The organism is Kineococcus xinjiangensis, from assembly GCF_002934625.1.
Taxonomy (GTDB): Bacteria; Actinomycetota; Actinomycetes; order Actinomycetales; family Kineococcaceae; genus Kineococcus_A; species Kineococcus_A xinjiangensis.
Genome location: NZ_PTJD01000002.1, coordinates 230,331 through 345,349, shown reverse-complemented (window position 1 = coordinate 345,349; position 115,019 = coordinate 230,331). Strand labels below are relative to the sequence as shown.

At 75.1% G+C, this 115,019-nt stretch carries 103 protein-coding genes (2 of these 103 cut by a window edge); 49 read left to right on the top strand and 54 right to left on the bottom strand.

All coding sequences use genetic code 11. From position 1 onward, the window contains the following. The 5 genes in view from CLV92_RS04440 to CLV92_RS04420 are tightly spaced (at most 53 nt apart) and all read right to left on the bottom strand, a layout consistent with a single transcriptional unit that may run on beyond the window. A protein-coding gene (locus tag CLV92_RS04440) for a hypothetical protein (RefSeq protein ID WP_104431570.1) crosses the window boundary here: on the bottom strand, positions 1-79 show its 5' end (the start). It extends 425 nt beyond the left edge of the window; only the first 79 of its 504 coding nucleotides appear in the window; it begins with the start codon at positions 77-79; its stop codon lies beyond the left edge, outside the window. After that, a complete protein-coding gene (locus CLV92_RS04435; RefSeq protein ID WP_104431569.1) occupies positions 60-1,289 on the bottom strand; it encodes an ABC transporter ATP-binding protein in 1,230 nt (409 codons plus the stop codon). The genes CLV92_RS04440 and CLV92_RS04435 overlap by 20 nt, the downstream gene beginning before the upstream one ends. Then, positions 1,286-2,095, bottom strand: coding sequence for an ABC transporter permease subunit (locus CLV92_RS04430; protein ID WP_211290857.1), 810 nt, complete (start codon positions 2,093-2,095; stop codon positions 1,286-1,288). The genes CLV92_RS04435 and CLV92_RS04430 overlap by 4 nt, the downstream gene beginning before the upstream one ends. Before the next feature lie 53 nt (positions 2,096-2,148). Continuing rightward, positions 2,149-2,961: an ABC transporter permease gene (locus CLV92_RS04425; RefSeq protein WP_104431681.1), complete on the bottom strand. Its 813-nt coding sequence runs from the start codon at positions 2,959-2,961 to the stop codon at positions 2,149-2,151. 44 nt (positions 2,962-3,005) lie between these two features. Beyond that, positions 3,006-4,226: an ABC transporter substrate-binding protein gene (locus CLV92_RS04420; protein WP_104431680.1), complete on the bottom strand. Its 1,221-nt coding sequence runs from the start codon at positions 4,224-4,226 to the stop codon at positions 3,006-3,008. A gap of 239 nt (positions 4,227-4,465) precedes the next feature. Between CLV92_RS04420 and CLV92_RS04415 the strand changes: the two genes are divergently transcribed. Beyond that, entirely contained in the window at positions 4,466-5,170 is a 705-nt protein-coding gene (locus CLV92_RS04415; protein WP_104431679.1) for a TVP38/TMEM64 family protein, read from the top strand. Continuing rightward, on the top strand, positions 5,170-5,802 hold the full coding sequence (locus CLV92_RS04410; RefSeq protein ID WP_104431568.1) for a CDP-alcohol phosphatidyltransferase family protein: 633 nt from the start codon (positions 5,170-5,172) through the stop codon (positions 5,800-5,802). Before CLV92_RS04415 ends, CLV92_RS04410 begins: the two co-directional genes overlap by 1 nt. On the opposite strand, the gene CLV92_RS04405 is transcribed toward CLV92_RS04410, so the two are convergent. From CLV92_RS04405 to CLV92_RS04395, 3 genes are read right to left on the bottom strand one after another with little or no spacing between them, the layout of a single operon-like run. Continuing rightward, positions 5,781-7,343 carry a dihydrolipoyl dehydrogenase family protein gene (locus CLV92_RS04405; RefSeq protein WP_104431567.1) on the bottom strand — a complete coding sequence of 521 codons (1,563 nt, stop codon included), beginning with the start codon at positions 7,341-7,343 and terminating at the stop codon, positions 5,781-5,783. The two genes, CLV92_RS04410 and CLV92_RS04405, sit on opposite strands and share 22 nt — an antisense overlap. Continuing rightward, positions 7,340-7,609: a zf-HC2 domain-containing protein gene (locus tag CLV92_RS04400; RefSeq protein WP_245886422.1), complete on the bottom strand. Its 270-nt coding sequence runs from the start codon at positions 7,607-7,609 to the stop codon at positions 7,340-7,342. Before CLV92_RS04400 ends, CLV92_RS04405 begins: the two co-directional genes overlap by 4 nt. A gap of 5 nt (positions 7,610-7,614) precedes the next feature. Then, entirely contained in the window at positions 7,615-8,178 is a 564-nt protein-coding gene (locus tag CLV92_RS04395; RefSeq protein ID WP_104431678.1) for an RNA polymerase sigma factor, read from the bottom strand. Positions 8,179-8,251: 73 nt separating this feature from the next. On the opposite strand from CLV92_RS04395, the gene CLV92_RS04390 reads away from it, so the two are divergent. Next, positions 8,252-8,926 carry a class I SAM-dependent methyltransferase gene (locus CLV92_RS04390; RefSeq protein ID WP_104431565.1) on the top strand — a complete coding sequence of 225 codons (675 nt, stop codon included), beginning with the start codon at positions 8,252-8,254 and terminating at the stop codon, positions 8,924-8,926. A 51-nt stretch (positions 8,927-8,977) separates the two neighbouring features. On the opposite strand, the gene CLV92_RS04385 is transcribed toward CLV92_RS04390, so the two are convergent. Then, entirely contained in the window at positions 8,978-9,256 is a 279-nt protein-coding gene (locus tag CLV92_RS04385; RefSeq protein WP_104431564.1) for a DUF427 domain-containing protein, read from the bottom strand. A 233-nt stretch (positions 9,257-9,489) separates the two neighbouring features. Between CLV92_RS04385 and CLV92_RS04380 the strand changes: the two genes are divergently transcribed. Then, a complete protein-coding gene (locus tag CLV92_RS04380) occupies positions 9,490-10,893 on the top strand; it encodes a radical SAM domain-containing protein (protein WP_104431563.1) in 1,404 nt (467 codons plus the stop codon). A gap of 28 nt (positions 10,894-10,921) precedes the next feature. Here the strand turns inward: CLV92_RS04380 and CLV92_RS04375 are convergent, their stop codons facing one another. Beyond that, positions 10,922-11,707, bottom strand: a complete 786-nt coding sequence (locus CLV92_RS04375) for an SDR family oxidoreductase (protein WP_104431562.1) — start codon at positions 11,705-11,707, stop codon at positions 10,922-10,924. Positions 11,708-11,836: 129 nt separating this feature from the next. Between CLV92_RS04375 and CLV92_RS04370 the strand changes: the two genes are divergently transcribed. Next, the gene (locus tag CLV92_RS04370) at positions 11,837-12,277 is read left to right on the top strand and encodes a GNAT family N-acetyltransferase (RefSeq protein ID WP_104431561.1); all 441 of its coding nucleotides are present in this window, start codon (positions 11,837-11,839) and stop codon (positions 12,275-12,277) included. A 184-nt stretch (positions 12,278-12,461) separates the two neighbouring features. Here the strand turns inward: CLV92_RS04370 and CLV92_RS04365 are convergent, their stop codons facing one another. Both CLV92_RS04365 and CLV92_RS04360 read right to left on the bottom strand, forming a co-directional pair. After that, a complete protein-coding gene (locus tag CLV92_RS04365) occupies positions 12,462-13,868 on the bottom strand; it encodes an RICIN domain-containing protein (protein ID WP_211290855.1) in 1,407 nt (468 codons plus the stop codon). Between the two features lie 382 nt (positions 13,869-14,250). After that, positions 14,251-16,437 (bottom strand): RecQ family ATP-dependent DNA helicase, encoded by a 2,187-nt coding sequence (locus tag CLV92_RS04360; RefSeq protein ID WP_104431559.1) that lies wholly within the window; start codon positions 16,435-16,437, stop codon positions 14,251-14,253. Between the two features lie 112 nt (positions 16,438-16,549). On the opposite strand from CLV92_RS04360, the gene CLV92_RS04355 reads away from it, so the two are divergent. Further along, positions 16,550-17,704 (top strand): FAD-dependent oxidoreductase, encoded by a 1,155-nt coding sequence (locus tag CLV92_RS04355; protein ID WP_158257125.1) that lies wholly within the window; start codon positions 16,550-16,552, stop codon positions 17,702-17,704. A 93-nt stretch (positions 17,705-17,797) separates the two neighbouring features. On the opposite strand, the gene CLV92_RS21270 is transcribed toward CLV92_RS04355, so the two are convergent. Next, positions 17,798-18,949, bottom strand: coding sequence for a baeRF2 domain-containing protein (locus CLV92_RS21270; protein WP_158257124.1), 1,152 nt, complete (start codon positions 18,947-18,949; stop codon positions 17,798-17,800). Between the two features lie 140 nt (positions 18,950-19,089). Between CLV92_RS21270 and CLV92_RS04345 the strand changes: the two genes are divergently transcribed. Then, on the top strand, positions 19,090-19,734 hold the full coding sequence (locus tag CLV92_RS04345; protein ID WP_104431556.1) for a VOC family protein: 645 nt from the start codon (positions 19,090-19,092) through the stop codon (positions 19,732-19,734). Positions 19,735-19,798: 64 nt separating this feature from the next. On the opposite strand, the gene CLV92_RS04340 is transcribed toward CLV92_RS04345, so the two are convergent. The 7 genes from CLV92_RS04340 to CLV92_RS04310 all read right to left on the bottom strand — a co-directional run bounded on the left by CLV92_RS04340 (position 19,799) and on the right by CLV92_RS04310 (position 26,518). Then, complete coding sequence (locus CLV92_RS04340) at positions 19,799-20,500, bottom strand: phosphocholine cytidylyltransferase family protein (RefSeq protein ID WP_170112714.1); 702 nt, start codon at positions 20,498-20,500, stop codon at positions 19,799-19,801. Positions 20,501-20,567: 67 nt separating this feature from the next. Continuing rightward, positions 20,568-21,761, bottom strand: coding sequence for a CDP-glycerol glycerophosphotransferase family protein (locus tag CLV92_RS04335; protein ID WP_245886409.1), 1,194 nt, complete (start codon positions 21,759-21,761; stop codon positions 20,568-20,570). Positions 21,762-21,874: 113 nt separating this feature from the next. Further along, positions 21,875-22,939 carry a zinc-binding dehydrogenase gene (locus tag CLV92_RS04330; RefSeq protein ID WP_104431554.1) on the bottom strand — a complete coding sequence of 355 codons (1,065 nt, stop codon included), beginning with the start codon at positions 22,937-22,939 and terminating at the stop codon, positions 21,875-21,877. A 4-nt stretch (positions 22,940-22,943) separates the two neighbouring features. Next, positions 22,944-24,371, bottom strand: a complete 1,428-nt coding sequence (gene purB / locus CLV92_RS04325; RefSeq protein WP_245886407.1) for an adenylosuccinate lyase — start codon at positions 24,369-24,371, stop codon at positions 22,944-22,946. 174 nt (positions 24,372-24,545) lie between these two features. After that, complete coding sequence (locus CLV92_RS04320; RefSeq protein WP_245886405.1) at positions 24,546-25,157, bottom strand: molybdenum cofactor biosysynthesis protein; 612 nt, start codon at positions 25,155-25,157, stop codon at positions 24,546-24,548. 16 nt (positions 25,158-25,173) lie between these two features. Continuing rightward, positions 25,174-25,971, bottom strand: coding sequence for a fructosamine kinase family protein (locus tag CLV92_RS04315; RefSeq protein ID WP_104431552.1), 798 nt, complete (start codon positions 25,969-25,971; stop codon positions 25,174-25,176). Continuing rightward, on the bottom strand, positions 25,964-26,518 hold the full coding sequence (locus tag CLV92_RS04310; RefSeq protein ID WP_104431551.1) for a low molecular weight protein-tyrosine-phosphatase: 555 nt from the start codon (positions 26,516-26,518) through the stop codon (positions 25,964-25,966). The genes CLV92_RS04315 and CLV92_RS04310 overlap by 8 nt, the downstream gene beginning before the upstream one ends. A gap of 180 nt (positions 26,519-26,698) precedes the next feature. On the opposite strand from CLV92_RS04310, the gene CLV92_RS04305 reads away from it, so the two are divergent. The 4 genes from CLV92_RS04305 to CLV92_RS04290 all read left to right on the top strand — a co-directional run bounded on the left by CLV92_RS04305 (position 26,699) and on the right by CLV92_RS04290 (position 30,506). Further along, positions 26,699-27,076: a hypothetical protein gene (locus CLV92_RS04305; RefSeq protein WP_104431550.1), complete on the top strand. Its 378-nt coding sequence runs from the start codon at positions 26,699-26,701 to the stop codon at positions 27,074-27,076. Beyond that, positions 27,073-27,777 carry a hypothetical protein gene (locus CLV92_RS04300; protein ID WP_104431549.1) on the top strand — a complete coding sequence of 235 codons (705 nt, stop codon included), beginning with the start codon at positions 27,073-27,075 and terminating at the stop codon, positions 27,775-27,777. The genes CLV92_RS04305 and CLV92_RS04300 overlap by 4 nt, the downstream gene beginning before the upstream one ends. Next, positions 27,774-29,405, top strand: coding sequence for an alpha/beta hydrolase family protein (locus tag CLV92_RS04295; RefSeq protein WP_104431548.1), 1,632 nt, complete (start codon positions 27,774-27,776; stop codon positions 29,403-29,405). The genes CLV92_RS04300 and CLV92_RS04295 overlap by 4 nt, the downstream gene beginning before the upstream one ends. A gap of 87 nt (positions 29,406-29,492) precedes the next feature. Beyond that, on the top strand, positions 29,493-30,506 hold the full coding sequence (locus CLV92_RS04290; RefSeq protein ID WP_104431547.1) for an ATP-binding protein: 1,014 nt from the start codon (positions 29,493-29,495) through the stop codon (positions 30,504-30,506). Positions 30,507-30,512: 6 nt separating this feature from the next. Here CLV92_RS04290 and CLV92_RS04285 read toward each other — a convergent pair whose 3' ends face one another. After that, a complete protein-coding gene (locus tag CLV92_RS04285) occupies positions 30,513-31,718 on the bottom strand; it encodes a PP2C family protein-serine/threonine phosphatase (protein WP_146099415.1) in 1,206 nt (401 codons plus the stop codon). A 190-nt stretch (positions 31,719-31,908) separates the two neighbouring features. Here CLV92_RS04285 and CLV92_RS04280 point away from each other — a divergent pair, with 190 nt between their 5' ends. The 8 genes from CLV92_RS04280 to CLV92_RS04245 all read left to right on the top strand — a co-directional run bounded on the left by CLV92_RS04280 (position 31,909) and on the right by CLV92_RS04245 (position 42,743). Continuing rightward, positions 31,909-32,700: a ferritin family protein gene (locus tag CLV92_RS04280; RefSeq protein ID WP_104431545.1), complete on the top strand. Its 792-nt coding sequence runs from the start codon at positions 31,909-31,911 to the stop codon at positions 32,698-32,700. Between the two features lie 90 nt (positions 32,701-32,790). Then, positions 32,791-33,978 (top strand): histidinol-phosphate transaminase, encoded by a 1,188-nt coding sequence (locus tag CLV92_RS04275; protein WP_104431544.1) that lies wholly within the window; start codon positions 32,791-32,793, stop codon positions 33,976-33,978. Positions 33,979-34,175: 197 nt separating this feature from the next. Continuing rightward, positions 34,176-35,306, top strand: a complete 1,131-nt coding sequence (gene pdhA, locus CLV92_RS04270; RefSeq protein ID WP_104431675.1) for a pyruvate dehydrogenase (acetyl-transferring) E1 component subunit alpha — start codon at positions 34,176-34,178, stop codon at positions 35,304-35,306. Further along, on the top strand, positions 35,306-36,289 hold the full coding sequence (locus CLV92_RS04265; RefSeq protein WP_104431543.1) for an alpha-ketoacid dehydrogenase subunit beta: 984 nt from the start codon (positions 35,306-35,308) through the stop codon (positions 36,287-36,289). Before pdhA ends, CLV92_RS04265 begins: the two co-directional genes overlap by 1 nt. Positions 36,290-36,335: 46 nt before the next feature. After that, entirely contained in the window at positions 36,336-37,754 is a 1,419-nt protein-coding gene (locus CLV92_RS04260) for a dihydrolipoamide acetyltransferase family protein (protein ID WP_104431542.1), read from the top strand. Between the two features lie 106 nt (positions 37,755-37,860). Continuing rightward, positions 37,861-38,466 carry a hypothetical protein gene (locus tag CLV92_RS04255; RefSeq protein ID WP_146099414.1) on the top strand — a complete coding sequence of 202 codons (606 nt, stop codon included), beginning with the start codon at positions 37,861-37,863 and terminating at the stop codon, positions 38,464-38,466. 395 nt (positions 38,467-38,861) lie between these two features. After that, positions 38,862-40,061, top strand: coding sequence for a hypothetical protein (locus tag CLV92_RS04250; RefSeq protein WP_104431540.1), 1,200 nt, complete (start codon positions 38,862-38,864; stop codon positions 40,059-40,061). Between the two features lie 141 nt (positions 40,062-40,202). Beyond that, a complete protein-coding gene (locus tag CLV92_RS04245) occupies positions 40,203-42,743 on the top strand; it encodes an ATP-dependent Clp protease ATP-binding subunit (protein WP_104431539.1) in 2,541 nt (846 codons plus the stop codon). Between the two features lie 62 nt (positions 42,744-42,805). On the opposite strand, the gene CLV92_RS04240 is transcribed toward CLV92_RS04245, so the two are convergent. Then, on the bottom strand, positions 42,806-43,531 hold the full coding sequence (locus CLV92_RS04240) for an SDR family NAD(P)-dependent oxidoreductase (RefSeq protein ID WP_104431538.1): 726 nt from the start codon (positions 43,529-43,531) through the stop codon (positions 42,806-42,808). 105 nt (positions 43,532-43,636) lie between these two features. On the opposite strand from CLV92_RS04240, the gene CLV92_RS04235 reads away from it, so the two are divergent. The 3 genes from CLV92_RS04235 to CLV92_RS04225 all read left to right on the top strand — a co-directional run bounded on the left by CLV92_RS04235 (position 43,637) and on the right by CLV92_RS04225 (position 46,594). After that, on the top strand, positions 43,637-44,485 hold the full coding sequence (locus CLV92_RS04235) for a LysR family transcriptional regulator (RefSeq protein WP_104431537.1): 849 nt from the start codon (positions 43,637-43,639) through the stop codon (positions 44,483-44,485). A gap of 67 nt (positions 44,486-44,552) precedes the next feature. Further along, positions 44,553-45,653, top strand: a complete 1,101-nt coding sequence (locus CLV92_RS04230) for an oxygenase MpaB family protein (RefSeq protein WP_104431536.1) — start codon at positions 44,553-44,555, stop codon at positions 45,651-45,653. Between the two features lie 116 nt (positions 45,654-45,769). Further along, positions 45,770-46,594: an NmrA family NAD(P)-binding protein gene (locus tag CLV92_RS04225; protein ID WP_104431535.1), complete on the top strand. Its 825-nt coding sequence runs from the start codon at positions 45,770-45,772 to the stop codon at positions 46,592-46,594. Between the two features lie 15 nt (positions 46,595-46,609). Here CLV92_RS04225 and CLV92_RS04220 read toward each other — a convergent pair whose 3' ends face one another. The 4 genes from CLV92_RS04220 to CLV92_RS04205 form a co-directional block, all read right to left on the bottom strand. Next, positions 46,610-47,605: a glycoside hydrolase family 88 protein gene (locus CLV92_RS04220; RefSeq protein ID WP_104431534.1), complete on the bottom strand. Its 996-nt coding sequence runs from the start codon at positions 47,603-47,605 to the stop codon at positions 46,610-46,612. A gap of 56 nt (positions 47,606-47,661) precedes the next feature. After that, complete coding sequence (locus CLV92_RS04215; RefSeq protein WP_104431533.1) at positions 47,662-47,883, bottom strand: hypothetical protein; 222 nt, start codon at positions 47,881-47,883, stop codon at positions 47,662-47,664. Positions 47,884-48,008: 125 nt separating this feature from the next. Further along, positions 48,009-49,691: a DHA2 family efflux MFS transporter permease subunit gene (locus tag CLV92_RS04210; protein ID WP_104431674.1), complete on the bottom strand. Its 1,683-nt coding sequence runs from the start codon at positions 49,689-49,691 to the stop codon at positions 48,009-48,011. A gap of 65 nt (positions 49,692-49,756) precedes the next feature. Further along, positions 49,757-50,359, bottom strand: coding sequence for a MarR family winged helix-turn-helix transcriptional regulator (locus tag CLV92_RS04205; protein WP_245886400.1), 603 nt, complete (start codon positions 50,357-50,359; stop codon positions 49,757-49,759). 245 nt (positions 50,360-50,604) lie between these two features. On the opposite strand from CLV92_RS04205, the gene CLV92_RS04200 reads away from it, so the two are divergent. Further along, positions 50,605-51,066 carry an ATP-binding protein gene (locus tag CLV92_RS04200; RefSeq protein WP_146099413.1) on the top strand — a complete coding sequence of 154 codons (462 nt, stop codon included), beginning with the start codon at positions 50,605-50,607 and terminating at the stop codon, positions 51,064-51,066. 57 nt (positions 51,067-51,123) lie between these two features. Beyond that, entirely contained in the window at positions 51,124-53,184 is a 2,061-nt protein-coding gene (locus CLV92_RS04195; RefSeq protein ID WP_104431531.1) for a bifunctional copper resistance protein CopD/cytochrome c oxidase assembly protein, read from the top strand. A 22-nt stretch (positions 53,185-53,206) separates the two neighbouring features. On the opposite strand, the gene CLV92_RS22780 is transcribed toward CLV92_RS04195, so the two are convergent. Beyond that, complete coding sequence (locus CLV92_RS22780) at positions 53,207-53,443, bottom strand: OsmC family protein (RefSeq protein WP_211290854.1); 237 nt, start codon at positions 53,441-53,443, stop codon at positions 53,207-53,209. Between the two features lie 150 nt (positions 53,444-53,593). Here CLV92_RS22780 and CLV92_RS04185 point away from each other — a divergent pair, with 150 nt between their 5' ends. Continuing rightward, positions 53,594-55,000: an ATP-dependent 6-phosphofructokinase gene (locus tag CLV92_RS04185; RefSeq protein WP_104431672.1), complete on the top strand. Its 1,407-nt coding sequence runs from the start codon at positions 53,594-53,596 to the stop codon at positions 54,998-55,000. A gap of 101 nt (positions 55,001-55,101) precedes the next feature. After that, positions 55,102-55,851, top strand: coding sequence for an SDR family NAD(P)-dependent oxidoreductase (locus CLV92_RS04180; RefSeq protein ID WP_104431530.1), 750 nt, complete (start codon positions 55,102-55,104; stop codon positions 55,849-55,851). 119 nt (positions 55,852-55,970) lie between these two features. On the opposite strand, the gene CLV92_RS04175 is transcribed toward CLV92_RS04180, so the two are convergent. The 5 genes from CLV92_RS04175 to CLV92_RS04155 form a co-directional block, all read right to left on the bottom strand. Continuing rightward, positions 55,971-56,768, bottom strand: a complete 798-nt coding sequence (locus tag CLV92_RS04175; RefSeq protein ID WP_245886399.1) for a GntR family transcriptional regulator — start codon at positions 56,766-56,768, stop codon at positions 55,971-55,973. A 205-nt stretch (positions 56,769-56,973) separates the two neighbouring features. Continuing rightward, a complete protein-coding gene (gene trpA / locus CLV92_RS04170; RefSeq protein WP_104431529.1) occupies positions 56,974-57,768 on the bottom strand; it encodes a tryptophan synthase subunit alpha in 795 nt (264 codons plus the stop codon). Continuing rightward, positions 57,765-58,985 carry a tryptophan synthase subunit beta gene (trpB, locus tag CLV92_RS04165; RefSeq protein ID WP_104431528.1) on the bottom strand — a complete coding sequence of 407 codons (1,221 nt, stop codon included), beginning with the start codon at positions 58,983-58,985 and terminating at the stop codon, positions 57,765-57,767. Before trpB ends, trpA begins: the two co-directional genes overlap by 4 nt. A gap of 253 nt (positions 58,986-59,238) precedes the next feature. Next, the gene (locus CLV92_RS04160; RefSeq protein WP_146099412.1) at positions 59,239-61,047 is read right to left on the bottom strand and encodes a glycoside hydrolase family 6 protein; all 1,809 of its coding nucleotides are present in this window, start codon (positions 61,045-61,047) and stop codon (positions 59,239-59,241) included. 234 nt (positions 61,048-61,281) lie between these two features. Next, positions 61,282-63,126, bottom strand: coding sequence for a DNA polymerase (locus CLV92_RS04155; protein ID WP_245886397.1), 1,845 nt, complete (start codon positions 63,124-63,126; stop codon positions 61,282-61,284). A gap of 133 nt (positions 63,127-63,259) precedes the next feature. On the opposite strand from CLV92_RS04155, the gene CLV92_RS04150 reads away from it, so the two are divergent. Together CLV92_RS04150 and CLV92_RS04145 are read left to right on the top strand one after the other, a co-directional pair. Continuing rightward, positions 63,260-64,867: a methyl-accepting chemotaxis protein gene (locus CLV92_RS04150; protein ID WP_146099411.1), complete on the top strand. Its 1,608-nt coding sequence runs from the start codon at positions 63,260-63,262 to the stop codon at positions 64,865-64,867. Positions 64,868-64,926: 59 nt separating this feature from the next. After that, complete coding sequence (locus CLV92_RS04145) at positions 64,927-66,984, top strand: S9 family peptidase (protein WP_104431525.1); 2,058 nt, start codon at positions 64,927-64,929, stop codon at positions 66,982-66,984. 61 nt (positions 66,985-67,045) lie between these two features. Here CLV92_RS04145 and CLV92_RS22775 read toward each other — a convergent pair whose 3' ends face one another. Next, the gene (locus CLV92_RS22775) at positions 67,046-67,867 is read right to left on the bottom strand and encodes a hypothetical protein (protein ID WP_104431524.1); all 822 of its coding nucleotides are present in this window, start codon (positions 67,865-67,867) and stop codon (positions 67,046-67,048) included. Then, a complete protein-coding gene (locus tag CLV92_RS04135; RefSeq protein WP_104431669.1) occupies positions 67,860-68,378 on the bottom strand; it encodes an RNA polymerase sigma factor in 519 nt (172 codons plus the stop codon). Before CLV92_RS04135 ends, CLV92_RS22775 begins: the two co-directional genes overlap by 8 nt. Before the next feature lie 258 nt (positions 68,379-68,636). Between CLV92_RS04135 and CLV92_RS04130 the strand changes: the two genes are divergently transcribed. Next, positions 68,637-69,341, top strand: a complete 705-nt coding sequence (locus CLV92_RS04130) for a YczE/YyaS/YitT family protein (protein WP_211290853.1) — start codon at positions 68,637-68,639, stop codon at positions 69,339-69,341. Positions 69,342-69,437: 96 nt separating this feature from the next. Here CLV92_RS04130 and CLV92_RS04125 read toward each other — a convergent pair whose 3' ends face one another. Then, positions 69,438-70,334 (bottom strand): SDR family oxidoreductase, encoded by an 897-nt coding sequence (locus CLV92_RS04125; RefSeq protein WP_104431523.1) that lies wholly within the window; start codon positions 70,332-70,334, stop codon positions 69,438-69,440. 189 nt (positions 70,335-70,523) lie between these two features. Here CLV92_RS04125 and CLV92_RS04120 point away from each other — a divergent pair, with 189 nt between their 5' ends. Next, complete coding sequence (locus CLV92_RS04120) at positions 70,524-71,534, top strand: arabinan endo-1,5-alpha-L-arabinosidase (RefSeq protein WP_104431522.1); 1,011 nt, start codon at positions 70,524-70,526, stop codon at positions 71,532-71,534. A gap of 50 nt (positions 71,535-71,584) precedes the next feature. Here CLV92_RS04120 and CLV92_RS04115 read toward each other — a convergent pair whose 3' ends face one another. Together CLV92_RS04115 and CLV92_RS04110 are read right to left on the bottom strand one after the other, a co-directional pair. Next, positions 71,585-72,283, bottom strand: coding sequence for a response regulator (locus CLV92_RS04115; RefSeq protein ID WP_104431521.1), 699 nt, complete (start codon positions 72,281-72,283; stop codon positions 71,585-71,587). Between the two features lie 82 nt (positions 72,284-72,365). Further along, entirely contained in the window at positions 72,366-73,775 is a 1,410-nt protein-coding gene (locus tag CLV92_RS04110; RefSeq protein WP_211290852.1) for a sensor histidine kinase, read from the bottom strand. Positions 73,776-73,931: 156 nt separating this feature from the next. On the opposite strand from CLV92_RS04110, the gene CLV92_RS22770 reads away from it, so the two are divergent. From CLV92_RS22770 to CLV92_RS04090, 5 genes are all read left to right on the top strand, one after another. Then, positions 73,932-74,054: a hypothetical protein gene (locus CLV92_RS22770; protein ID WP_281256893.1), complete on the top strand. Its 123-nt coding sequence runs from the start codon at positions 73,932-73,934 to the stop codon at positions 74,052-74,054. Between the two features lie 143 nt (positions 74,055-74,197). Then, on the top strand, positions 74,198-75,046 hold the full coding sequence (locus CLV92_RS04105) for a hypothetical protein (RefSeq protein WP_158257123.1): 849 nt from the start codon (positions 74,198-74,200) through the stop codon (positions 75,044-75,046). After that, positions 75,043-75,621 (top strand): sigma-70 family RNA polymerase sigma factor, encoded by a 579-nt coding sequence (locus tag CLV92_RS04100; RefSeq protein ID WP_104431519.1) that lies wholly within the window; start codon positions 75,043-75,045, stop codon positions 75,619-75,621. Before CLV92_RS04105 ends, CLV92_RS04100 begins: the two co-directional genes overlap by 4 nt. Positions 75,622-75,670: 49 nt before the next feature. After that, positions 75,671-77,719 carry an NHL domain-containing thioredoxin family protein gene (locus CLV92_RS04095; RefSeq protein WP_104431518.1) on the top strand — a complete coding sequence of 683 codons (2,049 nt, stop codon included), beginning with the start codon at positions 75,671-75,673 and terminating at the stop codon, positions 77,717-77,719. Positions 77,720-77,911: 192 nt separating this feature from the next. Beyond that, entirely contained in the window at positions 77,912-78,091 is a 180-nt protein-coding gene (locus tag CLV92_RS04090; RefSeq protein ID WP_104431517.1) for a hypothetical protein, read from the top strand. 31 nt (positions 78,092-78,122) lie between these two features. Here CLV92_RS04090 and CLV92_RS04085 read toward each other — a convergent pair whose 3' ends face one another. Both CLV92_RS04085 and CLV92_RS04080 read right to left on the bottom strand, forming a co-directional pair. Beyond that, a complete protein-coding gene (locus CLV92_RS04085; RefSeq protein WP_211290851.1) occupies positions 78,123-78,800 on the bottom strand; it encodes a potassium channel family protein in 678 nt (225 codons plus the stop codon). A 25-nt stretch (positions 78,801-78,825) separates the two neighbouring features. Beyond that, positions 78,826-80,178, bottom strand: a complete 1,353-nt coding sequence (locus CLV92_RS04080) for a TrkH family potassium uptake protein (RefSeq protein WP_211290850.1) — start codon at positions 80,176-80,178, stop codon at positions 78,826-78,828. A 351-nt stretch (positions 80,179-80,529) separates the two neighbouring features. Here CLV92_RS04080 and CLV92_RS04075 point away from each other — a divergent pair, with 351 nt between their 5' ends. Then, the gene (locus CLV92_RS04075; RefSeq protein ID WP_104431516.1) at positions 80,530-81,921 is read left to right on the top strand and encodes a sensor histidine kinase; all 1,392 of its coding nucleotides are present in this window, start codon (positions 80,530-80,532) and stop codon (positions 81,919-81,921) included. Between the two features lie 10 nt (positions 81,922-81,931). Further along, positions 81,932-82,606, top strand: coding sequence for a response regulator (locus tag CLV92_RS04070; protein ID WP_211290849.1), 675 nt, complete (start codon positions 81,932-81,934; stop codon positions 82,604-82,606). Positions 82,607-82,680: 74 nt separating this feature from the next. Here the strand turns inward: CLV92_RS04070 and CLV92_RS04065 are convergent, their stop codons facing one another. Then, entirely contained in the window at positions 82,681-83,808 is a 1,128-nt protein-coding gene (locus tag CLV92_RS04065; RefSeq protein ID WP_104431515.1) for a fatty acid desaturase family protein, read from the bottom strand. Between the two features lie 285 nt (positions 83,809-84,093). Between CLV92_RS04065 and CLV92_RS04060 the strand changes: the two genes are divergently transcribed. Continuing rightward, positions 84,094-84,720 (top strand): TetR/AcrR family transcriptional regulator, encoded by a 627-nt coding sequence (locus CLV92_RS04060; protein ID WP_211290848.1) that lies wholly within the window; start codon positions 84,094-84,096, stop codon positions 84,718-84,720. A 74-nt stretch (positions 84,721-84,794) separates the two neighbouring features. After that, the gene (locus CLV92_RS21875) at positions 84,795-86,777 is read left to right on the top strand and encodes an ATP-binding SpoIIE family protein phosphatase (RefSeq protein ID WP_158257122.1); all 1,983 of its coding nucleotides are present in this window, start codon (positions 84,795-84,797) and stop codon (positions 86,775-86,777) included. Between the two features lie 27 nt (positions 86,778-86,804). Here CLV92_RS21875 and CLV92_RS04050 read toward each other — a convergent pair whose 3' ends face one another. Both CLV92_RS04050 and CLV92_RS04045 read right to left on the bottom strand, forming a co-directional pair. After that, positions 86,805-88,157 (bottom strand): GGDEF domain-containing protein, encoded by a 1,353-nt coding sequence (locus CLV92_RS04050; protein ID WP_146099410.1) that lies wholly within the window; start codon positions 88,155-88,157, stop codon positions 86,805-86,807. Between the two features lie 163 nt (positions 88,158-88,320). Next, complete coding sequence (locus CLV92_RS04045; RefSeq protein ID WP_104431511.1) at positions 88,321-90,603, bottom strand: MMPL family transporter; 2,283 nt, start codon at positions 90,601-90,603, stop codon at positions 88,321-88,323. Positions 90,604-90,761: 158 nt separating this feature from the next. Between CLV92_RS04045 and CLV92_RS04040 the strand changes: the two genes are divergently transcribed. From CLV92_RS04040 to CLV92_RS04005, 8 genes are all read left to right on the top strand, one after another. Then, positions 90,762-91,481, top strand: a complete 720-nt coding sequence (locus CLV92_RS04040; RefSeq protein WP_104431510.1) for a TetR/AcrR family transcriptional regulator — start codon at positions 90,762-90,764, stop codon at positions 91,479-91,481. 99 nt (positions 91,482-91,580) lie between these two features. Further along, positions 91,581-92,645, top strand: a complete 1,065-nt coding sequence (locus tag CLV92_RS04035; protein ID WP_104431509.1) for a GGDEF domain-containing protein — start codon at positions 91,581-91,583, stop codon at positions 92,643-92,645. Positions 92,646-92,719: 74 nt separating this feature from the next. Then, positions 92,720-93,700 (top strand): NAD-dependent epimerase/dehydratase family protein, encoded by a 981-nt coding sequence (locus CLV92_RS04030; protein ID WP_104431508.1) that lies wholly within the window; start codon positions 92,720-92,722, stop codon positions 93,698-93,700. A 57-nt stretch (positions 93,701-93,757) separates the two neighbouring features. Further along, the gene (locus CLV92_RS20865; protein ID WP_146099409.1) at positions 93,758-94,360 is read left to right on the top strand and encodes a MauE/DoxX family redox-associated membrane protein; all 603 of its coding nucleotides are present in this window, start codon (positions 93,758-93,760) and stop codon (positions 94,358-94,360) included. A 4-nt stretch (positions 94,361-94,364) separates the two neighbouring features. After that, on the top strand, positions 94,365-95,159 hold the full coding sequence (locus CLV92_RS04020; RefSeq protein ID WP_104431507.1) for a TlpA family protein disulfide reductase: 795 nt from the start codon (positions 94,365-94,367) through the stop codon (positions 95,157-95,159). A gap of 111 nt (positions 95,160-95,270) precedes the next feature. Beyond that, positions 95,271-95,882 (top strand): urease accessory protein UreH domain-containing protein, encoded by a 612-nt coding sequence (locus CLV92_RS04015; protein WP_104431506.1) that lies wholly within the window; start codon positions 95,271-95,273, stop codon positions 95,880-95,882. Between the two features lie 79 nt (positions 95,883-95,961). Then, positions 95,962-96,429 carry a hypothetical protein gene (locus tag CLV92_RS04010; RefSeq protein WP_104431505.1) on the top strand — a complete coding sequence of 156 codons (468 nt, stop codon included), beginning with the start codon at positions 95,962-95,964 and terminating at the stop codon, positions 96,427-96,429. 37 nt (positions 96,430-96,466) lie between these two features. Then, a complete protein-coding gene (locus CLV92_RS04005; RefSeq protein ID WP_104431504.1) occupies positions 96,467-97,945 on the top strand; it encodes an LGFP repeat-containing protein in 1,479 nt (492 codons plus the stop codon). A 46-nt stretch (positions 97,946-97,991) separates the two neighbouring features. On the opposite strand, the gene CLV92_RS04000 is transcribed toward CLV92_RS04005, so the two are convergent. The 10 genes from CLV92_RS04000 to CLV92_RS03955 all read right to left on the bottom strand — a co-directional run bounded on the left by CLV92_RS04000 (position 97,992) and on the right by CLV92_RS03955 (position 110,202). Then, positions 97,992-100,112, bottom strand: coding sequence for a putative bifunctional diguanylate cyclase/phosphodiesterase (locus CLV92_RS04000; protein WP_104431503.1), 2,121 nt, complete (start codon positions 100,110-100,112; stop codon positions 97,992-97,994). A 111-nt stretch (positions 100,113-100,223) separates the two neighbouring features. Then, on the bottom strand, positions 100,224-101,012 hold the full coding sequence (locus tag CLV92_RS03995; protein ID WP_211290847.1) for a sulfite exporter TauE/SafE family protein: 789 nt from the start codon (positions 101,010-101,012) through the stop codon (positions 100,224-100,226). Between the two features lie 555 nt (positions 101,013-101,567). Next, on the bottom strand, positions 101,568-102,839 hold the full coding sequence (locus CLV92_RS03990) for an MFS transporter (RefSeq protein WP_104431502.1): 1,272 nt from the start codon (positions 102,837-102,839) through the stop codon (positions 101,568-101,570). Beyond that, complete coding sequence (locus CLV92_RS03985) at positions 102,836-103,981, bottom strand: alcohol dehydrogenase catalytic domain-containing protein (RefSeq protein WP_425433558.1); 1,146 nt, start codon at positions 103,979-103,981, stop codon at positions 102,836-102,838. The genes CLV92_RS03990 and CLV92_RS03985 overlap by 4 nt, the downstream gene beginning before the upstream one ends. An 86-nt stretch (positions 103,982-104,067) precedes the next feature. After that, positions 104,068-105,057, bottom strand: a complete 990-nt coding sequence (locus CLV92_RS03980; RefSeq protein WP_158257120.1) for an ROK family protein — start codon at positions 105,055-105,057, stop codon at positions 104,068-104,070. Beyond that, positions 105,054-105,740: an HAD-IA family hydrolase gene (locus CLV92_RS03975; protein WP_104431499.1), complete on the bottom strand. Its 687-nt coding sequence runs from the start codon at positions 105,738-105,740 to the stop codon at positions 105,054-105,056. Before CLV92_RS03975 ends, CLV92_RS03980 begins: the two co-directional genes overlap by 4 nt. After that, a complete protein-coding gene (locus tag CLV92_RS03970) occupies positions 105,737-106,171 on the bottom strand; it encodes a nitroreductase/quinone reductase family protein (protein ID WP_104431498.1) in 435 nt (144 codons plus the stop codon). Before CLV92_RS03970 ends, CLV92_RS03975 begins: the two co-directional genes overlap by 4 nt. A 1-nt stretch (position 106,172) precedes the next feature. Beyond that, positions 106,173-107,333: an acyltransferase family protein gene (locus tag CLV92_RS03965; RefSeq protein ID WP_146099407.1), complete on the bottom strand. Its 1,161-nt coding sequence runs from the start codon at positions 107,331-107,333 to the stop codon at positions 106,173-106,175. Beyond that, on the bottom strand, positions 107,333-109,012 hold the full coding sequence (locus tag CLV92_RS03960) for an FAD-binding oxidoreductase (RefSeq protein ID WP_104431496.1): 1,680 nt from the start codon (positions 109,010-109,012) through the stop codon (positions 107,333-107,335). Before CLV92_RS03960 ends, CLV92_RS03965 begins: the two co-directional genes overlap by 1 nt. Further along, complete coding sequence (locus tag CLV92_RS03955; protein ID WP_245886396.1) at positions 109,009-110,202, bottom strand: sedoheptulose 7-phosphate cyclase; 1,194 nt, start codon at positions 110,200-110,202, stop codon at positions 109,009-109,011. Before CLV92_RS03955 ends, CLV92_RS03960 begins: the two co-directional genes overlap by 4 nt. Before the next feature lie 286 nt (positions 110,203-110,488). Here CLV92_RS03955 and CLV92_RS03950 point away from each other — a divergent pair, with 286 nt between their 5' ends. Together CLV92_RS03950 and CLV92_RS03945 are read left to right on the top strand one after the other, a co-directional pair. Beyond that, complete coding sequence (locus CLV92_RS03950; RefSeq protein WP_104431494.1) at positions 110,489-111,346, top strand: aldo/keto reductase; 858 nt, start codon at positions 110,489-110,491, stop codon at positions 111,344-111,346. Further along, complete coding sequence (locus CLV92_RS03945; protein ID WP_158257119.1) at positions 111,339-112,532, top strand: serine hydrolase domain-containing protein; 1,194 nt, start codon at positions 111,339-111,341, stop codon at positions 112,530-112,532. The genes CLV92_RS03950 and CLV92_RS03945 overlap by 8 nt, the downstream gene beginning before the upstream one ends. Positions 112,533-112,565: 33 nt before the next feature. Here the strand turns inward: CLV92_RS03945 and CLV92_RS03940 are convergent, their stop codons facing one another. Together CLV92_RS03940 and CLV92_RS03935 are read right to left on the bottom strand one after the other, a co-directional pair. Continuing rightward, a complete protein-coding gene (locus tag CLV92_RS03940; RefSeq protein WP_104431492.1) occupies positions 112,566-113,729 on the bottom strand; it encodes an IS701 family transposase in 1,164 nt (387 codons plus the stop codon). 596 nt (positions 113,730-114,325) lie between these two features. Beyond that, a protein-coding gene (locus tag CLV92_RS03935) for a glyceraldehyde-3-phosphate dehydrogenase (RefSeq protein WP_211290845.1) crosses the window boundary here: on the bottom strand, positions 114,326-115,019 show its final stretch. 839 nt of this gene lie beyond the right edge of the window; only the last 694 of its 1,533 coding nucleotides appear in the window; its start codon lies beyond the right edge, outside the window; it ends in the stop codon at positions 114,326-114,328.

Below are 115,019 nucleotides of genomic sequence, written 5' to 3'. Positions count from 1 at the left end.
CCGCCCCCCGGGCGAGCGTCGCACCCGTGCTGCGGGTGCCGGTCGCGCGAACTCCTGTGTCACGTGCCGTGGTCGCCATGGTGGTTCCTCCTCCGCGGCGCTCCGGGAGCGTCGGGCCGCACTCCTGCGTCGGGCACCGCTGGGGAGGCAACCCGGTGGGTCCGTGGCATCCTTCCCGCGTCCGCGGTTCTCCGGTCCGCGATCTCGGGCTCCTCGGTCCCCGCGTCCTCCGGAGGAACGGCGCTCACCGCGGACGAGGGCAGCCGCAGCCCCACCCGCTCCCCCCGGGTGAACACCTGCCCCGGGGAGGTCTCCGCGTGCACCTGCACCGCCGCACCCCCCGGCGAGACCACCTCGACGGTCAGCGCGCGCCGCGCCCCCGCCGCCCGCACCGCCAGCACCGTCCCCGCGGCATCGGCCCCCGGAGCGTCGGGCCCCGTGACGACCACGGCCTCCTGGCGGACGAGGAGCACGGCCGGCCCGTCCGGAACCGCCACGTCCGTCGGCAGCCGCAGCCGCCCCAGCGCGGAGCGGTGCTCCCCGCCGACCACGACGCCCGGCACCTCGTTGCGCCCGCCCAGCAGCCGCGACACCGTCACCGACGCGGGCCGGGTGTAGATGCGCCCCGCGTCGCCGTGCTGCAGCAGCCGGCCGCCGGAGAGGACGGCGACGGAGTCGGCCAGGGCGGCGGCCTCGGCGTGGTCGTGGGTGACGAGCACGACCGTCGGCTCCAGCACCGCCCGCAACTGGTGCAGCAGCTCGTGCATGTCCTCGCGCAGCGCCACGTCGAGGCCGGTGAAGGCCTCGTCCAGCAGCAGCACCCTCGGGCGGGCGGCCAGCGCCCTCGCCAGGGCGACCCGCTGCTCCTGCCCGCCGGAGAGCTGCCCCGGACGGCGGGTGGTGTAGCCGCCCATCTGCACCAGGTCCAGGAACGGGGCCGCGGCGGCGCGGGCCGCGCGACGGGAGGCCCCGGCCACCCGCGCGGAGAAGGCGACGTTGTCGAGGACGTCGAGGTGCGGGAACAGCAGGGGCCGCTGGAACACCATCGACACCCCCCGCCGCTCCGGCGGCAGCGCCACGACGCTGCGCCCGTCCAGCAGCACGTCCCCGCGGTCCGGGACCTCCAGCCCCGCGACGAGGCGCAGCGCGGTCGTCTTCCCCGACCCGGACGGGCCCACGAGCGCCAGGCAGGACCCCGCGGGCACGTCCAGGTTGAGGCCGTCGAGGGCGGGCGCCTGCCCACCGCCGTGGTCGCGGCCCAGGTTCCGCACGGCCAGCGCGGCGGTCACCGCACCACCACCTCCCGGGCCGGCGCGGCAGCGGCGGCCGGGGACGGCCGGCCCCGGCCGCCGCGCCCCCGCAGACCCGAGGCGCCGGCGAGCAGCAGCAGCGCCAGGGGCGGCAGCAGGGACGTCAGCGACAGCACGGCGACCACGGCCTCGTTGCCGACCCCGGAGGCGGCCGAGGCGATGAGGAGCGGGTAGGTGACGAGGCGGCCACCGCCGATCAGGACGGTGACGATGTAGTCGCTCCACCCGACCAGGAACGCCAGGAAGGCCGCCCCGGCCAGCGCGGGCGCCAGCAGCGGCAGCCGGACCCGCCACCACACCGCCCGGGGCGTGGCGCCCAGGAGGCGCGCCTCCTCCTCGTAGGAGGTGTCGTAGCCGGCGTAGGCGACCCGCAGCACGTAGGTGGTGTAGGGCAGCGCCGCCACGACGAGCACCGCGACCACCCCCACCAGCGCGGGCACCCGCGCCCGCAGCAGCAGCACGTTCAGGCCCATGACGACCGCGAACGGCGGCAGCGCCACCGGCGCCAGGAGCAGCGCGGAGACCAGCCGCGAGCGGTGCACGAGCCCGTGGGCCAGGGCGCGCGCCGCCAGCGCGCCGGCGGGCGTGGCGATCGCGGCCACCGCGGCCCCGAGGAGGAGGGAGCGGGCGAACGCGGGCGCGGCCCCGGCCTCCGCGGCCGCGCTCCAGCCCGCCGTCCCCCACCGCTGGGGCAGGACGGCCGGGGCGGACCACCGCTCGGCCGCGGCCCACAGGACCAGCGGCACCAGGGGCAGCAGGAACCACAGCAGGAGGGAACCGCGCACCAGCACGGCTCCCGCCCGACCACCCGGCTGGCCGCCCGCGCGGCGCCCCCCGGTCATCGCCACGTCGCCGTGCGGCGCAGGGCGGCCAGGGTGGCCACCGTCGCGGCCAGGGCCAGCGCGGCGGTGACGACCGCCACCGCCAGCGCCTGCGGCCGCGCCGTCAGGTCGGGAGAGGTGAACAGCCGCTGCGCCAGCACCGGCAGCGGCTCCGGGTGCACCGGGCCCAGCAGCCACGCCACCTCGTAGGAGCCGAGGGTGTACACGAACGTGATGGCGGTGGCCGCGGCGAGCGGAGGCGTCACCAGCGGCCACGTCACGAAGCGGAAGCGCGCCCAGCGACCGGCGCCCAGCACCGCGGCGGTCTCCTCGTAGGAGGCCACCCGCGTCGCGAGCGCACCGGCGACGACCAGCGCCACGAACGCCGACTCCTTCCAGGCGTAGGCCGCCACGACCGCCACCGGCCACGGCCCGTGCACCAGGGCGGGCCAGGACCCCTGATCGCCCACCAGCCGGGCCAGCAGGCCGGAGTCCGACAGCAGGAGCCCCATCGACGCCGCCCCCACCAGGTGCGGCACCGGGATCGGCACGGCGCTCGCGAACCGCAGCAGGCGCCGGCCGGCCGCACCCCGCACCACGAGGAGCGCCGTGAGCAGGCCGACCCCCGCCGCGAGCGCGCTGGAGGCCGCCGCGATGCCCAGGGAGAGACCGGTGGCGGTGAGCAGGTCCGGGCGCACGTCGAGGTAGGCCTGCGCGCTCAGCTCCGGCCGGCCCACCAGCGGCACCAGGCCCAGGCTCTGCGCGAGCGCGGCGGCCAGCCCCGCGACGAGCACGGCGACGGTGGGCACCAGCGCCGGCGCGACCAGCAACGCCCCGCGCCAGCGCGGTGCGCGCGGCCGGGGGAGCGGCGCCGTCAACGGGCCGCCGCGAGCACGTTCCGGCGCCAGCCCTCGTCGATCGCGGGCACCCAGGCGGCGGCGAGTTCCGGGTTCGCGCCGCGGGCGAGCACCGGGTACGGCGGCACCACCGGCGAGTCGGGCAGCGCCTCGAACGCGGCGCGCTGCCCGGGGTCGAGGCGCTGTTCGTCGAGGACGGTGAACTGCCCCCACACGTCCGGGTGCGCCTTGGCGGCCTGCTGCTCGGGCGACATCGCCAGGTTCGCCACCACCATCGCGCCCTCGGGGTCCGGCGAGGTGGCCGGGATGGCGAGGAAGCTGGCGTTGCCGACGGTGCCCTCCTCCAGGGGCAGCACCCGGGTGGTGGCGGGGAAGGTGCCCTTCTCCACCAGCGACGTCAGGGTCGCCGGGCCGTAGGTCATGGTCATGTCGACCTCGCCGCCGGCGTAGAGCTCGTCCAGGGCGGTGGAGTCGCGGGGGTAGGTGCGGCCCTCCCGCCACAGGGAGGGGGCGAGTTCCCGCAGCCGCTCCCACAGCGGCGGGGTGAGGCGGTCGTAGGCGTCCTGGTCGAACTGCAGCGGGACGTCCTCGTGCCCGCCGGAGACGCTGTAGAGGGCCTGGCGGACGAAGACGGACCCGGTGAAGTCCGGCGGGGCGGGATAGGTGAAGCGGCCGGGGTTGGCCTCGGCCCAGTCGAGGACGCCCTCGAACGTGGTGGGCGGCTCGGGAACCTTCGCGGAGTCGTAGACGAGGGTGAACTGGGCCTTGTGCCAGGGCGCCTCGCAGCCGTCGACGTCGGTGCCGAAGTCCTTGCCGAGCAGCGGGTCCCCGGGGTCGAGGTACTCCGCGTTCGGCAGCGCGGAGGTCCAGCCGCACCGCCAGGCACCGGCCTGCCGGCCGGTGCGGAAGTTCTCCCCGTTCACCCAGACGAGGTCCACCTCGCCGTCCGTGCGGCCCGCCTGCCGCTCGGCGAGGATGCGGTTGAGGGCCTCCTTCGTGTCGGCGACCGGAACCCGGCGCAGGGTCACGCCCAGCTCCGCCGCGGCCGGGGCGAGCACGTCGTCGACGTAGGCGTTGCCCTGCGGGTCCCCTCCCCACATCCACAGCGACACCGTCTGCCCGCGGGCCTCCTCCTGGATCTGCGACCAGTCGCCCAGCGGTTCGTCCGCCTCCACGTCCGGGGCCGCGCACGCGGACAGCGCCAGGACGGCGGCCAGCAGCACCGGCGCGGCGGGCACCCGGAGGGCACGGCGCGCCCGGCCGGAGCCCGTGCGCGGGCCGCCCGGCTGCGTGCGGGGGCGCTGCGGGGTGCGGGTCACGGGGGCTCCAGTTCCTCGGGGACGTCGGGCGCAGCGGGAACCCGGTGGCCCCTGGAGCGGCTTCCCGGTCCGGGGCTGCCACTCTGGAGGTCGCGGTCTGCTGCGCGGTGCCGATGATGGCCGGGGACGGCGGAGCGCACGAGCCGGGGGAGGCGGGCATGCCGGGAGCCGAGGCGCCCGACGCGCAGCGCCCCGGCCGGCAGGCGGTGCTGCTGCGCGCGGGGGTGCTGGCGTTGCTGCTCGTCGCCGCGGCCGTGGTGGCCCTCACCGTGGAGGTCCCCGACGCCGCGACCCTGCGCGCCCGCATCGCCGCCGCGGGGCTGTGGGCGCCGGCGCTGTTCGTGCTGCTGTACGCCGCGATGACCCTGGCCCCGCTACCCAAGAACGTGATGTCGGCGGTCGCGGGGCTGCTGTTCGGGCTGGCCACTGGTGCCGCCCTGGTGTGGGCTGCGGCCGTGCTGGGGGCCCTGGTGGCGTTCGCGCTGGGCCGGTCCCTGGGGCGGGAGGCGGTGGAGCGGTTCACCGGTGCGCGGGTCGCGCGGGTGGACGCGCTGCTGACCCGGCGCGGGCTGCTCTCGGTCGTCGCGGTGCGGCTGGTGCCGGTGATCCCCTTCACCGCCATCAACTACGCGGCCGGGCTGAGCGCGGTGCGGCGGCGCGACTACGTGCTGGGCACCGCCGTAGGCATCGTGCCGGGCACCGTCGCGTACGTGGCGCTGGGGGCCTACTCCACGTCGGTGCTGTCCTGGCCGTTCCTGACCGCCGCGGCCGTCCTGGTGCTGCTCTCCGCCGCCGGGGCGGTGGTGGCGCACCGCTCCCGCCGCCGGCGCGGGAACCGCGACGGGGACGGGGGAGGCGGCTGATGTTCGACGCCCGTGCCCGTCGCGCGCTGCAGGCCCCGCTGGACCGCGCCGCCGCCGCCCTCGACCGCCCCGGGATCACGCCGGACCGGCTCACCGTCCTCGGGCTGGTGCTGGGCGTGGCCAGCGCGGTCACCGCGGGGCTGGCGCTGTGGTGGGTCGCGCTCGTGCTGTGGCTGCTCTCCCGCCTGGCCGACGGGCTGGACGGCCCGCTGGCCAGGCGCCGCCGCCGCGCGCACCCTGCGGCCGGGGGCGGTGAGGCGGGGGGCTTCCTCGACATCTGCGCCGACTTCGTCGTCTACGGCGCGGGGGTGGTCGGCGTCGCCGTCGGTGCGGCCGGCGCGCACGGCGCCCCGTGGTGGCCGTTCCTGCTGGTGCTGCTGGCGTACTACGTCAACGGCACGGCGTTCCTGGCGTTCTCCTCCATCGCCGAGCGGACCGGCCGGCAGATCGACGACGGCCGTTCGCTGTCGTTCCTCGGGGGCCTGGCCGAGGGCACCGAGACGATCCTCGTGCACAGCCTGTGGCTGCTGCTGCCGGGCTCCGCGTGGCAGGTCGCCCTGGTTTGGGCGGGCGTCGTGGCCGTCACGGCCGTCCACCGGGTGCTCGTCGGCTACCGGGCGCTGCGGGCCTGACCGGGCGTGCGGCCGGCGCGCCCGCGCAGGTCGAGCCAGCCGCGCCGCAGCCGGACCAGCCCGCCGACGACCCCGGCCACGGCGGGGGAGGCCAGGCTGCGCCGCACGTCGGCGATCGCGGCGCTCCACACGCCGTCGCCGTAGGTGGGGTAGGCGTGGGTCGTGCCCGCCACGTCGCGGGTGCGCAGCCCCTGGCGGATCGCCAGGGCCACCTCGGCGAGGCTCTCCCCGGCCCGGGGGCCGACGATCGTGGCGCCCACGATGCGGGAGCGGGAGTCCAGGACGAGGCGGGTGAACCCGGCCGTCTCCCCCTCGGTGACGGCGCGGTCGACGTGGTGGTGCTGCACGGTCTCCGTCCGCAGCCCCGCCGGCAGGCGCGGGCCGCTGCGCACCCCGACGGCGGCGACCTCCGGGGAGGTGAACGTCACCCGCGGCACCACGGGGTCCACGCTGCGCCGCAGGCCCAGCACGGCGTTGCTCGCGGCCAGGGCGGCGCGCACCCCGGCGAGGTGGGTGAACTGCGGCGGGCCGGTGACGTCGCCCGCCGCCCAGATGCGCGGGTTCGTGGTGCGCAGGTGCGCGTCGACGCGCACGCAGCCGTGCCCGTCGAGCTCCACCCCCGCCGCGTCCAGCCCCAGGCCCCGCGTGCGCGGGGTCCGGCCGAGCGCCACCAGCAGCCGGTCGTAGCCGACGCGCCGGCCGTCCGCCAGCACCACCGTGCCGCCGGGGCCACCGGGGTCGGGCTCCACCGCGGCGGCGCGCGAGCCGGTGAGGACGTCGACCCCGTCGCCCTCCAGCGCGGCGCGCACGAGGGCGGCGGCGTCGGGGTCCTCCCGGGGCAGCACCTGCTCGTGGGAGTGGACGACGCTGACCTGCGCGCCGAGCCGGGCGAAGGCCTGCCCGAGCTCGCAGCCGATCGTCCCGCCGCCCAGCACCACCAGCCGCTCCGGCAGCTCCCGCAGGTCCCAGACGGTCTCGCTCGTCAGCGCCCCCGCCCGGTCCAGCCCCGGGATCGGCGGCAGGGCCGGCCCGGAGCCGGTGGCCACCAGCGCCTGCCGGAAGGCCACGTGCCGCCCGTCCACGTCGGCGCTGCCGGGGCCGGTGAAGGTCGCCGTGCCCCGCACCACGACGGCCCCGGACTCCTCGATCGCGGCGGGGGAGTCCACGGGCTCGATCGTGCGGATGGCCGCCCGCACGTGCTCCACCACCTCCGGGAAGCCGACGTCGACGGCGGCGAGCACCCCCAGGCGGCCGCCGTCCCGCGCCGCCGCCGCCAGGTGCGCCGCGGCCAGCAGCGACTTCGACGGCACGCACCCGGTCCACAGGCAGTCACCGCCGGTGCGGGCGCGCTCCACGAGCAGCACCCGCGCACCGAAGCGGGCCGCGGTCTGGGCGCCGACCAGCCCGGCCGTCCCGCCGCCCACGACCAGCAGGTCCCAGGGCTGCTCCTGCGGGGGCAGCGGCGCCGCGCCCGCCTCGGAGGCGGTGGGGCCGGCGACGGGGGAGCCGGAGACGGTGGGGCCGGCGACGGTGCCGCTCATCGCAGGTCCTCCGCGACGATCCGGTCGAGGGTGGCCCGCAGGCGCCCGACCGCCGCCGGGTCGGGGCCGCGCCGGTCCGACCAGCGGGTGAGGGCGTACCTGAGCATCCGGTGGTCCTCCGCGACCTGGGAGCAGCGGGCGCAGACGGCCAGGTGCGCCTCCAGCCGCCGGGCCTCCTCCGCCGGCAGGGGCGCGGAGGGGTCGGCGTCGAGGTGGCGCTGGATGCGACGGGCCGACCAGTGGCACGTCAGCATCATGCGCAGCATCGAGATCACGAGGCGCTCCTTCGGCGGACGGTCGTGCGCAGCAGACGGGTGCGGACCCGGTCCCGGGCCCTGCTGAGGCGGGACATGACGGTGCCCACGGGAACCCCGAGGGCGTCGGCGGCCTCCGCGTAGGTGAGGCGGTCGACGTCCACCAGCAGCAGGACCGTGCGGAAGCGGGAGTCCAGCGAGGCCACGGCGGTCTCCACGTCCTCCCGCAGCACCCCGGAGACCACCTCGTCCTCCGCGCTGGCGGCCGAGGTGGCCCCGAACGCGGGCCGCGCGCCCTGGACCGCGGACCAGTCCGGCACCAGGTCGGGCCGGCGGCGGCGGTGCATGTTGAGGTGGGTGTGACGCAGGATCGTCAGCAGCCACGCGCGGGGGTGGCGCCCGTCGAAGCCGTCGAGGGCGCGGTAGGCGCGGATCAGCGTCTCCTGCACGAGGTCCTCGGCGTCGGGCAGCGAGCCGGTCAGTGTCGTGGCGACCCGCAGCAGGACCTCGATCTCCGGCTCGACGTGCGCGCGGAAGGCCGAGGCCCTCGCTCCGTGAGCGTCTGGCGGGGGAGGGTGCACGGGGAGGGAACCCTGCGGGAGGCTCGCGGAGTTCCCGTGGCGAGCAGTCACCCGCGTTCCGGAGGAGCAGCCGATGCAGCGTCCGACGCCGTACACGTGGTCGGCGCCCCTCTACGACGTCCTGTCCCTGGAGTGGCCGGTGTACCGCGCCGGCCGGGTGGCGGGGGTGGAGGGCCTGCGGCTGCGCCCGGGGGACCGCGTCCTGGACGTGGGCTGCGGCACGGGCCTGAACTTCCCGCTCCTGCAGCGGCGGATCGGCGAGGGCGGGCGCATCGTCGGCGTCGACGCCAGCGCCGCCATGCTCGGACAGGCCGCCCGCCGGGCCCGCCGCCGCGGCTGGGGGAACGTGGAGCTCGTCGAGGCCGACGCGACCGCCGTGGACCCTGCGGAGCTGCGTGCGCGGCTGGGTGCCGACGCGGACGGCGAGGCGGGTGCCGACGCGGTGCTGTTCACCTACGCGCTCTCCCTCATGGACGAGTGGCCGCGGGCGTGGGAGGCGGCGCTGCGGAGCGCCCGTGCCGGCGCGCGGGTGGCCGTGGTGGGCATGGCCGTGCCCACGGGGGCCGCGCGCCTCCTCAGCCCCCTGGCGCGCGCCGCCTGCGCGCTGGGCGGCGCCGACATCGACGCCCACCCGTGGACCGCGCTGGAGGCCGAGCTCGACGACGTGACGGCGACGAGCGCGCGCGGCGGGCACCTCCAGGTGCGCGCGGGGACCGTGCCCTCCGGCTGGCGCGCAGGGCGCTCCTGACCGTGCGGGGAGCGGGCCGGTGCCCGTGCGCGCAGCCGGGTGGCCCGGGCCTCACTCCACCTCCACCCCGCGCCAGAACGCGACCCGGTCCCTGATCTGCGCCGCGGCGGGGGAGGGCTCGGGGTAGTACCAGGCGGCGTCGGGGTTGCTCGCCCCGTCCACCTCGAGGGTGAGGTAGGACGCCTCGCCCTTCCACGGGCAGTGCGAGTGCGTGGCGCTGGGACGCACGTGCTCCTCGCGCAGGCTGTGGCGGGGGAAGTAGTGGTTGCCCTCCACCACCACGGTGTCGTCGGACTCGGCGATCACGGTGCCGTTCCACGTCGCGCGCATCTCGTCTCCTCCTGCTCGGATGGGGCCGTTGCCGGGGAACCACGTGCAGAGGGGCCGTTGTTCCCGCCGGCACCACCGCGTGCGGGGCCCGGTCCGCGCACGGAAGGGATCCGGGAGCCCACCGGGTTCCGAACCCGACGGACGAGGACCGGCGGGACCCGGCGGCGTGGAGGAGCGGTGATGGCGCACGACGATGGGACTCCGGTCCCGCGCGTTCCGGCGGGTGGGCTGCGGTGAGGCTCTCCGCGGCCTGGCGGCGGCTGGAGGCCCTGACCCGCCCCGTGCACCCGGAGGCGCGCGAAGCCCTGGCGCGGCGCTGGGACGCGCTGCCGGAGGGCGCCCGCACCCCCGCGCAGACCCTGGGCCGGCACACGCCCGGCTGTGAGGGGACCCACGGGGTGTTCCCGCGCTGCAACCTGGCCTGCACCCCCTGCTACCACTCCCGCGACGCCAACCGGGTCGCCGTCAGCGGTGAGCACACCCGCATGCAGGTGGAGGCGCAGATGGGGCTGCTGCGGCGGGTGCGCGGCCCGCAGGCGCACGCGCAGCTCATCGGCGGCGAGGTCAGCCTGCTGTCGCCCGACGACCACGCCGCCACCCTGCAGATCATGCGCTCCCACGGCCGGGAACCCATGAGCATGACCCACGGCGACTTCGACGAGGAGTACCTGCGCGCCCTCGTCCTCGGCCCCGACGGGTCCCCGCGGCTGCGGCGGGTGTCCTTCGCCGCCCACTTCGACATGCTGATGTTCGGCCGCCGCGGGATCGAGCGCCCCGCGGACGAGGCGTCGCTGAACCCCTACCGGCGGCGCTTCACGGCCATGTTCGCGCGGCTGCGGCGCGAGCACGGCGTCCGCTCCTTCCTCGCCCACAACATGACCGTCACCCCCCGCAACCTCGACCAGGTCGCCGGGGTGGTCCGCGAGTGCAGCGGCTACGGGTTCGGCATGTTCTCCTTCCAGCCCGCGGCCTTCGTCGGCGACGAGCGGCGCTGGCACGACGACTACGGCGACACCACCGGCGACGAGGTGTGGGCGCGCATCGAGGAGGGCGTGGGCGCGCGGTTGCCCTACCGGGTGCTGCAGCACGGCGACGACCGCTGCAACCGGGCCGTGTACGGCTTCTACGTGGGGCGGCGCTACCACCCGTTCCTCGACGACGAGTGCCCCGCCGACGTCCGCGCCCGCGACGTCTTCTTCCGCCACCTCGCGGGGATCCGCTTCAGCGGCACGCCCCTGCCGCTGCTGGCGGCGAAGCTGCTGCGGGTGGCGGCCCGCCGTCCGGTCGTCCTCACCGAGGCCGCGGCCCTCGCCGCGCGGCTGGTGCGCCGCGCCGGGATCCGGCGGCTCCTCGTCCACCGGGTGCGGCCGGTGTCGTTCGTGATGCACTCGTTCATGGACGCCGCGGAGGTGGCTCCGGCGTGGGCGGCGATGCAGCGCGGCGAGGACTGCGACGACCCGCGCCTGCGCGCCACCCAGGAGCGGTTGCGGGCGTGCTTCTACTCCATGGCCCACCCCGAGACCGGGGAGCTGGTGCCGGCCTGCGTGCAGCACAGCGTGCTCGATCCGGCGGAGAACGCTGCCCTGCGCCGGTTGCTGCCCCTGACGCCCGTCGCCGCGGCCCGGCGCAGGGGCTGAGCCCCGACGGGTGCGACGAGGGCGTGCGTCAGCGCGCCGACCAGCCGCCGTCGGAGGCGATGGTCTGCCCGGTGACCCAGTCCGCCTCGTCGCCGAGCAGCCACGCGACCAGGCGGGCGGTGTCCGCGGGGGTGCTCCAGCGCCCGCCCGGGTGGACGGCGGCCAGGCCCGCGCGCAGCTCCTCGTCGGCGTAGCCGGTGTCGTTGGGGCCGGGGTCGACGCAGTTCACCGTGATCCGGCGCGGCGCCAGGTGGACGGCGAGGCTGCGGGTGACCCCGTGCAGCGCGGCCTTGGAGGCGATGTAGGGCAGCTCGCCGGGCATCGCGCCGTGGTACTGCCCGGAGGTGAACAGCAGCACCCGCCCGCCGGGGCGGTCGTCGTCGTGCTGGGCGGCGAACGCCTGCACCAGCAGCAGCGTCGCGCGGGTGTTGACGGCGTGGCTGAGGTCGAGCTCGGCGGCGGTCAGGTCCTCCAGCGCCTGCGCGCTGCTGCGGGCGTGGTTGGCCACGAGCGCGTCCACGTGGCCGAAGGCGTCGCGCGCCGCGGTGAGGAGTGCGGCGGGTGCGGCGGGGTCGGCCAGGTCGGCGCAGACGTGCTCGACGCGGCCCCCGGCGGTGCGCAGCTCGTCGACGAGGGCCTCGGGGCCCCCGGGGTCGGCGCCCCAGGGCTGCTCCGCGTCGTGGGGGGCCCAGGAGTGCACCAGGACGGCGGCGCCGTCGGCGACGACGCGCCGTGCGACGGCCGCGCCGATGGCGATGCGCCGGCTGGCGCCCGTCACGAGCACCACGCGGTCCTGCAGCGGCTTCCGGCTCACGCGTCGATGATCGCGGCAGGAGGCGCGGGACCGCACCCGGATTCCGCCACGGCGCAAGCCCGCCCGCGGGGAGCCGGTGCCGCAACTCCCGGCCGGTCCGGCTCGGCGGTGGGGCCGTAGCCTCCGGGCGTGCCCGGACCCGCCCTGCGCCCCGCGATCCCCGCCGACGTCGACGCGGTGCTCCGCCTCTGGGGCGCCGCCGCGGAGAACGACGACCGGCCGGTGGACGAGCCCGGCGCGCTCCTCGCGCTGCTGGAGCGGGACCCGGGGGCACTGATCGTGGCGGAGGCGGACGGCCGGATCGTCGGCACCCTCGTCGCCGGCTGGGACGGCTGGCGGGCCGGGCTCTACCGCCTCGCCGTCGCGCCGGAGTTCCGGCGGCAGGGGGTGGCGCGGGAGCTGCTGAGGGCCGCCGAGGAGCGCTTCGCGGAACTCGGCGCGACGCGGGCCCACGCGATGGTCCTCGACGACAACACCGACGCCCACCGGATGTGGACCGCTCTCGGCTACTCCCGGCAGGAGCGGTGGTCCCGCTGGGTCAAGCCCCTGCCCTGCGCTCGGGTCCGGTGACCGGCGAGCAGCGCGAGGACCGCCACCGCTTCCCCGTGCAGCCGCCGGCCTCGGTCGAAGCCCGGACGCCGCTGGAGTGGCCGTGACCAGGTCACTGGACACCGCCACTCCAGCAGCACCCCGCGGTGTCGTCAGTCGCGGGAGGTCGCGACCAGCGCGCCGACCGTGATCGTCTTTCGGCTGGTCACAGGGCCCAGCGCTGGTTGGTGCCGCTGTTGCAGGTGTACTGGGTGAGGCGGGTTCCGTTGGCCGTGGAGGCGGCGGGAACGTCGATGCACTTGCCGGAGTGCCGGGCCACCAGCTGGTAGTAGCCGCCGGCGGCGCGGAGCTGGAACTGCTGGTTGGTACCTGCGCCGCAGGTGTACTGCACGATCGCCGCACCGTCTGCGGTGGAGGCACCCCTGACGTCCAGGCACTTGCGTGAGTGCGCTGCCACGATGTTGTAGTACCCGCCGCCGCGGTCGGTCAGTGTGAACCGCTGGTTGGCGCCGCTGCCGCAGGTGTACTGGATGGCCTCGGCGTTGTCCACGGTCGAGGCGCCGGCGATGTCCACGCACTTCCCCGAGTTCTGGTTGACGATGGCGCGAGCCGCGCCGCCCGATCCGATGGGGTCACCCCAGGCGTAGCGCAGGCGGTCTGCGCCCGACTGGTTGCGCACGGTCAGGTTGAGGTTCGTCCCGCTGCCGCTCATGACGTACATGGAGTAGTAGTCGTAGCCGATGTTCGCGGGCTTTCCGCCGACGGCCGGCCAGTAGCTGCCGCCCATGCCGTTGTCTCGCATGACCCGGGTCATCGCGCGGATGTGCCGGACGAAGTTGTTCGTGCTGGCCGCGTCGGCGTAGTCGAGACCGGTGCTCATCGGGGCGCCGAACTCGGTGGCGACGGCGCGGGAGGCGCAGTTGCCGAGGCGGGTGGTGATGTGGGTGCGCCAGCCGTCGTAGGTGTTGGTGCCGAACATGAAGGCGTAGTGGTGGAAGGAGAGCAGGGTGGCGTTGAAGCGGGCGTCGTTGCAGATGTCGCGCAGGTCTTCGCTGTAGCCGGTTCCGCCGATGAGCACCCGGCCGGGCGGGGCGGAGTAGTGGTAGGCGAGCCAGTTCGCTGCGACGTTGCGCCACTCCGTGGAGCTGTATCCGTGCGGCTCGTTCATCGGCTCGAAGTAGACGAGGTTGTTCGCGCCGTACTGGTGGGTCACGGTCGACCACATCGAGTTGAATGCGGCCATGTCGGTGATCCGGCCACCGGAGGCGGCGCCGTCCTCCCAGTAGGCGATGATGACCTTCCAGCCGCGTGCCGTCGCCGTGTCGATCACGGCGCGGTAGTTGTTCCACCAGGCCGTGCCCACCGTGTGGGTGTTGATGGGGATGCGCACCGTGTTGATGCCCAGACCGAAGTCGTCGTAGATCGCATTCGCCTTGGCCTGCACGGTGGCGTAGCTGTCGGAGCTGCTCAGTCCGTCGAGGACGAGTGGTCCGGTGCTGAAGTTGTCGCCGAGCACCGCCCAGTTCATGCCCCGGAACTGGGAGGTCGCGGCCGCGGCCGGCGTCGAGGTGGCCAGGGCGGTGAACGGGAGCAGGGCCAGGGCAGCCAGCATGCTGATCATCCGGCGGCGGAGGGAGCACCTCGAGGGTGCGGCGGAGCGTGCGGGGGTCATGAGTTCGACCAATCTATGCGACGTTGCACAGGAGTCCGTCTGAACTGCGCCCAGGCCGTGCGGAGCCGGCAGGGCCATCGAGGCTGAGGCGCTCCACCGCACTCAGGGCCCCGATCGATGTTAACGTAAACATCGCGTCCACCCTCACATCCCGTGACGCTGCGGTCAAGCCTTGCCGCAGGCGTGCGAGGAGCCGCTCGCGCCGCTGCGACTGGAGGAGCTCCCTGTGACCGGTTCCACCGCACCGCATTCCGCAGCCTCCCCTCCGGGGGCTGTGGGGGCGCCGTGGAGGTGTGCGCCCCCACGGAGGGACGGCCGGAACTCAGGAGCCGTCGGCCAGCACGAACGGGTGCACCGACTCGGCCCCTGCCCGGCGCAGCTCCCGGGACGCGACCGCCAGCGTCCAGCCGGTGCCCGCGCGGTCGTCCACCAGCAGGATCCGCTTGCCCTGCACCGCGTCCGGGTCCGCCACGGCGAAGCGGCCCACGAGCGAGCGCACCCGGTGGGCGGAGTTCACGTCGCTGCGCGGGGAACCGCTGCCGTCGGCGATGACGAGCCGCGTCAGCAGCGGCAGCCCGGTGTAGCGCGCGAGGCCCTGTGCGAGGTGGGCCACGAGCTGCGGCCGGCTCGCGGAGTCCACCGCGACGATCCCGTCCAGGGGCAGGTCGCGCGCCCAGTCGTCGAGCACCTCCACGGCGGCGTGCCGCAGCGGCACGGGGGTCTCCCCGTCGGGCGTGCCCGCGCGGAACACCTCGCGCAGCGCCCCGCCCCAGCCGAGGTCCGTCAGCCGCGCCACCGCCCGGCCCTCCTCCGCCTGCTCGCTCGCGGGGATCCGGCCGGACAGCGGCACCCCGATCGCGGCGAGGCCGGTCGGCCACTGCTTCTTCGGCGCCACGGCGACGCCCGGGCGCGACATCCGCTCACCCGCCGCGGCGGCCGCGGCCTCGTCGACGTCGGCGCTCGGTGCGGGGCCGCCGCAGTTGTCGCATCGCCCGCACGGGGCGGCCTCGGCGTCGTCCAGGGCGCGGCGCAGGAACTCCAGCCGGCAGCCGGGCGCGGCGATGTAGTCCAGCATCGCCCGCTGCTCCTCCTCGCGGGCGGCCGCCACCCGCGCGTAGCGCTCCGCGTCGTAGTGCCACGGCTGCCCGGTGGCCTCCCAGCCGCCCTTGACGCGCCGGACCGCCCCGTCCACGTCGAGGACCTTCAGCATCGTCTCCAGCCGGTTGCGCCGCAGCGGGACCCGGGTCTCCAGGGCCGGGGTGGACAGCGGCCGTCCCGCCTCCGCCAGCACCGCCAGGGTGGTGCGGACGTCGGTCTCCTCGGGGAAGCCGAGGGAGGCGAAGTGCGCCCAGATGTCGCGGTCCTCCCGGCCGGGCAGCAGCACCACCGCGGCGTCGTCCACGCCGCGACCGGCGCGGCCCACCTGCTGGTAGTAGGCGATCGGCGAGGCCGGCGCCCCCAGGTGGACGACGAAGCCGAGGTCCGGCTTGTCGAAGCCCATGCCCAGCGCGGAGGTCGCGACCAGCGCCTTCACCCGGTCGCCCAGCAGGTCGTCCTCCGCCTGCAGGCGGTCGGCGGGCTCCGTCTGCCCGGTGTAGGCGGCGGCGGTGATGCCCGCCGCGCGCAGGTGGGCGGCGACGTCCTCCGCGGCGGCCACGGTGAGCACGTAGACGATCCCCGAGCCGGGCAGCTCGGGCAGGTGCTGGGCCAGCCACGCCAGGCGGTGGGCGTGGTCGCGCAGGGGCAGCACGGACAGCCGCAGCGAGGCCCGGTCCAGGCTGCCCCGCAGCACGAGCACGTCGGTGAGGGTGCGCTCCCCGGAGACGGAGAGCTGCTCGGCGACGTCGGCGGTGACCCGGGCGTTGGCGGTGGCGGTGGTGGCCAGCACGGGGATGCCCTCGGGCAGGTCGGCCAGGAGGGTGCGGATGCGGCGGTAGTCGGGGCGGAAGTCGTGCCCCCAGTCGGAGACGCAGTGCGCCTCGTCCACCACCAGCAGCCCGGTGGCGGCGGCGAGCTGGGGCAGCACCTCGTCGCGGAAGCCGGGGTTGTTCAGCCGTTCCGGGGAGACGAGCAGGACGTCGACCAGCCCGGCGCGCACCCCGGCGAAGACCTCGTCCCACTCCTCGGTGTTGGTGGAGTTCACCGTCACCGCCCGCACCCCGGCGCGCTCGGCCGCGGCGACCTGGTTGCGCATGAGGGCCAGCAGGGGGGAGACGATCACGGTGGGGCCGGCTCCGCGCGCCCGCAGGAGGGCGGTGGCGACGAAGTAGACGGCCGACTTGCCCCAGCCGGTGCGCTGGACGACGAGGGCGCGGCGGCGGTCGGCGACCAGCGCCTCGACGGCCGTCCACTGGTCCTCGCGCAGAGCGGCGTCCGCGCGGCCGACGAGGCGGCGCAGCACCGCCTCCGCCTCCGCGCGCAGGGCGCCGCGGTCGGTGGGGGAGTGCTGGGCGGGCAGGGCGGCCGCGGGGGTGCCGGCGGGTGCGTCCGGGCGGGGGGCCGTCGTCATGCCCCGATGCTCGCAGGGCCGTCGGACAGGCGGGTGGTTGACGGGGGCGGGCGCAGGTGGTGGAGTCAATTCATCAAGTGATGAGTTCCTCGGTCGGGGAGGGGTGGTCGCCGTGCTGGACGTCCTCGTGGTGGGCGCCGGCCCCACCGGCCTCGCGGCGGCGGCCGCCCTCGCACGGCGGGGCGTGTCCGTCGGCGTCGTCGAGAAGCGCACCTGCGGCTGGACGACCTCCCGCGCCGCCGTGGTCCACTCCGGCACCCTCCGCGTCCTCGACGCCCTGGACGTCACCGCGCCGCTGCTCGCCACCGGGCTGCGCGTCCACCGCTTCGCCGTGCGCGAGCGCGAGCGCGACCGGCCCCTGCTCGACGTCGACTTCGGCCGGCTCGACGGCCCGCACCCCTACGCCCTGCTCACGCCGCAGTGGCGCACCGAGGAGGCGCTCCTCGCCCGGGCCCGCGCGCTCGGCGTGGACGTCTCCTCCGGCGAGGAGCTGCTCGACGTGCGCCCCGACGGCGACACCGTCCTCGTCACCACCGACCGCGACCGGCTCCGCTGCCGCTACGTCGTGGGCGCCGACGGCGTCGCAGGCACCGTGCGCGAGCACGCCGGCATCGCCCGCCCCGGACGCCGCCTCGCGGAGTCCTTCGCCCTCGCCGACGTCCGCCTGGCCGACGCCGGCGCCGAGCCCGGCGTCGCCCTGCACGTCTCCCGGGCCGGCAGCCTCGTGGCGGCCGCGCTGCCGGACGGGCTGGTGCGGATCGTCGCACCCCTGGCGGAGGCCCCCGCCGAGCCCGGCGCCGCCTTCGTGCAGCAGCTGCTCGACACCCGCGGTCCCCGTGAGGCGCCGCGCGTGGCGGAGGTGGTCTGGTCCTCCCGCTTCCGCGTCTCCCACGGCCTGGCCGAGACGTTCCGCCGCGGGCGGATCGTCCTCGTCGGCGACGCCGCCCACGTGCACAGCCCCGCGGGCGGGCAGGGGATGAACCTCGGGCTGCGCGACGCCGTCAGCCTCGCGGAGCCGCTCGCCGCGGCCCTCGCCGGACGGGAGGCGGAGCTGGACGCCTGGGCCGCCTCCCGCCGCCGCGCCGCCGCCCGCGTCCTGCGCCTCACGCGCGGCCTGACCGTCCTCGGTGCGGGCACCCCCCTCGCCCGCGGCGCCGCGGTCGGGGCGCTCGCCGTCGCGGCCCGCGCGGGCACCGTGCGGGCCGTGGCCGCGCGCCGGCTCGCCGGGCTCGACGACCCCGCGGTCGCCGGCGCCCCGGCCGGCTGAGCCACCCGCAGCGGGCCCGGACGCAGACCGCCGGCTCCCCGTGCTCCCCCGGAGCGGGGGAGCACGGGGAGCCGGCGGCCTGGCGGGGGCCCGTCAGTGGGGCGTGGACTCGTCCACGTACCGCAGCAGCGCGCCGATGCCCTCCGCCATCTGCGGGCGCACCATCACCAGCTCGATCTCCGCGTCCGTCGCCGCCAGCGCCCGCACCAGCGCGGCGTCCGCCCGCACCTGGACCGGCGCGGACACCCCCATCGCCTCGACGTCCTCGCGGGACGTGCCGATGAGCATCGGGTCCGGCCCCGTCCACAGCGTCGCCGTGGAGGAGGGGTCGTCGCGCACCAGCATCACCCGCACCTGGCTGCGGCGCAGGGCGTCCACCACCGCCGCCAGGCCCTCGACGGCCAGGCCGCTGGAGGCGCCGTCGATGAGCCCGTTGCGAACCCGGCCGATCTCCTGCTCGAACTGGTCCACCACGGCGCTGCGGCGCCCGGCGCGCACCCGCTCCAGGGCCTCGGTCAGGTTCTGCTCGAAGAGGTCCTCCCGCACCCCGGCGTGCCGGCCCCCGCCCGGGACCTCCTCCAGCAGCTCCAGCACCCGCTGGGTGGCCTTGCTGCGCAGCGAGTGCTGGGCCTTGACGTCCCCGGTCACGAAGACCGCCGCGGGACGCTCCTTCGCGATGATCTTGTCCAGGTCCTCCGCCACCGTGGCGGCGTTCTGGTCCCAGGAGTCCTGCACCCGCAGCTGGAAGCGCCGGTGCGCCCAGCCGCCCCCGTGGTACTTGTGCAGCACGTCGTGGTCGCCGTCGACGGTGTGCTCCTGCGCCTCGCCCGGACTGGCGGAGTGGGCGACGGTGATGTCCGCACCGACCCGGTCCAGCTCCACGAGGACGTAGTGCACGTCGTCGGCCAGCGAGCGGACCAGCGGCATCAGGTTCGGCACCGGGCCGGCCGTGGACTCCTCCCGTACCGGCGGCTGGGGGAGGATGCGGTCGATCACGACGCCCGACTCGGTGGCGACGACAGCTCGCCCGATGCGCCCACCGACCCCCGTCGGCTGCACCGCCACCTCCCCCACGGCGTCCAGCGCTGCGGCGGGAGCCCCCGCCTTCACCAGCTGCTCCCGGGCGTCCTGCCAGCGCAGGTCGATCTCGTGGGCGCCGGTCTCGTCGTTGCGGGTGGCGTCGAAGACCACCGAGACGTACGTCCCGGCGTCCTCGGTGGCAGGCTTGAGCCAGTCCAGCCTCACGGGGTCCTCCTCCATCGGAAACTCTCCGTCCCCGGATGCCTACCCGCTGTGCGGTGGGGCCAAACGGTGCGACGGCGCGCCCCGGCCCCCGCCCCGTGGCGGTCCGAGAGCACTGGACGGTGTCTGCCACCATTCCCGGCATGCGCCTCGACCACGTCGGCTACGCCGCCGGCCGTGAGGGCCTGCAGGCGACGGCCAGGCACCTCGCCGACGTGCTCGGCGTGCGCATGGTCGACGGCGGTCCGCACCCCCGCTTCGGGACCCGCAACGTCATCCTGCCGCTGTCCGGGCGCAGCTACGTGGAGGTCGTGGAGGTCCTCGACCACCCCGTCGCCGACAGGGCCCCCTTCGGCCGGGCCGTGCGGCGGCGCTCCGACGCCGGCGGCGGCTGGTTCACGTGGTGCGTCGGCGTGGACGACATCACCCGCTTCGAGCGCCTCGTCGGACAGCGCTCCGAGGCCGGCTCCCGACGCCGCCCCGACGGCGTGGAGCTGCACTGGCGGCACATCGGCATCCCCGGCCTGCTGGAGGACCCCCAGCTGCCGCTGCTGCTTCAGTGGGACTCCCCACCGGCGCTGCACCCCTCGGGTCTCGCCCTGACCGACGGGACGCGACTCGCGGGCCTGGAGATCGCCGGCACCCCCGACCGGATCCGCACCTGGCTCGGCCTGCCGCCCGAGTGCGCCGTGGAGGGGCTGCGCTTCGACTGGCTGCCGCCCGGCGACGAGGGGCCGGGACTGCGCGCCGTCGTGTTCGAGGGCCCCCGGGGCACCGTCCGGATCTGACGCCCGGACGGTGCCCACCGCGGCGCACCCGCGGCGGGCCCGGCGGTCGGATCAGAAGGTCGGATCAGGCGACGGGGTGCTGGTTCGCCCGGGCCAGGTCCTCCTCGAAGTCCACCTCGACCGCGAAGCGGTGGGAGATGTCCAGCGGCCGCACCTGGATCCCGCGGTCCTGGATCGCCAGCTCGATGCCGCGCTCGAAGTAGTCCGTGTCGGCGCAGCGGCGCAGCTCCTCCACCAGCGCCGCCTTGTCCCGGCTGGAGACGAAGTTGATGCCCACGGCCTCCCCGAGGCCGCCCACCACCGTCTTCGACAGCTCCCGCACGAACCCGCGCTCGTCGACGGTGTACTTGACCTCCTCCTCGCCGACCGCGGCCGTGTTCACGCACACCGTGCTCTGGTCGGCCTCGATGGCGACGCGCAGGTCCTCCAGGATCGAGGGGTCGAACACCACGTCGCCGTTCATCCACAGGACGCCGCCCTCACCGGACACCGTCAGCGCGCGCAGCAGGCTCTTGGAGGTGTTCGTGCTGTCGTAGTACGCGTTGTACGCGAACAGCAGGTCCGGCTGCGCCTCCATCACCAGCGTCGCCTTGAAACCCACCACCGCGGTGATGCGCGCGTCGCCGCCGAACACCGACCGGAGGTTGTCCACCTGCTGCTGCATGATGGTGCGGCCCTCGTCGAGCCGGGTCAGCGGCTTGGGCATCGGCCGCCCCAGCCGGGTTCCCATGCCCGCTGCCAGGATCACGGCCTGGACGTCGCTCACTCGGTCCTCCTCGATGGTCGCCCCGCACGTGCGGGGAGGGTTTGCGGGAAAAGAACAGCCGCGGCGGTCAGCCGGCCGCCGCCCATGATGCCGTCCCGCAGAGGGACGACACGTCCTCCGGCCCGGAGGCGGGGGACTGCGGGAAGAACAACTCGAGAACGCGCTGCGTCGAGCAGCCGTCCTCCAGGTGGCAGAACATCTCCCGGAAGCGGGCATAGCGCTGCGCGTACCGCCGTGACACGGCGTCGAGGTCGGCGAGCGCGTCGTAGACCTCCTCGCCCGTCGAGCACAGCGGGCCCGGTGCGATCTCCTCCAGGTCGAAGTAGAAACCCCGGAGCTCGTCGCGGTAGTGGGCGAGGTCGTACGTGAAGTACACGATCGGCTTGGCGGTGACGGCGAAGTCGAACATCGCCGAGGAGTAGTCCGTCACCAGCACGTCGGCCGCGAGGTAGAGGTCGGCGATGTCCGGGTACGACGAGACGTCCAGCACCCCGGGGACACGCACCTCCCCCAGGCGCCCGGAGAGGAAGTAGTGCAGGCGCAGCAGCAGCACGTGGTCGCCGCCGAGCCGCTCCGAGAACCGCCCCAGGTCCAGGTGCAGGTCGAAGTCGCGCCTGCCCTGCTCGTCGACCACGTCGTCGCGCCACGTCGGCGCGTACAGCACCGCGCGCTTCCCCTCGGGGATCCCCAGCTCCTGCCGCACCTTCGCGCGGCGCTCCTCCCGGTCGGGGGCGTTCAGCGCGTCGTTGCGGGGGTAGCCCGTTTCGTGCACCGGCCCCGTGAAGCGGAACGCGTTGCGCAACGGCTCCGTGGCCGCGGAGTTCGGGGAGATCATGTGGTCCCAGGAGCGGACGTCGTGGTCGTCGTCGCTCAGCGGGCCGTCCGGCATCGTCAGCGCGTCGTTGTGGATGCGCTTCAACGGGGTGCCGTGCCAGACCTGCAGGTAGACCGCGCCCGGCTTCTTCCGCCAGCCGCGCTCGGTGCCGTAGTTCGCCACCAGCACGTCCGCCGCCTCCAGCGCGGCGCGCGACTCCGGGGTTCCGGGCGTCACGGTGCGGACGCCGGGAGGGAAGGCGGCCGCGTGCTCGGGAGCGCACAACCAGGTGTGCCGGACGTCGTCACCGCGAGCGACGAGCGCCTCGTAGACGGCCCGCGGGCTGTCCGAGAACCTGCCGCCGTAGCTGTTGTAGACGATCTCCACGTTGCTGCTCCCCCTCGTCGTGAGCTCCTCCTCCGGGCGTTCGTCGCCGGACCGGTGCACCGCCATGATGACGGCGCGGGCGCACTGCTCGCGTTCATTCGCCCGGACGGGTGCACCGCGCGGATGACGCGGGCGCGCCGGCGCCCCGGTGCCGGGTCCTTCAGGGTGACACGTCAGGCGAGCGCACCGGGATGCGCCAGCGGATCCAGCACCGTGATGCCCGCGAACGCCGCCGCCCCGCACTCCGCCAGCGCCCGCGGCCCCTCCGCCAGCGGCAGCACCCGCGACACCAGCGCCTCGGGCCGGAAGCGTCCGGACTCCACCAGCGCCAGCAGCCTCGGGTAGTCGTGCGCGGCCATGCCGTGGCTGCCCAGCACCTGCAGCTCCAGCGCGATCACCCGCTCCAACGGCAGCACCGGCCTGCCCGCAGCCGGCGGCAGCAGCCCCACCTGCACGTGCCGGCCCCGCGCCCGCAGGCACAGCAGGGACGCCTCGCACGTCGGAGCGCTGCCCACCGCGTCCACCGAGACGTGCGCGCCGCCCCCCGTGGCCTCCCGCACCGCCGCGGCGACCTCGGCCGCACCACCGGCGGCGTCCACCACCACCTCGGCGCCGAACCGCAGCGCCAGCTCCCGCGCCTGCGCCGACAGGTCGGTGGCCACCACCCGCGCGCCCACCGCCACCGCCAGGGCCACGGCCGACAGGCCCACCCCGCCGCAGCCGTGCACCGCCACCCACTCCCCGGCGCGCGCCGCCCCGACGTCGACCACCGCCCGGAACGCCGTCGCCACCCGGCAGCCCAGCGCGGCGGCCGTCGTGGCGGGCATCGCCTCCGGCAGCCGCACCAGGTTCACGTCCGCGGAGTCCAGCGCCACCAGCTCCGCGAACGAGCCCCAGTGCGTGAACCCCGGCTGCCGCTGCCGCTCGCACACCTGGTGCGCCCCCGCCGCGCACTGCGGGCAGCCCCCGCAGGCGTTCACGAACGGCACCGTCACCCGGTCACCGGCCCGCCACAGCCGGACCTGCCCGCCGACCGCCACCACCGTCCCCGCCAGCTCGTGCCCCGGCACGTGGGGCAGCGACACGTCCGGGTCGTGGCCCTGCCAGCCGTGCCAGTCGCTGCGGCACACCCCCGTCCCCTCCACCCGGACCACCGCGCCCAGCGGGCCGGGCTCCGGGTCGGGGACCGTGCGCTCCTCCAGCGGTCCGCCGAAGCGCTCGAAGACGAGGGCGCGCACTTCCTCAGCCCTCGCCCGGCGGCGTGCCCAGGACGTCCACCAGCTGCGCCGCGACCCCCGTGTACGTGCCCGGCGTCAGCGCCGCCAGCCGCTCCGCCTCCGCCTCCGGCAGGCCGAGGCCGGCGACGAACTCCCGCATGGCCTGCGCATCCACCCGCCGGCCGCGCGTCAGGTCCTTCAGCCGCTCGTACGGGTTGGGCAGGCCGTGCACGCGCATCACCGACTGCACCGCCTCGCCCAGCACCTCCCACGTGGCGTCCAGGTCCGCGGCCAGGGCCTGAGGGTTCGCGTCCAGCCCCGCCAGGCCCTTGCGGACGTTCTCCAGCGCCAGCAGCGAGTGCCCGAACGCCACGCCGATGTTGCGCTGCATCGAGGAGTCGGTGAGGTCGCGCTGCAGCCGGGACGTCGTCAGCGTCTCCTCCAGCACCCGGAACAGCGCCTGCGACACCTCCAGGTTCGCCTCGGCGTTCTCGAACCGGATGGGGTTCACCTTGTGCGGCATGGTGCTGGAGCCCACGGTGCCCTGACCGCGGACCTGCACGAAGTACCCCAGGGAGATGTACGTCCACACGTCGGTGCAGAGGTTGTGCAGCACCCGGCCGAAACGGGCGACGTCCGCGTACAGCTCGGCCTGCCAGTCGTGCGACTCGATCTGCGTGGTCAGCGGGTTCCAGGTCAGGCCCAGGGACTCCACGAACGCCCGCGACACCGCCGGCCAGTCGGTGCCCGGAACCGCGGCCGCGTGCGCGGCGTACGTGCCGGTGGCGCCGTTGAACTTGCCCAGGTGCTCCGCGGCGTCCACCCGCGCCAGCTGCCGGCGCAGGCGGTGCACGAGGACCGCGAGTTCCTTGCCCAGGGTCGTCGGCGTCGCGGGCTGCCCGTGGGTGCGGGCCAGCATCGGCAGCTCCCGCAGCTCGTGGGCCGTGCGCGCCAGGTCGTCGGTGACGGTGTGCGCGGCCGGCGACCACACCTCGCGCACCGCGTCGCGGACCATGAGGGCGTAGGAGAGGTTGTTGATGTCCTCGCTGGTGCAGAACAGGTGCACGAGCTCGGCGACGTCGGCCAGCGACGTGCCCTCCAGTCGCCGCTTGATCCAGTACTCGACGGCCTTGACGTCGTGGACGGTCTCCCGCTCGATCTCCGCCAGTTCCGCGACGGCGGCGGCGTCGAAGCCCAGCGGCAGGCCGCGCAGGTGGGCGATCTCCGCGTCGGTGAGGCGGCGCACCCCCGGCACGACGTCGTGCGTGCCCAGGTAGATCAGCCACTCGACCTCGACGTGCACGCGGCGGCGGTTGAGGGCGGCCTCGGAGAGGTGGTCCGCCAGGGGGGCGACGCTCGCGCGGTAGCGGCCGTCGAGCGGGCCGAGCGCGGGTTCGCCGAGGCTGGCGGCGGTCGTGGCTGCGGTGCTGGCGGGGGCGGCAGGCGTGGGCACGTGCCCCATGGTCCCACCCGCGCGGAGTGGCCCGGTCCGGTCGCGGGCACCTGCTTCCCGTCCCCCCCGCACCCCCTCTTCCCCCCTCGCCCGGAAAGGACCCTTTCCGGGGTGCGGGGGCGCCCTCCGGCCCCGGAAAGGGTCCTTTCCGGGCGAGGGCGAGGGCGAGGGGGCTCAGGGCAGGGGCTGGCGGCGCAGGACCGCCTCGCCCGCCCGGGCGGGGTCGAGCGGCACCGGGGAGCGCAGCACCGCCGGCCCCCGGGCCAGGACGCCGTCCGACAGCGGCGTCGCCCGCAGGCCCCCGCGCCCGCGCAGCCCCCGGTGCGCCCCCGGGGCGACGACCCGGTCCATCCACACGCACGGGTTCGCCGGCCTGCGCCCGGAGAAGCGCACCACACCCGCGGCCGTCACCAGCTCGAACCCGTGCCCCCGCAGCGGGTCCAGCTCCGCCCCGCGCAGCACCACGTTGCGCCGCGCCAGCAGCGGGTCCGGGACCTGCGGCAGGCCCAGTCCCGCGGCCACCGCCGTCCACGCCTCCAGCGCCAGGAACGTCACCGCCGCGTCCATGTGCGCGGCCTTGCCGAAGAACCGGTCCCCGCGGATCCCCTTGCCCGCCACGACCTCCACGCGCTCCGCGTCCGTCGTCGGCACGTCCGCCGGCCCGTCGGCGGCACGCCCGAAGTAGGCGTGGGCCGGGGAGACGAGCAGATGCAGGACCTCCACCTCGTACTCGTGGTGGTACTCGTGGTGGTGCCCCTGCAGCGGGGGGCTCGGCTCGGCGGGCACCCGCCAAGCCTGCGCCTCAGCCCAGCGCCAGGCACGCCCGGGCCGCGCGCACCGCCTGCGCCCCGTACCCGGAGCCGAACAGCACCGCGTGCACCAGCAGCGGGTGGAGCTGGTGCAGCGGCACCCGCCCCCGCCAGCCCCGGTCGAGCCCCGCCGCCTCCGCGCAGGCGCCGAGGGCCCGGTCCAGGTGCGGCAGGCCGAACAGCGCCAGCATCGCCAGGTCCGTCTCCGGGTGCCCGCCGTGGGCCGCCGGGTCGATGAGCACGGCACCCTCCGCGCTCCACAGCACGTTGCCCGACCACAGGTCGCCGTGCAGCCGGGCCGGGGGCCGCTCCGGGCCCGTCAGCGCCGGGTCGGAGTCCACCAGCAGCGCGCAGACCCGCTCCACCGCGGCAGCCCCCACGGCGTCCACCGCCCCGGAGTCCCGCGCGGCCCGCAGGAAGGGCAGCAGCCGCTGCTGCGCGTAGAACGGCCCCCACGCGGACGAGCCGCGCTCCGACAGGGGCAGCCGCAGCTCCGCGATCCACCCGTCCCCCGCCACGCCCGGCGGGGCCGAGCCGAAGCCGGGCGCCCCCGCCGCGTGGGTCGCGGCGAGCCGCCGGCCGAACTCCTCCGCCGCGGCGGGCGTCGGTGCCACCTGCACCACCCGGGGCAGCACGAGGCCGTCGGGCAGCACCTCCACCGGTTCCGCCACCGCCACCCCGTCCGCGGCGGCCGCCAGCCAGCGCAGGCCCGCGGCCTCCACCGCGAAGTGCTCCGGCGGCAGGCCGTCGCGCCGCTTGACGTGCACGCCGCCCCCGGCGGGTTCAGGCACCGGCCCGCGCCCCCAGTTCGCGCCGGACGTGCTCGAGGATGCCGCGGCAGCCCGCCTCGACCTGCGCCAGGACCGCCGTGAAGCCGTCCGGGCCGCCGTAGTAGGGGTCGGCGACGTCCACGGCCCGCAGCCGCTCGCCGGCCCCCGCGTCGACGAAGGAGCTGAGGAGGCGGACCTGCGCCACGGGGCCGCTCATCCCTGCCAGGGCGGCGTGCAGGTCGGCCTCGTGGCCGCGGTCCATCGCCACGAGCAGGTCGCGCCGCGTCGCCCAGGAGCGCTCGAAGCGCCGTGCCCGGTGCGTGGAGCCGTCGTAGCCGCCGGCGGTGAGGGAGGCCAGCGCCCGGCGGTCGGCGGGCTCGCCGACGTGCCAGTCGCCGGTGCCCGCGGAGTCCACCTCGAGGCGCCCGCCGAGGCCGGCCTCCTCGGCGAGGGCGCGCAGGACGACCTCCGCGACGGGGGAGCGGCAGATGTTGCCGGAGCAGACGAAGCAGACGCGGTAGGGGGCCTCCCCGTCCGCGGCGGGGAGGTGGCGGGAGGTCGTCGGCACGCGCCCATCCTGCCCCGCGGCGGAACCGCCCGTCCCCGAAGCCCGTCCGCGTCGCGTCCACAGCGGCGCCGGGGGCCGCGGCCGTCCACACCGGGTGGGCGGGCGCCCGGCCGAGCGCCTCGGGGTCCCTAGCGTCGCGCTCCCCGCCGGAGCCGCCGGCCGGGAGGAGGGAGGACGCCCGTGGACGTCGGGAACCCGGCCGTGACCGTCGCCGCCGCCACCGCGGCCGCCCGCACGGCGACCGGGGAGGCCGCCCGCGACGTGGCGGGGGCCCTGGACCGCCGCGCGGGGGAGCTGCGCGAGCTCCGGCTGCGACTGGTGGCGCTCGGTGAGGTGCCGTGGCGGTCCACGGCCGCCCTGCTCTTCCGGGAGCGGCTCGACGAGCACGTCCGCGAGGCCGCTGCGCTGGCCGTGCGCTGCGACGCGGCGGCCGCGCTCGTGCGCGCGCACGCCGTGGCCGTCGACGGCGCGCTCGCGGGCGCCGGGGCGGCCGTGCAGGGAGCCGCCGCCGGCGTGGCCGCTGGCGCTGCGGGGACGGCGCTGCGGGTGCTGCGGTGAGCCCCGCCTCCGGCTCGGGCCCGAGCCCCGCCTCCGAGCCCGGTCCAGCGCTGCGCGACGCCCGGGCCCGGCGCCTGCTCCTGACCGCGGGGGAGGTGGACGCGCTGGCGGCCGCGGCACCCGCCGTCCGGCCCCTGCTGCAGGCCGTGGACGTGCCGCTCGCCGAGCCCGCCTCCGGCGGCACCCCGCTCCTCCCCGCCGTCGCCACCACCCTCGCCGTCCTCCTCGACCCGGAGGTGCTCCTCCTCGCCACGTCCGCCGTGGCGGCGCCCGGACCCGTCGCCCGTCCGGGGGCGGCGCTCCTCGCGGTCGCCGCCGGGCGCGCCGCCGTCCTGCGCCGCCGCCCGGGCGGGGCCGGGCGCCCGGGGGTGGAGCTGTCCGCCGCGACCGCCGGCGCCCTCCTCCCCGAGCTGCTGCGCGTCCTGGCCGCAGCGGACCTCCCCGCCGGCGCGGAGGCCGGGGACGTCGTGTGGGACGTCCGCGGGTGGGGCCCCGCCGGGGTCGCGCCCGTGCACGACCTCCTGCTCCGCGACGGCGCCGGATGGGCCAGGGCCGTCCCCGCCCCGGACGGTGGGGCCGCCTCGTGGCGGGCCGTCACCGCACGGGAGCTCGCACGCGGCTGGGCGGGCTGGCTGGCGAGCGCGCTGGCCGCGCCGCGCGCGCACCGGGACGGGACCGGCGCAGGGGCGGGAACCCCGTGAGCGGCGGGTCGGGGAACGGTGCTCTCGTCGTCAGCGGCGGGGGCGCACCCGCCACGACGGTCGACCCGGACGCGCTGGCCGCAGCGGCCGCGGTCCTCGCCGCGGCGGCGGAGCGGCTGGCGGGCGCCGGCCTGGAGCTGGCCGCCCGCGGCGCGAGCCCTGCGCTGCTGGCCTCGGCGGCGGTGTCCCCGGGGACGTGGGCCCGGGCGCAGGCGGCGCTGCTCGCCGTGGCCGGTCCGTCGGGGGCCCCGGCCGCGGCGGCGCGGCTCACGGCGACGGCGGCCGCCCTGCACGGCTGCGCGGCCGCCTACCGGGCGGTGGAGCTGGCGGTGCTCGCGGGCCGGCGGGCCGCCGGGCACCTGGCGGGCCGGCTGCTGCTGCCCGCCCTGGCCCCCCTCGCCGCCGTCCTGCTCGCCGACGCCGCGTGGCGGGCGGGGGAGGCCGCGGGGGAGGTGCTCCTCCTCGGCGTCGCCGCCGTCCGCGACGGCAGCGTGGCCGCGGAGGAGGCGGCCGGCATCGCCGTCGCCACCCTCGAGCTCCCCGACGAGGTGGCCCGGCGGGTCGGCGACGACGTGCGGGCCGCCGCCGACCCGGTCGGGGACTGGCTGGCCGCGCACCCCGGAGCGGTCGACGCGGCGGTGCTGCTCCTGCCGGCGGCACTGGAGGGGCTCCTCTCCGCGGTGCCCGGCCTCGCCCCGGCCGTCGCGGCCGCCACCGGTGCCCGCCCGTCCCTCGTCGACGCCCGGGACGCCGCCCGCGTGCTCGCCGGGGCGGGGGCGCTGATCCCCCTGCTCCGCGAGACCCCCGTCCGGGTGGAGCGCGCCACGAGCGGCCCCAGCGCCCCGCAGCGGCCCCCGCGCGGGGTGGCGGAGCTGGTGGACGGCGTGGTGCGGCAGGCCGCCGGCCGCACCCCGACCTCCGCCTCCCGCGGCTACCCCGGGCGCTCGCCCTCGGGCGGGACGCCCCCGGAGCAGGGCCAGGTGCGGGTCGAGCGCATCACCGCCGCCGGCCGCACGTCCTGGGTGGTGCTGGTGCCCGGGACGCAGGAGTGGAGCCCCGTCACGGGCAGCGGGCGCCCCGCCATGGACCTGACGGCGAACGTGCAGTCGGTCGCGGGGCACCGCACGGCCCCGATGCGGATCGTGGTGGAGGCGCTGCGCACGGCGGGGGCCCGCCCCGGGGAGCCGGTCCTGCTCGCCGGGCACAGCCAGGGCGGGCTGACCGCCGTCGAGCTGGCCGCCGACCCGAAGGTGCGGGCGGAGTTCGCGATCACCCACGTGGTGACGGCCGGGTCGCCGGTGGCGCTCGCCGAGGTGCCGGCCGGTGTGCGGGTGCTGTCGCTGGAGCACACCGAGGACCTGGTGACCGTGCTGGACGGCGCGCCCAACCCGGACACCGCCTCGTGGACGACCGTCCGCCGCGACCTCGCCGAGGACCCGCGCTGGTCGGAGCGGGTGGCGCGCGACGGCCTGGCCTCCCACGAGTCGCTGGCCTACGTGGACACCGCCGAGGTCGTCGACGCCGCCGACGACCCCGCCCTGCGGCGCTGGCACGAGTCGGCCGCCGCCTTCTGGGACCGCCCCGGCGCGCAGGTAGAGGTGCACGACTTCCGGGGGGTGCGGCGGTGAGCGGGGAGCACGGGCTGACGCGTTCCCGGGCGACCCGGGGGCAGCCCCCGTCCCTGACGCTGCGGGAGGTTGTGCGAAGCTCGGAGGGTGAGCGACGACGTCCCTCTCGAGCAGGTGCGCCTCCTGGGGCTGCCCCTGCAGGGTCGGGCGCTCTTCCTGCGCCACCTCGAGGGGCTGCTGCGCGAGCTGGCGCTCGTCCAGATCGGCGCGGAGCAGGGGCCGACGTCCCTGCCGCGGCGGCTGCTGATGGTGGCCGAGGAGCTGGACACCACCTACGCCCGCTTCAGCGCCGGCCCCGCCGCCCTGCTCGACGCCGCCCACGCCGCCGGGGACGACTTCTGCGACGTCACCTACACGGTGCCCGCCCGCGCCGGCGGCTACGTGCGCCGGCTGCTGGACGTGCTGGAGGAGGCGGACGACTTCTGCCGCTCGGAGCGGCACCTGCTCACCCTCCCGGCCCCGGAGGAGGTGGTGGCCTACCGCCGCTGGTTCTTCGGGGAGTTCCTGCGCCAGCTCGCCGGCGGTGAACCCCGTCCCTGGCACGGCCCCGTCCTGCGCGCGGACGCCGACGAGGACTCCGACGGGGACGCCGGGCCGGAGGACGCGGGGAGCGCCGTGGAGCCGGCTCCGGCCGTCGGCGGGGCCCAGCCGGTGGGTGACGTGGTGGCCAGCCCGCTGGTGCTGGACCCGATGGCCAACACGGTCGCCGCCGCCCGCCGCTACGTGCGCCGGGTCCTGCACGAGCTCGACGCCGCACCGCTGGAGGAGTCCGCCGAGCTCGGCGTCTCGGAGCTGGTGACGAACGCGATGCTGCACGCCCGCACGGCGTTCGCCGTCACGGTGCGCAGGATGCCCACGGGCACGGTGCGCATCGAGGTCCGCGACTCCTCGCCCGCCCCCGTGCAGCCGCGCCACTTCGGCGTCTCCGCAACCACGGGCCGGGGCCTGCGGCTGCTGGAATCGGTGTCCGCCGCCTGGGGCATCACGCCGCTGCCGGACGGGACGCCGGGCAAGGTCGTGTGGTTCGAGCCGCAGGAGACGATGGCCGGGGACGCCTTCGCCGCCGAGGACTGGGCAGCGGAGATCGAGGGGCTGGCGTAGCTCGCCTCAGCCGCGGGGCCAGGTCGCGGCCGCGTGGACGTCCTCGGGGACCCGCACCACGAGCACGGCGGTGTCGTCGCTGGCGCAGGCGCCGCTGAAGGCCACGACGTCGCCCTCCACGGCCTGGGCGACGGCCGCCGCGCTGCGCCCGCCGAGGCCGGCGACGAGGGCGGTGAGGCGCTCCTCCCCGTACAGCTCGGGGTTGTCGGCGGCGCGTGCCTCCAGCACCCCGTCGGTGTAGAGGACGAGCGTGTCGCCGGGCAGCAGGTCGAAGGGGGTGTCGTCGAGGGTGGGGTCCTCGAAGCTGCCGAGGATCATCCCGTTCGTCCCGACCCTCTCGATGCGGCCGTCGGCGCGGCGCAGCAGGGCCGGCGGGTGCCCGGCCGCGCAGAGGACCCCGCGGACCACGCCCTGGCGCTGGGCCAGGGACAGGAAGGTCACGGTGACGAAGCGCTCCGAGTCGGGGTGCTGGCGCAGCATCGCGTCGTTGAGGAGCTGGAGCACCCGGGTGGGGGCCTGGTCGCCGATGGCCGCCGCGCGGATCGTGTAGCGGGCCAGCGCGGTGACCTTCGCGGCCTCGACGCCCTTGCCGCACACGTCGCCGATGACGACGGCCCAGGTGGACTCGCCGGTCTGGAAGACGTCGTAGAAGTCGCCCACGACGTCGACGCCCTGCCCCGCAGGCAGGTAGCGGGCGGCCACCTCCAGGCCCGGCACGTCGGGCAGGTGCGGCGGGAGCAGGCTCTCCTGCAGGGTGCGGGCGAGTGCGGCGAAGCGCTCCCCGGCCTCCAGCGCCTCCTGGGCGGCGCGGCGCTCGGCGGTGACGTCGCGGAAGTACCAGGCCCAGCCGAGGTACTCCCCGCCCGGGTCGCGCAGGGGGGTGCCGTAGCGGTCGAAGACGCGCCCGTCGCGCAGCAGCAGCTCGTCGCGGGCGGGGTGGGTGGGGTCGGCGTAGCAGGCGCGCACCCGCTCCAGGAAGCCGTCGGGGTCGACGACCTTGTCGAGGACGGACCGCAGCGCGGCGTCGTCGGAGCCGGAGGCCACCACGTCGGAGGGGATCGGCCACAGCAGCACGAACTGGTGGTTGAAGGAGACCATCCGCCCGTCGGGGGAGACGACGACCATCGCCTCCAGGCCGGACTCCACCGCCGCCCGCAGCAGCCTCGCCTCCGCCGCCGTGGACAGGCCGTGGGAGGGCTCTGGGGTGCTCACCGCCGCTGCGCTCCCTCCGGTGCGGTCCTCCGGATCGGCGTCCCGGGGGCCGGCGTCCGCGAGGCGGTGCACCAGCACGGCCCTGCAGCGACTCTACCGAGGCGCTCCGGGGTGCGGCAGCGCCATGCTCCGACCGGGTGAGCCGCCGGCGCCCGGGCATCCGCGGGCCGCCCCGCGACGAAGACGGGACATGGCCTTCGCGATCGAGCAGTACGCGCGCACCGTCGAGCCGGTGCGGTGGGACGACCTGGACTTCGACACGTTCCGGTCCTCGCCCCTGTCGGAGGGTGCCCTGCGCTGCCTGCGCTACATGAGCGACGTCGAGACGCACACCGTGTGCTACCTCCGCGACCTCCTGGTGACGCCCTCGCACGAGGACCCGGAGATCACGACCTTCCTCACCAACTGGAACTACGAGGAGTACTGGCACGGGGAGGTCCTCGACGACGTCCTGGACGCCCACGGGCTGGACACGAGCGCGGAGCGCACCTCGGCGATGCGCAAGCGGCTCGGCTGGAAGGACCGGCTGGCCCCGACCCAGCAGGCGCTGCTGGCGAACATGCTGGGGGCGGACTTCATCGCGACCCACATGACGTGGGGGGCGATCAACGAGTGGTGCACGCACGCGGCGTACGCGCGGTTCTCGCAGCGCGAGCAGCACCCGGTGCTGGACACGATCCTCAAGCGGATCGCGAAGCAGGAGACCCGCCACATCGCCTTCTACAACTCCCAGGCCCGCGAGCGGCTGGCGGCCAGCCGCAAGGCGCGGGTGCTCACCCGCCTGGCGGTGAAGACCTCCTGGGGGCTGGTGGGTTCGAGCGTCATGCCGCGAGAGGAGGTCGTGCACCTGCTGACGTACCTGTTCAGCGGTGAGGAGGGTCTGGCGGCTGCCCGGAAGATCGACGCGAAGGTGCACGGCCTGCCGGGCCTGGAGGACACGCACCTCGTGGAGCGGGAGCTGCGCCGCTACGGCGTGCAGTGAGCCACCGGGGGCGTTGAGCCCCGGCGGCGCGGATCCACTGCGGGCCACCGGACCCGACCGCTCGGTCGGGAGGGCCCCTAGGGTGCGGGCATGAGTGCTGCGACCCCTCCCGGTGCCCCCGTGTCCGACCCCGTGTCCGACCCCGTGTCCGGCTCCGCGTCGGACTCGGCGTCCACCGCTGCGTCGACCCCGGGGGTCCTGCCCCGGCTGCGCTCGACGCTGGAGGGCGTCCCGGCGTACGTGGCGGGCAAGCCGGCCGCGCCCGCGCCCGGTCTCACCCCCTACAAGGCGTCCTCCAACGAGAACCCGTACCCGCCCCTGCCGAGCGTGCTGGAGGCCGTCGCCCGGGCCGCCGCGGACCTCAACCGCTACCCCGACTTCGCCGCCACCGCGATGACCACGGCCATCGCGGAGCGCTTCGGGGTGCCGCGGGAGTGCCTGGCCACCGGCACCGGCAGCGTGGGTCTGCTCGCCCAGCTCGTGCAGATCACCTGCGACCCCGGCGACGAGGTGGTGCTGCCCTGGCGCTCCTTCGAGGCGTACCCGATCACCGTGGGCCTCGCCGGTGCCCGCGCCGTGCCGGTGCCGCTGACCGCCGAGGCCCGCCACGACCTGCCCGCGATGGCGGCGGCGATCACGGACCGCACGCGCCTGGTGATGCTGTGCTCCCCGAACAACCCCACCGGGCCCGCGCTGCGCCGGGAGGAGCTGGAGCGCTTCCTCGACGAGGTGCCGCGCGACGTGCTCGTCGTCCTCGACGAGGCGTACCGGGAGTTCGTGCGCGATCCGGAGGTCCCCGACGGCCTCGCCGTGCGCGAGGGCCGGGCCAACGTGGTGGTGCTGCGCACGTTCTCCAAGGCGTACGGGCTCGCTGGCCTGCGCGTCGGCTACGCGGTGGCGCACCCGCAGGTGGCCGCGGCCCTGCGCAAGGCCGCCACGCCGTTCGGGGTCTCGGGGGTGGCGCAGGCCGCGGTGGTGTCCTCCCTGCAGCCGGAGGCGGCGCGGGAGCTGGACGAGCGGGTGGAGGCGCTGGTCGCCGAGCGGGCGCGGGTGCTCGCGGGGCTGCGGGCGCAGGGCTGGGCGGTGCCGGACGCGGACGGCAACTTCGTGTGGCTGCCGGCGGGGGCGGACTCGTCGCGGGTGGCGGCGCGCCTCGGCGAGCGCGGCCTCGTGGTGCGCCCCTACGGCGACGACGGCGTGCGGGTGACGGTGGCCGAGCCGGAGGCGAACGACCGGCTGCTGGAGGTCGCGGGGGAGCTGCGCGCCGGGTCGGCCTGAGGCCGCGCGCCCGGCGCGGCGCGCCGGACACGCGGTGGCGGGCGGTGCCGACCGGACCTACGGTTGCGTAAGGTACGCAACCGTAGGTCCGGCGCACCCGACATGGCGGTGCCGTGGCGCAGTGGAGGAACCTGGTGAGCGACAGCCCGACCGCACCGCCCCGAGGGGGCCCCGTGCCCGGTGGCGACCCCGAGGGGATGGTCCAGCTCCTCACCCCCGCCGGTGAGCGCGTCGAGCACCCCGACTACGACGTGGCGCTGGAACCGGAGGAGCTGCTCGGCCTCTACCGCGACCTCGTGCTGGTCCGCCGCGTCGACACCGAGGCCAACGCCCTCCAGCGGCAGGGTGAGCTGGGCCTGTGGGCGGGCCTGCTCGGGCAGGAGGCCGCGCAGGTCGGCTCCGGCCGCGCGCTGCGCCCCCAGGACCACGCCTTCCCCACCTACCGCGAGCACGGCGTCGCCTGGTGCCGCGGGGTGGACCCCCTCGGCATCCTGGAGATCTTCCGCGGGACGAGCCACGGCGGCTGGGACCCCGTCGCCCACCGCCTGCACCCGTACACCCTCGTGATCGCCGCGCAGCTGCTGCCCGCGGTCGGCTGCGCGATGGGCGTGCAGCGCGACGGTGCGGTCGGCACCGGCGACCCCGGCCGGGACACGGCCGTCATCGGCTACCTCGGCGACGGCGCGACCTCGCAGGGGGAGGCCAGCGAGGCCCTGCAGTGGGCCGCCGTCTTCAACGCCCCCGTCGTGATCTTCTGCCAGAACAACCAGTGGGCGATCTCCGAGCCGGTCTCCGTGCAGGCGCGCGTCCCCCTGCACCGGCGCGCGGACGGGGTGGGGGTGCCGGGCGTGCTCGTCGACGGCAACGACGTCCTGGCCTGCCTGGCCGTCACCCGCGCCGCCCTGGACCGCGCCCGCTCCGGCGGGGGACCCACCTTCGTCGAGGCGTACACCTACCGGATGGGTGCGCACACGACCTCCGACGACCCGACGCGCTACCGCTCGGCGGCGGAGGTCGACGTGTGGCGGGCCAAGGACCCGATCGACCGGTTCCGCCGGTACCTGGAGTCCGAGGGCCTGCTCGACGAGGACTTCACCACCGCGCTGGAGGCCGAGGCCGAGCAGCTCGCGGAGCACCTGCGCGCGGGCGTGCGGGAACTGCCCGAGCCGGCGCCGCTGGCGATGTTCGACCACGCCTACGCCGAGCCCCACGAGCAGGTCGAGGAGGAGCGGGAGGAGTTCGCCGCCTACCTCGCCTCGTTCGACGCGGCCCCGTCCGGCGGGGACCCGCACCAGCAGCCCGCCACCGTCGCCGGGAGGACCCGCTGATGCCGAACCTGCCGCTCGCCAAGGCGATCAACGCCGGGTTGCGCACCGCCATGGAGCGCGACCCGAAGGTCCTGCTCATGGGTGAGGACATCGGCCGCCTCGGTGGGGTCTTCCGCGTCACCGAGGGCCTGCAGAAGGACTTCGGCGAGGCCCGCGTCCTCGACACCCCGCTCGCGGAGGCCGGCATCGTCGGCACCGCGATCGGGCTGGCGCTGCGCGGTTACCGCCCCGTCTGCGAGATCCAGTTCAACGGGTTCGTGTACCCGGCGTTCAACCAGATCGTCACCCAGCTCGCGAAGCTGCGCGCCCGCTCGCAGGGGCGCCTGGAGCTGCCCGTGGTGCTGCGCATCCCCTTCGGCGGCGGCATCGGTTCCGTGGAGCACCACAGCGAGAGCCCCGAGGCGCTGTTCGCGCACGTCTCCGGCCTGCGCGTCGTCACGCCCGCCACCTCCGCCGACGCCTACTGGATGATCCAGCAGGCGATCGCCTCCCCGGATCCGGTGGTGTTCTTCGAGCCCGAGCGCCGCTACTGGGACAAGGGGCAGGTCGAGACGGACGCCACCCTCGCGGACGTGGCGCCGCTGCACCGCGCCCGCGTGGTGCGCCGCGGTGAGCACGTCACCGTCGCCGCGTACGGGCCGACGGTCCGGCTGGCGCTGGAGGCCGCGGAGGCCGCCGCCGAGGACGGCACGCAGCTGGAGGTGGTGGACCTGCGCACCATCTCGCCCTTGGACGTGGGCACGGTCGCGGAGTCGGTGCGGCGCACCGGCAGGCTCGTCGTCGTCCACGAGGCGCCGACGTTCGGCGGGGTCGGCGGCGAGCTGGCGGCCCGCATCACCGAGCGCTGCTTCTACTCCCTGGAGGCCCCCGTGCTGCGGGTGGGGGGTTTCCACCTGCCCTACCCGGCGGCGCGGGTGGAGGAGCACTACCTCCCCGGCGTCGACCGGGTGCTCGACGCCGTGGACCGTTCCCTGGCCGCCTGAGCGCAGCCCCCTTCCCGACAGCGACACCGATCCAGACAGGAACACCGTGCCCACGCTGAAGCAGTTCACCCTCCCCGACGCGGGGGAGGGGCTCACCGAGGCGGAGATCGTCTCCTGGAAGGTCAAGGCCGGTGACGTCGTCGCGGTCAACGACGTCCTCGTGGAGATCGAGACGGCGAAGTCCCTCGTGGAACTGCCGAGCCCGTTCGCCGGTGTGGTGGCGGAGCTGCACGTCCCCGAGGGAGCGACCGTCGACGTCGGCACGCCCATCGTGAGCGTCGACGTGGACCCCTCCGGGGCCGCGCAGCAGGCCGGTTCCGGCGGTTCCGGCGAGGGCGGGACCGACGAGGCCGGTTCCGGCGCGGTGCTCGTCGGCTACGGCACCCGCACCCCGGCCGCGCGCCGTCGCCGCGTGGTGCGACCGCCCCACCAGCGCACCGCCGTCCCGGCCGAACCTGTTGCGGTGCAACCCGATCCGTCCGCTCCTGCGCAGGCCGGTCCGGCGCAGGCCGAGCCCGCGCCGGAACCCGCCGGGGAGGCTGCCGGGACCGGGGTCGTGCCCGAGCGCGTGCTCGCGAAGCCCCCCGTGCGCAAGCTCGCGCGCGACCTCGGCGTCGACCTCGCGCAGGTGCGCGCCACGGGGCCGGGGGGGACGGTGACCCGCGAGGACGTGCTCACGCTCGCGAACGGCAACGGCAACGGCAACGGCAACGGGACCGCGCCGGCCGCGGCCGCCGCTCCCGCGACGGAGCGCGCCCGCCGCGAGCGCGAGCGCCACGTGCCCATCCGCGGGGTGCGCCGCGCCACCGCCCGGGCCATGGTCGAGAGCGCGTTCTCCGCGCCCCACGTCACCGTCTTCGCCACGGTCGACGTGACCCGCACGATGAAGCTGGTGCGGCGGCTGAAGGAGGACCCGAACTTCGCCGGGGTGCGGATCTCCCCGCTGCTCATCGTGGCGAAGGCGCTCCTGGTGGCCGTGCGGCGCAATCCCGAGGTGAACGCCACCTGGGACGACGAGGCGCAGGTCATCGTCGTGAAGGACTACGTGAACCTCGGCATCGCCGCCGCGACCCCCCGCGGACTGCTCGTGCCGAACGTCAAGGACGCCGACGCGATGGGGATGCGGGAGCTCGCCGAGGCGCTGGGTGAGCTGACCCGCACCGCTCGCGAGGGCCGCACGAGTCCCGCCGACACCGCGGACGGCACCATCACCATCACCAACGTCGGGGTGTTCGGCATCGACACCGGAACCCCGATCCTCAACCCCGGCGAGGCGGCGATCCTCGCGCTGGGGCGCATCGCGCAGCAGCCGGCGGTGCACAAGGGCAAGGTCAAGCCGCGCTGGCTGACGACCCTCGGGTTGTCGTTCGACCACCGCATGGTCGACGGGGAGCTGGGCAGCCGGTTCCTCGCCGACATCGCCGCGGTGCTGGAGGACCCGGCGCGCGCGCTGACCTGGAACTGAGAGTCACCGTTTCCATCCCCCGAACGGCCCAACGCCCTTGTCAGCGGGCTTTTGGCTACGTAGCGTAATTATTGCTCTACAGGGGGGCAGCTGAACGGGGGATGACATGCGCACAGCGATGATCGGCGGCACGGCGGCACTGCTCCTGGCGGTGGGGATGGTGCCTGCCCAGGCGTCCTCGGCCGCGGCACCGCTCCGCCTGCAGGAGGTGGAGGTCGTCGCCGGTGCGCCGCACGCGGACGCCACCTACTGCGACCACATCATGATCGACTGCGGCTACGTCGGGGTCCACGCCACCTTCTCCGGCCTCTCCGGGCGCGTGTCCTCCCAGGACTCCTGGGAGGAGCGCCAGGGGTACGTCACCGGCAGCGCGCGGGTGAGCCGCGTCTACGGCTGCGAGTCGGCCGAGGGCGTGCGGCTCGGGCATCTGGACACCACGGTCTCCGAGAACGTCCGGCTGGGGCCGCGCCGGGGGATGACCTTCACGCTCCCCACCGACGCCGACACGGTGCCGGCGGAGGCCTACGCGTTCCTGGAGGACGCCCAGCCGCGCAACTGCCCCGCCGGCACGCAGCCCATGATGTACGAGCTGCGGGTGCAGAGGGTCGCGCTGACGATGAACTCCAGCCTCCGCACCGTGCCGTCGGCGGAGTACCGCGTCAAGGGCAGGGACCGCTGGCAGGGCGCGGTGCCCACGCCGTTCGGCGAGTAGCACTGCGCGCTCGCCCGCCGGCCGGCGAGGACTCCCGGCCGGCGGGTGACCGTCGCGGTGCGGCCGGATCCGGAGCGCGGAACTCCTCCGCCTCGGAACTCCTCCACGCCGGAACTCCCCGACCCTGTCGCGGCCGTCGTCCCGGCGGCGAGTCGGTGCCGGGTCCGGTCAGTGCTGGCAAGTTCTTGCGGTTGGGGCGCAGGCGATTCCGGCTCTCCGTCACGCTCCCGGCACGGGGTCTCCGCCGCGCCGCGGCGGTCCCGTGGAACCCGGAACCGCTCGTAGGATCACGTCCGGTCCGCGGTGCTGCGGACCCGTGGGGCGGACCTCCGCCCCGCGGCGTCGACAACGGGGTCACGCGCTCACCGGCCCGCACGAAGCGTGGAGCGCCTCCCGTGAACCGATCCCTCACCACTCCCACCACCCACCGGCTCGGCGGCGGCCTCGCCGCCCTCGCCCTGGGCCTGTCCGGGCTCGCGGCGGCAGCCTCTCCGGCCGCCGCGCAGACCGCCCCCGTCGTCGTCCTCGGCGGCATCTGCACCGACGGCTACCTCGACGGCGACACCGTGGCCGCGGCCAGGCGCGCCGACGGCTCCGCCCAGGGGTTCGCGAAGTTCCGCTACAGCAGCCAGTGCGGTGACCGGATCACCTACTTCGAGGGTGCGGGAACCGCCTGGACGAGGCGCTCCACGACGCTCGTCGGCGACGTGGTCGACGTGGCGGCCGACGAGACCGGCGCCTACCTCCTCTACGTCGCCCGCGACACCGCCACCCCCCGCCTCGTGGTCGCCCGGCGGGCCGGTGACGGAACCCTCACCCGCCTCGCGGTGCTGGCCACCGTCACCGCCGGGGCCCCCCTGGACGGGCGCGGCAGCATCGTGACCACCGGTGGCCGGTGGCTGGCCGTGTGGTCGCAGTACACCGGCACGCCCGGCCGCTACGAGCTGCGGCAGGCCGGCACGCTCGGCGGCCGCAGCGCCACGGCGGCACCGCTGTCCGTGAGCACCCCCACCACCGCCGCCTCCAGCGACACCCACCCCGCGCTGGCCCTCGGCCCCGACGGCCAGCCGCGCCTGCTGTGGCAGCGCTCCGTCACCGGCGGGCAGGACCTCCTGCTGTCGGTGGGTGCCGGGACGTCCTGGAACCCCGCCACGCGGGTCGCCGCAGGCGTCCGGATCAGCGCCCAGCACCCGTCCCTCGACGTCGCGGTCACCGACCGGCGGACCTTCGCGAGCTGGACCGCCGTGGACTGGACCCCCGAGACCAGCGGGGAGCGCGCGATCGTCGCCTCCTCCGGCGGCGGGGCGTGGTCGACGAGCACCCCCCTGGGCGACTCCTACCTGGGCACCTGGGACGCGCACCTGCACAGCGTCTCCACCGCCGTCTTCACCGCGTTCGGCGCGGGCGACGAGCCCCCCGGCGGCGCGCTCATGGCCTCCCGCAACGGGTCGGCGGAGTGGGTCGTGAGCGAGGCCCCGAACGCGGTGCCGTCCAGCATCGACACCTTCGGGGTCGCGGCGCTCGTCTACCAGCGCTCCGGGAGGTCCACCGCGCTCGTCTTCAGCGGCAACCGGCTCTACGCCGTCACGGGCTGAGCCCCACTGCGCCCGCCCACCCGCGCGGTGGGCGGGCGCGGGCGCATGGGCTCCCGCTGCCGGGGTACCGCTCGGTGGCGGGTGGCCGGTGCCGTCGACCGGACGCCCGGCGCCCGGTGAGCACGGCGGAGGAGGACGACCATGAGCGGTGACCCGTTCCTGCGGAGGTTCGGGGCCCGTTCCCTGGACGACGTGATCGGCCGCGTCTTCGGGGTCGCCCCCCGGTCTGGGCCCCCCGAGCGGGACCGGCCGGTGGTGCAGCGGCTCGACTTCTCCGAGCTGCTCTCGCCGCGGGCGTGGGAGCTGGTGTCGCTGGCGGACCAGCAGGCGGTGCAGTGGGGCAGCGCCGACCTCGACGTCGTGCACCTGCTCTGGGCGGCCACCCGGCTGTCCCCGAGCCGGGACATGCTGACGGGCGCGGGCGTCGACGTGGACGCCGTGGCGGAGCAGATGCGCTCCCTCGCGGAGCACGGCGGGCAGCCCGCGGACCCGCCGAGGATGACGCCGGCGGCCAAGCAGGTCCTGCTCGACGCGTACGAGCGCTCCAGCGGTGAGGGCTCCGGGCAGATCCAGCCGGAGCACCTGCTGCTCGCCCTGGCGGCGCACCCCGAGACCGCCGCCGGGCGGGCGGTGGCCGTGGTGAGCTCGGCGTCGCAGCGCAAGCGAGCGGCGGCACCCGCGGAGGCTCCGGAAGCGACCGAGGCCCCCGGGGCCGCAGAGGGCACCGCGACCCCGGAGGACGCCGAGCCGCCGTCGGGCACGGGGCAGCAGGCGCGGGCCAGGGCGCAGGGCCGCGCGGCGCTGGAGGAGCTCGGCCGGCGCCTGGGCTCCGGGTGGGCGCGCAGCCAGGGCAGGCCCACCTCCGCCACGCCGGTGCTCGACACCTACGGGCGGGACCTGACCGTCCTGGCCCGCGAGGGGCGCCTCGACCCCGTGGTGGGGCGCGACGCGCAGGTGCAGCAGACCCTGGAGGTGCTGTCCCGGCGGACGAAGAACAACCCGGTCCTCATCGGGGACCCCGGCGTGGGCAAGACCGCCATCGTGGAGGGCATCGCCCAGCGCATCGCCGCCGGAGACGTCCCCCGCTCCCTGCGGGACAGGCGCGTCGTCGTCCTCGACCTCGCCGCCATGGTCTCGGGGACCCGCTACCGCGGTGACTTCGAGGAGCGCCTGAGGGGGGTCCTCGAGGAGGTCGGCGCCGCCGAGCACGACGTCATCCTGTTCCTCGACGAGATGCACACGCTCGTCGGGGCCGGCTCCGCCGAGGGTTCCCTCGACGCCGGCACGATGCTCAAGCCGGCGCTGGCCCGCGGTGAGCTGCAGGTCGTCGGCGCCACCACGGTCGACGAGTACCGCCGCATCGAGAGGGACGCCGCCCTGGAGCGCAGGTTCCAGCCCATCCTCGTGCCGGAGCCGTCGGTGGAGGACACGGTCGCGATCCTGCGCGGGCTGGCCGGGCGCTACGAGACCCACCACCAGGTCCGCATCGGGGAGGAGGCCCTCGTCGCCGCGGCGGAGCTCTCCGACCGCTACGTCACCGGCAGGTTCCTCCCCGACAAGGCGATCGACCTCGTCGACCAGGCCGCCGCCCGGGTGCGGTTGCAGGCGCAGGACCCCGAAGCCGACGTGCCCGACGAGGAGCAGGCCCGCGAGCCGAAGGCGGTGGTGGAGGTGACGGCGGAGGACGTGGCGCAGGTCGTCTCCCGCATCACCGGGATCCCCCTCGCGCAGCTCACCCAGGAGGAGCGGGCGCGGCTGCTGCGGCTGGAGGACGAGCTGCACGGCCGGGTCGTCGGACAGGAGCACGCCGTCGCCGCCGTCGCCGAGGCCATCCGGCGGGGCCGGGCGGGGCTGGCCGATCCCGAGCGCCCCGTCGGGTCGTTCCTGTTCCTGGGGCCCACCGGGGTCGGAAAGACGGAACTGGCCCGTGCGCTGGCGGTGGCGCTGTTCGGCCAGGACGACCGGATGGTCCGCTTCGACATGGGCGAGTTCCAGGAGCGGCACACCGTCTCCCGCCTCATCGGCGCGCCCCCCGGCTACATCGGCTACGAGGAGGCCGGGCAGCTCACGGAGGCGGTCCGGCGGACCCCGTACACGGTGCTCCTCCTCGACGAGATCGAGAAGGCGCACCCCGATGTGTCGAACACGCTGCTGCAGCTGCTCGACGCGGGACGCCTGACCGACTCGCGCGGCCGCACCGTGGACTTCTCCAACACCGTGGTCATCATGACGAGCAACGTCGGCGCCGACCGCATCCTCGCCGCGACCGCCGCCGGCGAGGACCCCGAGGAACTGCACGGCACGCTCATGCAGCAGCTGGCGCAACGGTTCAGGCCGGAGTTCCTCAACCGCATCGACGAGATCATCGTCTTCCGGGGGCTGGAGCGGGTCCAGCTGCGGCAGATCACCTCGATGATGCTGGAACGCACCCGCCGTCGGCTGCGCGCTCTCGGCGTCACCCTGGAGGTCGACGACGCGGCCGTCGACTGGCTGGCGGAGCGGGGTTTCCAGCCGGCGTTCGGTGCCCGGCCGCTGCGGCGCACCATCCAGCGCGAACTGGACAACCGGCTGTCGCGGATGCTCCTGGCGGAGGAGCTCGGTCCCGGGCAGACCCTCGTCGTCGACGTCCGCGACGACGCCCTCACCACCGCGACGAGGGACACGGGCACGGTGCGGACCTGACCCCGCCCGCCTGACCCCGCCCGCCTGACCCCGCCCGGTGCGGAGGGCGGGGACCCGCGGGTTCACCAGGGCACCGCCCCCGCGTCGTCGAAGAACCCGCCCGTCGGTCCGCCGTCGGGCAGGGTCGCGAGCCGGATCGCGATCGCCGCGCCCTGCTCGGGGGTGCGGACGCCGCGGAAGCCGTTGAGGTCGGTGGCGACGAAGCCGGGGCAGGCCGCGTTGACCAGGATTCCCGTGCCCTGCAGCTCCTTGGCGTACTGGATGCAGACCGCGTTGAGGAACGTCTTCGACGGTGGGTAGGCAACGGCGACCGGGCCCGTACCGGCGCCGGGGGAGCTCTGCCGGGTGAGGGATCCGGCGCTGCTGGACATGTTCACGATCCGTGCCGACGCCGAGCGGCGCAGCAGGGGCAGCATCGCGTTGGTGACCCGGATGACGCCGAGCACGTTGGTCTCCACCACCGTCCGCACCCTCGCCAGGTCGACCGTGGTGGGCAGCTGAGGCCCACCGCCGGTGATCCCTGCGTTGTTGACGAGCGCGTCGAGGCTCCCCGCGCGCTCCTCGACCAGATCGGCAGCGGCGGCCGCGCTTCCGTCGTCGGTCACGTCGAGCGGAACGCCGAAGGCGTCGACGCCGGCCGCGCGCAGAGCCTCCACCGCGCTCTCGCGGCGCTGCCCGTCCCGCGCTCCGACGCCGATCCTCCAGCCCAGGGCCCCGAGGCCGGCCGCGATCTGGTAGCCGATTCCCTTGTTCGCGCCGGTCACCAGCGCGGTCCTCCGCTCGTCCATGCGCTCGATCCTGTGCCGTGGACCGGTGCGGCGGCCAACACCGATCGGGTGGCCGTCGATACCCGAGGGGCATCGGTGCCGGGTGGAGCGGACTACCGTCGTGTCATGGAGACACGCGAGCTGCGGTACTTCATCGCCGTCGCCGAGGAGCTCCACTTCGGCAGGGCCGCCCGGCGCCTCGGGATGGCTCAGCCCCCGCTGTCCAGGGCGATCGGCCGGCTCGAGCGGCGCCTGGGGGCGACGCTGCTGCAACGCACCAGCCGCTCGGTCGCCCTGACCGAGGCCGGCGCGGTCCTCCTGCGCGAGGGCCGGGCGGCGCTGGAAGCGATCGAGGCCGCCGAGCGGCGCACCCGCCGCGTCGCCCTCGCCGCGACCGGCCACGCCCGTGTGGTCCTCGTCACCAAGGCCGGCGCGTCCAGCGAACTGCTGGCGGAACTGCTCGACGCCCACGCAGCCGAACCCGGCGCTGCCACCGTGGACGTGCTGCTGTGCGGGATCGGCGAACAGGGACGACTGCTCCGCGACGGGCGGGCCGACGTGGCCCTGCTGCACCGGCCCTACGACGTCATGGCCGGGCTCGACACCGAGGATCTGCGCACGGAGGGGCAGGTCCTCGTCCTGCCGGCCGGGCATCCCCTCACCAGCAGGCCGCACGTGCGGCTGGCCGAGGCGACCGAACTGCCCGGTCTGCCGGGGCCGCGCTGGCCCGGGCCGGACGGCAGGTACCCGGACGGCCCCGGCCCCGAGGTCCACGACCAGGCCCAGCTGTTCCAGCTCATCGCGCTCGGCCGCACCTCGGCCGTCCTGCCGGACTCCTGCCGCTCACAGCTGCACGGTGACCTGGCGGCCGTTCCCGTCCTCGACGCGCCGGCGGTCACGACGGTGATCGCGTGGCCGCCGCACAGCCGCTCTGCAGCGGTCGCGGGCCTGGTCCGGACCGCGACGCGCCTCTGACCGCGACGGACGCCCCGGCTCCGGTGCCGGTCGCGCGCCCCGGCGCGGTGCGTCGCACACTCGACCGGTGCAGACCCTCGACGTCCTCCTCCAGCGCGCCGCCGTCCTCGGCGACCCGCTCGCCGACGCCCTGGCTGTGGAGGTCCTGGCGGACCGGGTGGTGCGCCGCCAGTTCGCGCGCGCCCTGACGGAGGGGGCCGACGCGCCCGGCGTCACGTCCGAGCCGGTGCGGGAGCTGGCCGGTCAGATGGAGCGCACCGCCCGCGCCGCGCCCGACAGCGTCGTGCTCGTCGACGCCCGTGCCGCCCACACCGTCCCGTTCGCCGCGCACGTCTTCGACATGGGCGCCGGGGCGCTCATCAACTCCTACCGCCCACCGGGTGCGGCGGCGGTCCTGGTGGGGACGGGGCAGCTCCTCGACGACGCCTCCGCGCGGCTGCTCGACACGGCGCGCTGGCAGAACGCCGTGTCGGTGCCGGGCGGGTTGCGCCCGGGGGAGCCCGGCTACGTCGCCACGGGCCACGTCCGCCTGGCCCACGCGCTGGTCCGGCAGGCGGCTTCCGCGCCGGGGCGGACGGAGGTGTCGCAGCTCGACATGACCCGCACGTGGCTGGACTTCACGCTGGTGGCCCCGCGCTGCGCGGAGCGGCTGGGTCTCGCGCTGACCCCCGACGAGCACGCCGCGCTGCTGCGCTACTGGCGGCTGCTGGGCGAGCTGCTGGGCGTGGATCCCGCCCTCCTGGAGGGGGTCGTCGACCGCCGTGCCGCCGAGGACCTCGAGGCGCGGGTCCTCGCCCGCACCGCGCCGCCGTCCGAGGACTCCCGGCGACTGACCCGAGCCGGGCTGGCGGCCCTCGCCTCCTCCCTCACCGATCTGACGCGGGTGCCCGCACCCCTCACCCTGTTCGCCGTGCAGGCGGTGGCTCGCGCCATGCACGGCCGTGAGGTCTCCGACGCCCTCGGCATCCCCGGCACCGGCGGTGCGCACCTGCTGGTGCGGCTGGTGGCGGCAGTGGTGCGGCGCCGCCGCGCCCGGCTGCGCCGGGACCGGGACGCGTGGGAGGCCGCGGTGGAGCGCAGCATCGCCGAGAGTCGCGAGTTCGTCCGCAGCGGCGGTGCGCCGCCACCGCTGCGCCGGGCTCCCGCGCCGGTGCGGGAGCGCGTCTGAGCGACGTCGTGGGCCGGAACCCGGCGGCGGATCAGGACGGAAACTGACCGCAGGGGTTCCTAGCGTCGGTCCTCCGCGGGTCCGACCGCGGGAACCGACGTCGGGAGGAGAGTTCCATGACCGTTCTCGTGACCGGGGCCACCGGCACCGTGGGTCGTCCGCTGGTCCGGCGGTTGCTGGCGGGAGGTTCCCGCGTGCGGGCGCTGACCCGCGCCCCCGCCCGGGCCGCACTGCCTGCCGGGGCGGAGGTGGTCGCCGGCGACCTCACCGACACCGCGTGCCTGCCGGGGTTGTTCGACGGTGCGACGACCGCACACCTCATCACCTTCGACGGTGCGACGGCCGCGCCGCTGGCCGACGGGGAGGGGATCGCGGGGGCCGCCGAGGCGGCCGGGGTGCGGGCCGTCACGGTGCTGCGCGGGGACGTCGAGCCCAGCCCGCTGGAACGTGCCGTCAGGGCGGGTTCGCTGCGTTGGACCGCGCTCGCGCCGGTGGAGTTCATGGGCAACGCGCTGGAGTGGGCCGACTCCGTGCGGGAGGAGGGGGTCGTGCGCGAGGGGTTCCCCGACGTGCCGAGCGCGGTGGTGCACGAGGCCGACATCGCGGCGGTGGCGGCCGTGGCGCTCACCGGTGACGACCACCACGGCAGGGAGCACTGGCTGACCGGGCCGCAGGCGCTCACGGTGCCGGAGCGGGTCCGCATCCTCGCCGACGTCCTCGGTCGTGACGTGCGCTACGTCCCGCTCGGGCGGGACGAGGTCGTGGCGAGGTGGCGGGCGGAGGGTTTCTCCGAGGAGGACGTCGAGTTCTTCCTCGCGATGCGGACCGACCCGCCGGAGGCCGGGCGCACGGTGCTGCCCACGGTGGAGGAGGTGACGGGCCGGCCCGCCCGCACGTTCGCGCAGTGGGCGCGGGAGAACGCCGCGGCGTTCGGCGGCTGAGGTGCTCCGGTGGGGTCAGCCGTGCGGGGAAGCGCGGTCGAGGCGGTGCTCCGCGGCGGTGGCGAGCAGGAAGAACGCCTGCGCCTCCGCCGAGGTCCCCTGCCGGTCGAAGTGCGGGGCGCCGCACACGCCGGTGACGAACCCGTCCGCGTCGATGCGGCGGCGGCCCTCGGCGAGGAGCTCGCGTCCGGTGCCGGCGTAGTGCCGCGGCAGCCACCCGTCGGCGACGCCCGTGAGGAGGGCGTAGGCCAGCATCTGCGCGAGGTTCGCCTCGGGGAACGTCGTCGGGTCGTCCACCACGTCGGTGAAGGCGCCGTCCGCGCTGCGGTGGCGCAGGCAGGCGTCGATCACCTCCCGGGCGTGCCCGCCGAGGCGGGTGCGCAGGTCCCCGGCGCCCGGGCCCAGCGCGTGCAGGGTGCGGGCGACGGCGGCGACGACCCAGCCGTTGCCCGTGCCCCAGGCCCGCGCGTCGCAGAGCGCCCCGCGCTCCTCGTCCCACTTCGCTGCGTACAGCCCCCGGCTGCCGTCGAACAGCCGGCGGCGGTGGCCCTCGAACTGGGCGACGGCCTCGTCCACCCAGCCGCCGCCGGCCAGTGCCGGCACCACCATGTAGACGCTGTCGGACCACACCTCGCGGGTTCCGGCGGGCAGGAACACGGTGCCGTCCCCGGCGCGCGGGCAGTCGTGGAGCAGCCAGCGCATCTGGCGGCGGTAGGCGCCCGCGAGCTCCCCGCCACCGTCCGGGTCGTCGCCGTCCAGGCCCGCGGCCCACCGGACGACCTCGGCGGCGGCGCCGGAGTTCACGTGCCCGGAGTCCTCGATCTCCGCCAGCCTGCCCTGCGCGGTCTGGCGGGTCACGGCGTCGCGCGCCACCACCCGGGCGAGGGCGTGCTGCCCGAGGTCGAGGAGGGCGTGGCCCGTCACCCCCTGCTCCCACGACTGCCGCTGCATCGCCAGCAGCGCGGCGAGCACCCGGCGCTGGTCGCCGTCGAGCTCCTGCGCGTCGGTCATGCCGGTCTCCTCCACCCTCCGCGGCGTCGCGGGGGAGTGCTCGCCCCGCCCGCCCGTCAGGAGCCGGACCGGCGGCCCTTGCGGTGCCGCGGCGTGCCGCCCGGGCCACCGCAGGCCAGGACCACGGCGGCGGAGAAGATGCCCGCGTCCGCCGTCCCGTGCACGGCGGACCACGCGGCCCACGCGCACGCCGAGGCGACGGCGAGCACGAGCAGCGCCGCCGCGGCGCGGGCGCGCACGATCTGCTGGGGGGTCCGCTCCACGAGGTGCCTGGCCACGCGGGGAGCATGGCAGGCCGCCGACCGCGAGCGCGGCAGGTGTCACGGTGTGTCGCCGTGTCGTCGCAGGATGCGGGGACGCCGACGGGCCGCCCCCCGGGGGGCGGCCCGTCGTGATCGAGCGGTCAGCGCTCCGAGGCCGCCTCGCGGGCCTCGGCGCGGGTGTCATGCGTCGCGGCGTCCGCCACCCCGCCGTCGTGCGGCAGCGGGGCGGCGGCGCCGGCCACGCCCTCGGTCCCGCTGCCCGCCCCGGTGCCCCCGCGGGCCGCCATCGGGGAACCGGCGCGCAGGGGCAGGCTGGGGAGGAACGCCACCACGGCCACGCCGATCGCCATGATCCCCGCGGCGACCAGGAAGATCAGGCTGGTGGAGGCGGTGAAGCCCTCCCTGAACGGGTGCGACAGCACGTCGGGCAGAGCGGCGACGACCGAGGTGTTGCTCGTCGCCTGCCCCAGCCGTTCCTGCAGCTGCTGCGGCGTGAGTCCCGCGTCCCGCAGGCCGGCGGCGAACTCCGGCGTGCCGGCCGCCCGCTGGTAGCCCTCCGCGATCCGCTCGCCGAGCGTGCTGAAGAGGATGGAGAGGAAGACGGCGGTGCCGAGCGTGCCGCCCATCTGCCGGAAGAAGGTCACCGACGACGTGGCGACGCCGATCTCCCGCGGGTCGGAGGCGTTCTGCACCGCGAGGATGACGGGCTGCATGTTGCCGCCGAGACCGAGGCCCATGACCACCATGATCAGCATGGTCTGCCAGACCGGGGTGTCCGCGTCGATCCGGGAGAACAGCAGCAGGGCCACCACCATGAGCACGGTGCCGATCACGGGCAGCGGCTTGTACCGGCCGGTGCGGGCGATGACCTGACCGCAGACGGCGCTGGCGGCGATGATGCCCAGCGTCAGCGGCAGCATCTGCAGGCCGCCCTCGGTGGGGGTGGAGCCCTTGACCACCTGCAGGTACTGCGGCAGGACGGCGAAGCCGCCGAACATGCCCATGCCGAGGACGAAGCTGCCGAGGCTGCCGACCGCGAAGGTGCGGTTGCGGAAGAGGCGCAGCGGCAGGAGCGCCTCGTCGCCCATCGCCCGCTCGGCGACCACGAAGGCCACCACCCCGGCGCCGCCGATCGCGTAGCAGAGCAGCGCGGCGGTCGAGGTCCAGCCCCAGTCGCGGCCCTGCTCGGCGACGACGAGCAGCGGCACGAGGGCCGTGACGAGGGCGAGGGCCCCCGGCCAGTCGAGGCGGTGGCGCACGCCCGGCTTGGGCAGGTGCAGGTTGCGGTAGACCACGACCATCGCGGCGATGCCGATGGGCACGTTGATCCAGAAGATCCACTTCCAGCCGGTGACGCCCAGGATGGTGTCGTGGCCGGCGAAGAAGCCGCCGACGACCGGGCCGAGCACGCTGGAGGTCCCGAAGACGGCCATGAAGTACGCCTGGTACTTCGCGCGCTCCCGGGCGGGCACGATGTCGCCGATGATCGTCAGGGCGAGCGACATCAGGCCGCCCGCGCCGAGGCCCTGCAGGGCGCGGAAGGCGGCCAGCTGGTACATCGAGCCGGAGAAGCCGCAGAGCAGCGAGCCCACCACGAAGATCACGATGGCCGCCATGAAGAACGGCCGGCGCCCGTAGGTGTCGGAGAGCTTGCCGTACAGCGGGGTGGAGATCGTCGAGGTGATGAGGAACGCGGTGGTCGCCCAGGCCTGCTGGTCGAAGCCGTGCAGGTCGTCGGCGATGGTCCGGATCGCCGTCGCGACGATCGTCTGGTCCAGGGCCGCGAGGAACATCCCCAGCAGCAGCCCGGACAGGATGACCATGATCTGGCGGTGGGTGAAGGCGGGTGCCGGCGCGGGGTGCCCGCCCGCGGCGGTGCCGGTGGTGCTCACGGGGTGGCCTCCGCGGGGTCGGGGTCGGGGTCGGGCAGGGCGCCGCCGGGGGCGGGGGCTGGCCGCTCCAGCAGCGGGGAGGTGCCCTCGGCGAGCTCGCGCCGGACGCGGTCGAGGCAGTCGGTGAAGCGCTCGAGGCTGCCGGCGAGGAGTTCGACGTCCGCCGGCTCCCAGTCGCGCAGCACCTCGTGGACCAGAGCGAGGCGGTGGGCCCGGAGGGTGGTGAGGAACTCCCGGCCCTGCGCGGTCAGCGCGAGGCGCCAGGCGCGCCCGTCGGCGGGGTCGGGCTGGCGCTCGACGAGCCCCCGGGTGACGAGCTGGGCGGTCTGCCGGCTCACGGTGGAGGGGTCGGAGTGCACGGCGTCGGCCAGGGCGCCCGCGCGGACGGGGCCGGTCTCGGCGAGCGTGACGAGCAGCATCGCGGAGGCCCGCTCGGCCTCGGAGACGCCCCGGGAGAGCAGTGCCTTGACGGCGTGCATGGTCCGGTGCTGGCGGGCCAGCAGCCGGGCGACCTCGGAGTGGGGGTCGGCCGCGCCGGCGTTGCGGTCGGCGGGGGCCGAGCTGGGGCGCGGGGACCCCGGGACGGGCTGGGTGGTCATGCTGCTCCGAACGGGTGCCGAGGAGGCGGACAGGCACAAACGGTGCACTCTGGGTGACGAAGAGGACGATCACTGCTCACGGGGTGTAACGCCAGAGGGTGATCGAGCGAGAACTCCACGCGCGGGCCGATGCCCGCCCCGAGATGGATGCTACATACAACTAGTTGGTTCGTACAAGTACTTCTTCCGTGGGCCGGTCCGGCCGGCACCACCCGGGGAGATCGAGCGGTGAGGACGTGGTGGACATGGCTCCGAGCGTGGTGACGCTGGCCCCCGAGCCCACGTCGTCGCGGGCGGCCCGCCGCTTCGTGGCGGACTTCTGCGAGCGCGAGGGCATCGTCGGCGAGCCCGTCGACACCCTGCTCCTGCTCACGGCGGAGGTCGTCACCAACGCCGTCGTCTACGGCCGCAGCGACGTCGTCCTCACGCTGACCTCGACCGCGCGCCGCGTCCGCGTCAGCGTCGGCGACGAGAACACCCGCCTGCCCCAGCGGCGCGACCCGGACCCCGACGCCCTCAACGGCCGCGGCCTCGTCCTCGTGGAGGCGCTCGCCGAGCGCCACGGCATCGACGTCTCCCCCGAGGGCAAGACCGTCTGGTTCGACGTGGACACCCTGGCGCTGCCCACCGCCGCGCTGCAGGCCCCCGCGCACCGCCCGCGGTACCACACCCCCTCCGGCTGCGGCACCCGCCAGCTCACCGCCTGAGCCGCCCCGCGCGACCTGCCGGACGGGAGCGTCCGGCGCCCGACCTACCCTGGGGACGTGGCTGCTCCCGCGCCCCCCGGTCCCGCTCGTCCCTCCCGCACCCCCGCTCCCGCGGGCGGCCTCCTGCCGCTCGGCGCCGGCGTCCTCGCCGCGGCCGTGCTGGCGGCCCTGGTCGCGCTCGGCGCCACCGGCGCGCTGACGGCGGGGGCGCTCGGCGACCCGGGAGCCACCGCCCGCTACGGGCTGCCGGTGGCGCGCACCGTCCACGACCTCGCCGCGGCCCTGATGGTGGGTGGCCTCGTGCTGGCGTGCACCGTCCTGTCCCGGGGCTCCCGAGCCTTCGACCGCGCCCTGCGCACCGCCGCCGCGGCCGGGGCGGCCTGGACCCTCGCCGCGGTCGCCGTGCTCGTCCTGACGTACTCCGGGGCGGCCGGCTCGCCGCTGGGCGCACCGGGCTTCGGTGCCGGCCTCGCCCAGTTCACCCTGGACCTCCCCCTCGGGCGCGCCCTCCTCGCCACGACGCTGCTCGCCGCCGTCGCCACCACCGCCGCCGCCGGAGGCACGGCCTACGCGGGAGCCGCCACCGCCGCCGCCGCCGCGCTCGCCGCCCTCGTGCCGCTGTCGCTGGCCGGGCACTCCGCGGGCTCCGCCGACCACGAGACGGCCGTCACCTCCCTCGGACTGCACCTGGTCGCCGTCACCGTCTGGGTCGGCGGGCTCGCCGCGCTCCTGGCCGTGTGGGGCTGCCTCGCCCCGGCGGGGGAGCGCGCGGGCAGCGGGCCGGCGGCCGCGGGCGTCGACCGGGCGGGGGCCGCGCGCCGCTACTCCACCCTCGCGCTCTGGTGCTTCGCCGCGGTGGCCCTCTCCGGCGTCCTCAACGCCTCCGTCCGCCTCGGCGGCTGGTCCGGCCTGGCGAGCGGCTACGGCGCGCTCCTGATCGCCAAGACCGCGGCGCTGCTGGTCCTCGGCGCGATGGGGTGGGCCCACCGCCGCCGCACCCTGCGCACCCTCGACGCCGGCCCCGCCGGTTCCACCACGTGGGGGCCGTTCGCCCGCCTCGCGGCGGGGGAGCTGGTCCTCATGGGCGCGGCCACCGGCCTGGGGGTGGCGCTGAGCCGCACGGTCCCGCCGGCGCCGGAGCAGGCCGTCGAGACGGGTCTGGCGGAGGACCTCCTCGGCCGGCCCCTGCCGCCGCCGGCCACACCGCTGCGCTGGTTCACCGAGACCGCCCCCGACCTGCTCTGGCTGCTCGTGGCCGCCGGTCTCGCCGCCTGGTACGTGCGCGCCCTCGTGCTGCTGCGCCGCCGCGGGGACCGCTGGCCGGTGGGTCGCACCGTCGCGTGGCTGGCCGGGTGCCTGCTGCTGCTGTGGGTGACCAGCGGCGGGCCCGCCGCCTACGGGCGGATCTCCTTCAGCGCCCACATGCTCCAGCACATGCTGCTGACCATGGCGGTGCCGCCGCTGCTCGTCCTCGGCGGCCCCGTGACCCTGGCGCTGCGCACCCTGCCCGCCCGCCGCGACGGCTCCCGCGGGGTTCGGGAGTGGCTGCTCGCGCTCGTCCACTCCAGCTACCTGCGCGTCCTCGGATCACCCGTGGTCGCGGCGGTGATCTTCGCGGGCAGCATCATCGTCTTCTACTACACGCCGCTGTTCGAGATCGCCCTGCGCACCCACCTGGGGCACGAGCTGATGATGGTCCACTTCCTCGGCTCGGGGTACCTGTTCGCCTCCGTGCTCATCGGCGTGGACCCCGGCGCGCACCGGCCCCGCTACCCCCTGCGGCTGCTGCTGCTCTTCGCGACGATGGCGTTCCACGCCTTCTTCGGGGTGGGCATCATGCAGTCCAGCACCCTGCTGGCCGCCGACTGGTTCCAGCAGGTCGGGCAGGGCGGCGACCTGCTCGCCGACCAGCACCGCGGCGGCGGCATCGCCTGGGGGATCGGGGAGCTGCCCACCCTCTTCCTGGTGCTGGGCGTCGCGATCGGGTGGGCCCGCTCCGACACCCGGGAGAACCGCCGCCGCGACCGCGCCGCCACCCGCGACGGCGACGCGGAGCTGCGCGCCTACAACGAGATGCTGGCCCGGATGGCCGAGCGCGGCCCCGGCGGGCGCTCCTGAGCGGTGAGCCGCCGGGTGCGGCTCAGACGGGGGCGAGCTGCACGTCGAGCTTCGTCGCGTCCAGCGTCCTGGTGAACGGGCGCAGCGACTCCAGCAGGCAGCTGCCCAGTGCGGGGGCCATCGGCTGCTCGGGGTTGGTCCCGTCCCCGGCGCCACCCAGCTCGCCGGGTTCGTGCACGGTGACGGAGAGGGCGCCGTCGGAGGATCGAGCCGCTCCGGGAGTGGCGGTCACGACGGCGGTGCAGAGGTCCTCGGCCATGCTCCGACGCCAGGGGAGCCCGCCCCCGCGCGCCCGGTGATCATCGGGTGCCGCGGCCCGTCCGCGGCGGCCCCACCCGTGGTCGGAAGCACCCCCCCGCATCCGGCACGATGTACGCGCAGAGTCGTTCGAGCGAGGGTGGACACCGGCATGGACAGCGGAACGAACCACGACGCGGACACCGGCACCGGCGGCGGCAGGGGCCGGCCCATCGACTTCTCGGTGGACACCCTCGGGCCGTGCACGGTGGAGTCCCCGCTGGCGCCCCGGCTCAACGCCCGCCGCACGACCCACCACTACGTCCAGCCGACGGACCGGGTGCTCTTCGACGACACGCTCTCCAAGATCGAGCGCCGCGAGGGTCCGGTCGCGGAGCTGCCCGCTCTGGAGCCCTGCGGCCCGCGCGAGAAGATCTTCTTCGACCCGTCGAAGACCCGCGTGGGCATCGTGACCTGCGGCGGCCTGTGCCCGGGCATCAACAACGTCATCCGTGGCCTCGTCTCGGAGCTGAGCACGCACTACGGCGTGCGGCGCATCTACGGCTTCCGCAACGGTTACCAGGGCTTCATCCCCCGTTACGGCCACGACGTCGTGGACCTCACACCCGAGAGCGTCGAGGGCATCGACGCCGAGGGCGGCACCATCCTCGGCAGCTCCCGCGGGCAGCAGGACGTCGGCGAGATCGCCGACTGCCTGGAGCGGATGGGCATCTCCATCCTCTTCGTCGTCGGCGGCGACGGGACGATGCGCGGGGCGCAGAAGATCTCCGCGGAGCTGCGCGAGCGCGGGCAGAAGACGGCCGTCGTCTGCGTCCCGAAGACCATCGACAACGACATCCCCTTCATCGACCAGAGCTTCGGGTTCCAGACGGCCTTCTCCGAGGCCACCCGCTCGATCCGCTCCGCGAAGGTGGAGGCGCGCACGGCGCCCAACGGCGTCAGCGTGGTGAAGCTGATGGGCCGGCACTCCGGCTTCATCGCCTGCTACGCGGCGCTGGCGCAGAACGACGCCGACTACGTCCTCATCCCCGAGGTGCCGTTCCAGCTCGACGGCCCGCACGGCTTCCTCGCGGACCTGCGCAGCCGCGTCAAGGAGCAGGGCCACGCGGTCGTGGTGGTCGCCGAGGGTGCGGGGCAGGAGCTGTTCGAGGCGGACGAGGCGCGTGACGCGTCGGGCAACAAGCGGCTCCAGGACGTCGGGCCGCTGCTGCGCCAGCGCATCACCGACGACTTCGCGGAGCACGGCCTGGAGCTGAACTTCCGCTACATCGACCCCAGCTACGTCATCCGCAGCGTCCCGGCGAACCCCTACGACGCCGTGTACTGCATCCGCCTGGCGCACGCGGCGGTCCACGCGGCGATGGCGGGGCGCACGAACATGGTGGTGGGCCGCTGGCGGCGGCGCTTCGTGCACATCCCGATCGCCATGGCCGTCAGCTCCCGCAACCAGGTCGACCCCAACGGCGACCTGTGGTGGTCGGTGCTGGAGGCGACGGGGCAGCCGTGGTCGTTCGGTGACGTCGACAGCCCGCAGGTGCAGGTCTTCGGCGGCCAGTAGGCGTGCACCCGCCGTTGCACCCGGCGGCGGCGGGCGGCTACGGTTCCTAGCGTTCTAGAACTCCGGCCGGCCGGGCCGGGGACGGGCGAGAGGGGTACCGCGTGTCCGCGGTCGCAGTGGTCACGGGAGCCAGCAGCGGGATCGGTGCGGCCTGCGCCGCCGCCCTGGCCGGTGACGGGTTCGACGTGGTGCTCGCCGCGCGGCGCGCCGACCGGCTGCGCGAGGTCGCCGCGGCGGTGGGCGGGCGAGCCGTGGCCCTCGACGTGACCGACCCCGCGAGCGTCGAGGCGCTGGCCGCGGCGCTCGAGCGCTGCGACGTCCTCGTCAACGTCGCCGGCGGGGCGTTCGGCGGCGACCCCGTCGCGGACGGCGACCCCGCGGACTGGGCGGCGATGTACGAGGTCAACGTGCTGGGCACGCTGCGCGTCACGCAGGCCCTGCTGCCGCTGCTGCGCTCCGCGCCGGTGGCGACGATCGTCAACCTCACCTCCACCGCGGCGGCCGTCAACTACGAGGGTGGCGGGGGCTACAGCGCCGCCAAGCACGGTCAGCACGCGCTCACCGAAACGCTGCGCCTCGAGCTGTGCGGGGAGCCGGTGCGCGTCGTGGAGGTCGCGCCCGGCATGGTCCGCACCGACGAGTTCGCCCTCAAGCGCTTCCGCGGGGACGCCGCCCGGGCCGCCGCCGTCTACGAGGGCGTCGACCGGCCCCTGACGGCGCAGGACGTGGCGGAGTGCGTGCGCTGGGCCGTGTCCCTGCCCCCGCACGTCAACGTCGACCACCTCGTGGTCCGGCCCCTCGCCCAGGCCGCCCAGCACAAGGTGCACCGCGGCCCGCTCTTCCCGGGCTGAGCCCCCGGGCGCGGCCCGACGTCTCCGCCAGGACCCGGGCCGGGGACGTTCGGCCGGGCGCCACCGGCGCGTCGCCCGCGAAACGTCCCCGCCCCGCCCGGCCCGGACCCGAGGCGGGCTCAGGGCGTGACGGCGCCCCAGCTCACGGAGACCGCGCTGCGGGCGCGCTCGGTGCGCACCTCCAGCAGGGAGCCGAGCATCCACGCGCGGTCCACGACGACCGCCACGTCGCCGGAGTCGTAGGTGGTGCGCTCGCTGCGGAACGCCGCCCGGCCCGCGTCCACCCCCAGGTGGCGGGCGACGGCGTCGGGCAGGTCCTCCCCGACGACGCGCTCGGATGCGCGGGCGACCTCCACGCCGGCGTCGGCGAGCGCCTCGTAGAGCGAGGTCCGCGCGAAGTCTCGCCCCCTGACCCGCTGCGCCCACGGTTCGGGGACCCAGGACTCCTGGTGGACGGCGCGGCGGCCGGACACCACGCGCAGCCGCTCCAGCCGCAGCGCGCGGTCCCCGCGGGGCAGCGCGAGGCGTTCGGCCGCCCACGCGGGCACCGGGCGCATCGCGGCGGAGAGCACCTCGGTGGTGACGGGGTGGCCCTGCTCGCGCAGGTCCGCGGCGAAGCTGCGCAGGGTGTCGAGGCGGTAGGCGGGCACGGGGGCGGAGACGAAGGTGCCGCGCCCGGCCTGCTGCACGACGAGCCCGCTCTCCTGCAGCCCTGCCAGCGCCTGGCGCAGCGTCATGAGCGTGACGCCGTACTGCGCGCTGAGGTCGCGCTGCGCGGGGAGCGCCTCACCGGGGCGGAACTCTTCCTCGCGGATGCGGCGGGCGAGGTCGTCGGCGATGGTCCGGTAGCGCGGCGGGTTGCCCCCGCGCCCGGCCGTGCCGCCGCCGGGGCCCTGCCCCTCCTGGATGCCGCCCACCGCCGTCCCTCCCGTCGCTGCCCCGGCCCCGTGCCGGAGGGGCCAGTCTCCCCGACGGCCGCGTCCGTCCTCTCCACCCCGGCCCTCCAGCTCCGGAAAGGACCCTTTCCGGAGTCGGGGTGCCGGTCTGGACCCCGGAAAGGGTCCTTTCCGGGGGGCGGGGGGTCCGGAGGGAGGGGGTCCGGGGGGAGGGGGACGGGTTCGGTCAGGCCTCGTCGAGGGCGGTGCGCAGGGCGGCGAGGCGGCGGCCGACCTCGGCGGGGCCGCGGCCTTCGAGGACGTCCCGGACGAGGGCGGAGCCGACGACGACCCCGTCGGCGACGGCGGCCGCCGCGCGGGCGGAGGCGGGGGAGGAGATGCCGAGGCCGAGCAGCACCGGGGTTCCGGTCAGGGCCTTCAGGTCCGCGGCCAGCCGGGCGGCGGTGGCGGGCAGGTGCTCCCGCACGCCGGTGGTGCCCATGACGGCCGAGGCGTAGACGAAACCGCGGGAGCGCTGCGCCACCTCGCCGAGCCGGCCCGGCGGGGTGGACGGCGCGGCGAGCAGGACGTGGTCGATCCCCTCCGCCCCGCACGCCCCGCCGAGTTCCGCCGCCTCGGCGAACGGCACGTCCGGCACGATGAGACCGCTGACCCCCGCGGCGCGCAGGGCGGCGCAGAAGGCGGGCGCTCCGCGGTGCAGGACGATGTTGGAGTACGTCATCACCACGAGGGGCACCTGCGCGGCGAGCCCCGGGAGTTCCGCCAGGACCGTGGCGGCCGTCGTGCCGCCCGCCAGGGCACGCTCGGCGGCCTCGCAGATCACGGGGCCGTCGAGGATGGGATCGGAGAACGGCAGCCCGATCTCCACCGCATCGGCTCCGGCGGCGGCGAACTCGCCCACGAGCTCCGCCCACCCCGGCAGCCCCGCCATGACGTAGGGCACGAGGAGGCTGCGGCCGGCGGCGGCGCGGGAACCCAGGTGCCGGTGGAGGGCCCCGCCGGTGACGGTCGCCGCGCTCACCGGACGTCCCCGGCGCCGTCGCGGGCGGCCATCAGCGTCGCGATGTCCTTGTCCCCGCGACCGGAGAGGGTGACGAGCACGGTGCAGCCCCGCGGGAGTTCCCCGGAGGTCGCGGCGCGCAGCACCCAGGCCACCGCGTGGGCGGACTCCAGCGCGCAGATGATGCCCTCGGTGCGGGCCAGGCGGTGCACGGCTGCGAGCACCTCGTCGTCGCCGACGGTGGTGTAGTGCACGCGGCCGGTGTCGGCGAGGTGGGCGTGCTCGGGGCCGACGCCGGGGTAGTCGAGGCCCGCGGCGACGGAGTGCGCCTCGCCGACCTGCCCGTGCTCGTCCTGCAGCACGTAGGAGCGGAACCCGTGCAGCGTGCCCGGGCGGCCGTGCGTGATGGCCGCTCCGCCCGCGGCCTCCACGCCGACGAGCCGGGCACCGGTGCCGAGGAAGCCGGCGAACGTGCCGGCGGCGTTGGAACCGCCGCCGACGCAGGCGACGACGTGGTCGGGGACCGCGGTGGGCAGCTCCCGGGCGCACTGGGCGCGGGCCTCGTCGCCGATGACCCGCTGGAACTCCCGCACCATCGTCGGGTAGGGGTGCGGGCCCATCACGGAGCCGAGGCAGTAGTGCGCCTCGTCGGCGCAGGAGACCCACGCGCGCAGCGCCTCGCTGGTGGCGTCCTTGAGGGTGCGGCTGCCGGTGCGGACGGGCACGACCTCGGCTCCGAGGACCTCCATCCGGTAGACGTTGAGGGCCTGTCGCTCGATGTCGCGCTCGCCCATGTAGACGGTGGCGCGCAGGCCGAGGAGCGCGGCGGCGGTGGCCGTGGCGACGCCGTGCTGCCCGGCCCCCGTCTCGGCGAGGAGGCGCCCGCGGCCCATCCGTCGCGCGAGCAGCGCCTGGCCCAGCACGTTGTTGATCTTGTGCGATCCGGTGTGGGCGAGGTCCTCCCGCTTCAGGAGGACGGTGACGCCGAGTTCGGCGGACAGCCTCCACGCGGGGGTGAGGGCGGTGGGACGTCCGGCGTGCACGGCGAGGAGGCGGTCGAGGTCCCTGCGGAAGCGCGGGTCGGCCCAGGCGTCGGTGAAGGCCCGTTCCACCTCCTCGCAGGCGGGCACGAGCGCCTCGGGGACGAACCGGCCGCCGTAGTCCCCGAAGCGGCCGTCGGTGGCGAGGGCGGCGGGTGCGCTGCCCGTGGGGGTGAGGAGGGCCGGGACGGTCGCCATGATGACTCCGTTCTAGATCAGAGTTCTATAACTCTTGGAGTATGGCACCACGATCCCCGCTCGCGCCAGACGTGGACGCCGGCGGGTGGTGGGCCATCCGCCGCCCCCCGGTGCGGAACCACGACGGTGGCTCCAGTCGCGCGTCACCAGCTCCGCGAGGAGTCGGTCGCGGAAGCACTGCGGGGCTGGGTGATCCCGTAGGATCGCCCAGCCCCGCAGTCGAACAGCGCGGACGTCGGAAGAGGTTCGCGGATCAGTCTCCAGCGAGCTGCACGGCTCGCTCCTGCCACCACTTCCCGGCCGCCGGCCCGCCGTTGCAGGCGCCGTCGGACTCACCCGGGGGCTTGACCCACAGCCAGGCGTCGACTGCCGGATCGCCGGTCTCGGTGGTGAAGCCGTCGCCGATGCGGCGACCGGGCGGGTTGCACGAGGCCTCCTCGTCCTCGGAGGAGACCGGACCTGCGCCGTTGCGGCTGGTGTCGATGACGAAGTGTCCGCTGCCGCCCAGCTCCTTGCGGATCTCGCGGCCGTACGCGGTGCTGGCGGCGGTGGAGGAGTAGTTCGAGACGTTCAAGGAAAAGCCCCGCACCCCCTTCACTCCGGCCGCCTTCAGTCGCTTCGCCATCTCCTGTGCGCTCTGCCCTCCGGGGAACCCCGCGTCGAGGTACACGGTGGCCCCCGCCGCGGTGAGCTCCTTGCCTGCCTCAGCGAGCAGGCGGGCCCGCTCCGCGCGGCCCGCCGCAGAGAGGCAGTCGAGATCGGCGAGCGCGTCCGGTTCGAGGATCACCACGGCGCCGGAGCCGCGCACGCCCTCGGCGAGCGAGTCGATCCACTCCCGGTAGGCGGCCGCATCCGCGGCGCCGCCGGCGGAGTGGCCGCCCGAGCAGTCCCGGTCCGGGATGGCGAAGGCCGCGAACACCGGCGTCTGCCGCTTGCTCTCGGCCCGGCGCACGACATCCGCGGTCGTCGTGGCGACGTCCTCGGTCCAGTCGCCGATCCACACCGCGGAACCCTCCGCGGCGAGGCGTCGCAGTGCTTCCTCCTCCTGCGGGTCCGTCGCAGCGGCGGCGGCACGCGCTGCCTTGCTGTTCGGGTCCACCCAGGCGCGACCCGCCCCGAACGGCGACCCGGCGGACTCGCGAGCGGAGGTGGTCGCGGTGCTCCTCGACCGGCCCGCGTCCTTCTTCCCGTCGCCCTCGGTGGCGGAGCCGGAGCCGGTGGCCGGCCCGATGCGGAACTCCCTGAAGTCGACGTAGCCGTTCTCGGGTGCACGCGGCTGGACGAAGGTGTTGCCCATGAAGGTGTTGATGGGGGTGGTGACTCCCGCGTCGCGCCAGCGGACGTCGCGCAGCTTCACGCCCTGGACCCCGTCGATCCAGATGTCCAGCTCGCCGTCGTCCTTGCCGGGGGTGTTCAGCTCGACGCGCATCCTCACCTCGAACCAGCGGTCCACCGGCATGCGCAGGTGCTCGCCCTCGCCGTTGAGCCCGTCGGTGAGGGGCACCTGGATGCCCCAGCGCTGGTGGCGCCGGCCGTCCGCGCGAGGTGCGTACACGTAGGCGTCCCACCACGGGCGCCCGACCCCGTTCAGACTGGACTGGCGCGGGTGCAAGCGCACCGACCAGGAGTCCCGCTTCAGCTTTCCGCCGGAGGAGGCGTACCAGAGGGTCTCGTCGTCCGGGACGCCCGCGAGACCGGGCATCTTGCCGCCGACCCGGGAGTAGATGCCCTCGTAGGTGTCCTCGGGGACGCGGACCTGGTAGCTGAGGACCGCCTCGTCCGCGGCCGGGATCGGCGCGTTGACGCTGATGCCGTTCATCTGGCCCTTGACGAACGAGACACGCGAAACCCCGCCGCTCCGCAGGGACAGGTTCCGCGGGGCGTTCTGGACGGCCCCCTCGGTGGCGAGCATCTGCTGCAGCGTCCGCCCCTCCTCGCGGTCCGGCGCGGCCCTGTCGGCCGACTGGGCCGACACCTCGGGCCGGGGGGCGGCCTGGCCGGGCACGGCGCTGCTCACTCCGAGGGCCAGGATCGAGGCCGTCGTCACGGTGAGTCGCCGCATGCGGCGCAGACGGCCCCGTGCCGGTTGCGAGCTTTCTCGGGTGCTGCCCAAGGATCCCTCCGAGCGGTCGGTCGACTGAGCCGGTGCACCGTCGGGGGGCGACGGCCCCGGCCAGGGGGGTGCGTGACGCCGAAGGTTTGCACGCCGGGTCGCGGAAGGGGAAACCCGTGGAACCGGGCCACTGCGGAGAGTGACGATGCAGTCCCCGGAATCCGGCGCCCGCCGGCGCGCGGCCTACTTCGCTTCCGACCAGCGGCGCACGACCGCCACGTCCGCGACGAACCGCACCCCGCTGCCCGCCGCCCACCGCGCCGCCGTCGCCGCCAGCGCCGCGTGCAGCAGCTCCACCGTGCTCCCCGCGCGCTCCGCGGGGACGTGCACCAGCAGCTCGTCGTGCAGGCACAGCACGATCCGGCCCGTGCCGCCCTCGCGCGCGTCCGCCGCCCCGAGCCCGGCCCGCACGGTCGCCGCCCAGGCCTTGAACAGCTCCGCCGCCGCCCCCTGCACGACGGCGTTGCGCGCGAACCGCCCCCGCCCGTGCGCCTCGCCTCCCGCCGCGGCCGCGTCGGCCAGCCGCAGCAGGCGCCCACCGGCCGTGCGCAGGTCCCGGCCCTCCTGCCCCGCGGCCTCGGCCGAGCGCAGGAACGCCAGCGCGCGCGGGTAGGCCGCATCCATCCGGCGCAGCGCCTGCCCCGCCGTGCCCGACGTCTGCCCGTACATCGCCGCCAGCACCGCGATCTTCGCGGTCGGCCGGTCGCAGCCGAGCGCCGCCGCCACGGGGGTGTAGAGGTCGTCGTCGAGGGTGGCCGCCGCGAGGGCGGGGTCCTGCGAGACCGCTGCCAGCACCCGCGGCTCCACCTGGCCCAGGTCTGCCCGGACGAGCACGTGGCCCGGCTCCGCCGCCACCCCCGGGCGCAGCTCCGCGGGCATGTTGTGCAGCCCCGCCTGCGCCGTCATCCGGCCTGCGGCGGCGTCGGCCGCACCCCACGCCCCCCGCAGCCGCCCGTCCACCCCGACGTGGCGGTCCAGCCACGCGTAGCCGTACGTGGTGGCGATCCGCTCCGCCTTGCGCCAGGTGAGCAGCGCCGCCACCGCCGGGTGCGCGTCGCGGAAGCGCTCCAGCCGCCACGCCCGCGTGTCGGGCAGGTCCAGGCCGAGACCGCGCAGCGCGGCGAGCACCTGGGCGGGGTTGCGCAGGTCCGGCACGCCGGCGCCCGCGGGCAGCAGGTCCGTCACCGCCCGGTCTCGGCCCGCCCGCAGCGCGGCCTCCTCCGCCGCGCCGCGCGGGCGGGGGCCGGCCTCCGCGGCGACCAGCGCCTCCGCCGCGGCCCGGTCCACCGGCAGGCCGTCGTGCTCCAGCTCCACCGCCAGCAGGGCGGCGGCCGACTCCGACCACGCCGTCTGCAGCGGCAGCGCCGGGCCCCGCCGCTGCACCCGCCGGTCCGGCAGGTCGGCCACGGCGCGCTCCTGCAGCGCCGCGACGTGCAGGGCCAGGCCCGCCCACCGCGCGGCCCGCCGCAGCAGCGGCGCCGGGTCGCCGCCCGGTTCGGGGGCCAGGGCGGAGCCGTCCACCCAGCGGGCCCGCAGCCCGCCGTCCTCGCGCAGCGGATCCTCCGGGCGGTCCAGGCCGTCCCCGCCCAGGTCGAGGTCCAGCGCGGTCAGGCCCGGGCGCACGGGGCGGCCCGCGGCGAACGGCGCCGGCGGCGGCAGGTGCAGGGCGGCCGCCCACGCCGAGGCCGCGTCGTCGTGCGGGTCGCCGTGCAGGAGCCGGTGCACGGCGCCCACGTCCCAGCAGCGCCCGGGACGCACCCCGCCCGCCACGAGCGGGCCCGCCGTCGCGGCCGCCGACCACCACACCCAGCGCGGGCCGAGCGCGGCGTCGATCCCCGCCACCACCGCCTCCGGCCGCGCCGCGGCGACGGCCCAGGAGCGGCCGGCGCCGGCCAGGCCGAGGCCCGTCCCGGGCACCGCGCAGAGCGCCAGCGGATCCCCGGCGCGCAACCCCGCCGCCGCCAGGGCGCCCGGCAGGACGGTCGCGTCGACGGCGACCGCGTCCGGGGCGTCGGGGAGTGCGGGCACGCGCCCATCCTCCCCGCCGGCGCCGACACCCCCCGCCCGGCCGGCCCCGTCCCTCTCAAGCAGCCGCCGGAGCAGCCGATGAGAAGACGGAACCCCTCGACCTCGTCGCTCCGCAGCCCCCTGGAGAGCCCCCGTGACCGCCCTGTTCCGCCGACTGCGCGTCGGCACCCGCCTCGCGGTCGCCGTCGGCATCGTCATCGCCCTGCTCGCCGTCACCGCGGGCGTCGCCCTCGTGGGCTCCGCGAAGCAGCGCGACACCGCCGAGGAACTGCGCGACCTCTCGCGCCTCACCCACTACGTCGACATGCAGAAGTTCTGGGACGCCGACGTCACCGGCTGGCAGGCCGCCTACGTCTGGGACGTCTACCGCCTCGGCGCCGAGGAGGCCATGCTGGACGACGCCGGCAACCGCGCCGGCTTCCTCACCGACAAGGCCGCGCTGCTGGCCGAGCTCGACGCCGCGCCCCTGGACCTCATGACCGCCGAGGAGCGCGCCCTCCACGACGTCATCGTCGCCAAGTGGGGCGAGTACTTCGTCTCCGAGGAGCGCTCCGCGCAGCACTACCGCGCCGGCGACCTCACCGCGGGCGACGCGGAGGTCATGGACGTCGGGTGGGTGATCTACGGGGAGATCCTCGAGGCGACCACGAAGATCACCGAATCCGTCAACGCCCGCTCCGACGCCGCCTTCGCCAGGGCCGAGGCGCAGGCGCAGCACACCCGCACCGTCGTGCTGAGCACGCTCGCCGCCGCCGTGGCCCTCGGCCTCGTCCTGCTGGTCGGCCTCACCCGCAGCATCACCGGCCCGCTGTCCCGGGCCGTCGCCGACCTGCGTGCGGTGGCCCGCGGCGACCTCACCGTCGTCCCCGCCGTGGACGGGTGCGACGAGTTCACCGCGATGGGCGAGGCGCTGGCCGAGGCCGTGACCTCCACGCGCGAGACCGTCCGCAACGTGAGCGACGGCGCCCGCGACGTCGCCGGCATGGCGGAGGCCCTCACCTGCACCGCCCACCGGCTCTCCACGTCGAACCTGGAGGCCGTCGAGCGCGCGGCCTCGGCCTCCGGTGCCGCGGAGGAGGTCTCCCGCAGCGTGGACACCCTCTCCATCGGCTCCGGGGAGATGGGACAGGCGATCAGCGAGATCGCCCAGGGCACGTCCGCCGCGGCCGGTGTGGCCCGCCAGGCCGTCGAGGCCGCCCAGCAGACCGGTGCCACCGTCAGCGCGCTGGGCGGGGCTTCGGAGCAGATCGCCTCCGTGGTCAAGACCATCACGGCGATCGCCGAGCAGACGAACCTGCTGGCCCTCAACGCGACCATCGAGGCCGCGCGCGCCGGTGAGGCGGGCAAGGGCTTCGCCGTCGTCGCCTCGGAGGTCAAGGAGCTGGCGCAGTCCACCGCCGCCGCCACCGGGGACATCGCCGCGAAGGTGGCCGCCATCCAGGCCGGCACCGCCGACGCGATGCGGTCCATCTCGGAGATCTCCGAGATCATCGCGCAGATCGACGACTACCAGCTCACCATCTCCGCGGCCGTGGAGGAGCAGACCGCCACCACCACGGAGATGTCGCGCAACGTCTCCGAGGCCGCCGCCGGCACCCGCGAGATCGCCGCCACGGTCGCCGTCGTCGCCCGCGCCAGCGAGGAGGGCCAGGCGAACCTCGCCCAGGTGACCACCGCGGTGGACGCGCTCACCGCCACCGCCGCCCAGCTGCGCGAGGCCGTGGGGACCTTCCGGGTGTGACGCCCGGCCCGGCGCGTCCACCCGGGCGGCGCGTCGGTGCGGCGCGGTAGAACGGGTCGGTGCCGCAGACGCCACCCGAGACGCCGTTCGCCGACCTCGACGCCTTCGTCGACCTGTCCCGCACCACGAGCCTGGCGCTGTCCCCCGACGGCACCAGGCTCGTGGTCGTCACGGCGGTCCCCGACCGCACCCGCACCCGCTACGTCAGCGCGCTGTGGGAGGTGGACCCGGCGGGGGAGCGCCCCGCCCGCCGGCTGACCCGCAGCGCCAAGGGCGAGCAGAACCCGGTGTTCGCCGCCGACGGCTCGCTGCTGTTCACGTCGGCGCGCCCGGACCCCGACGCCGAGGCCGCGGACGACGCCCCCGCCGCCCTGTGGTGGATGCCGGCCGGTGGCGGGGAGGCCGAGGTCCTCGCCACCCGCCCCGGCGGCGTGACGGGCGTGGTCGCCGCCCGCGAGGCGCCCCGCGTGGTGCTCACCTCCCCGACGCTGCCCGGGGCGGGCGCCGACCCCGCCGACGGCTCGGCCGCCGAGCGCCGCGCGGCGCGCAAGGACGCCAAGGTCACGGCGGTCCTCCACGAGGGCTACCCGATCCGCTTCTGGGACCACGACCTCGGCCCCGAGCAGATCCGCGCCTTCGTCCTCGACCTCCCCGGGGCCCCCGCCCCCCGAGCGGCGCTGCGGGACCTGACGCCCACCCCCGGCCGCGCCCTCGACCAGCAGGAGACCGACCTGAGCGCGGACGGGTCCGTCCTCGTCACCACCTGGCTCGTCCCCGAGCGACGCGGCTCCCAGCGCAGGACCCTCGTCGCCGTGGACACCGCCACGGGGGAGCGCCGCGTGCTGGCCGACGAGGGGGAGGGCGGCGGGGACTTCCTGGAGCCCGCGGTCTCACCCGACGGCACGCGCGTCGCGGCCGTGCTGGAGACGCGCAGCACCCCGCACCGCGCACCCCGCAGGCGCGTCGTGGTGCTCCCCCTCGACCGGGCCGGGGACGTCGTGGAGGTGGCACCGGAGTGGGACCTGTGGGGCGCCGGGCCGCGCTGGTCCCCGGACTCCAGCGCCCTCTTCGTCACCGCCGACGAGCGGGGCGCGGCGCCGGTGTTCCGCCTCGACGTGGCCACCGGCGAGGTGCGCCGCCTCACCGGCGACCGCGCCGCCCACTCCGACCTGCAGGTCTCCCCGGACGGGCGCTGGGTCTACGCGCTGCGCTCGACGGTGGACTCCCCGCCGGCTCCGGTCCGGATCGACGCCACCGCCACCGACGCCGAGCCCGTCGCGCTCCCGGCGCCCGCGCAGCCGCCCGCCCCCGCGGGCACGCTGACCGAGGTGGAGACGACCGCGACCGACGGCACGCCGCTGCGCGCGTGGCTGGTGCTGCCGGAGGGCGCCGGGCCGGAGCGGCCCGCACCGCTGCTGCTGTGGATCCACGGCGGTCCGCTGCACTCGTGGAACTCCTGGTCGTGGCGGTGGAACCCGTGGCTGATGGCGGCGCGCGGCTACGCGGTGCTGCTGCCGGACCCGCGGCTGTCCACCGGCTACGGGCAGGAGTTCGTCCAGCGCGGCTGGGGCGCCTGGGGTCGCGAGCCCTACACCGACCTGATGGAGCTCACCGACGCGGCCCTCACCCGTGACGACGTCGACGCCGGACGCACCGCCTGCATGGGCGGTTCCTTCGGCGGCTACATGGCGAACTGGGTCGCCGGGCACACCGACCGGTTCCGCGCGATCGTCACCCACGCCAGCCTCTGGGCGCTGGACCAGTTCGGCCCCACCACCGACGACGCCTACTACTGGACGCGGGAGATGACGGCGGAGATGGCCGCCGCCAACGACCCCAGCGCCCACGCCGACGCCATCACCACTCCCGTCCTCGTCATCCACGGCGACGAGGACTACCGCGTCCCGATCGGGGAGGGTCTGCGCCTGTGGTGGGACCTCGTCTCCCGCTGGGACGGACCGCCGGAGGAACTGCCCCACAAGTTCCTCCTGTACCCGGACGAGAACCACTGGATCCTCGCGCCCCAGCACGCGAAGCTCTGGTACGAGACGGTCCTCGCGTTCCTCGCCACCCACGTGCACGGGGAGGAGTTCCGGACGCCGGAGCTGCTGCGCTGACGGGGCCCGGAACGGGCGGGGCCGCAGCCCCGCCCGCTCCGGCCGCCGTTCCCGCCGGCGCTCAGTCGACCGGGGAGAGGTACTCGCCCCGGTCGGTGAGGGTGAACTCCGTGCTGTCGTCGGGGATCGTCCCCGGGTCGTCGCCGTCGAGGAAGACGACGCCCCCCCAGGCGTAGACGATGAGGCCACCCTCCGAGGACGTCTGCATCCGGAAGACCTGCTCCTCCGCGGACGCGTCGCACGCCCGCAGCACCAGGTCGGACTCCTCCACGATGCTGGCCAGGCACTGCGGTTCGCCGCCGTCCAGCCGCACCGTCTTGACGAGGTACTGGTCGCTGCCCGGTGCGAGGGGGACGACGACCCAGTGGCTGCTCTCCGCCGCCGGGTCGGTGGCGGTGACCACCGCGTCCCCCTCGCCCGCCGCCAGGATCCTGCCGCTGCCGTCCGCGGCGGTGAAGGTCACCTTCCGCTCCCCGTTGGTGAGTGCCGCCGGCGGCGCGTAGGGATCCGACGGGTCGGCCGGGGTGGAGGGCTTCGGCTCGGCGGGCGCCGAGGGCTCCGCGGGCGTGGACGGCTCGGCGGGCGTGGACGGCTCGGCGGGCACCGAGGAGTCGGGGGAGGGGGACGTCGTCGGCTCGGGAGCGGGCGCCGGCTGTGTGGCCGCCCCCCCCGCCGGTGGCAGCGGCTGCACCGGTCCGCTCAGCGCGGACGCGCCCACGGCGATCCCGCCGACGGCCAGGACGGCCGCCCCGGACAGCGCCGCCGCCCGCCGGCGCCGGCGCATCGTGCCCCGGGCCCGCAGATCCTCCGCACGGGGCAGGCGCCCCGCCCGCCCCGCATCGCGCACGAGGTCCTCCAGTCGAGCGTCGATGTCGTCACGCATGACCCTGCGCCTCCCTCTGGTGCCACGTGGTGCCCACTTCCAGCAACTGCTCCCGCAGTGCGGCGCGGCCGCGGGAGAGCCACGCCTTGACCGTGCCGACCGGTGCGTCCATCTCCTCGGCGACGTCCGCCAGGGAGACGTCGGCGAGGTGGTGCAGCACGACGGCCTGCCGGTGCTTGGCGGGCAGCGTGCGCAGCGCCCGCACCAGCGCCACGTGGTCGGGACCGAGGACGTCCACGGGCGCGGGTTCCCGCGCCTGCCGGTGGTGCGCGAGCAGCCGGTTGCGCGCCTTGCGCCAGCTGCTGACCGCCACCCGCGCGGCGACGGTGCGCACCCACGCCTCCGGCGACCGCGACGCGCTCACCGCCGGCCAGCGCTCCCAGGCCCGGGTGAAGGCCTCCGCCACGGCGTCCTCCGACGCCGCCAGGTCCCCGGTCATCAGGAAGACGTGCCCCAGCACCCGTCTGGCCGTCGCGGCGTAGAAGTCGTCGAAATCCGCGGGGTCCCCCACGTACGCACCCCCTCCGTCGTCCACCCGGTGCGCGCCCGCGCGCCCGGTGGTCCTCCGCTGCAGTGTCCTGCCGCGGTCTCGCTGTCGGAGAGGTGACGCCCGGGCCGGGCCCCCGGTTGCAGCCGGATGCGGACGCCGGTGTCCGTCCGGTCTCCCGCCCGTCTGACGGGCGGCCCGCTGATCGACGTGCCGTCCGCCGCGCGGATGCGATGGTGGAGGGGAGCCCGTTCCCGCTGCCGCAGAGGACCTGATCCCGTCGTGACCGCTCGCAGGACCCGCACGTCCTCGTCCAGCCCCACCACCGCGCCGCCGAGGCGCAGGCGCTCCCTGCGGGTGCTGCAGTTCCTCGGCGGGCTCGTGCTCTGCGCCACCGGCGTCTGGCTGTCGCTGCAGGCGGGCCTCGGGGTCTCCCCGTGGGACGTGCTCCACGCCGGGGTGGCGACGTGGACGGGACTGTCGTTCGGCACCGTGGTCGCCGGCGTCGGCGTCGTCGTCGTGGTCCTCTCCGCGCTGCTCGGCGTCCGCCCCGGTCTCGGGACGTTCGTCAACATCCTCCTGATCGGCGCCGTGCTCGACCTGCTGCTGGCCGCCTCGTGGCTGGACGGGCTGCCGGAGGCGGCCCTGGCGCTGCGCATCCTCGCCCTGCTCGCGGCGGTCGCGCTGCTCGGCACGGGTGCGGCGCTCTACATCGGGGCGGGTTTCGGTGCGGGCCCCCGCGACAGCCTCATGGTGGCGTGCCACCTGCGCGGGTGGCCGATCGGCGTCTCCCGCGTCGTCATCGAGGTGAGCGTCGTGGCGGCCGGCTGGCTGCTCGGCGGCCCGGTCGGGGCGGGCACCGTCGTCATGGCGCTGGCCCTGGGACCCGCCACGCAGGTCGCCTTCCGCGTGCTGCGCCAGGAACCCGCCGCGCACTCGCAGGCCCGGGCCGCGGCGGCGGAGGCAGCTGCGGACGCGGGACGCTGACCCTCTGCGGAAAGGACCCTTCCCGTCGTCGCCAGGCCGGCGGATCGACGGGAAGGGTCCTTTCCGTGTGCGGGTCCCGGAAGGGGGACGGCGCGGTCAGGCCAGCGGCTTGCCGCCGGTCACGCCGAGGACCTCAGCCGTGATGTAGCTGGACTCCTGCGAGGCGAAGAACACGAAGGCCGGCGCCAGTTCCGCCGGCTGCCCGGCGCGGCCCAGCGGCACGTCCTCGCCGAAGCTGGCGACCTTGTCCTCGTCCATCGTGGCGGGGATCAGCGGCGTCCAGATCGGGCCGGGGGCCACGGAGTTCACCCGGATCCCCTTCTCCGCCAGCATCTGCCCGAGGCCCTTCGTGAAGTTCACGATGCCGGCCTTGGTGGTGGCGTAGTCCAGCAGCGGCGGGGAGGGCTGGTAGGCCTGGACCGAGGAGGTGTTGATGATGGTCGACCCCGGCTGCATGTGCGGGACGGCCTTCTTGCACAGCCAGAACATGGCGTAGATGTTCGTCTTCATCACCCGGTCGAACTGCTCCGTGGTGATGTCCTCGATGCCGCCGGGCTGCGCCATCTGGTAGGCGGCGTTGTTGACCAGGACGTCGATGCGGCCGAACTCCTGCACGGCCCGGTCGACGATCTGCTGGCAGGCGTCCTCGTCGCGGATGTCGGTGGCGACGGCCACCCCCTTGCGCCCGGCGTCCTCGATGAGGCCGACCGTCGTCCTGGCGTCCTCCTCCTCGTCCGGCAGGTGGACGATGAGGACGTCGGCGCCCTCGCGGGCGAAGGCGATGGCGACCGCGCGGCCGATGCCGGAGTCGCCGCCGGTGATGACGGCCTTCTTGCCCTCCAGCCGGTTGCTGCCCTTGTACGACTCCTCGCCGTGGTCGGGCTCGTCGCCCATGTCCCCGGTGCGGCCGGGGTGCGGGATCTGCTCGCCCTCGGAGTCGGGCTGGGAGTACTCCTGCGTCGGGTCCTGCGGCTCGGTCTGGTCCTGCGGCATGCGCTTCCTCCGGGTGCTCGGCGGGGCGGTCGTGCCCTACGCCCCGCCCCTACCCCGGTGCCCCTGCCGCATGCATGCCCGTCCGCCCTGGGTCCCGCCCTCGTCTTGCAACGTTGCAAGGATCGTGGGCAGACTGATCGACATCCCGGAGGCTCAACGGTGAGCGTCCGATGACGGCGAGGAGCGACGATGCCCTTCCCCTCCCTGCGGACGCGCCGGCGGCACGAGCGGAGCAGGACGCGACCGCGCGTGCTGACGGCCGTGACCGCGGCCCTGCTGGTCGCGGCGACCGCCTCCCCGGCCGAGGCCTACCCGCGCCCCGGGTACGTCACGGGCGACGTCCGCGCGCACGACCCGTCGATGGTCCGCGCCGCCGACGGGCGCTACTACGTCTACTCCACCCACAACCTCGTCGAGATGCGCACCTCCACCGACCGCGTGAACTTCTCCCGGGTCGGATCCGCGTTCTCCAAGCCCCTGACCTGGTCGTCGGGCTACGGCACCACCACCGACCTGTGGGCGCCGGACGTCTCCCGCCACGGCGGGAGGTACCTCATGTACTACTCGGTGTCGCAGTTCCGCTCGAACAACTCCGCGATCGGCTTCGCCACCAGCCCCAGCGGCGCGCCCGGGACGTGGACCGACCACGGCCGGGTCTACTCCTCGACGACGAACGACAACTACAACGCCATCGACCCGAACCTCATCGTCGACTCCTCCGGCAGGTGGTGGCTGTCGTTCGGCTCGTTCTGGTCGGGGATCAAGCTCATCCAGATCGACCCCGCCACCGGCAAGCAGCTCGCGAGCAACACCCGCCGCTACGACCTCGCGACCCGGCCGCTGTCCGTGGAGGGCGCCGTCGAGGCGCCGCACATCCACCAGGCCAACGGCTGGTACTACCTGTTCGTCTCGTTCGACAAGTGCTGCAACGGGGCGTCGAGCACCTACAAGACCGTGGTGGGCCGCTCCCGCTCCATCACCGGGCCCTACCTCGACCACACCGGCAAGGACATGCGCTCCGGCGGTGGGCTCGTCATCAACGCCACGCAGGGCAGCACCATCGGCCCGGGCGGGCAGTCCGTGATGCGCGACGTGGACGGCGACCTGCTCGTCTACCACTACTACACGCCCGAGGGCCCGGAGCGCCTCGGCGTCAACCGCCTCGCCTACGACGCCAACGGCTGGCCGTACCTGACCTGAGCGCGCTGCGCGCCCCTCTCCGCACGGGAGGGGGGCGCGCAGGGGCCGGCTCAGCTCGCGGGGTCGGTCATGAGCCCCGCGTCGTGCGCGACGATCGCCACCTGCACCCGGTTGGTCGCGTCCAGCTTCGTCAGCAGCCGCGACACGTGCGTCTTCACCGTGGCCTCGCTCATGTAGAGCTCCCGGCCGATGTCGGCGTTGGACAGGCCCCGGCCCACCGCGGCCAGCACCTCCGTCTCCCGCTCGGTCAGGAGGCGCAGCCGCTCCTGCGCCTTCTGCCGGCGCGGGTTCACGGCGTCGGCGGCGAAGTGCCCCACCAGGCGCCGCGTCACCGTCGGCGAGAGCATCGCCTCGCCCGCCGCGACCACCCGCACCGCCCCGACGAGCTCCCGCGGCGGGGTGTCCTTGAGCAGGAACCCCATGGCCCCGGCCTGCAGCGCCTGGAACACGTACTCGTCGAGGTCGAACGTCGTCAGCATGATGATGGAGGGGGCGCCCGGCCGGCCGGTGATCTGCGCGGCGGCGGTCAGCCCGTCCATCACCGGCATGCGGACGTCCATCAGGACGATGTCCGGGCGGTGCGCCGCGACGGCCTCCAGCGCCTCGCTGCCGTTGCTCGCCTCCGCCACCACCTCCAGGTCCTCGGCGCTGGACAGGATCATGCGCAGCCCCGCCCGCACCAGGGCGTCGTCGTCCACCAGGAGCAGCCGGGTGGGCCGGGCGGGCGCGGAGGTGCTCGACTCGTTCATGGGTTCCCCTCGTCGACCGGCGCGAGCCGGTGCGTGCTCTCGACCGGCGCGAGCCGGTGCGTGCTGATCGTGCGCGCGACCGTCACTCGTCCCCCGGGGACAGCCGCTGCGGCGTCACGATCCTGGCATCCGGCGGCGCCCACGTGGGCGCATCCGCGGCTTCCGCACCGTCCGGAGTCGGCCACGGCAGCCGGGCCCGCACCGCGAAGCCCCCACCGGGCTCCGGTCCGCTGACCAGGGTGCCGTCGGCGATGCCCACCCGCTCCGACAACCCCACCAGGCCGGAACCGCTGCCGGGCAGCAGGGGAGCCCCGCCGGCCGGGCGCCCGTTGACGATCTCCACGCACAGGAAGCTGCCCGGCCGTCCGCCGAGCGTCACCAGCGCCTGGGCGGAGCGGGCGTGCTTGTGCACGTTCGTGAGAGCCTCCTGCACGATCCGGTACACGGTGCGGCCCAGCTCCGGCGGGACCTGGGTGTGCAGGCTCACCTCCGTGCGCAGCTCCACGTCGACACCCGCGGCCCGGGAGTCGGCCACGAGGTGCTGGATGTCGACGAACGTGGGCTGCGGGGCCAGTTCCGCCGCGCCGGCGGCCGAGTCCGAGGGGGCGCCGGTGCGCAGGACGCCCAGCACGCGGCGCAGGTCCTCCAGCGCGGCTCGGGAGGTGGCGCGGATGGTGGCCGCGGTGGCCTCGACCTGTTCCGCCCCCATGTCCGGGCGCACCTCCAGGCCGCCGGCGTGCAGGGCGACCAGGGAGATGCGGTGGGCGAGGACGTCGTGCATCTCCCGGGCGATGCGGGTGCGCTCAGCCAGGCGGGCCTGCTCCGCGCGCAGCGACTGCTCCGCCTCGGCGCGCTCGGCCCGCTCCCGCAGGCTGTCGACCAAGGCGCGGCGCGCGCCGATGTAGGCGCCGAGGGAGACGAAGAGGCCGACCAGGACGGGGGTGAGGAACACCGACTCGACGAGGCGCATCCCCTGCAGCCACCACGCGTTCAGCATCAGCACCGGTACGGCCAGGACGCTGAGGACGGCGAGCACGCGGTCGCGGCGGCGCACGGCGAGGGTGAGCAGCGCGATGAGCAGCGCGGAGTCGGCGAAGCTGACGAGGGTGAGGGCCCCCATCGCGACGGTGACCTGCACGGGATAGCGCCGCCGCCACCACATCGCCGCGGAGGACGCGATCCCGATGAACAGGGCCGGCACCAGCCAGGGGGGTGTGGCGCGGTCCCCCAGCTCGTCCAGCACGAGACCGGTGTTGAGCACCGCACCCAGGATGCTGACGAGGATGGCGAGCAGGTCCCGGACCCGCTCCGCCCGCCCCGGCGGCATGCCCCAGACGCGGCGCTGCCCGGGATGCGCGTCGGGGCGCACGACGGCGTGCGCCCCGGCGTGCGGCCCGCGCGGTGCGGCGGCGGTCGCGTCGAGCGCGGTCGCCGTGCAGACGGGGGCGGCGGCGCCGGGCGCGACCGGGCGAGGAGGTGCGGCGGGTTCCACCGCAGCAGCGTAGGCAGGCGCGGTGGGAACCCACGTCGTCCCTTGGTCGGTCCGCACCCCCACCGCAGCGCCGAGCGCGCTCACCCGGGCGGCCCAGCCGGACGCGGGCGCCCCCGGCCCCCCTCGGTCGCGGAGCAGTCGCACCGGCCGGCGTGGGTGGCCGACTTCGTCCGGCAGTGCGACGAGCCCTACGTCCACGAGTACCGGCACCGGTGGTGCCTGGTCGCCGAGGCCTGCTACGTGCTCCTGCGGCTCGTCAGCGACCGGCCTCGACGCTGACGTCCCCACCCCGGCGGCCGCGCGGAGACGCCCCGGGACGCAGGTGGTCCCGCCGGGGATCACTCGTCGTGCGAGCCGCCCTGCGGAGGAGCAGGCTGCTTCCAGGCGCCCGGCGGAGCGGCCGGGTGGGGACGGGGGTGCTCGTGCACGGCGACGGAGCCCGGCGGGAGGCCGACGTCCAGCGCTCGCTGACGGGGCTCGGCCTGCGGGAGCGCACGCGGGCGCAGGCCGAGGTGGACGTGGAGGGCATGCTCGCCGCCGCCCAGCGCCGGGCGGGGGCGCGCCGCCGCACCGTGCGCGCGGCCTCGGGGGCCGCGGTGCTCGCCGCGGTGCTCGCGGTCGGCGTCCCGCTGGCGATGTCGCGCCCCTGGGCCGCGCCGGAGCGCCCGAGACCCGCCGCCGCACCGTCCGCCTCCCCGGCGCCGGAGTGGATGGCCTACCAGGCCGAGGCCTCGCCCCTGCTCCCCGACAGCCAGGTCGCCGTGGTGGTGGCGGGCGTCGCGCCGGTCGGGCCGCCGGTCTCGGAGCGCAGGCTCAGCACGGTCAGCGGTGGCCTCTGCCTCGACGAGCCCGTCCTCACCGCCGACCCCCTGGAGCGGGGGATCCGGCAGACGTGGATCGCCGCGCCGGGCGGGGACCTGCCCACCGACACCGTCGAGGAGCGGGTCCGGATCTTCCGCGGCGACGGCGCGCGGCAGTACTTCCGCGCGACCCTCGTGGGCTCCTCCGCCTGCCTCTCCCCGCCCGACGACACCTCCTCGTGGGCGTTCGACGAGGTCCGCAAGTACCGGGCGGAGGAGGTCATCGCCGCGTGGTCGGTGCTCTCCCCGGACTACGACGCGTTCCGCACGGCGGTCGTCATGCGCGAGGGCGCGGTCGTGGTGGAGCTGCACATCACGGTGCGCGGGGACCTCAACCACGCCCTCGACGTGACCCGGACCCTCGCGCAGCAGGCGCTGTACCAGGCGCTCGCGACCGAGCAGGGGTGGTGACGGTGCGCTTCCGCGCCGACCGCGGCGACGGCTGGGCCGACGACGGGGCCGGGGCGGGCTGGATGCAGGACTCCGGCTGGGCGCAGGACCCGGGCGTCGGTTTCGAGGAGTTCGTCCGGCGGCAGGGGGCGGTGCTCGTCGCCCTCGCCCGGGTGCTGCTGCGGGAGCCGGCCGCCGCGCAGGACGTGGTGGAGGACGTCCTGGCGAAGGTCCTCCTGCGCTGGGAACGCGTTCGCGACGAGGAGGACCCGGAGACGTACGCCGTGCGGGCCCTCGTCTCGGCCTGCACCTCCTGGTGGCGGCGCGGCGGCCACCCGCCCGCCGGCGGCGACGGGGACCCGCCGGGCGGGGAGGCGGGAGCGGCGGCGCACGACGCGCTGCTGCTGGAGGCGCTGCGGCGACTGCCCGGCCAGCAGCGCTCCGTGCTGGCGCTGATGACGGTCGCCGGCCTGGACGAGGACGACGTCGCCGACGTCCTCGAGGTCGACCCGGAGGTCGTGCGCGGCATCGCCGAGCGGGGGCTGGCCGCCCTCGGGCGCACCCTCGCCTCCGCCGCGGACCGGGCGAGGGCCTGAGGCCCCACCGCCGGCGCGGGGCCCGCCCGCAGCGGGGGAGGATGCTCCCGTGGCGACGACCCCTCCTGCGACCTCCACGACGGGCACCACCGCGACGGGCGCCTCCGCGCGCCGGGCCCGGGTGCGCGCCCCCGAGCTGCGCGGACGGCGCTGGCTCAACACCGGCGGCCGCGACCTCACCCTCGCCGGCCTGCGCGGCAAGCTCGTGCTGCTGGACTTCTGGACGAGCTGCTGCGTGAACTGCCTGCACGTCCTCGACGAGCTGCGGGACGTGGAGGAGCGCTTCGCCGACGTCCTCGTGACCGTGGGTGTGCACTCCCCGAAGTTCCGGCACGAGGCGGAGCCCGCGGCCCTCGACGCGGCCGTGGAGCGCTACGCCGTGCACCACCCGGTGCTCGACGACCCCGAGCTGGTGACGTGGCGGGCCTACGCGGCCCGGGCCTGGCCCACGCTCGTCGTCGTCGACCCCGAGGGCTACGTCGTGGCGCAGCTGTCGGGGGAGGGGCACGCCCCGGGGCTGGCGGTGCTGCTGGCGGAACTGGTCGCCGAGCACGAGGCCAAGGGCACCCTGCACCGCGGCGCCGGCCCCTACGTGGCGCCGGAGCGGGTGGAGTCGCTGCTGCGCTTCCCCTCCCGGGTGCTGCCGCTGCCGTCGGGCACGTTCCTGGTGGCCGACACCGCCCACCACCGGCTCGTGGAGCTGGACGCGGACCTCACCGCCCCGGTGCGCTGCATCGGCTCCGGCCGGCGGGGTTTCACCGACGGCGACGCCGCCACGGCGAGCTTCGCGGAACCGCAGGGGTTCTGCCTGCTGCCCGCCGAGGTGGCCGCCCGCACCGGCTACGACGTCGTCGTCGCCGACACCGTCAACCACGCCCTGCGGGGGGTGCGCCTCGCCGACGGCTCGGTCGTCACGGTCGCCGGGACGGGACGGCAGCTGCGCCGGCGGGAGGGCGGCGGCCCGGCGCTGGAGCAGGACCTGTCCAGCCCGTGGGACGTGGAGTGGTTCGACGGGCAGGTGGTCGTGGCGATGGCGGGCACGCACCAGCTGTGGGCGTTCGACCCGGCCGGCGCCGCGACCGCCACGACGACGGCGGGGCCCGCCCGGGGCGTGGTGCGGGTGCTGGCGGGGACCACCGCCGAGGGCCTGCACGACGGCGCGGCGGAGCAGGCGTGGTTCGCGCAGACGTCGGGCCTGGTGGCCGGCCCGGGTCCGGGCGGGGCGGGGGAGCGGCTGTGGTTCGTGGACGCGGAGACGTCGGCGCTGCGGTGGCTGCAGCGCAGCGGCGGCGAACCCGACCGCGGCGTGCCGGCGGTGACCGACGAGCGGATGGCCAACGTGGCGGCGGTGGCGGGGGCGGGCTACGAGGTCGGCACGGCCGTGGGCCTCGGCCTGTTCGACTTCGGCTTCCGCGACGGACCGGGCAGTGCCGACGACGGCGCGGGCCCCGGTGGGGCGGGCGAGGACGTCGCGCTCCTGCAGCACCCCCTGGGCCTCGCCCTGGCCCCGGACGGCTCCGTCGTCGTGGCCGACACCTACAACGGTGCCGTGCGCCGCTACGACCCGGCCGACGGGCGGGTCACGACCCTGCTGCGCGACCTGGCGGAGCCGTCCGACGTCCTCGCCGACGACGACGGGCTCCTCGTCGTCGAGGCCGCCGCGCACCGGGTGTCCCGCTTCCCGCTGCCCCCGCAGGTGCGCGTCGACGGTGCCGCCCACCGCGTGCAGCGCCCCGCCACGGACCTGCCCCCCGGAGAGGTGGAGCTCCTGGTGCGGTTCGTGCCGCCCACGGGGCAGAAGCTGGACGACCGCTGGGGCGATCCGACGAGGCTGCTCGTCGACGCCTCACCGCCGGAGCTGCTGACCGAGGGCGCCGGTGAGGGCCAGGGCCTGCGCCGGGTGCTGCGCATCGCGCCGGACGTGCCGGGCGGGGTGCTGCACGTCAGCGTGCAGGCCGCCGCCTGCGACGGCGATCCGGTGACCGGGGAGGTGCCGGAGTTCGCCGCCTGCCACCTTTACCAGCAGGACTGGGGCATCCCCGTGCGGGTGCGCGCCGGGGCGCCGGCCGTGCTCGACCTCGACCTGCGCGGGCTGTGACGGGCCCGGGGCGGCGGCGGGACGCGGGAGGGCTCAAGGCGGCGGCGGTGGATGACGAACACCACAGTGCCGGTGCGGAGCGCGCGCCCCGAGAGCGGGCTCCGCACCGGCATCCCACCCCCCACCCGCGTCTGCGCGCGCCCTTCCGCCTTCGGCGTGACGGCACGGCCGTCGGCGTGGTGAGCTGTCGGGATGGAGGAACGTCGCCAGCCCGCCGAGCGCCGCAGGCTCCTCGACCTCACCCGCTCCGAGCGGGGCGAGCCGGAGCGCCGTGCCCTGCCGGGCATCGAGCGCCGCGACCTCGAGGACCGGGAGCCGCCGCTGCCCCCCGAGCTGGACGGGGCCCCGGAGGACGGGGAGGCGGCCTCCTGAGCGACGCCTCCGGGGCACGGCCGCGGGCCGCCTACGCGAGGTCGCTGAAGCGCTCCACGTCCCGCGTCGCCCCCGAGACGATCACCACGTCCCCGGGCTGCAGGAGGGTGTCCGGAGTGGCGTAGGTGAAGGGCTCACCCGGCCGGTGGTGCGCCACGACCGTGACCCGGTGGTCGGCGCGCACCCGGGCCTCGTGCAGCGTCCGCCCGACGAGCCCGGGCGGCGCGACGGTCTTGACCATCGCGAAGCCCTCCTCGAACTCGATGAAGTCCTGCATCCGGCCCCGCACGAGGTGGGCGATGCGCAGCCCCATGTCGTACTCGGGGCGCGTCACGTGCTGCACGCCGATCTGCGCGAGGATCCGCGCGTGGGGCTCGCTGATCGCCTTCGCCCAGATGTGCGGGATGCCGAACTGCACGAGCAGGGAGGCGGTGAGGATGCTGGCCTCCAGGTTCGAGCCGATCCCGACCACGGCCCGGTCGAACTCGTGCACCGACAGCTGGCGCAGCGCGTCCTCACGCGTCGAGTCCGCGACGACGGCGTGCGTGAGCGTGGTGCTGAGCTCGTCCACCAGCCCGCGGTCGGAGTCGATGCCCAGGACGTCGACGTCCCCGCTGGAGGCCAGCTCCAGGGCGAGGGAGCGCCCGAACCGGCCCAGCCCGATGACGGCGACGGAGCGGTTGGGCTGCCGCACGGTGAGCTTCTTCACCCGAGGTCCTCCTGTGTCGTCCCGTTCACCCGATGATCGGCCTGCCCTCCGGGTGCTCGTAGAGCCGCCGCCGCTCGCGCAGGGCCAGGGCCGTCCCCAGGGTGATCGGCCCGAGGCGCCCGGCGAGCATGAGCACCACCAGCAGGAGCTGCCCGGCCTCCGTCAGCTCGCCGGTGATGCCGGTGGACAGCCCCACGGTGCAGAACGCCGAGATCACCTCGAACAGCACCCGGTCGGTCGTGTGGTGGGTCAGCTCCGAGAGCACGACGGTGCCCAGGACGACCGCCGCCACGGACAGCAGCGCCACGGTCAGCGCCTGCCGGTGGACGCGCTCCGGCACGCGGCGGGAGAACACCGAGACGTGGTTCTCACCGCGCAGCTCCGCGACGATCACCATCAGCAGGAGCGCGAACGTCGTGACCTTGATACCGCCCGCGGTGCTCGCGGAGCCGCCGCCGATGAACATCATCACGTCCATCACCATCCACGAGCCCGTGGTCATCTCCGCGGTGTCGAGGCTGTTGAACCCCGAGCTGCGCGTTGCCGAGGCCATGAAGAACCCGGCGAGCAGCCGTGCGGGCCGCGTCAGGGCGCCGAGGGTGGCGGGGTTGGTCCACTCCTGCGCGGTCAGCAGGACGGTGCCCAGGGCGTAGATGGCGCTCGTGGTCGCCAGCGTCAGCTTGGTGTGCAGGCTCCACATCCGCGGCCGGTGCAGGTGCCTGCGCAGCTCCAGCAGCACGGGGAAGCCGAGCCCGCCGAGGATGGCCGCGAACGCCACCGCGAGGCTCATCCAGGGATCGGCGACGAAGTCCATCATGCTCGTGGCGCGCAGCACGAAACCGGCGTTGTTGAACGCCGAGACGGCGAGGAACACCCCCTCCCACAGCGCCTGGGGGAACGGCTGCTCGTAGTGCAGGGCGAGGCGGCTCACCAGGACGACGGCGGTGACCGCCTCGATGACCAGGCTCACCCGCACGACGCCGAGGAGCACCGAGCGGACGTCGCCGAGGCCGATGCTGCGGGTCTCCGTGGCCGTGACCAGGCGGGAGCGCAGCCCCAGGCGGCGGAAGGCGAACAGGCCCAGCAGGGACGCCGCGCTCATGATCCCGAACCCGCCGATCTGGGCGAGCGCGAGGATGACGACGTGCCCGGTGGTGGTCCAGTGCTCCCCGGTGTCGACGACGACGAGACCCGTCACGCAGAGGGCGCTCGTCGCGGTGAACAGCGCCTCGACGAACGTCGCGCTGCCGGGACCCTCGGACGAGAAGGGCAGCCACAGCAGGGCGGTGCCGACGGCGGTGGCGGTGAGGAAGGCGAGGACGACGATCTGGGCCGGGTGCCGCAGCAGCGCGCGGCGCGGCGTCGAGCCCTGTGCCACGTCGTCCCCCCAGGCGGCCCCGACGCCCCGCCCGGGACGGCGGTGGCGCTGCGCGATCAGCGGGCAGGCTAGCGCCGGGTGCCGGGGGAGCGCGCTCCGGAGCGCGGTGGGCCGGCCCGGGAGGTGCCCGGGCCGGCTCACCCGGGAGCGTGCCGGCCGCTGCTCCGGACGCAGGTCGGGGGCATGCGCGTCCGGGTGACGCCGCGTGGTGCGAACGGCTCCGGGGACCCGCCTGCGCGGCCCCGAGCGCACGACCCGGTGCGAGGGTTGCGCGTGTATCTTCCTGAACGCGTCGAGAGCGCGACCAGTCCGTCGCGGCCGCCCCGGGGTGGCCGGCGAGTGAGGAGCGGGATGCCGACGAGGGCGGCGGGTTCCCCGATCGTGCGTCGCACCGCGCTCGCCACCCTGGCGGGCGGGATCCTGACCGTGGTCGTCGTCGCCGTCCCCTCGCTGCGGCTGGCCTACCGCAGCCCCGCCGGGCACCTGGTGCTCGAGACCGCCGTCTCCCTCATCGGCGCGCTGCTCGCCCTGCTGCTCTACGGGCGGTTCCGGCGCAGCCGGGCCCTGGACGAGCTGCTCCTCGTGCGGGCCCTGGTCCTGCTCGCGGTCGCCGCCCTCGTCTTCGGTGCCGTGCCCGTCGTCGCCGGCTCCGGCGACCAGAGCGCCCTGACCACGTGGGCGCCGCTTCTCGTCCGCCTCGTGGGGGCCGTCATGCTCCTGGTCGCGGCGCTGGTCCCGCACCACAGGGTGCGGGTGCTGGTCCGGCCGCTGCGGGAGGCCCTCGTGCTGGGCGCCCTCCTCGGCGTCCTCGCGGTGGCGGTGCAGCTCGCCGCGGCGTGGCTGCCGGTGGCCGTGACCGCGCTGCCGCAGCCGGAGCAGTCGGCGCGCCCCGTCATCGAGGGCCACCCGGTCGTCCTGGCCGTGCAGGCGGTGAGCTTCGTCTGCTACGCGGGGGCGGCCGTCGCGTTCACCGTCCGCGCCCACCGCAGCGGGGACGACCTGCTCGGCTGGGTCGGGGCGGCCTGCGCGCTGGGCGGATGGGCCCGGGTCAACTACCTCCTCTTCCCCTCCATCTACAGCGAGTGGCTCTACACCGGGGACCTGCTCCGGCTGGGCTTCTACCTGCTGCTCCTCGTCGGTGCCGTGCGCGAGGTCCGCGACTACTGGAGCGCGCAGGCCGAGGCCGCGGCGTCGGCGGAGCGACGGCGACTGGCGCGCGACCTGCACGACGGCGCCGTGCAGGAGCTCGGCTACATCCGCATGCTGGCGCGGCCGGAGCCGCTGGACCGTGCGACCGCCGTGCAGATCCGCGCGGCCGCGGAGCGGGCGCTGGACGAGGCGCGGCGCGCGATCGCGGCCCTCGCCGCGCCCGTCGACGAACCCGTCGCCGAGGCGGTGGGGAGGGCGGTGCGGGAGGTCGCGGACCGCTACGACGTGCCGCTCACCTTCCAGGCCCGCTGGGAGGACGGGCGGCTGCCCGCCGAGCAGCGGGAGGCGCTCGTGCGGATCGCCCGGGAGGCCGTGTCCAACGCGGCACGGCACGCGGACCCATCCGGGATCACCGTCAGCCTCGAAGCAGGGCAGTTGATCGTCGCCGACGACGGCAGCGGCTTCGAGCACGGCGGCCGGCCGGGCAGCGGGTACGGCCTGACGAGCATGCGCGACCGGGCCGAGGCCATCGCCGGGCGGCTGAGCGTCGACTCGCAGCCCGGAGCGGGGACGAGGGTGACGGTGGTGTGGTGAGGGGGACCCGGTGAGCGGTGGTGGGGTGGACGGCGGTGGCCCGCCGGGCACGGGGCTGCGCGTGGTGATCGCGGACGACCACGCGCACACGCGCATCGGCATCCGCTCGGCGCTGGAGGCGGACGGCTTCCAGGTCGTGGGGGAGGGGGCCAGCGCGCGGGAGGCGCTGGCGCTGGCCGCGGAGCACCACCCCGACGCGTGCGTCCTCGACGTCCACATGCCCGGCGGTGGCGTCGCGGCGGCCGGGCAGATCGTGCGCACCCTGCCGGAGACGGTCGTGGTGATGCTGACGTACTCCCGCGACGAGGCAGACCTGTTCGACGCCCTGCGTGCGGGCGTGCAGGGCTTCCTCCTGAAGGACATGGACCCCGACCGGCTCGGGCCGGCGCTGCGGGGCGTCCTCGCCGGGGAGGCGGCCCTGCCCCGGGGGCTGGTCGCCCGGGTCCTCGACGAGTTCCGCAACCAGCCGCGGGCGGGGCTGCTGGGCAGGCGCCGTCGCGGTGCCCAGCTGACCAGCCGCGAGTGGGAGATCATGGGCCTGCTGCAGGAGGGGCTGAGCACCGAGGACGTCGCCGAGCAGCTGTTCATCTCCACCGCCACGGTCCGCGTCCACGTCTCGAACGTGGTGAAGAAGCTGAAGGCGCCGAGCCGTGAGGCGGCGCTGGGGATGCTCGCGGAGGGCTGAGCCGGCCGGACGCGCGAGGAGCCCCCACCCGGTCCGGGTGGGGGCTCCTCGCGCGCGTGCTCGGGGCGGGTGCCTCAGGAGGGCAGGCCGCCGCCGCCGCGCAGCTGGGCGGCCAGCGGGCAGCGGAAGGGGTTGCGCGCCTTCAGGCCGACCTCGTTGAGGTAACGGATGATGTCGCGGTAGGCGCCGAGGAAGGTGGTCTCGGTGTACTTGATGCCGTGCTCGGCGCAGAACGCCTTCACGTAGGGGCGCGCGCGGCGCAGGTTGGGCCGGGGCATGCTCGGGAAGAGGTGGTGCTCGATCTGGTGGTTCAGCCCGCCCATGAAGAGGTTGACGAACCAGCCGCCGCGGATGTTGCGCGACATCAGCACCTGGCGGCGGATGAAGTCGACCTTCTCGGTGCGCGGCACGACCGGCAGGCCGGTGTGGTTGGGCGCGAAGGTGCCGCCCATGGAGAGGCCGAACATCGCCATGTGGACGCCGAAGAAGGCAGCGCCGCGACCCGGGCCGAGCAGGGTCAGCAGCAGGGTGAGGTAGACCGTCCAGTGCACCACGATGAGGGAGGCGTCCACCCAGCGGCGCTTGGAGATGCTGCCGCGGTCGAGCAGGATCCGGGTGCTCTCGTAGTGGAGGTTCAGGCCCTCCCCCAGCAGCAGGGGGATGAAGAACCAGCCCTGGCGGCGGGTGAACCAGGCCAGCAGCCCGCGGCGGCTCTCCGCGGCCTCGTCGTAGAACGCGACGACGTCGGACTCGATGTCGCCGTCGATGCCGCGCTGGTTGGGCGCCTGGTGGTGGCGGTTGTGCTTGCCCATCCACCAGCCGTAGCTGAGGCCGACGACGAGGGCCGCGAAGATCCGGGCGGCCCACTCGTTGCTGCTGTGGCGGGCGAAGATCTGGCGGTGGGCGGCGTCGTGCCCGAGGAACGCGAACTGCGTCATGATCAGCGCCAGCGGGATGCCGAGCAGCAGCACCAGCCAGGAGTCGGCGAGGAGCACGATGCCGGCGACGTTGGCGGCCAGGACGGCGGTCGTGGCGGCGATGCGGACCCAGTAGTGGCCCCGCCGCCGCTGCATGAGCCCGGCCTCCTGCACCTGCGCGGTCAACTGCGCGTAGGGGGTGCTGCGCCGTTGCGCCTTGGCCCGGCCCGCGGGCTCGTCGGCCGGCGGCCCTGCGGGCGGGTGCGAGGCGGTGGGTGCGGTCATGCTGTCCTCCTCGGGACGGGCGGGGCGGCGTGCGTGCTCGCAGGCGGAGCGACCCCGAGGTCCTGCGGCAGCTCCGTTGGGTGCTCCGAGGGACATCGTCGTAACGCCGTACATCTGCACTGTATGTGTACGCTGTACATGAACGCACGTCGGGAGCACCCGGTTCCCGCGTGCAGACGCCGAGGAGCCCCCGTGGCAGCAGCGGAGCGATCCCCGGCCAACGGCGACCCCGGACGCCGGAACGCTGGGCGCACCCGCCGCCCTCCTCTCACCCGTCGAGACGTCATGGTCACGGCGCTCGAGCTCATCGACGTCGAGGGCGTGGAAGCCCTGTCCCTCCGAAGGCTCGCGCAGGCCCTGGACCGTAGCGCCATGGCCCTCTACCGGCACGCGGAGAACAAGGGCGACCTGCTCGACGGCGTGGTGGAGCTGCTGCTGGAGCAGGTCGTGCTCGATGCCGACGCCCCCGCCTGGCAGGACGAGCTGCGGCGCGTGGCGCACCGGTTCCGCGGCCTGGCGCTGGAGCACCCGAACGCCGTGCCGCTGCTGCTGGCCCGCTCCCTGTCCACCCCCCTCGGCCTGCGCCCCCTCGGGATGCTGCGGCCCCTGGAGGCGTTCCTGCAGCTCGCGAACCGGGCGGGGCTGGACGATGCCGCCGCGGTGGCGGCCTGCCGCTCCTTCTTCGGGCTGCTGCACGGCCACGTCCTCGACGAGCTCCAGGGGGTGGTGGCCTACCCGGAGGAGCGCGACGACCTGCTGCGCCTGGGGCTGCACCGCCTGCCGCTGGGGGAGTTCCCCCGGATGCGCAGCCTGGCGAGCGCGATGAGCGCCTACGACGGCGCCGCCCAGCTCGACCGGCTCCTCGAGGCGCTGCTGGTGTCCCTGGCGGCGGACCTCCCGCCCTCCGGCTGACCCGGCGTCAGCAGGCCGGGCCCGGCTCCCACCGACGCCACGCCTTCCCGCTGCGTCGGCGCTACGTTGAGGAGGTGCGCCCCCGGTACTGGGTGACCGCCCTGCTCGCCCTGCCGCTGCTGGCCGCCGGTGCGCAGGGACTCGCCGACACCCGGTTCCTGTCGCTGTCCGTCTTCGCCCTCTCGCCGCTGATCGCGAGCATGTTCCTCGGGTGGCGGCGCACCGCCCTCCTCGGCGCCTACGCCCTCGCGGTCGCGCTGACCATGGCCCTCGGTGACGCCACCTTCAGCCCGGCCCTGGACCTCGTGCGGGTGGCGTCGCTGCTGCCCGTGCTGGCCTTCGCCGTCGTCAACAGCGTCGTGCGCGAGCGCCGGGAGGGCCGCCTGCGCGACCTCGCGGCGGTCGCCCGCGCCGCCCAGGGCGCGATCCTGCGGGAGCTGCCCCGGGAGGTCGGGGGCTTCCCCGCCGTGGCGCGTTACCGCTCGGCCGCCGCCGAGGCGCGCGTCGGCGGGGACCTCTACGAGGTCGTGGAGTGGGGCGGCGGGGTCCGGCTCGTGGTCGGCGACGTGCGCGGCAAGGGCCTGGAGGCCGTCCGCACCGCCGCGCGCACCGTCGCGGCCTTCCGGGAGGCGGCGGAGGACCCCGGCACCTCCCTCCTCGACGTCGTCGCCCGCACGGACCGCAGCGCCGCCCGCGTCCTCGGACCCGAGGACTTCGTCACCGCCGTCGTCGCCGAGCTGACGGCGGGCGGGACGCTGCGGATCGCCAACTGCGGGCACGTGCCGCCCCTCCTCGTCGCACCCGACGGCACGTGCGCCGAGCTCGCCGCCACCCGGCCGAGCCCGCCGCTGGGCCTGTCGCCCGACCCGGAGGTCGAGGAGCACCACCTCCCGCCGGGGTCGCGGCTGATGTTCTTCAGCGACGGTCTGATCGAGGCGCGCGGGGCGGACGGCGGCTTCTTCCCCCTGGAGCAGCACGTCCGCTCCCTCGCCGGCGGCAGCCTCGCCGAGGGCGTCGACCGCATCCTCGACGCCCTCGGCGCCTTCAGCCCGGACCTGCGCGACGACCTCGTGGTCCTGGGCCTGGAGCGCCCGGCGCTCCGGCCGGCCGTCGTGGGGGTCCCCGGCGGCATCACCCTGCCGCGGGAGGGCCGGGCGGCGGTGCAGGCGCGCACCCTCGTCGGCGAGGTCCTGCGGGGCGGCGGGCTGGCGGAGCTGGCCGAGGACGCGGAGCTGCTGACCGCCGAGCTCGTCACCAACGTGGTGCTGCACACCGACAGCGCCCCGACGGTGCGGATCGAGATCGCGCCCGGACGGGTGCGGGTGGAGGTCCACGACACCTCCAGCGTGCTGCCCGGACCCGGATCGCCGGAACCGGGTCGTGCCGGGCGCGGGCTGGCGCTCGTGCAGCGGCTGGCGCACCGGTGGGGCACCGCGCCCGCCGGGACCGGGGGCAAGGTGGTGTGGTTCGAGCTGACCTGCCCGCCGCCCGCCCAGCCGGAGCTGTCCGAGGCGGAGCTGCTGCAGCTGTGGGGTGACGGGGTGCGGGTGCCCTCGGCCGCCGTCCCGGCCCGCTCCCCGTGGCGGTGGGTGTACCTGCCGGACCTGCCCACGGAGCAGGTCGTCGGCGCCTGGCTGCACGCGGAGGACGTGCTCGCCCAGATGTCCCGGCTGGCCTGCCCGGACGGGGAGCGCCTCCCGGCGGTGGAGGTGGAGCTGGCCCGCCGGGTGGTGGCGCTGGCCGGGGAGCTGGCCGCTCCCCGCGCGGCGGTGCGGGCGCAGGCCGCGGCCGCGGTCGCCGACGGCGAGCCCGCCTTCACCGCGACGCTGGAGCTGGCGACCGGGATGCGGGCCGCGCTCGACGACTTCGCGGAGGCGGTCCTGGAGGCGGACCTGCTGTGCGCGCGCCGCGGCCTGCTCCCTGCGCGGTTCCCGGACGGCGGGGAGCTGCTGCGGCGCTGCGTCGACCTCGCCGTGCGGCAGCTCGAGGAGGTCCCCCCGGCGCCCGCGGTGGTGCGTGAGGGCGCTGCCCGGGGCGACCTGCCCCGCTCCGGCTGACCCCCGACCCGGCCGGGTGCGGCCGGCTCAGCCGGCGACGGTGTGCAGGTGGGCGGTGGTGACGCGGTTCTTGCCGGCGCGCTTGGCGTCGTAGAGGAGGGCGTCGGCGTGGTGGAGGAGGTCGTCGCGCTGCTGCCAGGTGGCGGTGGCGGCGGTGGTGGTGGTGGCCAGGCCGATGCTGAGGGTGACGCGCAGGCCGGGGACGGTGTCGTCGAAGTCGAGGGCGGCGACGTCGCGGCGGATGTGTTCGCAGCGGGTGCGGGCCTCGGTGGTGGTGGTGGCGGGCATGAGGAGGACGAACTCCTCCCCGCCCATGCGGGCGGGGATATCGGTGGGGGTGGCGTGGCGGCGCAGGATCTCGGCGACGCGTCGCAGGACGGTGTCGCCGACGTGGTGGCCGTGGGTGTCGTTGATGCGTTTGAAGTCGTCGAGGTCGGCCACGGCCAGGCAGACCTCGCTGTCGTCGTCGTGGGTGGTGTCGTGGGTGGTGTCGTGGTGCTCGCGGTGGAGGCGGTCGATCTCGGAGTCGAGGCGGCGGCGGTTGTGCAGGCCGGTGAGGTGGTCCTGGGTGGACAGTTCCGCGAGTTGCTCGGCGAGGGCTTCGTAGCGTTGCAGGGCGGCGCTCAGGGCGGTGGTGCGCTCCTCCACGCGTGCTTCCAGGTCGGTGTTGGCCTCCTGCAGCGCCGCGGCCAGCTCCTCCGCCCGACGCCGCTCCCCGTCGGCCTCCGCGAAGGCCCGGGCCATCACGGAGTTGTTGACGAGCGCGATGAGGGCGGCGTAGCCGGCGACGATGCTGCTGAACGTGACCAGCTCCTGGTAGTCGACCCCGTCGGTGCGCCCGCCGACGGCCAGCGGCAGCGTCCACGTGGCCACGGCCGCGCCGGCCAGCACCGGCAGCAGGGCGCGGCGGCGCAGGACGAGGCCGCCGATGAGCACGAACATCGGCATGAACAGGGGGTGGGTGGCCGCCTCGCCCTGCGCGAGCGCCCCGGCGAGGACGGCCAGCAGGAACATCACGAGCAGGATGCAGACGGCCACCGCCAGCCGGCCGCGCCGGGCGGCGGCGAGCGCGCCGGCATAGGTCGCGCCCAGCACGGCGAGGATGCACCACGCCAGGCGCCACTGCTCCACGGTGAGGGCGAGGGTGAGTGCGATGGCGGGCAGCACCGCCACGGTCGCCGCGCACAGGAGCACGAGGATCCGTCCGCGGCGGCGGACGTCGAGGTCGGGGTGCTGCACGTCGAGCAGCCACGTCCACCAGGTCCGCACGTCCCGCTCCTCCCCGCACCGCTCGCCGGCACCGCCCTGCGCGGTCCCGTCCCCTCCGGCATCGGCGCGGCGGGCACGCCGCCCGAGGAACATCATGCGGCTTTCAACCATGTGGCGGCGCCTCGGGGGTGGTCGCGGGCACCGGGCTGCTCAGGCGGGCAGGGGCTTCTCGCGCGAGGCCTCCGCGGCGGTGGTGACGCGGTTCCTGCCGGGGCGTGGCGGTGCCGGAGCCGGTGGGGACCGGTTCCGGCACCGCCGGTGCGGTGGGCGCGGGTCAGCGGGGGGCGGGCACCGGCGCGGCCGCGGCGGGCGGAGCGGGCACGGCCGCCGCGCCCTGCGCCGGCAGGTGGTCGGTGGGGCGGCCCTCCACCGCCAGTTCCGGCAGGACCCGCTCCAGGGTGCGGGGCATCCACCAGGTGGCGCGCCCGAGCAGGTGCATCGCCGCCGGCAGGAGCAGCAGGCGCACCACGGTGGCGTCGAGCAGGATGGCCGCCGCCATGCCGATGCCGATGACCTTCAGGACGATGTCCGGGCTCGGCACGAAGGCCGCGAAGACCGCGATCATGATGGCGGCGGCCGCCGTGATGACCCGGGCGGTCGCGGCCAGCCCCTCGGTGACCGCGAGGGCGCTGTCCCCGGTGCGGACCCAGCCCTCGCGCATCCGGCTGACGAGGAACACCTCGTAGTCCATGGACAGGCCGAACAGCACCGCGAACATCAGGACGGGCACGAACGCCGGCAGCGGCGTCTCGGTGTCGATGCCGACGAGCCGGCCCGCCCAGCCGCCCTGGAGGACGAGGGCGACCACCCCGTAGGAGGCGGCCACCGACAGCAGGTTCATCACCGCCGCCTGGACCGCCACCGCCACGCTGCGGAACGCCACGAGCAGCAGCAGCATCGACAGGGCCACCACGCTGACGATGAGCAGCGGCAGGCGGCTCGCCGTGTTCGCCGTGCTGTCGAGGGAGGCGGCGGTGGCCCCGCCCACGTGGACCTCGGCGCCCGTGCCCGCCAGCGTCTGCGGCAGGTCCTCCCGGAGGCGGTGCACGAGGTCCTCGGTGGCGGCCTCCTGCGGGCCGGTCTCCGGGACGACGGTGAGCAGCGCGGCCCGCCCCGTGGCGTCGACCCGCGGCGGGGTCACGGCGGCGATGCCGGGGACGTCGGGCAGCGCACCGCCCAGCGCGGCCAGAGCGGCCTCGCCGTCGGCGCCGGCGAGGTCCACGGCCAGGACCAGGGGCCCGTTGGCGCCGGGGCCGAAGCCGTCGGCGACGAGGTCGTGGGCCTGGCGCGTCGACATGTGCTCCTGGCCGTTGCCGGCGTCGGGGAAGCCGAACCGCACGCCGAGGAAGGGCGCGGCGAAGGCCAGCAGGATGCCCACCCCGGCGACGGTGGCGAGCACGCGGTGGCGCTGGACCTGTGCGCTCCAGCGTTGCCAGCCCCGGCCGGGCCGGCCCTCGACGCGGTGCCCCGCAGCGGGTGCGGAGCGGCGCAGCGGCAGCCGGAGCCGGTCGACGTGGCGGCCGAGGTAGCCGAGCAGCGCGGGGAAGAGGGTGAGGCTCGCGGTCACGACGACGACCACGCCGAGGATCGTCACCAGCGCGGCGCCGCGCATGAAGGACAGGCCCATCCCGAACAGGCCGAGCATGCTGACGACGACCGTCGTGCCGGCCACGAGGACGGAGCGGCCGGCGGTGTCGAGGGTGGCGACGGTCGCGGCCTCCGGGTCGAGCCCGGCGACGCGCCACTCCCGGAACCGGGTGACCATCAGCAGGACGTAGTCGATCCCGATCCCGATCCCGATCATGGTGGCGAGGGAGGTCGACCAGTCGGGGGCGTCGACGAGGGCGATGAGGGCCCTGGTGAGGGCGCTGCTCACCGCCAGTCCGGCGACCGCGACCACGAGGGGGAGCCCGGCGGCCACCACCGAGCCGAACATCAGCAGCAGGATGACGAGGGCGGCGATCAGCCCGATGCCCTCGGAGCCGATCTCGCCGCGCTCGGCGTTGTAGACGGGCTCCCCGCCGACGGCGACCTGCATCCCCGGTGCCTCGGCGGCCCGGGTCAGCTCGACGATGTGGAGGCTGTCGGCGACCGGCATGTCGTCGGGCACGTCGACGTCGAGGCGGACGGTGGCGAGCAGGGTCCTGCCGTCGGCGGAGATCGCGCCCGGGGTGGCGAAGGGGTCCTCGACGCCCGCCACGTGCGGCGCGGCGCCCACCTCGCGCAGCAGCGCCTCGACGTCGTCGCGGACGGAGGCGATCCCGGAGTCGGCGTGGACGACGAGGCCGAGCTCGGTGCCGGCGAGCCCGGGGAAGCGCTCCTCGATCAGGTCGGCGGCTGCGCTGGAGTCGGAGCCGGGTGCGGAGTAGTCGGCGGTGAACTGCCCTCCGAAGGCGCTGGTGAGGCCGAGTGCGAGGCCGAGGGCCGCGATCCAGGCGAGGACGACGGTGCCGCGCCGGCGGTGGGCGAGGCGGGCGAGGCGCCCGAGCGGGCCGGGGCGCGGTGGGGGCGGGGCCTGCGGGGCAGCGGGGCCGGGGCGGGTGGCGAGATCGGTCATGGCACGTTCCTCAGGTGAGTCATCGTCAGAAGCGTTAAGCGTCGTCACGCCGTTACGAGGCTTAACGAACACTGCGTGGACGAACTTGTCAAGACCCTTCACGCATGTGAAGCTCTGTCACGCCGCAGGACCCGGACCCCGCCCGACGAGGAGGTCGCATGAGCACCGCCGCCCGCACCGGGCCCCGCCGCGAGCGCGCCCGGGCCGCGACCATCGCCGAGATCAAGGACACCGCCCGCGCCCTCATGCGCGAGAGCGGAACCGTCGACGTCCGCTTCAGCGACATCGCCCGGGCCATGGAGATGACCCCGCCGGCCCTCTACCGGTACTTCGCCGACCGCGACGACCTCCTCAGCGCACTCATCGCGGACGCCTTCGACGACCTGGCCCGTGCCGTCGCGCAGGCCCGCGACTCCGTCCCCGCCGACGACCTGCCCGCCCGCTGGGTCGCGGCGGCCAGGGGCTACCGCGGCTGGGCCCGGCGCGAGCCGCAGCAGTTCGCGCTGATCTTCGGGCTGCCCCTGCCCGGCTACTCCGCACCCGAGGACGGGCCCACCACCGAGGCCGCGCAGCGGGCCATGGCCCAGCTCGCCGCCCTCTTCGGCGAGGCCATCCGGCACGGCATCCTCACCCCGCCCACGCTCCGCGACGTCGACCCGGCGCTGGAGCTGTGCGCCGTCGCCAAGGGCGAGGACCTCGGCGGGGTGCTGCCTCCCGAGACCTTCCAGGCGATGCTCCACGCGTGGAACTCCGTGCACGGCTTCACCTGCCTGGAGGCGTACGGGCACTACGACTGGATGGAGCCCGCCGCCCGCGAGGCGTTCTTCCTCAGCCAGGTGCGGCTCGCCGCCCTCAACGCCGGGCTGCCGGCTCCGTAGGTCCCTCCGGGGCCGGACGGGCGCCGGACGGGTGCCTCCCCGCGCCGGCTCCACCCCGTCCGGGTCAAGGTGCCGGCCTGGCGCGTCGATCCCCGGAGGATGAGCCGCGACCGCGCAGCAGCCGGGAGGGCCGCCGCCCTGCCGCTGCGCGGCTCCCCGGTCAGCCAGGTGTGGGACTCCCGCGCCGGTGCGGCCATGGCGGCCACCGGTGGCGTCCTGATGCTCGTCCTCATCCCCTTCGTCGCGGCCCCGCTCGCGATGGCGGTGGCGGGCGTCGGCGCCCTGCTCATCGCCCTCTGGGCCCTGCTCATCCCGATCGGCGCACCCGCCTGGGTGCGCGCGGCGTGCTCGGCCGCCTCGGCGCCGGTCGTCGTCCTGGGCACCGCTGCGGCCGAGCACGGCTGGGACCTGTCCATCGGCTCCGCCGCCCTCGTCATCCCGCTGCTCGTCGTCGGGCTGATGCGCTCGGGGCGCGAGGTCGTCGGGCAGCTGCTGTGGCTGGAGACCGTCTACGGCGCGTACCTGCTGCTGACCCAGCCGGTGCACGCCGTGGTCCTCGGCCTCGTCGTCAGCACGACGGTCCTGGCGCTCGTCGCAGCCTGCGTGCACTGGCTGCGCACCCTCGTCGACGAGACCGTGCTCTCCCTGCACCGGCAGGCCGCGCGGGACCCCCTCACCGGACTGCTCAACCGCCGGGGCTTCACCGAGGCCGTCGCCGCGGCCGGCCCGGTCGGCGTCCTCCTGCTCGACGTGGACCACTTCAAGCGGATCAACGACACGTTCGGCCACGGCGCCGGCGACGAGGTCCTGCACGAGCTGGGTGCCGTCCTCGAGGCCGGCGCCCGCCCCGGGGAGGTCCCCGCGCGGCTCGGCGGGGAGGAGTTCGTCCTCGCGGTGCCGCTGGACGCCCGCGGGCGCCCCGGCGACGAGCTGGGCACGGTCCGGGTGCGCGCGGAGGAGCTGCGCGGGGCGGTGGCCGCGGCGTTCCGGGACCGGCCCGCCGCGGTCACCGTCAGCGTCGGCGCGGCCGTCGCCCCGGCCGGTGACCTCTCGGGCCTCCTCAGCGCCGCCGACGCCGCCCTCTACCGCGCCAAGCGCGCGGGGCGGAACCGGGTCGAGGTGGCGGCCGGGGTCGAGGCGGTCCCCGCTCCCCGCGCGGGCTGATCCCGCGGCCGAGCCGTTCAGCCCGCCGCGAACCCCCCTGTCGCACTCCCGGCCGCCGCGGGCAGGGTCGCGCCATGAGGCTGCTCGTGCTGGGTGGGACCCGCTTCGTGGGGCGCGCCCTCGTGGCGGAGGCGCTGGTCCGCGGCTGGGACGTCACGGCGCTGCACCGCGGCGTCACCGGGAACCTGCCGCCGGGGGTGCGCACGCTGCACGCCGACCGCGGCGACCCCGCCGTCCTGGCCGCCGCGCTGGGCCCGGGGGAGTGGGACGCCGTCGCCGACACCTGGTCCGGCGCGCCCGCGGTGGCGACCCTCGCGGCGCGCGCGCTCTCCGGCCGCGCGGGGCGCTACGGCTACGTCTCCAGCGGCTCCGTCTACACCTGGGGACAGCACGTCGACGAGGGCTCCCCGCTCGTGGACGGCGACCCGGACGCGGTGGACGGAGAGTACGCGGCGCTCAAGCGCGGCGCGGAGCTCGGTGTGCTGCAGTCCTTCCCGGCGGCGCTGCTGGCCCGGGCGGGGCTCGTCCTCGGACCGCACGAGGACATCGGGCGCCTGCCGTGGTGGCTGCGCCGCACCGCCCGCGGCGGGCGGATCGTCGCCCCCGGCCGTCCCGGGCGGCCGCTGCAGTTCGTCGACGTGCGCGACCTGGCGGCCTGGATGCTCTCCGGCCTGGGGTCGGGGCTGACGGGACCCGTCGACGTCGCCTCCCGCCCCGGCCACGCCACCACCGGGGAGCTGCTCGGCGCCTGCGTGCGGGTGACGGGTTCGGACGCGGACCTGGTGTGGATCCCGGAGGCGGAGCTCGAGGCGGCGGGCGCGCAGCCGTGGACGCACCTGCCCTGCTGGGTTCCCGAGGCGGGGGAGTTCTCCGGCTTCTTCGCGGTGGACACCGCGCGGGCGGCGGCCACGGGGCTGGTGTGCCGGCCGGTGGCGGAGACGGTCGCGGACACCTGGGACTGGATGCGGCGGGAGGGCGTCCCGCCGCAGCGCGCCGACCGGGACGTCCACGGGCTGCCCGCGAAGATCGAGGAGGAGCTGCTGTCGCGGCGCTGAGCGGGTGCCCGCGCGCTCGCCTTGACCTGACAGCACGTCATCACCCAACGTGTCGGCGTGCATGCGCTGCTCGTCCCGTTCCTGGCGGGGTGCCTCCTCCTGCTGGGTGCGGGGGTGGCGAAGCTGCGCCGCCCGCAGTCGACGTCCCAGGCGCTGCGCACCCAGGGGCTGCCGTCGTCGGTGCTCCTGGTGCGGCTGCTGGGTGCGGGTGAGGTCGTGCTGGCGGTGGCGGCACTGGCCGGGCTGCCTGCCGCGGCGGGGCTGACGGCGCTGGCGTACGCCGCCTTCACGGGGTTCCTCCTGCTCGCCCTGCTGCGCGGGCGGCCCCTGAGCTCCTGCGGCTGCTTCGGCGAGCCGGACCTGCCGCCGACCTGGGCGCACGCGGTCCTCACCGCGGTCGCGGCGGTGGTGTGCGCGGCGGTCGCGGCCGGCGGGGCCGCGGGCGTGCCGGCCGTGCTGGCCCTCGGTCCGGCGGCGGCCGTGGCGGTCGCGGCCAGCGCCGCGCTCGTGTGGTGGCTCGCGCTGCAGGTGCTGACGGCGCTGCCCCGGCTGGTGGCCGCCCGCACCCCCGTTCCGGCCCGTGCCGCCCCTGCCGCCGCCCGCGCGGTCCCCTCCCGCACGCCCGCCCGTACGCCCTCCCCGACCGCCTCTGGAGCGTGAGCTCGTGACCGTGCTGGTGACCGTCCTCCTCGTCGGCCTGACCGTGGCGGTGGCGCTGCTGGGCGTGCTGGTCGTGGGGCTGCTGCGCAGCCACGCCGAGATCCTGCGCTCCCTGCACGAGCTGGGCGCGGGCCGCGAGGACACCGCGCCGCGCGCCGCCGGGCCGGTGGACGTGCCCTTCGGGGTGCGCCCCGGGGTCCTGGAGCCGGCCGGGGTGACCGGCGCGGGGGCCGTGGACGTCAGCGGGGAGACCCCCGACGGCGACAGCGTGCAGTTCTCCGTCACCGCCGGGCCGGACACGCTGCTGGCGTTCCTCTCCAGCGGCTGCCTGACCTGCCACGGGATCTGGGAGCGCTTCCGCGACCGCACGCCGCTGGGCCTGCCGGCGGGCACCCGCCTCGTGGTGGTCACCCAGGGCACCGAGCGGGAGAGCGCCACCGCCGTGGAGAAGCTCGCCGCCCCCGGCCTGGCCGTCGTGATGTCCACCGCCGTGTGGGAGGCCTACGAGGTGCCGGGCTCGCCGTACTTCGTGCTCGTCGACGGCACGGCCGGGCGGGTCGCGGGCGAGGGCAGCGCGACGAGCTGGGAGCAGGTGGAGCGCCTCGTCACCGAGGCCACCGGCGACCGGGCCCGGGACATCGCCGCCCACCGCCACGGCCACGGCGAGGACACCGGCGACGGCGCGCACCGCGAGGCCCGCGCCGACCGCGAGCTGCTGGCGGCGGGCATCGCACCCGGTCACCCGAGCCTGGAGCTGACCGCCGAAGAGGTCGCCGAGCTGCCGCGGGCGCAGGGCTGAGCGGGCGGGACGGCGGCGGCGGTGGACCTCTCGACGTGGGCGCTGGTGGCGGGTGTGCCGACCGCGGCCCTCGCCGCGCTGCGCGCCACCTGGTCCCCTTGAGGCGAGTCGATGCTCTCGAGCATCACCCCGCTCGGTGAGCGGGGACGCGCCGGCCGCTGGCCCGTGACGGCAGCGGCGCACCTGCTGGGGTCCGCCCTCGGCGGCACCGCCCTCGGTGCCCTGCTCGGCCTCGTCGGCTGGCTGCTGCCCCTGGAGCACCCCGCGGGCGCGGTGGTGGCGCTGGCGGGCCTCGCGGCGCTGGCGGTGGTGGCGCTCGCGGTGGAGACGGGCCGGCTGCGGGCGCTGCCCACGTGGCACCGCCAGGTCGACGAGGATTGGCTGCACCGCTACCGGGGCTGGGTGTACGGCTTCGGCTACGGCGTCCAGCTCGGCGTCGGCGTCGTCACGATCGTCACGTCGCCGCTGCTCTACGCCGCCCTGGCCCTCGCCGTGCTGACGGGCGGCCCGGCGGGCGGGGCGGTCGTCGGGCTGGCGTTCGGGGCCGCGCGGGCGCTGCCGGTGCTCTCGATGCGCCGGGTCACCACGCCCGAGCGCCTGGTGGCGGTGCACCGGCGGCTGGAGGCGCACGCCGGGACCGGCCGCGCGGTGGCGGCCACCACCTCCGGCGTCCTCGTGCTGGCCGCCGCCGCCCAGCTCGCCCTGACCGGAGCCCTGTCGTGAACGCACCGGCGGACACCGCACCCGCCTGCACCGCACCCGCCTGCACCGCACCCGGTTCCACCATCGAAGGAGGGGCACCGTGAAACTGCGCGCCCACGGCATGGCCGTCGACGCACCCCGCGGCTGGGAGGTGCGCATCTCCCGCCGCCGCCGCGAGGGCCAGGAGGTGGGGGCCGAGCGGCGGCCCGTGCTGCACGCGGCCACCGTGGCCCTCCCCGAGGAGCGCGGCGACTTCGGCGGTGGCGTGACGCCCCTGCTCAGCGAGGAGGACCTGTTCGTCTCCCTCTTCGAGTACGGGCCGGAGGCCGTCGGCACCCCGTTGTTCGCGACGAAGGGGCGCCCTCGGCCCACCGTCGCGGACTTCGCCCCGAACCGCCTGCAGCGCAGCATCCCCGGGCAGTCCGGCTGCCAGTGGTTCTTCCAGGAGGGCGGCCGCGCCTTCTGCCTCTACGTGGTGCTGGGCAGCCACGCCCGCCGCGCCGCGCTCGTCAACCGCCTCAACGACGTGCTCGCCACGCTCGACCTCGACGCGGACGCGTCGCGATGAGCGTCCCGCGGAACTCCACCCGAGCAGGAGGAACCCCGTGACCACCCTCGACGAGCGCCCCCGCGCCGCCTCGCTCTCCGAGCGGCTGGTGGACCGCCTCTCCGGCCTGCTCGCCGGCCGCTCCAGCCGCCGCGGGTTCCTCAGCCGCACCGCGGTGGTGGGCTCGGCGGTGGCCGTCGCGCCGTGGACGTACATCACCCGGCCCGTCTCCGCCTACGCCGCCGTCTGCGGCATCGACTCCACCTGCACCTCCGGCTACACGGTGTTCTGCGCCACCATCAACGGCGGCGTCAACCGCTGCCCTCCCGGGGCGCTGGTGGGCGGCTGGTGGAAGTCGGACGGCTCCGGGTTCTGCTGCGGCTCCGCGCGCTACTACATCGACTGCCACAGCTACTGCTCCTGCGGCTGCGACGGCCGGAAGCTGTACTGCGGGGAGGGTTGCCGGGACTGCTCCTGCGGCTGCGGTCCCAAGGGGCAGTGCGACCAGCGCAAGGTGTGCTGCAACGAGTTCCGCTACGGGCAGTGCAACCAGGACGTGCGCTGCACCGGCCCGGTGTGGTGCCGGGTCGTCACGTGCACCCCGCCGTGGCGCATCCCGTCGTGGAACTGCACGACGACGTCGGCGACGGACCAGCGCACCAACTCCCACGGCGCCCCTGCGCTGAAGGACTGCACGGCCATCGGCAGCAAGCACACCTCCCTCGGTGGTCCCGCCGGTGTGCTGGGTGAGCAGACGACGCCGGAGCGGCCGACGCCCGCCGAGGGCGGGGTGTTCCAGCACTTCGACGGCGGCTCGATCTACTGGACCGCCCGCACCGGCGCCCACGAGGTGCACGGGCTGATCCGCGAGGCGTGGGAGCGGCTGGGCTGGGAGGCCGGCCCCCTCGGGTTCCCCACCACGGACGAGCTGCGCACCCCGGACGGGCGGGGCCGGTACAACCACTTCGACGGCAGCGGCGGGGCGTCGGTCTACTGGTCGCCGACGACCGGGGCGCACGCGGTGTGGGGTGAGATCCGCGACGCGTGGGAGCGCCTCGGCTGGGAGGCCGGTCCGCTGGGTTACCCCACGACCGACGAGCTGTCGACCCCGGACGGGCGGGGCCGCTACAACCACTTCGACGGCAGCGGCGGGGCGTCGGTCTACTGGTCGCCGACGACTGGGGCGCACGCGGTGTGGGGTGAGATCCGCGACGCGTGGGAGCGCCTCGGCTGGGAGGCCGGTCCGCTGGGTTACCCCACGACCGACGAGCTGCCCACCGTCGACGGGCGGGGCCGCTACAACGACTTCGACGGCAGCGGCGGCTCGTCGGTCTACTGGTCGAAGGAGACCGGGGCGGTCCCCGTCTCGGGACCCATCCGCACGGCCTGGCTGACGCGGCAGGGACCGGCCGGCCCCCTGGGGTTCCCGCGCAGCGAGGCCCGCCCCGACGGGCCGGACCGGGTGCGGCAGGACTTCCAGGGCGGCTACGCGGTCCTCGACACCACCGTGGACCGGGTGACGATCACCGTGACGTGATCCCCGGCCCGGGGTGACCCCGATCCGGCGTCACCCCGGCCCGGCGTCACCCGGGCCGGACGCCGCCCGCCTGGCGGACCCACCAGACGGCCAGCTCGTCGCCGGGGAGCGGGCGGGACCACAGGTAGCCCTGCGCCAGCCCGACCCCCATGTCCCGCAGCCGGTCGGCGGTCGCGAGCGTCTCGACGCCCTCGGCGACGACGCCCATGTCCAGGGCGCGGGCGAGGTCGACGACGCTGCGCACGATCGCCTCGTCGCGCGGCTGCGTGTCCAGGTGCTGCACGAAGGTGCGGTCGATCTTGAGCTGGTCCGCGGGCAGCTCGCGCAGGTGGGCGAGGGAGGCGTAGCCGGTGCCGAAGTCGTCGATCGCGCAGGACACCCCCGCGGCGGTGAGCTCCCGCAGGGTGGCGCGGGTCTCCTCGCTCGCCAGCGCCGACTCGGTGATCTCCACCGTGAGCACGTCGCGGTGCTGCACCAGGCGCCGGCGGATCGCCTCGTCCGCCCGGGAGTCCTGGGAGCAGTGCGCGCTCAGGTTCACGGCGATCCGGCCGACGCCGACGCCGTCGAGCGCCCACGCCCGGCTCTGCCGCACGGCCTCGTTGACCACCCACAGGGTCAGCGAGCCGATCAGCTGGCTCTGCTCGGCCAGCGGGATGAAGCGGTCCGGGGGGACGAGCCCGTGCTCGGGGTGCTGCCAGCGCACCAGCGCCTCGACGTGGCGGGGGCGCCCCGTCTGCGCGCTGAGCACCGGCTGGTAGTGCAGGCGGAGCTGCCCGCCGCTGATGGCCGTACGCAGCTCACCGATCATCGACAGCCGCAGCATCTGCGCGCTGTCCAGGGCCGCGTCGTAGACGGCGTGGCCGATCCGGCCGGTCTTGGCGCGGTACATGGCGACGTCGGCGTGGCGCAGCAGCGAGGAGGCGTCCTGCCCGTGCACCGGGCTGACGGCGATCCCGGTGCTGACCCCGAGGGGGATGTCCAGCAGCCCCTCGGTGAAGGCCTGCTCGAAGGCCCCCTCGATGCTGTGCGCCAGCCCGACCGCCCGCTCCTGCACCGCGTCACCGCAGATGAGGACGGCGAACTCGTCACCGCCGAGGCGCGCCAGCGTGCCCCGCTCACCCACCACCGTCGACAGCCGCCGCGCCACCTGCTGCAGGACGTGGTCGCCCACGGCGTGCCCCAGGGCGTCGTTGACGTCCTTGAACCCGTCGAGGTCGAGCAGGAGCAGCGCGCAGGAACGGGCCGGCAGGGCCAGCGCCTCCTCGACGCGCTCGCGGAGCAGCACCCGGTTCGGCAGGCCGGTGAGGGCGTCGTGCAGGGCCATGTGCCGCACCCGCTCCTCGACCTCGGCGCGCTGCACGGCCGCGGTGAGGATGGTGCCGACCTGCTGGAGGAAGAGCAGTTCCTGTGTGCCGATCGCGCCGCCGCGGCCGTGGGCGGCCAGGAGCGCGCCCCACGGCCGGGCCGCGGGACCGACGGGGACGGTGGCCGCGCTCTGCACCACGCCGCGCAGCGCGGGTGGACGGGGGTCGGGGTCCAGCGCGTCGTAGTCCTCGACGTGCACGGGGCGGCCGCTGGTGAGGGCGCGGTGCATGCTCGTGCCCGTCAGCTCCGCCAGGCGGGCACGCTGCGGGAAGGGCGCCCCACCCGCCATCGCGCGGGTGACGACGTGCTCCCCGACGAGCTGGCTGATCGCCACGTGCGGCGTGCCCAGGGTGGCGCTGACGGCCTCCAGCACGAGCGGCAGGAGCTCCTCCACGTCGAGGCCCTCGAGGGCGCGCTGCCCGAGGACGGTGACGACCTCCTGCTGGCGCACCCGGGCGCGCAGCTCCGCCAGCGTCCGCTCGGGGGTGCCGGCCTCCCACGCCAGGACGAGCAGGCCGCCCTCCCAGGGGTGCGCCCGGACCTGCAGCACCCGCTCGGGCACCGTGAGCGGGAAGGAGACGGGTTCCGCGCGGGACAGCGCCCGGCGCAGGAGCCCCTCGGCGTGCTCCTGGGCGGTGGCGGCCCGCAGCAGCGGCCACAGCGCCTCGCCCTCCGCGGCGCCGGGGAGCCAGCGCCGGGCCGGGCCGTTGAGCCGGGTGAGGCGCCCGTCGGCGTCGACGGCGAGCAGGACGTCCTCGGGGCGCTCGGAGACGGCCTCCGCCCACGACCCGAACCGCCCCATGTCCGGCTCCTCGCTCGACCGGTCCCCGTGGCGGCCCCGCCACGACGGGGGCCGCTGCGCTGCGGCCCCCGTCCACAGTGCCAGCACGCGGCGCTCGGTGCAGCAGGGGTGTCAGCCCTGCAGCACCTGCCAGCCGAGCCGCACGATGAGGACGCTCACCACCGCGAGGAACACGACGCGCACGAACCGGCTGCCGGCGGAGACGGCGGTGCGCGCCCCGAGGTAGCCGCCGAGGAGGTTCGCGCAGCCCATGACCAGCCCGAGCTCCCACAGCACCGCACCGTGCGCGGCGAAGACGAGGAGGGCCCCGACGTTCGTCGCCAGGTTGATGATCTTCGCGGTGGCGCTGGCCTCCAGGAACGCGTAGCCCAGCAGCCCGACGAGGGCGAAGACGAGGAACGCGCCGGTCCCCGGCCCCGCGATGCCGTCGTAGTAGCCGATGACCGCACCCGTCAGCGCCGCCACGACGGTGTGCCGGTGCCCGCTGAAGCGCAGCACCGTGGCGCCGCCCAGGTCGGGCCGCAGCAGCGTGTACGCGGCCACGACCACGAGGGCGACGAGGATGACGGGTTCGAGCACGCCCTCGGGCACGGCCGCGGCCGACAACGCCCCACCGGCGGCGCCCAGCGCGGCGACGAGCGCCGTGGGCAGGGCCGTGCGCAGGTTCGGGTGGACCCGGCGGTAGTACGTCACGGAACTGGTGGCCGTGCCCATCGCACCGGCGAGCTTGTTCGTGGCCAGCGCCTGCAGCGGGTCGATGCCGGGCACCAGCAGCAGCGCCGGCAGCTGCACGAGCCCGCCACCGCCGACGACGGCGTCCACCCAGCCCGCGAGGAACGCGGCGAGGACGAGCAGCACGATGGTCAGCAGGCCCAGCGACGCCAGGGTGGTTCCCGTCACGCGCCGAGCCTAGGCAGTGCCGGCCCCGCCGCCGGGCCCCTCCGGTCCGTTGCGAACCCCCTCACCCATCTGGACGGCTCACGGATCACCATCCGCGGCCGATGCACCGGCGGAACGCGTCGAAGGACGGGAGCCAGCAGGTGTCCGAGGCAGTCCCGGGGTGCTGAGTCGCGATCAGTGGCCTGCCTGGTGCCCGAGGCACCTCGTGGCCGAAGCCGTCATGAGCCGCTCCGGACCTCGTCCGGTCATCCCTGGGGTGCAGTTCGAAGTGGTTCCTCGACGGGGGCCAGCCGGCCTGGGGCCACTGGAAGATCGCCGTTCTCACGCGCGTCGATCGGGCACACCGTCTCCACCTCCACCTCCACCGTCAGCGTGCCTGCGCCGGCCGGGACTGTCGTCGGGCTTCGGGGCCGACCGGAAGGCATGGTCGCGGGTGTGCCAGGGAGGCGACAGCACCTCCGTCGTGGATGACCCCACCCGCCACAGCAAGCCCAGCCACGCCCGCCGCGGCGTCGGCTGCCTGACCCCGCCCGGTGCGCGAACCAGATCCGACGCTCAGCGAGCGGAGTCCTGGACGTGATGTTGCGCCGAGTCTCGGGCGGTGCGAAGTGCCAGCGCTGCCAAGAGGGCTGGTACCAGGAGGTACCCCACGCGCTGGCCGATCTGATCGCCGATGACTGCCAGTGTGAGCGGGGCCAGGCCGATTGCCAGTCCGGATGCCAGGGCCGCCCGGGCAGCGGCGTGGTCAGGGGCCTCTGGTGATGCCTGCACGACACGGGCGAGGGCCAATGGGTACAGCAACGCCACTCCCAGCCCTGCCAGGAACAACCCCACGGCACTGAGGACGAGGGCGGGGGCTGCCCAGAAGAGCAGGAAGCCGAGAGAGGCGGTGGCGCACGCGCCGAGCATGACGGCCCTGGGAGAGCATCTCGCGGTGAGGGGGGTGGCGGCCGCGCGGGTGATGGCCATGCCCAGGACGAAAAGGGCGGCGAGAGCCGGAGCCTGGGCAGCGCTGACGTGGTGCCACTGGGTGAAGGCGTCGGCGGACCAGAGCATCAGGCAGAACTCGATGCCGATGGCGAGCAGGACGTCGATGCAGCGCTGGAGGAGCGACCCGGCAGCGGGCAGCGGCGGATGCTCGTCCGGTGGGCTGCTCGGCGCAGATGAGGGCTTCCAGGGAACCTTGGCGACCCCGATGAGCAGCAGCGCGAGTGGCAGGACGACGAGGTAGCCGGCCTGCCAGCCGACTCCGGTGGCGATGGCAGTGGCAACGGCCAGCGGGGCCAGCAGGGAGGCGAAGCTGCTCAGGGCGCTGGCTTCGGCGAGTGCCGCAGGTGCCCGCTTGCCGTGGTGCACGTGCAGTCCGGCGGGGACGATCTGGACGGTGAGGGCACCTCCGGCCCCCAAGAGCAGCGCACCGGTGAGGGTGAGTGGCCAGGAGGAAGTGGTGAGCAGGCCCGCCCCGCCGGCCATCGAGAGCACGGCCGTGCGCAGCACCAGCTGGTGTCCCCAGCGTGCGGTGAGCCGCTCGCCGGCGAGCCCGACGACGAGGAGCGAAGCGGCGAAGGTGGTCGGATAGAAGGCCACCGCGGCGCGCTCGACGTGCAGCTGCTCCTGCAGGGGGATCAGGATGGCGCCCATGCCGGTGAGGAGGTAGCCCAGGATTCCGAGCGAGGCGTACAGCGACAGGGTGACTCGATCGCGGGTCAGGGCGGATGTCGCGGCGCCGCGCTCCGGAGTAGTGGGGTCGGCAGCGCCCGTGCGGCTGTTCGAGGCCGTGGCACGCAGCGGTCGGGAGGTGTGCTCCTCGTGACGTGGGAGGGTCATCGGTGCAGGTCCACCACGAGGCGGATGACGGGGGAGCCGTTGACGACGCGCTGCTTGTCACGGCAGATCGTGTTGATGAGCGCCACGCCCTCGGCCATGCCGACGCGATGCGTCAACAGTCGGGCGTAGTCTGCGCCGTGTCGGCGCAGTTCGTCGAAGGCAGCTTGCAGCATGTCGTTGCTCACTCCGCGATTTCCCGTGAAGTGAACCGGCGTGGCAGCGCCCTTGGGGATCTCTTCGCTGACCCGAGGTGGCCAGGGAGCACCGGTGTTGGCTGCCCGTGCGGCGGCGAGGTCGAGGGAGGGGAACACCGCGCTGCGATCGCCGGCCGCGACGCCTCCGACGGCGTGCACGGCGCGCAGCCGATCGCGAAGGAGGGTGGCCGCCGTGTCGATGCTCGTGACGGTGGCGTCGCGGTAGCCGGCCGCCAGGACGGCGCACGGAGCATCGACTGCGTGCTGCAGGTGCGTGTCGGCGTCGCGGTCGTCGACGTGGTGCAGTCCAGGGCCCAGAGCCCGCTGCGCCCATGCCCGGACGTCGTCGTTGTGGTGGACCACCGTGATCGACATGGCCGGGCCGAAGGTGCGCCTGGCCACCAGGGCGGCGAGCAGGCCGATGAGCCCGCCACCGAGGACCACCAGGTGCGTGACCTGCTGCCGCGTGAGACAGGCCAGTGCGTAGCGCACGACGGCCAGTGGCTCCACCAGTGTGCCGAGCCCGGCATCCAGGTCCGCCTCGGTGCTGGAGACGGTGTCCGTCCCGTTCCCCGTCGTCGTCTTCGGATCCCGATGTGCGCCGACACTCACGATCTGTCCGGCAGTGACGGCGCTGGCCGGAAGGAGCGTGCGCTCCTGGAAGAGCCCCTCCACGTTGTGACCGAGGAGGAAGGAGGGGTCATCCGGCGCGGTGGGGTTGACCATCACCCGCTGCCCGATGGCGAGGTTCTCGACCCCCTCCCCGACCGCGGCGACGCGGGCCAGTCCTTCGTGCCCGACGATCGGGGACGGGTCATCACGCATCCCTCGGAGGATCTGGATGTCTGTGCCGCAGAGGCTGACCATCTCCGCGGCGATCACGACTTCCCCCGGCCCAGGCGTGGGCGTGGGCACGTGCTGCAGTGCGCAGGTGTCTCCACGCCGCACGATCGCGCGGTGTCGTTGCACAGTTCGTCCTCCGAATCAGTGTTGTCGCTGTCCTTGCCGCGCGAGATCTCCGCTCCCGCTGCATGTCACTTGGTGACGCTGAGGTAGCCCTCTGCCATGAGCAGTGCGCCGCGAAGGCAGTCCGCCTCGCCGGGGCGAGCGATCCGCAACCGCCGCGAGATCAACTCGGGAGTGAGCCAGCGGTCCGCGTAGGATCGCTGCTCGCAGATCTGTCGGGTGAGTTCCTGTTCGTAGAAGGTGCCGAGGTTCTCGGCGACGCCTCCGCCCACGCCGATGACATCGGTGTGCGGGCTGATCTGCCAGATCGTGCGCAGGACGTGGGCGACGGGTCTCACGGCCTCCCGCAGCAGAGAGCGGGCACCGTGACGACGCTCCCGCAGCTCGTCGGTGAAGCCGTCGGGGAACCGCTCGGCGCAGGGCAGGTCGAGGGCCCGTGCCATGCGCGCCATCCCCGGCCCCGAAGCGCAGGACGCGACGTGGCCGTGACCACCGCAGTCGCAGGGGAGGGGCGTTCCCGCCAGGAGCGGGTCCTGCACCGGTGGGGCGGTAGTGTGCCCGATCTCCCCTTGCAGGCCCGAAGCGTCGACCTCGATCTCGCGCCGAGTCAGGTCGGCCGAGCGGTAGGCGATGCCGCTGCTGACCGTCAGGTACCCGATCCGGCGTGCACCCTGACCACCAGCGCGGGCGCTGAAGTCAGCCAGTCCGCAGGTGAGGTCGTTGAACACCTGCCAGGACACATCGGGTCGGCGACGTCGCAGCTCCTCCCGCAGTGGGAAGGCGCCGGTGTAGTCACCCCACAATGGAGCGGAGCCGTACACCGTGCCAGTGGACTCATCGAGTGCCGCGCCCAGCGAGATCGAGACCTCCGCCCCCAACGGAGCAGCGGTGTCGAGCATCGACAGCAGCGTCGCCATGAGGGATTCGACGGACTCCCCGGGGTTGTTGAGCAGGCTGGGCGAGCGCACGCGCTGCACGGTCGATGCGCCGATGTCCTTGCAGGAGGAGCCGACCCGGAACCACGTTCCGCCGACGTCGACGGCCACGACGCGACTCACGGCCCCTGCACCCTCAGCAGGTCCACGGCATGCCCCTGGCCGTCGCGGCGCACGCGCACCTCTCGCAGGTCGCGCACCGTGAGGCCCACGCCGTCCGGGACGGGCGCGGAAGGGGCCAGGGCGACCACCTGTGCGCCTGAGGCGTGGGCGGCTCGCAGGCCGGCGGCGGAGTCCTCGAACACCACGCATCGCCCGATGTCGGTACCCAAGGCGGCCGCCGCGGCGAGGAACCCCTCAGGATCCGGTTTGCTGCGCTGCACGTCCTCGTCGGCGAGCAGCAGCGGTGCTGCCGGCAGCCCGGCTGCGCGCAGGCGAAGGCGCGCTACCTCCCGAGGTGCGGAGGTCACCACCGCCCAGGGCAGCCCATCCAGCCGCGACAGCAGTTCCAGCGCGCCTCTGACCGCCACGATGCCCTCCAGGTGCCTGAGTTGGAAGGTCTGCAGGTGAGCCACCTCGCGGCGAACGTCGTCCGCGTCGGGGAGGAAGGCGGAGACGATCTCGGCGGCAGTGCGTCCTGGAACCAGGCTGAGCACGTCGGCCACCGGAAGAGCTCGTCGCGCGGCGAAGTCGCTCCAAGCGCGGGTGATGCAGGCGTCCGAGTCCAGCAGGGTGCCGTCCATGTCGAACAGCAGCGCCTGGACCTCACCGATGCAGTGGGGGACTCCTCCGACGAGGTCGATCACGACGGGTCACTCCCTGCCTGGGGCCGTCCGGGTCCCGACGGGCGCAGGCGAACCACCGGGACAGCGCGTGTGGTCTTGGCGCGGAAGTCGGCGAACTGCGGCACCCGCTCGATCTGACGGTTCCACAGGGCCTCCGCCTCACTGCCCTCGACGGTCGATGCTCGCACGTGGACCGTGCGCTCACCCGTCTCGACCGCTCCTGTGCCGGAAGCGCGCAGGTTGAGGTACCACTGGGGGTCTTCAGGAGCTCCCCCGTTGAGGGCGAAGACGATGAAGTCGTCGTGGTCGGGCAGGTAGACCAGAGGTGTGGTGCGCTGGTGGCCGCTGACCCGTCCCTGCGTGGTCAGCAGCAGCAGGGGCGTCTCGCGGAAGTCCCGAGTCCGTCCTCTGCAGCTTCGGAACTCGTCGATGAGGTCGCTGTTGTAGGTCACCTCAGACCTCCTGGGTCGCTGCTGCGACGGCCGGCCCGGGCGTGGTGCTCGTCTGCGGTGTGCGGCTGCGCCCGAAGCGCTTCATGCAGGGCACTTCGATGAAGCGGTGCAGCAGTGCTCCCGCGACCAGGGTGACGAGCAGGGAGATGAGGATGAGGGTGACCGCGGTGGGCGTGGCGCGTGCGACGTCCCCGCTCGCGCGGGTCGCGAGACCGATGGGTCCGTACTGCAGGACGAGGAAATGAACCATGTAAAACGCGAACGACACCTCCCCGAGCCAGACCAGCTCCTTCCTGGTGAGGAAGGTGCGCGCGCCGGTGACATCGCGGTGCGCGTAGGCGGTGATGAGCAGCGCGAGGGGCGCTGTGGTGGGAGCGACGAGTCCGTAGGCGTCGGGCAGCCAGACCTGCAGGACGTAGCCGCCAGCGACGAGCGCCAGTGCCCACCGAACGGGCATCCCCGGCCAGAGTCCGTCGCGCAGGATGCGGGCCATCACCATGCCGAGGGCGAACTCGGGCAGCCGCGAGAGCGGAAGGAAGTACACGAACCAGTTGCGCGCCCAGGACACCGGCTGGAACGGAGAGAGCGGCTGCTCGGGCAGGAGCTGCGCGAAAACCGGGATGAGGACGATCACCGCGGTGATCCCCGCTGCACTGGCTACCAGCCGCCGACGGGGGATGCGCAGCAGGATCGGGGCGAGGAGAGGGAAGGAGAGGTAGAAGAGGAGCTCGCAGGCCAGCGACCAGCTCGGTCCGTTGGTGCCGCTCAGCACGGTGAGGTCGGGTGACCAGCTCTGCAGCAGGAAGAGGCTTGGCAGGGCCGCACCCCAAGTGAGGGTCGCACCGGTCACCGCCATGAGCACTAGCCCTGCCAGCCACGTCGCGACGTGGTTGGGATAGATCTTGGCCAGGCGACGACGGTAGAAGGCGGTAGGGGTGTCACCGGGGCGCGTGGACCACATCAGCACGAAGCCGGAGAGGATGAAGAAGAAGGACACTCCCGCGTACCCGAGCCTGCTGAGGTACCGGGCGAGCCCGTCGCTGATGGAGGCGTCGAGGAACAGGCGTGCCACCGCGATGTGTGTCACGAAGACCGCCAAGGCTGCGAGGAAGCGCAGCGAGGTCAAGGTGGGCAGTCGGCTGCCGCTGGTCTGCGGGTGCATCACTGTGCTCCGGGAAGGCGGATGGACTGGTGGTGGTGGAAGAAGTTGCGCGGGTCCCAACGCGCCTTGACCTGCTGCAGCCGCGGGTAGTTGTCCTTGTAGTACAGCGTGTGCCAGGCGACGCCGGAGGTGTTGAGCCCGGGGTCGCTGATGTCGCCGTCGGGGTAGTTGACGTAGCACCCATCGGTGACATCGTCGGGAACGGGCACGCCACCGGTCTCCGCGTAGACGTCGGAGTAGAACTCCCGCAGCCATGCGACGTTGGAGCTGTCGTCCTGGGGACTGGTCCAGTAGGTCTGGTAAAGGAGCTTGAGGATGGCGTCGCGCTGGGCGACGGCAGTGGCGCCAGGGTCCACGGCGTTGATGGCGCCGCCGTAGGAGGTGATGACCATCATGCCCAGGGGGTTGGCGTAGTCCTCCCGGGTCAGGTGCCGCCAGGCGGCGTCGATGTGCCGGCGGGGGAAGTTCCTGCGCATGTAGGCGGACTTGTGCTCCCCGCGGTAGGTGGGGCTGGTCTGCAGCGGGCTGCTGGAGCCCATGTGCCTGGTGGCCTTCAACCACGGCAGCCGCAGCACGCTGTCCTTGCGCTTGATGCCGAGAGCCTGATCGAGCTGATCCAGGAACTGGGTGGCCAACTGCTCGGCATCCTCCCCGGTGGCGTCCATCTGGATCAGCGCGCCGATCGAACCGGAGGAGCGGTGGTTGAGGAACAGCCAGGAGCACAGGCCGCTGTAGGGGCTGGAGGGGGAGGAGTGCTGCTCGTGCCAGGCGCCGTAGGTGTCCAGCAGAGCGGTGAAGCCCTCGCGGGTGATGCCCTTCCAGTCCCAGGTGGGGTTGAGGATGAGAACTTCCGCGGGTGGGGCCGGCAGGAGCCGGGTCGGATCGGAGCCGCTGGCCCCGGGGTCGGCGAACCAGTAGCGGGTGATCACTCCGAAGTTGCCGCCACCGCCGCCGCAGTGTGCCCACCACAGGTCGTGGGCGGGATCGAGCGGGTCACGGCTCGCGATGACGCTCCGGGCCCTCCCGTGGGCGTCGACGACGACGACCTCCACCGCCTGCAGGTAGTCGACGATGAGGCCCAGCTTGCGAGACAGCATCCCGTACCCGCCGCCGCTGACGTGGCCGCCGACACCGACGAGTGAGCAGACCCCTGCCGGCACGGTCACCCCGTAGCCTTCGTAGAGGGCGTTGTAGACCTCGATGAGGTTCGCGCCGGCTTCCACGGCGAAGGCGCGCCGCTTCGGGTCGTAAGTCACCTTGCGCAGGTGCCCCATGTCGATGACGACCTGCACCTCCGGGTTGTAGATCCAGTCCTCGTAGCCGTGGCCACCGCCGCGCACGGCGACGCGCTTGTTGCGCCGCACGGCGTCCTGAACGATGCCGACGACCTGGTCGGTGGAGGTGGGCATGCGGACCGCGTCGGGGGAGCCGACCCAACGCTGGTTGAACGGCGTTATCAGGTCGGGGTACTGCCGGTCGGTGGGCGTCACCGTCAGCACACCCTCGCCGATGGCCGCGACGCTAGGAGTGGCGGCTCGGGCGGTAGCGGTGGGGACGTTACCCGCCAGCAGGGCCCCGACGCCTGCGCCCTTCAGGAGCTCCCGGCGCCGCAGCGTCGCGCCACCCGGCGCGGCCGCGGTGGCCACCTTCGAAGGGCCGGTGAACGTTGCCGTCTTCATGCGGTCTGCAACTCCTTGCTGTAGCTCGCGCTGTGCAGGCTCGACAGGGCAGCGTCGAGCTCCTGATGGGTGACGTCGTTGACGAAGGTGGCCGCGCCGATCCCGACGGGCAGCGGCAGACGCTGCTGGCCGTCGCGGTGTCGCACCGTCTCCTCCAGGGCTCGCGCGAGGAGGTCGGCGTCCAGGCTGTCGTCCCAGGTCGGCAGTCCGAGCTTGGCCATGACGTTGAGCACCGAGGCGCTCTCCGCGGCGGACATCAGCCCCCTGTGGGTCGCGATCATCGTGGTGATGGCCATGTCGACCGCGACGGCCTCACCGTGCAGCAGCTCGGGCAGGGCGCGCATCTCGATGGTGGGGCTGAAGGTGTGCCCGTAGTCCACCAAACGTTCCAGGTTCGCCTCCCACAGGTTCGGCTGCAGCTCCTCCAGCATCCCCTGGATGGCGCGCTGCAGCGTGCTGGCAGCTGCGCGGCGGCCGAGACGATCGCTGTTCTGGAACCGTTCCCGCAGCAGGTCTGCGCCGAAGCGGTCGAGGAGAACGAACAGCTCACGGTCCTTGATCAGCGCGATCTTGAGGATCTCGCCGAGCCCGTTGGAGAGGTGGCGCCGGTCCAGAGAGGCGAGGAAGCCGGTGTCGAGCAGCGTCAGGGACTTGTCGAAGTAGGTGCCCAGCCGGTTCTTGTGCGAGTTGAAGTTCACGCCGGTCTTCACGCCCACCCCTGCGTCGACCAGGCCGATCAGGGTCGTGGGTACGCGCACGAAGGGGGTGCCGCGGCGGTAGAGGTTCGCAGCGAGCCCGACGACGTCCATGATGACCCCGCCACCGATGACAATGATCGGCTCCCGCCGCCGGTCGATCCCGAAGGCATCGATCTCACGCACGATGCGGGTGACGGTGTCCAGGTTCTTCACCGTCTCATCGACCTCAAGCGGGAGGATGCGCGCCTCCACACCGTGGTGGTCGAAGTACTCGACCATGCGGGCGCCGTAGAGCTCGTTGACCCGGGAGTCGATGACGACGAAGCGGCGCCGCGACCCGGCGCCTCGGGCGGCGTGCACCAGGTCGGTGGAGTCCGGGTCGAACACGTCGTCGCACTGCCGGATCTCGTAGGCCACTTCCTGGGTGGCGTGGACGCGCCAGGTGTCAACCCTGCTGCTGCGGACGACGAGGCCGCTCGTCGAGTCGGTCACGGTCATGATTCCTCCAGATGCTGGCCAGGGGCTCGCTCTCCTGTTGCAGGTGGCGATGCCTCGGTGAGCTGGCAGAGTGGTCAGACCCAATCGCTTCGCCACGGCCGCGAACAGCATCCCGGCCCGTGTGCGTCACCTCCGCTGCACTTCGTCAAGTCCGACATGACGAAGTCTCACCGTTGTGACGAACCACGGTGGTTCTCGTTGCTGTGGCGACACGCGCGCCTTGATGGTGGGCCTCACCGGCGCACCGTGCGTCGGTCGACGACGAAGGTGGTGTCCTCCCATGACGACGACGACGATGCGCGCCAAGGTGCAGATCGGCCGGGACCTGACGGTCGCCCGGATCGGGTACGGCGCGATGCGCCTGAGCGACCAGGACGTGTGGCGCGGGCCCGTCGACCGTGCAGCAGCGATCACCCTCCTCCGAGGCGCTGCCGATCGTGGCGTCGAACTGTTCGACACCGCTGACTCCTACGCGCTGGGGGACAATGAGGAGCTGCTGGGCGAGGCGTTCGGTGGACGCGACGACATCACGATCGTCACCAAGGCCGGCGTGAGCCGCCCTGGCCCCACTCTTGAGGAGTGGATTCCGCTGGGACGCCCGGAGTACCTCAAGCAGCAGGCGGAGCTCAGCCTGCGCCGGCTCCGGATGGAGCGCCTGCCCCTGTTCCTGCTGCACCGCGTCGACCCGACGGTGCCCCTAGCGGAGCAGATCGGCGCTCTCAAGGAGCTTCAGGAGGCCGGGAAGGTGGGCCAGGTGGGGCTGTCTCAGGTGACCGTGGAGCAGATCGAGGAAGCAATGCGCATCACCGAGATCACCGCGGTGCAGAACCTCTTCAACCTCTCCACCCGCGACGACAACGACGTGGTGGACTTCTGCGAGAGCGCAGGCATCGCCTTCATGCCGTTCTTCCCGATCGCCGTGGGCGAACTGGCCAAGCGCAACGGTGCGTTGGCGGTGGTCGCCGACGAGGTGGGCGCCACCCCGGCCCAGGTCTCCCTCGCTTGGCTGCTGCACCGATCCCCGGTCATCGCCCCTATTCCCGGGACCTCGTCCGTGGCGCACCTGGAGGAGAACCTCGCGGCAGCCGAGATCCACCTCAGCGATGAGCAGCTGGTTCGCCTCGTCGAGGATGCCTGACGTGACGGCAACCCTCCAGCCGGAAGGTGCGGCGGTCGAGCCGGGCTGCGAAGCGGTCGCGGAGGAGTTCGCCAGGAACTTCACCGATCGTGGCGAGCTCGGTGCGGCCTTTGCGCTGTACCGCGGCGGTCGGCTGGTCGTGGACCTGTGGGGCGGGGTGGCCGACTCCAGGACAGGGCGGCCGTGGGGACGGGACACGCTGCAGATCATCTTCTCCGGCAGCAAGGGCATCGTCGTCACCGCGTTGCTGCTGCTCGTGGAGCGGGAGCAGTTGCGCCTCGACGACGCGGTGGCCCGGTACTGGCCGGAGTTCGCCGCCGCGGGCAAGCACGGCATCACGATCAGGCAGGTCGCCACGTTCACCGCGGCGATGCCGGCACTGCGCGTGAGCGTCAGCCAGGATGACATCCTCGATGCTCGTGCCATGGCCGCGCTGCTGGCCGCACAGGAGCCGGAGAGCGACCCTCGCGCCCACGGCCTCATGTACGGGCCGTTCACCTCCGGTTGGATCATCGGCGAGTTGGTGCGCCGCGTCGACGGCCGCCCGCTCGATGCCTTCTTCCGTCAGGAGATCGCCCGCCCGCACGGCCTGGACCTGCACTTCGGGGTGCCTGATCGGGACCTCGCCAGAGTGGCTCGCACGGAGTATGGGACGGAGTTCCTCGCTCAGTTCAGCGGATTCTTCGCCAACGCGGATCCACTGACGCGTCGCGTGTGGAGCAACCCCATGCCCTTCCCCCCGCATGAGGACCTGTGGAGTGCGCGGGAGAGACTGCAAGCGCTGATCCCCGCCGTCAACGTCGCCGGAACAGCCCGCGACTTCGCCCGCCTCTACGGCATGCTCGCCGAGGACGCTATGCGGGCACCGGGGGAGCGTCCGCACCTGCTTTCCCGTCCGGTTCTCGACGACGCCAGGGGAGTCCACGTTCGCGCGACCGACCCTCTCATCGACGTTCCGATGTCCTACGGCGGCGGGGGCTACCGGCTGCGCACCCAGCCGCGCCCCGGACCCGACGGGGTGAGCTTCGGGCATGACGGAGGCGGCGGCTCCGCCAACCAGGCATGGCCGCGCGTCGGTGCGGGCGTCTCCTACGTCATGAACCGCCTCATCGCGCTCGGCCCGGACGACCGGAGAGCCTCCTCACTGCTCTCGGCCGCAGCGTCGGCGCTGACGGTTCACGACTGACGCCTCAGTTCGGCCCGGGGCGCAGGCGCACCCCTAGGGGGCGATGCCCTGCGCTTCGGGCCGAGCCGTCACCGGAGCGCCAGCGGCCAAAGCCTGAACCGCCTGGGCGATCGAGACCAAGCTCATGTGATGGTGCCACCCGACGTAGGAGCGCCCCTCGTAGTCAGTCGCTCCCAGCGATCGGGAGACGTGCTCGTAGGTGCGCTCAGCCAACTCGAGATGCGCAGCCAGCCGCAGGATCTGCGTGTCGTCAACCTCCAGGTCGGTCACCCACAGCTTGGCCCAGCCCTTGTCGCCGGACCAGTCAGCGAAGAGGCGGGTCTGGCGCGAGGCGCCGTGGGCGTCGTCGACGACCACCGGAAGTCGAAGGACCCTCCGATCGGGAAGCCCTGCTACGGCCCACCCGGCGGGTCGGGCCGCTTGGGCCAGGCGCTGCGCCCGTCCGGCGAAGCCCTTGGGTAGCGCACAGTGCCCATCGTGGACAGTCAGGGACAAGCTGCCGGGTACGCGCAGCAGGTACGGCATGCCCCGCTCCACCGCGGTGCTGAGGATTGCCGGCGTGTGGGTCTCGCGCGTATCCATCAGGACCGGGGGAGCCGAGGTGGACGCGGTCCCCGGGGGGAGAGCGCGGATGAGACCGACAGCACTTTGCGTGGGCGTCTCGCTGTCGACGTGCTGGGGTATCCCTGCCCGACGTCGCCGTGCCGCATCCTGCGTCCACTCGCTGGGGAGGACCAGGCGCCAATCCACGGGAGCCATCAGATCGTCCCCGACGTACCATGAGGCCAGGACGTGCTGATGGTTGATCTGCTTCCCCAGACAGGGCACGACCTCGTTCTTCACCCCGACTGTGTGAACACCGGACTTCTTCAGCACGGTGGGCTGCACGATCCAGGCGCTGAGCCTGCTCACGTTGAGGAGGAAGTCCATCAGTCGCTGACGAACTTCTCGGGAAGACCATGTCGACCGGCTGACGAAGTGGTGGAGACGCTGCTCTCGCGCCGACGCCGCGGCCTTGCACGTCACCATGCCGCGCACGGTCTTGCGCCCTGACGTCAGGATCAGACCGCGCACGTACTCCCGACCGGCGCGCCGCTGATCCTCGCGAGGCAGCGCAGCGAAGACGTATCCGCACACCTCCTCGAGCACGTCTTCGTACATGTCAGGCAGGCGCGGTGAGTCCCCGACCTCGACCATGGTGACCTCCGTGTTGACGACTTGGCGCGCCGCACGTCCTCGGGCGGTCAGGGGACAGGGGTGTCGCGGTCTCTGAAGTCAGGATCGCGACGAGGTGTGACTGTCGTACTGACTCACGATGAACGGCGGGTGCCACTGCTCCGCCGATCCCCCCTTCCGTCGAGTAGGTCACCTACAGGACCGATCTGCGGAGAGCCGAGCCCTGCATCGATGGAGCGGTGGATTCGCAGCGGCAGCCACGTCGAGCATCGGTCGAGAATGCTAGGACACCGCACCCAGCCACGGCAATGATCATTCTGCTGCCACCAGCGAGACGCCGCGACCCTCGATTTCGTTGAGGATGTGCACATCCGGTCGTCGCCCTCCACTTTCCAGGTGCTGGATGACGTGGCCCTCTGGGCTTGCCTCAACCGGCCACTTCGATCGCTCGTCGCACGGATCCGGGCGGGTGCCGCGGATGAGCGCTGGACGGCACGCACCACCTGCGCGGTGGGGCCGGCCCGGACACCGCTGAGCTTCTCCCAGCTGTTCTGCTCCGTCCCCGGAGCTGGTGGCGTGTGCACCACTGGACCCCGGGGCGGAGCAGGGGGGCGGGGTCAGATTCCGGCGGGCTCGGGTTTCCCCTGCGCGGGGACACACTCCCCGCGCGGTCCCGGCACCGCCGGCCAGGTCAGCGGGGGCACGACGGGCCGCGCCACGCCCAGCATGGTCTCGGCCACCCGCAGGACCTGCTCCGAGTAGCCGCGCTCGTTGTCGTACCAGACGTAGACGACGACGTGGCGGCTGCCGTCGGCGATGGTCGCCAGCCCGTCGACGACGCCCGTCTTGCGGGTGCCGACGAAGTCGGTGGAGACGACCTCGGGGGAGTCCACGAAGTCGACCTGGTCCTGCAGCGGGGACGACAGCGAGACCCGGCGCAGGTAGTCGTTCAGCTCGGCCTTGTCGACGCCCCGCTCCAGCGTCAGGTTGAGGATCGCCAGCGACACGTTCGGCGTCGGGACGCGGATGGAGTTCCCGGTGAGCCTGCCGGCGAGTTCCGGCAGCGCCTTGGCGACCGCCTTGGCCGCGCCCGTCTCGGTGACGACCATGTTGAGCACCGCCGAGCGCCCGCGCCGGTCGCCCTTGTGGAAGTTGTCGATGAGGTTCTGGTCGTTGGTGAACGAGTGCACGGTCTCCACGTGGCCGTGCTGGATGCCGTAGCGGTCGTGGAGGACCTTCAGCACCGGGCTGATCGCGTTGGTGGTGCAGGAGGCGGCGGAGACGATCTGCTCGTCCGGCCCGATCGCCCCC

Coding starts and splice junctions, on each gene's coding strand:
- CLV92_RS04060 (WP_211290848.1), top strand. CDS start 84,094: ATGGTCACGGCGCTCGAGCTCATCGACGTCGAGGGCGTGGAAGCCCTG.
- CLV92_RS04235 (WP_104431537.1), top strand. CDS start 43,637: ATGGAGACACGCGAGCTGCGGTACTTCATCGCCGTCGCCGAGGAGCTC.
- CLV92_RS04205 (WP_245886400.1), bottom strand. CDS start 50,359: ATGACCACCCAGCCCGTCCCGGGGTCCCCGCGCCCCAGCTCGGCCCCC.
- CLV92_RS03960 (WP_104431496.1), bottom strand. CDS start 109,012: ATGAAGACGGCAACGTTCACCGGCCCTTCGAAGGTGGCCACCGCGGCC.
- CLV92_RS04225 (WP_104431535.1), top strand. CDS start 45,770: ATGACCGTTCTCGTGACCGGGGCCACCGGCACCGTGGGTCGTCCGCTG.
- CLV92_RS04365 (WP_211290855.1), bottom strand. CDS start 13,868: ATGCTGGCTGCCCTGGCCCTGCTCCCGTTCACCGCCCTGGCCACCTCG.
- CLV92_RS03965 (WP_146099407.1), bottom strand. CDS start 107,333: ATGCACCCGCAGACCAGCGGCAGCCGACTGCCCACCTTGACCTCGCTG.
- CLV92_RS04090 (WP_104431517.1), top strand. CDS start 77,912: ATGGAGGAACGTCGCCAGCCCGCCGAGCGCCGCAGGCTCCTCGACCTC.
- CLV92_RS04415 (WP_104431679.1), top strand. CDS start 4,466: ATGCCGGGAGCCGAGGCGCCCGACGCGCAGCGCCCCGGCCGGCAGGCG.
- CLV92_RS04045 (WP_104431511.1), bottom strand. CDS start 90,603: ATGACCGATCTCGCCACCCGCCCCGGCCCCGCTGCCCCGCAGGCCCCG.
- CLV92_RS22775 (WP_104431524.1), bottom strand. CDS start 67,867: ATGCGTGACGACATCGACGCTCGACTGGAGGACCTCGTGCGCGATGCG.
- CLV92_RS22780 (WP_211290854.1), bottom strand. CDS start 53,443: ATGGCCGAGGACCTCTGCACCGCCGTCGTGACCGCCACTCCCGGAGCG.
- CLV92_RS03940 (WP_104431492.1), bottom strand. CDS start 113,729: ATGGTCGAGGTCGGGGACTCACCGCGCCTGCCTGACATGTACGAAGAC.
- CLV92_RS04385 (WP_104431564.1), bottom strand. CDS start 9,256: ATGCGCGCGACGTGGAACGGCACCGTGATCGCCGAGTCCGACGACACC.
- CLV92_RS04410 (WP_104431568.1), top strand. CDS start 5,170: ATGTTCGACGCCCGTGCCCGTCGCGCGCTGCAGGCCCCGCTGGACCGC.
- trpB (WP_104431528.1), bottom strand. CDS start 58,985: ATGGCGACCGTCCCGGCCCTCCTCACCCCCACGGGCAGCGCACCCGCC.
- CLV92_RS04275 (WP_104431544.1), top strand. CDS start 32,791: ATGAGTGCTGCGACCCCTCCCGGTGCCCCCGTGTCCGACCCCGTGTCC.
- CLV92_RS04160 (WP_146099412.1), bottom strand. CDS start 61,047: ATGCGGCGACTCACCGTGACGACGGCCTCGATCCTGGCCCTCGGAGTG.
- CLV92_RS04360 (WP_104431559.1), bottom strand. CDS start 16,437: ATGACGACGGCCCCCCGCCCGGACGCACCCGCCGGCACCCCCGCGGCC.
- CLV92_RS03945 (WP_158257119.1), top strand. CDS start 111,339: ATGCCTGACGTGACGGCAACCCTCCAGCCGGAAGGTGCGGCGGTCGAG.
- CLV92_RS04400 (WP_245886422.1), bottom strand. CDS start 7,609: ATGCTGCGCATGATGCTGACGTGCCACTGGTCGGCCCGTCGCATCCAG.
- CLV92_RS04075 (WP_104431516.1), top strand. CDS start 80,530: ATGCCGACGAGGGCGGCGGGTTCCCCGATCGTGCGTCGCACCGCGCTC.
- CLV92_RS04245 (WP_104431539.1), top strand. CDS start 40,203: ATGAGCGGTGACCCGTTCCTGCGGAGGTTCGGGGCCCGTTCCCTGGAC.
- CLV92_RS04015 (WP_104431506.1), top strand. CDS start 95,271: ATGCTCTCGAGCATCACCCCGCTCGGTGAGCGGGGACGCGCCGGCCGC.
- CLV92_RS04265 (WP_104431543.1), top strand. CDS start 35,306: ATGCCGAACCTGCCGCTCGCCAAGGCGATCAACGCCGGGTTGCGCACC.
- CLV92_RS04035 (WP_104431509.1), top strand. CDS start 91,581: ATGAGCCGCGACCGCGCAGCAGCCGGGAGGGCCGCCGCCCTGCCGCTG.
- CLV92_RS04120 (WP_104431522.1), top strand. CDS start 70,524: ATGCCCTTCCCCTCCCTGCGGACGCGCCGGCGGCACGAGCGGAGCAGG.
- CLV92_RS04280 (WP_104431545.1), top strand. CDS start 31,909: ATGGCCTTCGCGATCGAGCAGTACGCGCGCACCGTCGAGCCGGTGCGG.
- CLV92_RS04030 (WP_104431508.1), top strand. CDS start 92,720: ATGAGGCTGCTCGTGCTGGGTGGGACCCGCTTCGTGGGGCGCGCCCTC.
- CLV92_RS04125 (WP_104431523.1), bottom strand. CDS start 70,334: ATGCCGCAGGACCAGACCGAGCCGCAGGACCCGACGCAGGAGTACTCC.
- CLV92_RS04200 (WP_146099413.1), top strand. CDS start 50,605: ATGGCTCCGAGCGTGGTGACGCTGGCCCCCGAGCCCACGTCGTCGCGG.
- CLV92_RS04185 (WP_104431672.1), top strand. CDS start 53,594: ATGGACAGCGGAACGAACCACGACGCGGACACCGGCACCGGCGGCGGC.
- CLV92_RS04050 (WP_146099410.1), bottom strand. CDS start 88,157: ATGGTTGAAAGCCGCATGATGTTCCTCGGGCGGCGTGCCCGCCGCGCC.
- CLV92_RS04040 (WP_104431510.1), top strand. CDS start 90,762: ATGAGCACCGCCGCCCGCACCGGGCCCCGCCGCGAGCGCGCCCGGGCC.
- CLV92_RS04000 (WP_104431503.1), bottom strand. CDS start 100,112: ATGGGGCGGTTCGGGTCGTGGGCGGAGGCCGTCTCCGAGCGCCCCGAG.
- CLV92_RS04065 (WP_104431515.1), bottom strand. CDS start 83,808: ATGACCGCACCCACCGCCTCGCACCCGCCCGCAGGGCCGCCGGCCGAC.
- CLV92_RS03950 (WP_104431494.1), top strand. CDS start 110,489: ATGACGACGACGACGATGCGCGCCAAGGTGCAGATCGGCCGGGACCTG.
- CLV92_RS03990 (WP_104431502.1), bottom strand. CDS start 102,839: ATGACCCTCCCACGTCACGAGGAGCACACCTCCCGACCGCTGCGTGCC.
- CLV92_RS04345 (WP_104431556.1), top strand. CDS start 19,090: ATGCGCCTCGACCACGTCGGCTACGCCGCCGGCCGTGAGGGCCTGCAG.
- CLV92_RS04405 (WP_104431567.1), bottom strand. CDS start 7,343: ATGAGCGGCACCGTCGCCGGCCCCACCGTCTCCGGCTCCCCCGTCGCC.
- pdhA (WP_104431675.1), top strand. CDS start 34,176: ATGGTCCAGCTCCTCACCCCCGCCGGTGAGCGCGTCGAGCACCCCGAC.
- CLV92_RS04390 (WP_104431565.1), top strand. CDS start 8,252: ATGCAGCGTCCGACGCCGTACACGTGGTCGGCGCCCCTCTACGACGTC.
- CLV92_RS04240 (WP_104431538.1), bottom strand. CDS start 43,531: ATGGACGAGCGGAGGACCGCGCTGGTGACCGGCGCGAACAAGGGAATC.
- CLV92_RS04115 (WP_104431521.1), bottom strand. CDS start 72,283: ATGAACGAGTCGAGCACCTCCGCGCCCGCCCGGCCCACCCGGCTGCTC.
- CLV92_RS04220 (WP_104431534.1), bottom strand. CDS start 47,605: ATGACCGACGCGCAGGAGCTCGACGGCGACCAGCGCCGGGTGCTCGCC.
- CLV92_RS04210 (WP_104431674.1), bottom strand. CDS start 49,691: ATGGTCATCCTGTCCGGGCTGCTGCTGGGGATGTTCCTCGCGGCCCTG.
- CLV92_RS04255 (WP_146099414.1), top strand. CDS start 37,861: ATGCGCACAGCGATGATCGGCGGCACGGCGGCACTGCTCCTGGCGGTG.